Below are 97615 nucleotides of genomic sequence, written 5' to 3' on the forward strand. Positions count from 1 at the left end.
TTAGCGCTTTGCAAGATACCAAGACCAACCTTCAGAAACGACTAAACTGAACCGCCCCGACTTTATCGGAGGTTGATTTACTTGAGCTAGGCAGCTTCACCTAACAGATTAAGATTATTACTATACCCCTTTTCAAACTCAAAGGGCCACACATAACCAATCGTACTATGCAAACGGGTTTTATTGAACCAATCCACCCATTCAAAGGTTGCCAGTTCAACATCATTTACACCGTCCCAGCTCTGCTTTAAATAATGAAACACCTCAGATTTATAAATCCCATTAATCGTCTTAGCCAATGCATTGTTGCATGAATCACCATTGGTGCCCACAGACGCAATAATGTTCGATTCGGCAATTTTATTGGTGTAGCAGATGGATAAGCACTGAACCCCTCGATCACTGTGATGAATCACCTCTTTAGGCTTATTTCTGTCTGCTATCGCCTGATTTACCGCTGCTATATCAGTGTTCATACGACTAGATACTTTCCAGCCGACAATTACTCGTGTAAATACATTAATGATAAAAGCAGTATATACCTAGCCGCTCAATTTCTTGTAAGCCATAATGTCTCATTAATCGCTCAACAGTACATCGAGCAACCTCTAAACCGTTCGCTTGCATCTGCTGCCAAACCTTACGCACTCATAACGGCATTTACTGTCCAGCCAGATACCGCTGATTTCACTGATGTAGAAATCGACATGCCACTGACGCTGTGAACACTTTTCTGGGTTGTCGCTTAAATCTTTAGCGCGATAGTAAGCTGATGGGGCAATCGGTAGTACTAGGCAGATTGGCTCGATCCCGTAATTGTTTTTATGGTCATCAATAAAGTCGACCATTACTTGGGTGTACGGCCCGTCTCTGCCTGGGCGAAAAAAGTAGCAGCCTTGTGTATAATTTCACTGGCTTGCTTAAGCTCTCTATTTTCGCACTCGAGATCCTTAATACGTTGCTCTTGGCTTTGAGCTTGTACTGAGGCAGGAATGGTTTGTTGTATGTGCTTCTTATGCCATGATCGCAGGGCTTCATATGTACAGCCAATCTTTGACGTTATGGCTTGAATGGCTGACTATGTAGAGGGGTAGTCGCTCGACGCTTCAATCCGCATGCGAACAGCACGTTCTTTAATCTCATGAGTGTAGGTTTGTCTTTTCATTGTCGTATTCTCTCAGAATGTTTAGTCTCCGACAATCCCGAGTCGGTTCAGTCTAGCCAAAGACACAACTTACATCGTGATAACATATTAGCGGACTTAATAATAGCTCAGCAACACTTTAAACATTCATTGTACAGACAGCCTAATTGTGTCTCTCTATATTAGATATGTCAGCTTGAAGCTTAATAACTGCTGATAGCCCATTCATCAATAAAAAAAATAAAAGATGAATGAGCTTGGTATTGGTATAAAGACAATGAATCACAAACTCATAAATGGAAAAGGAAAACCATAATGGACAATCAAGATGTGAACGAACAAAGTATGGATGAACAGTACAAAAACAATCAAAAAATGGATAATGATATGAATAACCAGACACTAAAAGGCGAATGGAACCAGCTTAAAGGTTCAGTAAAGCAAAAGTGGGCAGATTTAACAGATGACGATCTAACCCATATCGAAGGTGACCGTGACAAATTGGTTGGCCGTATCCAAGAGCGTTATGGTCATTCACAAGAAGATGCTGAACGGGATGTAGCTGAGTGGCGTAACCAAAATAAATATTGATTATTCTATCTTCAATAATCATACCCTGAAAATATAAAAAGCCCGTGACTATGATCACGGCCTTTTTTAGTCAGTTTAGTTAGGACTTGATTCTTTGGCTGTGTGTTATTGATACTTCATCGTGGCTTAATACGATGCTTAGGATAACATTGGAAGTTGATAGATTTTTGCGTAAATCAACGTGCTAATAAATACGCCTAACCCGCTCAGCCAGATCATGTATGCATGAGAAGTTGACCACCCGACTTTCCATATGATTTTACTTTCTACGCTTAGCCACTCTGTAATACTGGTGCCAAGTGTCAACCAAAATGCACCTACTAGATAACCGCCCAGTACATCGCTTAGATAATGCTGGTTCAATACAACTCTGCTCAATCCGATCAAGAGGATAAAAATAATCGCTATTGTAAATATACGAATTTTTTGAGCAAAATTTTGGTGGAATCGAATCAGTAGGTAAGCGATAAATCCATATAACGCCATAGCGGTCGTCGCATGACCACTTGGAAACGAATAAGTTTGCACAACTAATAAGCTATTAGCAGGCCTTTCACGCTGAAATAAATATTTCAACAAAGAAGTAAATGCAGTACTGCCTAAAGTAGCAATCAATAACCCTACTATTATATAGCGTTGCTGCTTTACCCAGCAATTCACAGCAACAAACAAAACCACCAAAACGGCAATAGGCGTAGACGCAAAGCTGGTTATCAGGACGAAAAAACCAACAACGTCGGAATCACGTAGTAAGCTCATCTGTGCCGATATAAAATAATCGATGGAAACAATAGAATTCAACGTAGCCACAGCTTCAGCCAATGCAATGAATAACACCAGCATGCAACCTATCACTACCCATAGAAATGTCAGTGACAGCCAATAAAAATCCCGTAAATCAAACCGCCGAGACATTATCACATCCAGCTTGGGATACTTACCTCTGAATAGAATGATACGTTTGTTCTTTGCAAGGTTCCTTTTTATCCTCACCCAACAGCGGATTGCTTGAGTGAAAAGCTGCTGACCATAACGAATAACCGAGTGCTGCAATATCAATAAAACAGTAACAACCAAAAAAACCAGAAAACCTAAGGCGAACAATGGCTGATTTTCTGATATTAAAGATATCATTATTGAACCTTTTCTGAGAGTTTAGGCATAGCTGTCTGACTTAAGTAAATCAACCGCCGATATAATCAGAGCGATTCAAGCTGATGACAACCTTACAGAGACCCTTTAATCTTTAATGGATTGCGCGCTTTCTGATACTTACTGCACTCCATCTGCTGGTGTTTGATCTAAGTTCGAGTTATTTTCATTGACAGTAACCGTATCATCAGCCTTTTGGTCATTTTCTACACTGCCATTACTAGAATAGTACGCTGTACCTCCCGCACCTTCTACATCCTCTGTGGAAGCAGGGCTTTGATCTTCAGCCTCGGTTGCTGTTTGCACAGGTGTCATTTCGCTAGATTTTGTATGAGGAGCTGGCTCTTCTGTTTCACTGCTGCAAGCGCTGAGACCAAAGAAACTCACTAAAAACATTATCCATAATTTATTTTGAAGCGACCTAGTAGGTACTGATGTTTTCATTTTAATATCCTTATTATAATTAAGATCGAAATATTTAAAAAAACTCTAGGAAACCATCATACAGTCATTGAGCTGAGCCAATTTAAGTACTAACGCAGACCATTTACTCTTTTTATTATTTATTGCTGTCATTCTTTTATGAAACCAAAACCAAAATAACGCTCAACTAACAAGTTAAACCTAACAGACAAATTTAATGTTTTCACGTAGTGAAAGGTAAGAGTTTGTTAGCTTGTGTGCCATATATTTTTTTAAAGGACATATGGTTCTTATAAATACCTAGGATTTAAAGTCATAGTACAATCGCCATTAGGAGATATGGGAAAGCCATTTCCAATTCTCCACATGGCACTATAAATTTAGCTATACGGTGTATACCAAGGAAAAACAAAATGGATTGGATAAGTATTTTTATTTATGACACTACATGGGATTTTGCGGCAGAAATAGTCATACGTACCACCATTATGTTTTGCTTGATCATTTTGTTATTACGAAGTACAGGTAAGCGCGGCATCCGCCAACTTTCAATTTTCGAATTAACTATAATTTTGGCACTTGGCTCTATCGCTGGTGACCCAATGTTTACAGAGGATCTGCCACTTATCCAAGCGGTGCTCATCATGAGCCTTGTCCTTTTTCTCTATAGATTTTTTACGTGGTTCAGCACAAAACATAAGCTTTTTGAGCTGTTATTAGAAGGCAAACCTACTTATATCGTAGAAAATGGCATGCTGATAATGGAAGATGTCAAGAAAGGTAAAATGTCGCACGATGAGTTCTTTGCTGAAATGCGCCAACAAGGCGTGCGTCACTTAGGACAAGTGGAAGTAGGATTGCTCGAAACAGATGGTGAGTTTAGTGTATTGTTATTTCCACACGAGGGCACACAGTATGGGCTACCCATTTTTCCTAAAGAGTTTCAGGCTACGAAAGCCATAAAAGATGGTCAGCTCTATGCTTGTATGCATTGCGGTTATGTCGAATGTATTTCAGCGCCAAATGAAGAATGCAATCGCTGCCATCTTTCAAGAGGATGGGCTAAAGCTTTAAACAATAAGATTGTAAATTAGTCAGTATGGCGGTTTACCACCTCAATAATGCTCTTACAAATAAGACTATTGATGCTGCGTAGCTTTTGCTCAGGCGCGCCTTGACAGATGCTGCAAAAATCATGAAGCTCATCTTTATAGCCGATACAATAAAAAAACGTTCCGACAGGCTTCTCTTTTGTTTCAGAGCCTCCAGGCTTTAATAAACCTGTACAAGCGACATGCAAGTCGGCATCAAATATTGTCTTAGACTTATTAACCAGTTCTTTTGTTACCTCTAGTGATTCAGGCGTACACTCAGCAATTAATTGGCTTGATATATTTAACACGTTCTTTTTTATCGCAACGTCGTAACATACCAAGCCGCCCATTAATATATCGCCTGAATAAGGACTCATAGAAAAGCGATGCGCTAGATAGCCCGCGGTCGCACTTTCAATAAAAACTATGGTTAATTGCTTATCTGCCAACAACTTTGCACAGCTATTAGTCACAACGCTCTCCATATCAACATTAGAACAATCAAGGCTATTACAGTCCTTTCCTATTAAAAACTCAATTCATATCGTGATGAATTTGCGTAACAGTATTTTTTAATTAGGTTTGCACTAGCAAAGGTAGAATAGGTAATGATTTAGGTTCTGTAATCTGATTAGATTAGGGCATGCTATTTTTCTCGATAATCACTTTAAAGTATTTGGTTTGGTATTCTATTATGTCAATTATGACTGTGTCTGATGTCAGTATACTTTTTAGAACACCGCCAAATAATTATTAGTAACTATTGTTACAAATTACCTTTAATTTGAATCCGCTTTATTCCACTATAATAAGAAATCAGTCATCAACAAGATAAGGTAAATTAATGCATCAAATGAGTGAGTGGGTGCTGGCTATCATGGCAAAGTTTGGCTATGTCGGCATTTTATTCGCTATGTTTGCTGAAAATGTTTTTCCGCCTATACCATCTGAGCTTATTATGCCAGCAGCAGGTTTTTCGGCCGCTAGAGGTGATTTAAATATACTATTAATCATAGTAGCCGGTACGTTTGGTAGCGTCCTTGGTGCATTACCTCTTTATTATCTGGGAACTTTGTTCAATAAAGAACGCTTAATGGTATTTACTGAAAAGTACGGAAAATACGTGTTTATTAAGTCTGAGGATGTTTTGTCGTCCAATGCGTGGTTCGATAAACATGGTAAGAAAGTGGTTTTTTTTGGCCGCATGGTACCTGGTATTCGTTCATTGATCTCCATCCCTGCGGGGATGAATAAGATGCCAATGGCCTCTTTTTTAGTATTAACGGCTTTGGGATCTAGCATTTGGACGACAATATTGGCCCTAGCAGGATTTTACTTAGGTAAAAACTATGAGGTCATTACGACTATGTTAGCGCCTTACTCCAAAGTTTTCTTATTGCTTGCCATAGTCATTATTATTGTTTGGTTTATTAAACGTCGACTGTCTGATCAGCATAGTAGTAATAATATTTAATACAAAACCGATTTATTTGACTTCCAAATTTTAATGGTTTTTTTAAATAAAACACAGCTACTGTAACCCTCAACCAGCGCTACTCTTCACCTATGTTTTCTTCCCTATACTGAAATTATAAATACAGTAGATGGCACAACCCATCTGTCATAAAAAACACTCAAAGACAAAGGATAACATCATGAAAAACTTATCAACTCTAAGCAAATCTATCATTATGGTACTTAGTATTGCAGGTGTTAGCACCGCTGCTATCGCTGTAGGGCAAAGCACCACTACAAGAACCGAAGTCAGTAAGGCTGTAGCAGCGGCACAAAGCAAGGTCAGTCTTGAGCAAGCCATTGTTATTGCTAAAAAAACCATTAAAGGTGATGTTGTTAGCGCTGACTTTGATCAAAATGACCATTCAGCAGGTGGCAATTACGAGGTTAAGACTATCGCTAATAATACTGAATATAAAGTAAAAATAGATGCCAATAGCGGTAAGGTTTTAAGCAATAAGCAAGAGAAACTTGATAAAGAAGATATAGCAGAATATAACGCGATGAAAAAGTCTAAGACCAGTTTGAACCAAGCAATACAAAAAGCGAACCAAAGTGTGAAAGGAAAAGTCATTGAAGCAGGGTTTGATATGGATTTTGGCAAACCTACTTATAAAATTGAGATTATTAAAGGGACTAAAGTACATAAAGTGGTTGTCGATAGCATGACTGGTAAGATTATTCGTAGCCAAGTAGAAGCAGCTGATAATGATGATTAATATTACAGTAAGTCGAACTGATAAATAAGTTAACACCCATGTCTAATGATTTCTAAAAGGCTCTAAGCGCCATCCCCAGATCGCTTAGAGCCTTTTGGTTTAGCGCGGCCACTATAAAAATGTGTTAGTGCAGATTAGGATGGCTGTGATGATTACAGAAAATTGAATCAATAATATACTGTTGAAATTGCGCCTAAAACAAGTTGATTTAGCTATTTTGAGCCTCTCCTAAAGGGAATGTAACTGCTTATAATACACTAACAGGAGAATAAGCAATGACTACTCAATCTGACATTAAAAAACTGGCCGGGCAAATGGCTGGTAGCATGAATAGCTTTGATGACATCAAAGCTATTCAAAAGCAGCTCATACAATCCTTTATCGACACTATAAATAGTAGTAACGCTGAAGAGGGACTGGTTATCTTTAATAAAGGCGTATTTCACTAACTGTGATTTGCGAAGTACACGGTGGTCTCATTCGAGCATAGCTCTTATCTTGCGTCGGGGCGAAGCAGTGCTTCATTTCCTATTTCTATATTTAAGGTATCTCATTCATCCTGAGCTGCCTAGCTACTTTGCCGTCGCTGAAACATTTTAGTTGTTTTCTGCTATTTTTTTGATGGCTTCAGTCTTAAAAGTTACACTATAGGTTCTACAGTTTCTTCAGCATAGCTCACCCTTACCTGTGCGCCGTGCCATCACATCTGCAAAACGTTCAATACGTTTTAACTCTTTCCCTTCTCCCTCTATGGTAAAGCTGGCCTTACTTTCTCTCAGTGTCATCCATACGGAGGCGCGCATCAGTAAGTCTTGTCCAAACTCATCGTTAAGTTTGTCAACCATCGTGGCAATATCGAGTGCAGCGGCTTGCGTAAAGGCCTCTGTTTTCACCAGTTGAGGACAGAAATGACGGGTTCCTGCAAGATTGTCATTGATACGCCAACGAGCATTCTTTATGACATGCGCAGGGCTTGAAGTAACCTGCTTCTTAGCATCTAAAGCGTCCACATAGTTACCGCCTAAATTACTCGGTACTGCTAACTGCTGACCCATAAGCCATTCATACAAGAAAGCCATTCTACGGGCATAGCTGCCTGTGGGCTCAGCGTTTACCCATGCTTGTACGTCATTAGCCCCTATCTGCTCAAACAAACGAGTCAGTAACTCTAAACTCAGTACTTCATGACGCATGTGGAACTGTAAGTGCGCAACGATAGTGTCCAGTGGCCGCGCAGTTTCCTGATAAGCGTTATGGATGACATCACCGTCTTTATAGGTTTGCCTGCGCCCACCGATACTACTGCTGACATATAAAGGAGAAACCAGATTGATTCTGGCATCGCGGATAAGCCATGCTGCGCCAATAGGGTCTGACGTGTGGTTATTCATCATGAGTGGCTCAAGCGATTATAGATAAGCCATTTTGCAGAAAAGCGATTATGAATGCAACATAATGGTTATTATCAAGCTTTACTGCATTAAATCGATTTTTATATGACGTTGTGATACCTTTAGATAAAAATCAAAAGGCATATTAAGTGGATATAATGGATCGAAATTGAAGGTGGTAAATACCCCTCTTTTAACACAGCTACGTAGTAATAGAGTGCCTATTTCCGTAAATAACGCCTTCTTACGTCGCGTATAAATCCTTATAAATCAGCTATTTATAAAATAAAATATTGGCTATTCCCAATCAAATGGCCACCTATTCTTAAATTGATAAGCTCACTTATTATTATAGATAATGAACAGTTGATTTACCATTTAATGTCCGAATGTACCCAGTCTATTTTGATTAGTTCCATGATAGCAGTCTATTTTAAGTGGTCTATTAATGGGGTTGAAGGATGAAACAGATGGTTCCCTATTTGAACTACCTTACAAAAAATAAAACATGAGAACACGCTACAGCTCTATTAATTTCTAATTCGTATAAGATATATCCAAATAAATATCGTTATAGTTATTTGTTTACCTAGGATCTCTATATGAATAATAAGATGATAATAATCATTGCTGTCAATGCTATTTTTGCATTTTGGCTAGGCATCAAAGCCCATGAATTTTATTACGATGATATTTGCTTGGATCTAGGCGGTGGCAGAAACCCAAGCGGTTATCCTATTTGTGTCATTGAGCGATAACTATGCTGCGACAATCGACTTCATAGTTGTTAGCCTCACATACAATACTGGCAGTTCGATGCCTGTATAGCGCACCGATCTCGAATAGAATATGCATGGTAAGTACATCATGAAGTACACCACAGTTATCACAACAACTCAAAACCGCGATATCATTAGCCTGAAGCTGAAGGTTCGTCCTCACTAGGAAACCGAACCCGTGAAAGCGCGTGATTAGTTATTTTGACAACTTTTTCATGCCTACAACGATGCAATGTAATTACTCTCATGGGTATACATTGGCTACCGCTTGGGCTTATCTGCTATGTGGGCGCAATTTCTATTGCACCGGCAACGGCACAACCCTGATATGCTTTGCCTGCGTAAGTTAATATTGCAGTAAATTCATTTTGATAGCCATTGTCATCGATACAAAGGTTATTTTTTATATTCACAACAATAGGCTGTCCATTGACAGTACTCGCGTATTCGACACCTTCAGTATTGACAGAACCAGAACCCACCACGGTAACTGTTGCTGTCGTTGGCTTTAAGAAATTTGCCTCTATACTTAGCTCATTTCCTTCAATCACTATTCGCCAAATTTTTCCTTTGTTTCCAAAAGCAGTAAATGCCCCTGACGCTACCGGCGCTTCTATTGTAGGCTGCTTACTCAGATCCGTGGTGTCGGCACGATGGTTACTACAAGCCACTAGAGCTAAGCTGCCCGTTAAGCACATTGTCGTTAGAAGCAAAGAACGCATAATTTTTCCTTTAATATAATAAGAGAACACTACTATTTAGCAGTGTTCTCTTTGTTTACGTGATGAAATTCAGGTTTTTACTACCATAGGTAGGTTTGCGGTAGAACTAGAAGCTAGGGCATTAATTAATACTATCCATTACGGGCAGCCTTATTCAGTAACTTACCAACGCACTCTCTATATTAGTAATACTAATATAACATATCTATAAAGGTTGACAGTGTGCAATAAGATAAAATCGTTTTTTTTACTGCTTGAGTGTTTAAAATATGAAAAATTTAACTGCTGCTATTCTAATTGCGCTTCCTGTTCTAATGGTAAGCCCTACAGTAATGGCCGCCTCTTCAGATGCAGTGGCTAAAACTGTTGATGTTCAATTTAAAAAAGGCGCTAGTTCAGCTAACTATTATGGGAAATTAAAGGGTATTAAGTACGATTCCTATACATTTTATGCCAAAAAGAACCAAAAGCTTTCTGTTAAAACAACGGGAGGGAATGTAGATTCTTATTTATTCCATAAGAATTTAGCAGACTCTGTTAACGTAGGAGAGTACGCCCCTGAGCTGGATGACCAAGGTTATTACACGCTTCCATATTCAGGTAAATATGAATTACGTATTCTTCAGCCACGTTCTCAAGCTTCTAAAGGAAAAACACCCCCATATTGGCTAGAAGTATCTATTCTATAGGTATATAAGCTTAATAATGGAGAGCATCCTATATTCTGTGTAACAGCCATGTGGCTTTCATCAATAATTACACAAAATGTAGGATGCTCTCAATATTTTTTAAATTAAGTCTCTTTTTAGTTAAAAAAATCTTTAACCAAACATCGCATTCTTTACAATCTTACACTTTGTAAAAGTCAGTCAACTTGGATGTTTTTCTATTACCTATATTATTAAGCCTAACCTATGGACAAACCATTGAAAAAATTTAGCCTAGTATTCTTACCATCATTTTTGTGGGTCGTATTAACTGGGCTAGGATTTGGCTCTCAAAGTTTATCTAATTTGATTGAACTTATAGGAATTTTTATAGTATCTGTGCTGTGTTTATTTAGCCCAGAACGATTTATAAAATACCAATACCTTCTTGTAATACTCTTAATAATCACTGTCTTAGTGCGTTTTTTAACCCCACATATTCCGGAATAATTTCTTTAGGCTTATTAAATCAGTTGGCTATCTTTTATTTGCACTTCTACTAACTGCCTGCCAATCAAGTCTCAAAGTTACTGAACCAAATTCTTCAAAGCCAACATTTACAGTTATACTGAATCAGGGCTATTTAAGGGCAAGTCTCGCTTAGCAAAGAATGGCTCAAGTGATATCAGAGCAAAACTGTATATGCCGGCGCTAGTCGCCATTAAGCATAATCCTGACATTAAGACGCAGTATAAGCGACTGCTTGCTAACGGTAAGTGTAAAATGCAGGCTTTCTGCGCAGTTATGCGTAAGCTTGTGCATATTTGTTTCGGCGTGGTTAAACATCAGCAGCCTTACCAAGCAAGAGTTGATCTAATTAGCACTTGATTTGGCTTTTTTAGGATAGTATCTCTTATACGCTGTCCAGTTTTATTATGCCATTACAGAACGCCGTCTTTAAGATTTATTTCTCACTACTAATCCAAAAAGTCATACGTAGCTTAAACCAGCTTATTGAATATGAGGGTAAGCCCGTGCAAATAAGATGTGACAATGGCCCTGAATATCTTAGTAGTGCGCTCAGAAACTGGGCTTTCGATCAAGTCATCATCTTAATTTAGATTGAATCTCGCAATCTACAGCAAAATGCTTATGTGGAGCGTTTTAACAGAACGATGCGCTATGATTGATTAAATCAAGAACTGTTTGATAACCTAGAGCAAATACGCGAACAAGCAGTAAATTGGTTATACCATTACAATAATGAACGCCCAAACATGGGCAATGGCGGCTTTACGCCGATACAGAAGCTAAATAAGGAAGCGTTATTCTATTTGGTAAGTGTTTTATTGTGGGGATGATTACCCTGCGTTCTCTAGCAACGCTGATAAAAACGCTTTAGACTGGCTATAAGCTCAGTCCATTCAATTAAAATACTCACGCTCAAACACCAGTCTAGGGGATTTTTAAAGAAAGCTTTTAGCTTTAAGACATACAATTATCCTATCCAATCTTTTGTCTAAACCTCAGAGATTCAAGAGTAGCTAGCCATATCAAAGGTAGGATAATCAACGCAGAACCTATTAACAGAGTCATATTTGGTACTTCATTAAACCATATGATTCCGACCACCACCGCCCCTATTAAACCTGAGTATTCCGCACTAGAGACTTTGTACGCTTCAATGTGTCGATACACCTGTACGCATATACCTGCATAAATCAAAATGAATACATTTGAACTGGCGGCCGTAATCAATGAGCGCCAATCAAATGGCTGTCCTTCCCAAATAGCCAAACCAAGCGCGAATGGGATTCCTAATGAATTGGTCAAAAGTAGCGTTTGATAGACAGAATGATTTTGTGGAAGTTTACGAACTAAGAGATTGTTTATCGCCATGGTTACCGCCACTATAAGGGCAAACACCGCCCCTAAATTGATCTGTTTCGGTTGTACAATAACGAGGATACCAGCAAAACCTAACATAGATACCGCTATAGTTGGAAAGGTTAATCTGTCTTTATAAAATAAAAAACCTAGCGGCAATATAAACAAAGGGGCTGCATAAAAAATAGCATTCGCAGTCGCGAGAGGCAATGCTTGAAGAGACAGTACCATGAATATCACACCTAACAACCACACGTGACTACGAACAAAGTGCCATTTTATATTACTGAATAACTTGTTCTTTTTATTAATTAAGCAAAATGGCAACAGCATTAAAACCGCTGTGCATTGACGAAACAGGATAAATTGATATACCGCCGTCTCAGAGGGCAAGGCCTTTATCAAGGCGTCTGAGAAGACCGCAATGATATTTCCTAGTACCAATAGCGTCATGGCAAATGCAACACTCATCTTTGGCATTCTTAGCCTCCTCGCCCTACTCTAAATTCAGAAACTGTTAAAACCCCAATGGGTTCATGCTGATTTAACGATCTGTCAGGCAGTATATTCAAGTAACGCTATGATGTATAATGATATAAAACATATTTAGTATTAGCTGAGGTAATCATGGATTTACCACCGCTGCGTGCAATACAGTGCTTCGAATCCGTTGCACGGCTTAACAGCTTTTCAAAAGCAGCAGAAAGCCTCAATGTGACACAAAGTGCCGTGAGTCACCAAATACGCATCCTTGAGAAGTATCTTGGGGAAGCAATGTTTTACAGGCAAGGCCGGACCTTTTCGTTGACAGAGGTTGGTGAGCGTTATTTTACAGATGTGAGTCGAGCATTGGGTCTTCTTTCAGATAGTAGTCAGATTATTAAACATGGAAAACCTGGGCATATACGCTTAGCTCTGTACAGTTCAGTCGCAGTGAATTGGTTGATTCCTCGACTAGAAGACTTCTATAGACAGTATCCAGAAATAGAACTTACTTTAGATATGGTCAATCATCCCTCTGATCATAATGAGCAAAGGGCCGATTGTTATATCACCGTCAATCCCCCTCCACATGCTTTCATCAGTAAGTTTTTATTTTCTGAAACTTTATATCCTGTGTGTGGTCAAAAGCTTTGGGAGAAAATAAGAGATAAACCCCTTCCTGATGCATTGTGGCGGCATCCAATATTGTCCGTGAGGTATACAGATATAAGTGAAAATAGAGCGGAGGATTGGCTGCGGTGGTGTAAGGCAGGCGGATTTGAATTACCAAGCGATATAAAGATAAATCATTTTAGTCATGTACTACTAGCGATAGAAGCCGCACGGTATAATCTGGGATTTACCCTCGTTAACAACTATATGATGCTAGATAAATCTTATGAGCAGAAACTCATTAGAATTCCGATGCATGAATTACTAACAGGGGATAAGTTTTACTTCGTTTACAAGGAATTAAAGAACAATCAGGACGATATTATTAAACTATCTAAATGGTTAGAATCTCAGTGTGAGTAAAGAAATCCTCTATCTTATTTGTTGTTACAAGAAAAATAATGATTTGTTAAGGGATTTAAAATGATGATTTAGAAAATCCCGATTCAATAACTCATAAACACTCGTATCCTCAAAAAATAGTCATTCATTTTATCTGATATTCAAATAATATAAGTTAATAGGTTGAAGTTTAAAAGAAATAAAGCTCATTACATTTAGTTAAAGTCGAATTAACTTTAGAATAAAAACGGAAATTTATACGTTTTTTTATTGTTTATCTGTTAGTGATAATGGCTGTTATCATATCTACTCTTAATATGGATTAGGGTCTATATATATATTTATTTAAACTTGCCCAAATAACATTACGCCATGTATTAATGAAGGGCCTAAGAATACCATAAATAATCCCGCTAAAATCATTGTTAAACTGGCTATAACGCCCTCATCCTCATTGCGCTGACTTGCCCGGGCTGTACCAAAACCGTGTGATGCATTACCAAATGCGATTCCATTTGCAAGATGGGAGCGAATACGAAAAAAAGTCAAGATCATATCCCCTAAAATCATTCCCACCATCCCTGTAATCAAAGTAAACAATGAAACTAAAGAGGAAGATCCGTGAATTTTTTCAGATAAGTCTAACGCAAATGGTGTCGATATTGAACGGGCCATCAAGCTATAGGTCAAGGTCTTATCAAAATGGAATAACACAGCAAATATATATATGCTCAAGACCCCCACTATCATCCCAACAGTTATAGAAGCGGTCAAAGACAAAGCATGTTGACGTATTAAACGACGATACTCATAAATAGGTATAGCAAACGCAACCGTTGCGGGGGCAAGTAACTGCACAATCCAAGCTGTATCCTTCCAATAAGTATCATAAGAGATATTAAAGATAATCATTAATGAAAGCGTTATTACTGGAACCGTGATAGCAGGGTTTAGCCAAGATTTTCGATAGCGCACATAGATTACTTTAGCCATATAATAAGCAGCTAATGTCCAAATGAGACAAAGGATTGAGCAGACATTCATCGTAAATCCTCACGCATTATCATTATTTCTTAGGTTTAATTGGGCTTTATGAATCTGATGTCGATACAATCTACGTTGCAAACGGTGCACCATAATAAAAGTTAATGCTGAGCTTAACATCACCATCGCGGTACTTAAGATAATTGTCAGCATTAATTGCCAGCCCTTACTGATAAATAGCGCCTTGTATTGAAGTATTGACATCATAAGTGGGATAAACATTAATACTAACTCACCCAAAACAAATTTTGCACCCAGTCTGACCCAGTTAACCTTAATAGCACCATTCATTAATAATATCAGCATTAAAAACATTCCTAAGACGCCTGAGGATACGGGTAAATGCAATAATTCAACCAATATCTCAGCACAATACCAGACAGCTGCGATAATAGCGCATTGCATAAGGACATGAAGCCATGATTGGCGATAGAACTTTTGAAGTGTAAGTTTTTTTTCATCTAAAAAAGATAGGGATAAGCGAATATTAGGATTACGCATAATAATTGTTGTTTGTTGATTAGAGACTACTTATTATAAAAATACCATAGCCATAAATTATGAATTATATTTTTATTTTTATTCCCAATTTCTATAATAAATTTCATTATCTTTCCTAACCATGGTTTATTATTCATGATAACTTTGAAACAATTACGCTGCTTTGTGACAGTCGTAAAAACAGGTGGGTTTCTTCAAGCCAGTATTCAACTCAATTTAACCCAACCCACCGTTACCAAATCCATCAGTAACCTTGAAGAATATTTAGGCGTAGCTCTGTTTGATAAGCCGTTGACTCATAGAAAAAAGCGGCTAGTTAATTTAACGGAAATTGGCGAACACCTCTATATTCAAGCAGTGGATATCTTACAAAAGGCAGATAATCTTGAACAAACAGTAGTAGATTATCAGCAATTAATAGGTGGTAAGTTGCGTTTGGGGATTTCACCGTTAGGCAGTGAAATACTAAGCAAAGCTATTTTTAACTTTTACCAAATGCATCCTAGTATAGAAACCTCACTTATCGAAGATGGTGCTGAGTCACTTAAGCAGGCCCTTCTAGAGGGGCAACTTGATGTGGCAACATTGATGAAGCCGATTGACGATGATATTGACTACTTGTCGATATGTTGCTATCCAGTGGTGGTCGTAGCAAATAAGAACCGTATGGGTAAGCAAAAAACCAAGGTAACACTTAAGTCACTATCGAATGCACCCCTAATTTTATTTGCCTCCAATTCATCATTTACTCCGATGATTATAGAAAACTGTCAATCACTAGGTTTTGAACCTAATATTATTTGCCAAACCAATCAGTGGCACTTGCTTCTTGACATGGTAAAACAGGATATGGGCGTGACTCTTTTGCCTCAATATTATACTCAAAAGTTGGATTTAACAGGATTAGTCTGCTTGCCACTAACCCAACCTCAGTTAAAATGGGAGCTTGTCATGGCTTGGCGCCGTCATCGCTTGCTTACACCAAGTATGCGAGCTTGGCTTGATAACATAAGAAAAAATATATAACCAGGCCTTGATAATGCTTTGGCTGAAACAGGGAATAGGTTATACAAAACAGAGGTAATTGAATATTTAAAAGCAGATTGGCAAGGTTTAGCGAATGTACAACTTGCGACATTGAATTGGGTAGATCGGTTCAATAAAAAGCGTATACACAGTGCATTGGGCTATGTATCGCCTTTTGAGTTCGAAAGCGGTATTATTATAGTTTGATCCTGTCAGGCATTGCTACCTGACTCAAGTAAATCGGCCTCCGATAAACTCGGGGCGGTTCAGTATTGCTATAAGCTAAATGACAGTTACACAGAATCTGGAATGGTCTCTAGTAAATTACCATCTTTATCGAATAGGCAATCGACCACAACCAGAGGAGTAGTATCCACGCTATCTTTAGCGTAGTAATGCGTTGTAACTTTGAAATTACCGTTATTTAATAGTCTGTAGTCTGTATTTTTGCGGTTAATCTCCATAGACTTAAGGTTTCTAAGCATAGGTTTTGTCTTTTCTTGGCACTTCGTTAGCAGTGCAATCTTTGATGTTTTGCGAGCTTGTTCGAGTTCAGTCTCTTTTTCTTCATAAAATGAGTTACTGTCGCTTTGAATCCAAATATAAAATGCTGCAAATGTAATAATAGACAATCCTGTCAGCGTCTCTTTTTTCATGATATGACCCGTTTATTAGTAACAGATGAAGATATTTACCAATATACAATCATAGTTCATTAACCCATACAGTACACCACAAAAGTGTTTATTCAATCAATTTACAATTATAACTAATATTCTTATTGGTCTCTGTCATCATTAGGAAAGAGCACAGTCTAAACGCTTTCAACTCATGCTATACCGCTGCTAATTAAGACCACTCTTTTAAAGCAGTCTCAACGAAACTTAAGCGATCTTGACCAAAGAACAACTCATCATTCACAAAGAAACTAGGCGCACCAAATACACCTCGTGCTACAGCTTCCTCAGTAGTTGCTTTCAAACGCTCCTTGACCTCAGTCTCACTAATACGTGCCATAAAATTAGTCACGTCAATGCCTGCTTTGGTCAAAACCTCAGCCACTACTTCTGGTGATTCCATGTTTAGCTTTTCAGACCATAAAGCGTTAAAAATGGCTGCTAAATAAGTCTGGAACTCAGGTTCTTCCAAATAAGCGGTCGCACCTCTCATTAAATGCATCGTATTCAACGGGAAAAATGGATTGAAGTTAAACGGCGCCCCATAAATATTTGAAAAACGCTGAAGATCCTTCAACATATAAGCGCCTTTAGCAGGAACCGCAGCTGGCGACGCATTACCAGTAGCTTGAAAAACAGCACCAAGCAGCATAGGCCGCCAAATGATTTTAGCGTTGGTGCGCTGTGCAATACTCTCTAATTGTGTCCATGCCAAATAACTGGCTGGGCTGCCTACATCAAAGAAAAACTCTACTTTTTTACTCATCTCAAAGTACTCCTGACAAAATATATTAAAAAGTTTCTAAAAGGTCTCTAACCATGGGCGTAGATCAAGCTCATGCGTCCAGCTGTCTCTTGGTTGACAATGCAATTGCCAATACTGCTCAGCGATATGCTCAGGATTTAAAATGCCGTCTTGGTCTTTAAGTGCATAACGCTCAGGAAAGTTGTCACGAATAAAGGCGGTATCAATGGCACCATCAATAATAGGGTGCGCCACATGTATACCTTTTGGCCCTAACTCTCGAGCCATGCTTTGCGCCAAAGCCCGTAAAGCAAATTTAGCGCCAGCAAAAGCAGAAAAACCTTTACTACCTCGTAATGAGGCCGTCGCGCCGGTGAAAATAATCGTTCCCTTTCCACGGGGAATCATTACTTTTGCTGCTTCTCTACCTGTGAGAAATCCAGATAGCGCTGCCATTTCCCATACTTTTCGGTAGACTCTTTCCGTGGTGTCTACAATGGAAAAATGGACGTTCGCACCAATGTTAAATACCACCACTTCAATCGGCCCAATGTCTTGTTCAATACGGGTAAACAGCTCAACCATCTCTTGCTCTACACGCGCATCACAACCAAATGGCCTTGCTATTCCACCAGCGGCTTCAATATCACTGACTAGCGAGCTAAGTTTGTCGACACTCCTTCTGGTCACGCATACGGTAAAACCTTCTCTTGCAAAACGTCTCGCAACAGCGCTGCCGGTGGCATCGCCTGCGCCAATTACAACCGCTACGGGTGCTCTAGACATATCTATTTCCTTATAGGTTCCTTTTTAGAACTAACAAAATATAGCTTCCTTTTCAGAGTCTGTCAAGCTAATCTATTACTCACACATGTAGGAGGTAACATATGCGCTGGGATGAACTTGATAAACAGCCTTGCTCAGTAGCTCGCACTTTGGCAGTCATTGGTGATCGTTGGACGCTAATGATTTTACGTGACTGTTTTTTAGGTGTTAGACGTTTTGATATATTTGAGCAACGCTTAGGCATCACACGTCATGTCTTGTCTGACCGGCTTCGTAAGCTGGTTGAGTATGACGTTCTGAAAAAAATACCGTATCAACAGCAACCACTGCGTGAGGAATATCGATTGACAGAGCGTGGTTTAGATTTGCATTCAATCGTTTTAGCATTGGTTAGCTGGGGAGACAAACACATGGCTGATGAACGGGGTGCGCCGCTGCTACATAGACACAATAAGTGCGGCCAAATAATGCATCCCGTAACGGTATGTTCAGAATGCCATGAACCAATTAATGCACGGGATATTGATGTTGAACTGGGATCTGATTGGATAGGTGAGGACGAGTTTGGTATATGAAGAGAGTGTTCTGCCAAGCGGCTTTGCAGTTGCTGAGATATTGCCATTATTGTCTACTATCTGTTTAACTGCTTGAGCTTTAAAGTAGTTTCTGTAGGCCCTGATTTTTTTATGCATGATAAACGCCTGTTATGATGCTTAGTCTACCAAGTTCATCTCTACGGTCTTTTCAGCATAGCTCAATATCAATATCGGGGTGGCTCATTTGAATAGGCAGATTATTCAATAAAAATCTATCAGGCTTAGCTGCCTGACTCAGAATGTTAAGTCTCCGACCATCTCAGGACAGTTCATTCTTAATGGCCTTTTTAAGAGATCTACTCAAAAATAAGTATTCTAGATTTGATTCTAGATGTTATTCTTAAGGAATGCTTTAAAACCATAACTAACTGCTTGAAAGCAAGGGATAAATAATGTTTCCGTTCTAATTAAATCAGCTTAGTATTATAAGCTTTGGTATTAGAACACTATGCGCTGTCCCCAGCAAAACTAAACTACCGCTATCGCAACAACCCAACTCCCAACTCATCATAACTTATAAAATAGGGCTTAATAAAAGATGGATACCTTAAATATCGTGTATCTCGTAGGAGCAGTATTAATTTTTGCCAGTATTATGGCGAGCACTTTATCAGCACGTTTGGGTGTACCTCTTTTGCTATTATTTTTAGTCGTTGGGATGCTGGCTGGTGAAGAGGGTATCTTGGGTATTGAGTTTTCTCAATATGCAATAGCCAATTTTGTCGGGCAGGCGGCATTGGCTTGTATTTTGCTAGACGGTGGACTGCGTACTTCTTTTAAATCGTTTCGAGTTGGACTAAAACCAGCAATTACGCTAGCTACTTGGGGCGTACTTGCGACCGTAATGATACTGGGTGTGTTCGTCACGTGGCTGCTTGATGTCGATTGGCGCTTTGGGCTATTGCTAGCGGCAATCGTTGGTTCTACCGATGCGGCAGCGGTGTTTTCACTGCTGCGTAATGGCGGTGTTAAGCTTAACGACCGCGTTCAAGCAACTTTGGAGCTTGAGTCTGGCGCCAACGACCCGTTAGCGATTTTATTAGTCACAGGATTAATTGCTTTAAATGTCGACCCCGCTGGGCAGACAGCGCTAGGCTTTTTAGGGCTGCTATTACAGCAGCTTAGCTTTGGTCTAGGAATGGGCTTGTTCTTCGGGTACTTCCTCTCTCGGTTATTACCCAAAATACACTTGGCAGAAGGCATGTATGCCATCTTGATATTATCGGCTGGCTTAGCAGTGTTTGCCGCCACGAATCTACTTGGCGGCAGTGGCTTTTTAGCGGTCTTTATCGCTGGTATTTTGATTGGCAACCATAAGGTACGCTCAACTGAGCATGTCATGCGCGTGATGGACAGCTTTGCGTGGTTGTCGCAAGCGGTGTTATTCGTCGTATTGGGTTTATTGGTCACACCATCGAACGTTCTTGAAGTTTGGCCTTATTCAGTGGCCATTGCTGCCTTTATGATTTTAGTGGCTCGTCCTATTGCAGTCTATACCAGTGTTTTACCTTTTAAGTTTAAAAACAAAGAGATCGGTTTCATCTCTTGGGTTGGCTTACGCGGTGCGGTACCCATTACCCTTGCCATGTTGCCAGTGATTGCAGGGGTAGATAATGCCTTTATGCTATTTGATATTGCTTTTGGTGTGGTAGTTTTATCATTAGTATTACAAGGAACAACCATACCGTTTATGTCCAATCTGTTTAAAGTGCGTATTCCAAACAATAAAGACCCAAAAGAAGAGCATGAGGTTTGGGTGTCAGATAGAGCAAGTATTACGCTATATGAATTTGAAGTAAAGTCAGGCGCCTTTGCGATTGGTCGCCATCCAAGGGACATCTCTACGCGCATCAGCCCTGAGGAAATCCGTGTTTTTGCCTTGGTGCGCGGTCAGCAAATTTTAGCGATTAATGAAGACACCAAGCTTAAATTTGGTGACAGCGTTTGGTATGCCATGAGCGGCAATCATGCCGGTCAGATTGCGGATGTTTTTAATGACACGACCTTAGACCGTAGAGCCATCGATGATTTTTATGGCGATTGGTTATTATCGCCGAATGTCAAGCTTGGGGATGTGCCATTCTTCACCGATAAGATGAAATTCGAGTCTCTGGACGATGGCTTGAACACTAAAAATGAAGGCAGCTCAAAAAATATGTGGGAACAAACGGTCGCTCAGTATGTCAAAGAAAGCTTAAAGATGGCACCCGTATCGGGTGATACGGTGGTGATTAATGAGGAATGGTTACTGGTTATCAAGGATGTTGATGATAATGGAAGACTTAGAGCGATTGGCTTAAAACAACAAGAGCCCAAGCAGCAGTAGCATAGTCTATATCGCTGTTAGACATAACATGAGCTAGTGGCTGAACGGCAAATATCTCAACCATAAGATACTTATCCAATAGAATTAAGCTGCATTATTTAACAGTTAATGTCTAATTTTAAGCGTTCTGATTTATTAACGGAATTACCATTAAAGTTTATGCCAATCTTCAATCGCTTTGTACCCAGTTTCTAGTCCTACATCATAGCTATAACGGATTTTAGCTTTATCTTTAGATAATCGACTCGCCATATTTTTCAAGTCGGGTGGGCAAACTTCTAAAAACTTCTGTGGTGATGCAGAATGTAAAAATTGCACCGCATCATTATAACGTTGGGTTCGTGTTAATAAGCTTTGGGCAAAACCATATCGTTGCTTAGAAAAATATTTAGCCAACAGCTGATCGCCTTTGCGACCTGCTTTATAGTAATTTTGAGGGCGAGTACGTATTACCATTAGCTTAGCAACACGATCTTGTTGAGCGGCCCAATGCACAGGCAAAGCATCAGCTACACCACCATCGAAATAAGGTTCGCCAAATATCTCGACCGCTTGTCGAGTTAACACTGGAATAGAACTTGATGCTCTTAATCCATCCAAAATATTGTCTTTACAGGCTTTAATATAGTTAGCTTCACCTGAAATAGCATGTGTTAGCACCATGTAAAACTCAGCATGACTGGCAAATAATTGTGCCTGATTTAGTGGATGCTCTTGTTCCACCACGTCCCACATCCACTTTAGATCCAGTAAGTCCCCACCTTTAAGGAAACGACCATAATGGATAAATTCAGGTCGAAGTGAATGATCTAAGTAAATTTGCAGGGTGCGACCTTGTTGCGCAGCTAAATAGTTAGCAACGTTCGTTGAGCCTGAGGACACCCCCACACAAAGATCAAAAGGATTAAATTGTTGTTGTAAAAATGCGTCTAAGACGCCACTGGTAAATGCGCCACGCATTCCACCACCTTCAACTACTAGTGCTTGTCGATGTTGTTTAAGCATTGAAAACCTCGAATTTTTGTGAATACCACCTTTTTAACTCAACCATTACATAGAGCAATTAAGTGAAGCGCCTCGAGTATATCGGAGGCTGATACTTTTCCAAAAAACCATCTTAAACTATCTAGCTCCAAATTTTACTCATTCAAGTAAAACTCAGCCATCCCGTCGAGCCTAGCCTTCACCTCTTTCCAGTTCGGCATTACTTGCGTTAATAGGCGCCAAAAGTTCTCGCTATGATTATGCTCAGCTATATGACACAGCTCATGCAATATCACGTAATCAATGCACTCCTTTGGGGCTTTTATTAAATGAGGATTTAATATTAAATTGCCTTTAATTGAGCAGCTCCCCCATTGCTTTTTCATAGTCATTAACTTTATTGAAGGACTACTATCAACCCATGAGGCCTTATGCAGCAAGGCTTCAAGCCTCTCTCTAGAGACCGACGTAAATTTATCTTTATACCATTTATCAATCAAGCTTTTCACGAGAACTGCTTGTTTTTCAGAGTCTAATTCAGAATCAATTTGAGACAATTCTACATTCAACTTACCGCGACTAAGCTTCACAGTGCTGTTTATTCTATCGTTAGTTTTTGCATCTGTTATCACTTTTAACACATAACGACGACCCAGATAAAACTGGGTTTCACCGCTGACATATCGTTTGGGTAATACATGGTCTTTTTGCTTGGCAAAGTCTTGTAGGCTTTGCCATATCCAACGAGCACGCTTCATCATCGCATCGTATATCACCTCATCGGTAGCATCGACAGGTGCGGTGGCAACCACACGCTGATCAGGATGTACTTTGATCACAACTTTGCGAGGCTTGGTCTTCTTAGCAATCAGCTTATCGCTTTCAGGCTTATTTTTTACTTCTTTACGCACAATTTCATAATCAATTTTATCCTGACCATAATAAAAGTCACCGTTCTCAGTCATTGCCTACTACCCTCTTGCTGCTCTTAGGCTACTTATCTCTCGAAAGCCCAAGACGGGTAATCTTTAGTACCTCTTCGATGAGCTGTTGCGCTTTATCGATACCCAAATCCATAAATAACATCGGCAGCAATTTGACACTGATAGCATTCTCGATTTCTGCTGGATTAATAGAATACTCAGCCACTGCTGTCTTAACTATTTTATCAATCTCAAAAGCGTAGGTGACCAGCTTGTCATTATCTAGCTCTTTATCCACTAAAAAGTCCGCGTCAAATAAATGCTTAAACAAACCAAAATAAGCCTGAGCATGCTTATTTAATTTACCATTATCATCGATAAACGCATTCGGCACATCAGCAACAGCACGGTCTTTTACTGCTTGCTCAAAGTCAGCAAACATCATGTACTGCTTTACAGGTGCATCAAACATTGCCTTGGCATCAGCAATCGCTTGCTTAAGTAGTTTAGAGAAGTACTCTTGTGCATAAGGATCATCAGCCAAATCTTGCTCAATCATCTTAGTGACACGACCAGTGATTTTATCGGTTTGGTTGCGTGCTTCATTATCACTGAGTGCTTCGGGCTTAACATTCTTACCTAAGTTGCCGACCAAGTAAGCACCTTTTGCTTCGCGAACTTCAAGGCCTGCGATATGCTTATCAAGCAAGCTGCGAATATCTGCTTCATATTCATCATAGTCGATGGTTTCATCTGCATCTTCACGGACTTGCTTACGTAGGTTAATAAAGGCTTTTAAATCCTGCTTATAGCGATCACGTTTGTTATCAAATGAGGTGTCCTCAAAGAAAGACGCCGATTGCAACGCAATTTTCATAGCGTTAGAAAATGCGGTCAAGGCAGCATAAAAGTCGTCACGCTCTTTAAGCCTGGTATCGACTACTCTGCCGTCGATCTCTTGCATCTTTGGCGCCAGCACCTGCCTTAATGCTTGTCCGTCTTGCTTGTTTTTTACCGATGAGAAGATCGCCCACAACTCGCTATGCAATCTTGGTAGCTGCTTATACTCGGTATCCATAGCGTTATATAGACCTTTAAGGTCTTCGATATCAAAGCCGCCTTGCGTACGTTCTGCTAAGTCTTGATACTTCTCAATAGTGATATCCAGCTCTTTTAAGATGCCACGATAATCAATCAGATAACCAAAGCGTTTTTTCTCATGCAAGCGGTTCACACGCGCAATTGCCTGAATAAGATTGTGCTGCTTTAATGGTTTATCTATATATAGCACAGTGTTCTTGGGCTCATCAAAGCCCGTCAATAGCTTATCGACGACGATCATAATGTCAGGACCATCGTCCTGACTGAAGGCTTCTATAATGGCTTTGGTGTACGCTTTTTCATCACCGCCGTACTCTTTGGCGACATTATCTTGCCACCAGTTTTGTACGATGTCTTTTGATTCGCCATCGACGGTGTCATGCCCCTCACGAGTGTCAGGCGGTGACATGGCAACCACAGAGGTCACTTTGCCAATCTTATCCAAAGCGATCTTATAGCGGATAGCTGAGGCTTTAGAATCACAAGCCAATTGACCTTTTAGGTGCTGCTGTTTAAAGTTTTGAAAGTGATCAGAGATGTCATGAGCGATCAGCTCAATACGTCCTTCAACCTGATAGATTTGACCTTTTTGGGAGAACTTACGTTTTAGGTCGGTTTTTTGATCATTGGTGAGCTTTTGGGTAATACGATCAAACCATGCATCGATGGCTTGATCGTTGGTATTCAGCTCAGGGATACGCTCTTCGTAGAGCAATGGGGTGACGGTTTTATCTTTTACCGCTTGCTGCATGGTATAAGAGTGAATGATGCTACCAAATTTGTTTTCGGTCTTGTCATCCTTGAGCAATGGCGTACCCGTAAAGGCAATAAAAGCAGCGTTTGGCAAGGCTTGTGCCATGCGAATATTATTCTCACCGTTTTGGCTACGATGACCTTCATCGACCATGACGATGATGTTTGGACTGTCGTTATAACATTCATCATACTTAACGGCTGAACCAAACTTATTAATAATGGAGAAAATAACGCGTTCGTTACCGTGCCCAATTTGCTGCGCTAGACGGCGACCAGAAGTTGCCATCGCATCCGTTTTGTCGCGATCACTAAGCACACCACCAGAAGCAAAGGTTTTACTAAGCTGAGTTTCTAGATCGACACGGTCAGTGACGATGATGACACGGCACTTGGCGAGATCCTCTAACCAAATAAGTGCTTTGGAGAAAAACACCATCGTAAAAGACTTACCACTACCTGTGGTATGCCAAATTACCCCACCTTGCCGACTACCCGACTTACCATCAGAGCCGTCAAAAGTGCTGATACGCTCAATCAGGGCCTTAATGCCAAAGACTTGCTGATAACGAGCAACAATTTTGCCAGCCTTTTTATCAAACAAGGTAAACATGCGCGTCATCTCAAGCAAACGCTCAGGCTGCAAAAGACTGATGATTAAGCGGTCTTGGTCGGTGACGACTAAATCACCACCATCAACTAGTGACTGATACTCCTCTTTAATAGAGGTAGGACGATCACCAAACAAATTCTCAATTTGCTTAGGACTGAGCGCTTGGTTCTTTAAACGATGAAACTCAGGCTCAGAGATCTCTTCTTCCACCCATTTTGCCCAAAACTTCTCAGGCGTACCGCAAGTGGCATACAGACCGTCATTGCCATTAACTGCTAGCAATAACTGGCTATAGGCAAATAGATGCGGTATTTGTTTTTGACCTTGATTACGGATATGCTGGGACACTGCTTGGGCATTGGTAGATTGCCACTCTCTACTGGAGTCAGGGCGTTTGGCTTCGATGACTGCCAGCGGTAGACCATTCACAAAGCAAACAACATCAGGTCTACGGCTACTCGTGCCCTCGCTATTGAGTACGACCAGCTCTTCGGTAACGTGAAAGCTATTATTGTCGATGTTATTCCAATCTATCAGAGCGATGGTTTGCGAGGTTTTTTTACCATCGATGAATTCAGTCACGGTCACGCCATACAGCATGGCGTTATATAGCGCCTCATTTGCTGCCTGTAAGCCTAAGTTCATAGCAGGGTTTAGCTCGTGCATGACCTTATCAATGGCGCTGTTTGATAAAGGATGTGCCTGACCTTCAAATGTAAAGGTTTGCTTGGCTAAAAACGCACGCATAATAGGCAATAGCATCACCTGATTGGTGGCTTTACTTGCAGCCATCTTTGAGCGCATGGCGTTGCATTGATTGGGCGAAATAAACTCGTAGCCCAGCGTTGTGAGTAAGGTTAAGGCAGGGATTTTTGAGCTGAATTCTTCTTGGAAGTTGACTGCATTAATACTCACTAAAAGCCCCTCACACTTTACTTAGATTTTTATTTCTTTTGATCTCGAAACAACAAATACGCTGTCTAAATATAGAATTCAGTTGCTCATTTATTAAAATAGGGCGAAAGTGATTTAAAGATAGGGTATTAATTACCTCTGCTGCTGGGTGTTCGTGAGTATTTTTAGTGCCGTAAGATACAGGACATATTAAAGAATCAAAAGCCTTGAATACGTCTATATTGAAATCGTACTTAGAGCCATGATGAGGTATCTGTATTACACCAATATAATCAATAAACCGTGAATAAACACTACCTAACTGCACTTTGTTTGAATCGCAGTCACCAGTGTAAATACAGCCTGCTTTGTAGGAAGATGAGTAAGTACAATCTAGTTCATCTCCAACAAATTCACTAATTAGTATACAATCTCTACTTCTAATATTAGAGGGGCCTGAGTAAAGCAACATGGAGTTTTCGTTAATTTTGCCACTCAAACTATCATATATGCTTCTGAGCTCTTTACGCGTATTACGATCAGTTGATTTGCATAGTGTATAATTCGAATCATTTTCTAATCTATTAATATTAAAACCTCTAATTTGAAGAGCTTCTAATAACTCCTTCTTACGTTCTGTATCTTTGTGATTATAAGGAACGAAAAACCATTTAGAAGCATTTCCAATTTCCAATGGAGTTCCACTGTTAATCGTAATACTGTTTGAGTTGCTTTGCGAAAAATCTTGTAAATCTATACCTTCATTATCCTCTTCAGTATAGTCCCTGTCACTATCTGACCTTACATAGATGAAATTTGTTGTTGGTCCAAAGAATGACTTAGGGTCATCAATCAACTCTAATATACCCAATGATAAAACTCGATTAAAATTAATAAGTAAGTTCTTTTCTTTTTTTGTAAGCAAAGGAAGTACTACTGTACGAATCGACTTGGTTGAACTTATTAAAGTTGAAATTGTAGATACATGATCCCAATCAAAATGGGAAATAAATAGCACATCTATATCTTCTTCTTTTGAGAATGCTGTGCTAACGACTGACTGAGCATGTTTAGATTGCTTCCATTCTCCACAATCATAGACTATATTGAAACTCATAGTATTCCCAGAATAAAATACTCCTTGCTTAGTATGACGCTCGGAATAAAATGCTCCTTGTCCTACAGGGTGAAAGGTTCGAGTTATATGAGACCAATGAAAATCAATCATCAACCACCACCCGCTTCTTGCCCGTCAACAACACCTGCATCAACGCCTTTTTCTCTTGCTGTAAATCCGCCAATTGCTGCTCAAGCAACTCGATTTCTTTATCAGCATTGGTTAACACGATGGCGATTTTTTGTTGTTCAATATAAGTCGGAACTTTAATCTTTATAGCTTTAATAATTGTTGCACTTAAATTAGGTTGTCCACCTTGAACCAGTAGTAATGCTTTCAACATTTCAACTTCAAGTAAATAAAACAAAAATAAGTTATGGGATTTTTCTTTTGGCTCTAATGCTAAAATTGCTTGATTCACAGTTGCACCATCTAGCGTATTTAAAGCTACTTTCCCCGCTGTTGCGCCATACATAGCAACAAGAATACTTCCATTCTTAACTATTTTTGCGGAAGAATTTTGGAGTCCTAGCTCTGTTATATATTCATTTACAGAATCAACATATCTATCATTTAATTTCCCAGAAGTAATCCACGGTATATTGCCATTGTAATACTCATCCTTTGTTCTAGAAGGTGTTCCACCTGAAAAGCATTTTGAAGTAGATCCTATACTGACTTCCTCCCACTCACCCTCAAACCGCTGACCCTCATCATCAAGCAGACGCTTTTTACCCGTGAGCAATTGCTGCATCAAGGCTTTTTTCTGCTGGGTACTATTGTCAATCAAACGCTCAGTCATGCTAATCGCTTTATCCCAAGTGGATAGGATTTTGGCGATTTTTTGTTGTTCTGGGAGAGGTGGAATTAAAACTGATATTTCTCTAATTTGAGTAGCTGACAGATTAGCCTGCTTAGTTCCACCAGGCAAAGAATATAATTTTGATAGAAAAATCTCACTTTTTAAAACATTTAGAACAAAACCTTTAGCGTCGCTGTTTCTTGGTTCGATTTTTAAAACGCGTTGATTGAGCAAACAGTCCTGAGTATTTTCAGGAATTTCTACAGCAAAACCATAGTCTCTTTTACCCATTGTTCCAGTCATTGACATAACTAAATCACCTGACTGTAGCAAAAACCTTTTATATTCAGTGGCGAAGTCATCAGGTAAATATATTGGGCTCCTATCAAGTTGGAACTGATTTTGATATAAATTACCCATTCGTACTAAAGGTATTCCTTTTTTCACAAAGTCATTACTTTTAAACGCATACCCCATGACTGTATCAGCTAAATCTGAGACTAAGCCTTTTTTCCAACCCTTAGGCACCATAACCCAACTCCTTCAAATATCCTGCCATCTCATCCTCTAACAGGTTTAACTCGGCTTTAAGCGCCAAACGCTCAGAACGCACCGCCTCCAAATCAATCTCCGCTTCTTCCTCAAACGTATCGACATAGCGTGGAATGTTTAGGTTAAAGTCGTTCTCTTTTATCTCATCAAAGCTGGCTAGATACGCATATTTATCGACGCTTTCCCGCACTTTATAGGTTTCAATGACTTTAGCGATATTGCTATCGGTGAGCTGGTTTTGGTTTTTGCCTGATTTAAACTCGCGGCTGGCATCGATAAACAAAACTTTGTCATCGGTTTTATTCTTTTTAAACAGTAAAATTGCCGCAGGAATACCCGTACCAAAGAACAGCTTTTCGGGTAAGCCAATCACTGTATCGAGCAGGTTTTCTTCGATGAGCTGCTGACGGATTTTGCCTTCACTAGATGCACGGAACAGCACACCATGCGGTACGACCACACCCATGCGACCAGTAGCAGGCTTAAGGGTTTCGATCATATGACTGATAAAGGCATAGTCGCCCTTAGTCTTAGGCGGTACACCGCGATGGAAGCGACCATAGGCATCGCTGCTGGCATCTTCATGACCCCATTTATCTAGTGAAAACGGTGGATTGGCGGTCACCACATCGAACTGCAATAAGCGCTTGCCGTCTTTATCGAGTAGCAGCGGATTACGGATGGTATCGCCCCACTCGATACGGTGGTTGTCCTCACCGTGTAGGAACATATTCATCTTGGCCAGTGCCCATGTCGAGCCAATGGCTTCTTGGCCGTATAGCGCATACTTCTTGGAATTTGAGTTTTTGCGTACCATCGCCCCGCACTTAATGAGTAGCGACCCTGAACCACAAGCAGGATCACAGATTTCATCACCTTCGACAGGCTCAAGAATAGTCGCCAGTAAATTCGATACTTCTGGTGGCGTATAGAATTCACCAGCCGTTGCCCCACTACTAGCTGCAAAGTGCTTAATCAAAAACTCGTACGCATTACCAATAACATCGAGGCTACCAACACGCTCAACGCTTAGGTTCAGAATCTCTTTGCCAAAGTCTTCTAATAAATGGCGTAGAAGCTCATTCTTTTGTTTTTCTTGACCCAATTTATCGGTGTTAAAGCTGATGTCTTGAAAGACATTTTTTAGCTTAGTGCCGTTGGCTTCCTCGATCGCATGTAGCGCTTCATCAATACGCTGACCGTTGCCCGGCTGATGGCGCTGCTCGTATAGATCCCAAAAGCTGGCGCCTTCAGGCAATACAAAACGCTGCTTGGACATCATGGCATGGATCAGTTCTGGGTTGTCGCCAAACTGCTCAACCAGTTTGTTGTACTCATCGCGATAGACGTCTGACAAATACTTTAGGAACAACATAGTTAAGATGAAGTCTTTATAGGTATCGGCGCTAATGACCCCACGGAAGGTGTCACAGGCATTCCATACGGCTTTATTAATATCGTCTTGATTGATTTGGCTGGGCATTTATGGTTCCTAGATACTTTGGAAGGTAAGAGTTTTTATAGTGAGGTAATGATAGCAGGGTCTAGGCTGGTTGACGGATATTAGTGGCTAGAAGTTCAACTCTAGTAGATATTTATATAAATTAATTGAATAAACTAAGGGGCCAAAGCACAAAAATACTTGATAACAATGTGACTATTATGGGTACTGAGAAGATATGTTTAACAGTGTATATGTATAAGTCATTTAATCATGCTTAGGCGGTACGGAATAGGTGCCAACAACATGTGCGACCAAGTCACTAGAGCCCTCTGAATATAAAGAAACTTCGCCTACGATAAGCGTGCGACCTACTTTTAGCAAGCTACACTCAGCAATAATACGTGCTTCTGCTGAGGGTTTACGCAAAAAATTAATGGTCAGGCTTGTCGTCACTGTCAACGGTACAATTCCAATCTTGCCAAGTATAGCTACATAGAGTGCGACATCAGCAATACTCATCAATACAGGACCTGAGACAGTGCCACCAGGACGCAGCTCGTCTATACCGATATCATGTGATAAGGTCGAACCACTATTACCTACTGCTTCAACAATACATTTGGTTTGAGGAAACTCTAACGCTAAAAAGGCAGCTATTTCTTCTTTGGTTGCAGACATACATACTCCTAGAGTCTAATTATTCTTATGACCTAACCGACTTTCTCATCAAAGGTTAGTGGTCTGTTACTATCGTCGAACGTAAGGAGTGGACATTTATTTAAATGAGTTAAAAATCTTATCTAACTTGTAGGATAGCATTACTGAAAAGCAAGACAAATAGAAAGCTTCATTACCATCCTAACCATTTATCTCAAAACTTCACGACAATCATCGTCCTCTGATTCTTACCTGCGCTCAGATTTTTCAATCATCTATTTCTATATCTAAAGTCATCTTTGCAAGGCATCGTTCTATCTGATTAACATAAAAGTTGGCAGTATGATTTATACCAGCATCTATCCCAATACTACTCTAATAATTGATCACTCGCTGACAGCTTGCTGCAAAAAAATTATCACTGCACTGGTAACAGAATGCTTCACCATCATAATATTGATAATAAGTGAAAAAATTATCTTACGAGTATACAATGAGAATCATGCAGACATCTTGGTTAAGGAACCATTGGAGCTGTTTGGCGTGACTATGACAATGCTACACGGTTTAAACAATATGAGTGAAAAATGAGCCTAACTTACTAGAAACAGTTTTTTAGTGATAGTATATGTTTGAAATCAAATAATGACTTAGAAATACTTAGTTACATTTTATTATGAGATAAATCCCAATATCCATCTTGCATTCAATACTTAATAAGTGTTGGTCTAATAGCTGGTCTATAAATACAAACGTAAATATTAATACCTTAAGTATCAATTACCTATAATAGTAGTTGGGCTTCCTCCTTCACCGCCAATCTTATATATCTCCTGCTTTCCCTATCTATCTTAAATACCCATTAATTCCTTTGAAATACAAAGCCTAAAGCTTATATTTAACCTTCAAGACCCACCCTTAAACGCTCGGTAATTTAGGCAACCAAAACACCAATGCCAATAGCGTTGCTAATAACACCGGCGGCGTTATCAGCAGACCGACCTTCATATATTGTCCCCAGCTTATCTTATAGTCTTTTTCTGCCAATACGTGTAACCACAATAACGTCGCCAAACTACCAATAGGCGTGAATTTTGGTCCCAAGTCATTGCCAATAACATTGGCATAAATCATCAACTCTCGAGTAGCAGTGGGCACTTGGGCGCTATCAATTGCCAGCGCGCCTATCAGCGTCGACGGCATATTGTTCATCACAGACGCTACGATGGCGGATAAGAATCCTGTGCCAACCGTCGCAACGAGCGCGCCTTGTTGACCTAACCAATTGAGTATTTGCGCGCCATAGGCAGTAAGTCCTGCATTGCCCAAACCATAAACCACCAAATACATACCAATTGAAAACAACACAATTTGCCACGGGGCTTTCTTAAGAATATTAGTCATAGAAAACTTGGCATCACGTCCACCTTGCCACCAGCGTCCAGCAATCGCCATTAGTATAAGCGCCGCGGCACTCGTCACTACGGAGATAACCAGCCCGAGCGATTCAGTCGCGAAATAAGCGATTAATAATAATGCCAGCAGTGGAAAAGCCGCTCGAAACACCAGCGGGTCTTTGATAGCGGATTGTGGTGAGCTAAGACTTGCCGTTGAGTAGTGTGTAGGAATATGCCGCGCATAAGCAATCCACAATACCAATAGCGTTGCTAGGACAGAGACGATATTTACCGGTACCATCACCGCCGCATAGCGACCAAAACCAATATCAAAATAATTAGCGCTGACGATATTGACCAGATTAGAAGTCACTAATGGCAAACTTGCGGTATCAGCAATAAAACCAGTGGCAATAATAAAAGCTAAAGCAGATTTGGGGGCAAAATCAAGGCGCAGCAGAATAGCAATCACAATTGGCGTCAGCAGTAAGGCCGCGCCATCATTGGCAAAGAAGGCGGAGATAAACGCCCCTAACAGCACAATCATCGGAAACAACAAACGCCCGCGCCCATTGCCAAGCCGAGCGACGTGTAATGCCGCCCAGCCAAAAAATCCCGCTTCATCTAAAATAAGGGAGATAATAATCAGGGCGACAAAGGTAAAAGTGGCATCCCAAACGATATCCCAAACGATACCAACGTCAGACCATTGCACCACACCAAATACCAAGGCAACCAAAGCGCCGCCCATCGCACTCCAACCAATGCCAAGCCCTTTAGGCTGCCAGATGACTAAGACCAAAGTTACGATAAAAATAGCGAATGCGAGCATGAAGTAACCTTAATGGGGCAATTGAAGCAATAATAAAACAATGAAAATTTCATCAGTGCAATAATAAAACCAATAATAAAACAAAGAAGTTAGAGCGATTTTTGATTGACGCGTTGCGATACTTCTGCAGCGCTTTCGACCCGCTCTGAATAGCGATCGGTCAGATACGCCGAGCGCCCACGGGTAAGCCAGGTAAATTTGACCAACTCTTCGCAAACATCGACGACTCGCAAATATAATGGTGACATTTTCATGCGATCATTATCATCAAATTCTAAAAACGCTTTTGGGATAGAGGATTGATTGGGGATGGTAATCATGCGCATCCAGCGCCCAAGAATACGCAACTGATTGACGGTATTAAAACTTTGGCTGCCGCCACTGACTTGCATAATAGCCAGCGTTTTACCTTGGGTCGGACGTACGCCGCCTAGCGCCAACGGAATCCAGTCAATTTGCGCTTTCATAATACTGGTAATGCTGCCATGGCGTTCTGGACTGACCCATAGCATGCCTTCTGACCACTGTGCCAGCTCGCGTAACTCTTGTACCTTTGGGTGGTCGGCATCTGCGTCATCTGGCAGTGGCAAGCCTGATGGATTAAACATTCGCACCTCGCAGCCGTACCAACGCAATAGACGGCTTGCTTCTTCTGCCGCCAATCTGGAAAATGAGCGCGCACGTAAAGAGCCATATAACACCAATATTCTTGGTGCATGGCGTGGGTCATCTTTACCTACCAAAGACTCAATATCAATAGCGTGTATTTGACTGAAATCAATATTGGGCAAATCGTTTTTAAGTAAATCAGCAGCGGGTAAATCAGTAGCGCCAATATTGCTATCACTTTTATTATTAAGACCGTCTGCTACTGCTAGGGTTGCGGTGTCTTTAACCTTTGACATGTTTGACGATTTCCCCATCTTCTTTGGTAAAACTACTGACTGGATTTTCCAGTAATTCAAACACTCGCTCTGACGGTCGGCACAGCGCCGCGCCTTTATTGGTAACAACAATAGGACGATTGATTAAAATAGGGTGCGCTATCATGGCATCAATCAATTGCGCATCGGTCAATGTTGGATTGTCTAAGCCAATCTCGCTATAGACGTTTTCTTTACTGCGTATTAGCTCGCGCGGCGTGATGTGCATCAATGCCAATAGCTCAACTAAGTACTCACGAGACGGCGGTGTTTTTAGGTATTCCACCACGTCTGGCGTCTCACCTGAAGCCTGCATAATAGCCAGTGTATTACGAGAGGTGCCGCATTTTGGATTATGAAAAATCATTGGCGTCATAAGGTTTTCCTCTTAACGTTAAAGGGATTGGATTTGATATATATGAATATTACCAAACAGCCAGGTAATTAAAACAACGTTTGATTAAATAAACAAAGCAACATTTGATTCATTAAAAATTAAACTAAAGAGAAGCATCTTTACCTAATAAAAGCAAAACTATGGCAAAAAAATTACTCATTATAGCGCGAGTTGGATTGGTGGCTATCGGTGCCGTTATCATGGTTGATTGTGCCGTGTTAATGACGGTCGGCAAAATTAACTTTGGCACTGTCGTGCCGTTTTTATTGGGCAGCGTCTTTGTCACCCATGGGATATTTTGGCATGCCATCCGCAAATTTACTAGGCAAAACCCTTTCCGCAATCGTCTTTGGTATGCGCTATGGCTGCTGTTTTTTATTTGGCTTATAAGCTTCGGGTTATTTATTTTCTCGTTGCAGCAGCAGATTAAGCGCAGCGCACAGCCTGTGCCTGAGGTCGCGGCGATTATTGTATTAGGTTCAGGTACTATCGCAGGAAAGCCAACACCGACGCTTGCTCAGCGTTTAGATACGGCCGCCCCGCTGATTAAAGCACAGCCAGAGGCGCTAGCGCTGACCAGTGGCGGTATAGGTATGGGGCAGACGCGCAGTGAAGCCAGTATTATGGCGACTTATTTACATGAGACACATGGCATTGCCTTTGAGCACATTTTACAAGAGGGCAAAAGCACCAGTACCGCCGAAAACTTAATCTATAGCCAAGTAATTTTGGCGGCGCAAAGCGTCTCTATTACCGCGCCTATTGCCATTGTGACCAGTGACTTTCATACCATTCGCGCCGCTGCCATTGCCAAGCATCAAGGCTACCAGCAGCCTATTCTACTCGCCAGCCCAACGCCGTTATCCATTCGCTATAATGCGTGGTTTCGCGAGTATTTTGCCTTTGTCAGTGGTTGGCTATTTGGCGAATATTGATAGAATTTAATAAAGCGGTTCATAAATTAGTACGATAAATAAAACCGTTTTTAAATAAAAATAATAACCATAATTAACCAGAATAATAATGGACGGCAGCCCTATGCTCATCGACATCTTATTAACCATTCACTTTATCCTACTGGTACTGATATCCTTGCGCGTCCTATCACGTGATGATTTAACCGCGCCCGCACGCTTGGCTTGGATTGTTATCTTATTCGTCTTACCTTATTTTGGCGTATTGGTTTATTGGATGTTTGGTGAGGTGCATTTAGGGCGCAACTTCGCGCGTGAACGTGAAGACATTATCAATAAATTACGTCAACACCGTCCTGCAGTACTCGGTAGCGATGTGGCGTTAACACTGGCCGTCAAACCTGAATACCAAGCAGCCTTTGCTTATTCAGCAAAAGCCACCGGTTTTCAGACCACGGTGGGCAATCGCGCCGAGCTGATGGCTGATGCCGCTGAGACCCGCAGTCGTATGATTGCCGATTTTGATGCGGCAACCGACCATATCCATGTGCTGTATTATATTTGGCTGGTCGATGGTATGGGCACTGCTACCGCCCAAGCACTGATTCGCGCCGCAAAGCGCGGCGTTACCTGCCGAGCAATGGTCGATGGTATGGGCTCGCGCAAGATGGTCGGCTCAACGCTATGGCAAGAAATGAAGGACGCGGGTGTACAGCTTAGTGTTGCCCTACCGTTGACCAATATATTCAAAGTGCTGCTATTCAGCCGTATTGACTTGCGTAATCACCGTAAAATTACCGTGATTGATGGCAAGATTGGCTACGCTGGCAGCCGAAATTGTGCCGACCCTGAGTTTATGGTAAAACCCAAATACGCCCCTTGGGTCGATATTATGCTGCGCATCGAAGGTCCCATCGTTGCGCAAACTCAGATGCTATTTGCCAGTGATTGGCTGACTGAAAACCCTGATACGCCGCTCGATAGCTTTCCGTATGCGACGGATTTGCAGCCAAATCTGCCGACCAATGATTTTGCTGCGCAAGTTTTCTCTGATGGTCCGACCCAGCGCCATGGCACCACGCCGCAGTTTTTAGGCGCTTTGATTAGCCAAGCTCAGCACACGCTAATGATTTCTACGCCTTATTTCGTGCCTGATTATTCACTGGTGAGCATTCTATGTGCGACGGCCTATCGCGGAGTTGAGGTGACGATGGTTTTCCCGAAGAAAAACGACTCCTTTATCGTCGCTGCAACCAGTCATAGCTACTATTGGCAATTGCTAGAAGCAGGGGTGAAAATCTATGAGTATAAACCCGGATTGCTACATGCCAAAACTCTAACCGTCGATGGTCAAATCAGCTTGATTGGCTCGAGCAATTTGGATTTACGCAGCTTTGATTTGAATTATGAAAACAACATTCTCTTTAGTGATAAAGCGCTCACCGCGGCTATTATCGAGCGTCAATATCAGTATATCGCTGACTCTGATGAAGTGACGCGCGAAGAAGTGAAAAACTGGCCGCTGTCTTATCGGATTTGGAATAATATCGTTGCCACTATGGGACCGGTTTTATAAATGAGTCCTTGTTCATGAGTACTTATTAATGAGTATTTGTTAAAGAAAAAGTATTAACATGAAATAATTTGTCATTAAATGTACTTTATTAATTCTATTGAACCGCTGTTTTTTGCAAAATATAGATGACAAATTTAGCTTCAGTTTCAAAAGGCTTTGCTGTCACTTCTGCTAGTAGCGCCTGTCTCTTGTCGCTACGCGCACGATACGCATAAGGGGTCATGGTCATTAAGTCCGCCAATTCCTCTGCCGATAAATTTAAACTACTGCTGATATGATGGGTTTCTAGCAGCTGGAAATAAGGCGCTAATTCCTGCAAAAACTTCTCAGAATCATGCTCACGAACGTCATCAAATAACGCCTCCCGCATCGTCGCCAAATGCCCCATATCGGGCTTGGCAATGATTAGATAGCCCTCATCGCTTAATACCTCATTAAACGCCTCTGGTAAGATGGGGCTAAAAATACTGCTAATGCCATTGATGCTATGCGCGCGTAGCGGTAAATGCGCCGCGCTAGTGACCAGTGGATAGATGGCTGCCGCTTTAATTACCTCTGTGGCAGAATCGTCTTTAACTGGCTGATACCAAAGACGACCTAAAGCCTTACTGGTTTTTGCAAGCTCCACAACGGCAGGTTTACTGATATCCGCCGCAATCAGTACATCCATGCCCGTTTGCGCCATTGCCTGCGTGTAATAGCCTTCTCCACAGCCAATATCCAGCCAGTTGATAGGCTTATCTTTTTGGTTAATACTGGCTTTTTTTGCCGTCAGTAGCGACGCCATCTTTTGGCAAATTAAGTCATTTAATGGCTGATAATGTCCGACATTTAAAAACCGTTTGCGCGCATCAATTGATTGCTGACTATCGCCCGGTGCTTTAGATTTTTTTTGTTGTACCGGTAATAGATTGACATAACCCTGACGCGCCACATCAAACGGATGAGCCGTTTGCTTTGGATGCAAGCTGCCATCACAGCGCCACGTATCGTCAGCTGGTTGCAGAGGTGATTGGCAAAGGGGACAAATAAATAAGCTCACAAGTATCTCAACGTCATCACAATATGGCTGTCATTTTAACAAAGTTCAGGCTTCGTAAGGGATAAAAGGCATAACAAAAGAAAAGTTAGCATAGGACATAAAAAAGCCATCTTAGATTTTAAGATGGCTTTTTATTCATATTTTGTTGACGACTTATTTTATTGATGACTTAACGCAGTTTTAAGGTCATCAGCCCAAGAATCACAAGGATAATGGCAATAATCCAAAACCTTGCCACCACTTGCGTCTCTTTCCAGCCAATCTCTTCAAAGTGATGATGCAATGGTGCCATGCGAAAGACGCGCTTTTTACGCAGTTTATACGAGCCAACCTGTAGCATGACCGACAATGCTTCAGCGACAAACAGACCGCCCATAATGGCAAAGGCAATCTCTTGACGGGTCATAACCGCAATCGTACCGAGCATCGCGCCCAATGCTAACGCCCCAACATCACCCATAAATACTTGCGCTGGATGGGCATTAAACCATAAGAAACCAAGCCCCGCGCCAATCATCGAACCACAGACAATAATCACTTCCGAGTTATAGGCAATATAAGGTACATGCAAGTAATCCGCAAAGCGCACGTCACCCGAAACATAAGCCATGGCGCCTAAACCTGCTGCGACCAAAACTACGGGCAAAATAGCCAAACCATCCAAGCCATCGGTTAAGTTGACAGAGTTAGAAGCACCATTAATCACAAAGTAGGTAAAGATAATAAAGCCAATACCAAACGGCACGGCTGAGAAGGGAATTATCCAATCTTTAAAAATCGGTAGCAGCAAATCCTGCATCTCACGCGTGGTCGCCATATCCGGCTGCAAGGTAGCAATATAATATAAAGATATACCGACGAATAACGCGCCCATCGAGAGCCAAAAGTATTTTTTGCGGGCGATTAAACCTTTGGGGTCTTTATACTTAATTTTAAGCCAATCATCTGCCCAACCAACCGCGCCAAAGATAATCATCACAATAAGCAAAATCCACACATAGGGATTGTTTAATCGCGCCCACAGCAAGGTTGAGACCCCAATCGCGCTCAAAATCAGTACCCCACCCATGGTCGGCGTACCGGTTTTGGCCAAATGCGACTGCGGACCATCATTACGAATCGCCTGACCATACTTCAGCGCACGCAGACGTCGAATGACGCGTCCCCCAAAAATCATGCTAAAGGCAAGCGCGGTAATGACCGCTAGTAACGCGCGCAGCGTCAACGAAGAAACCGCAGAAAACGGCGTATAATACTGACCAAGCCAGCCAAACAACCAAACTAACACCGCCTACTCCTCGACTAGCGCATTGATAAGGGTTTCCATTTCCATGGAACGTGAGCCTTTAAACAGCACCGTACAAGGCTGCGCTTGCTGTGCTTGTAAATAAGGCTGTAAATAGGCCAATAAACTGTCTTTATCAGCAAAGGCATGGGCGTTGATAGCAGAAATCTCTTGCGCGCCTGCCACCGTATAAGGGGCGTATTCACCAACACACAGCAGCACATTGATGCCGGTGGTCGCAATGGTACGACCCAAACTTTGATGCTCGCTGACCGCCGCTTCTCCAAGCTCGGCAATATCACCGAGTACCATCACTTGCGTACCTGTCTGCGCCGCAAGCACCTTAGCTGCCGCTCGCACCGAATGCGGATTGGCATTATAAGTATCATCGATCAAACGATGCATACCGAGTAGTTGGCTGTTTAAGCGCCCCTTAGCAGGACGGGCATTTTCAAGTCCGACGACGATATCACTGATATCGATATTTAACGCATGGGCACAAGCAGCAGCGGCCAAGGCATTATTGACATTATGCTCGCCCGCTAACGGCAGATTGATATCATGGACTTGGCTGCCAATATGCAGCTTAAACTCGCTGCGTTCAGGCTCAACATCTAAATGGCTGGCACTGACATCGGTATTGCCAAAGCCAATCACGTGAGAGGTATGCTTTTCAGCGATACGGCGCAGCTTATTGGTAAAGTCATCTTTATCAGGGACGATAGCGTACTGCGTGTCATTCAAAGTATGGTAAATCTCAGCCTTGGTTTGGCAAATGCCTTCACGGCTGCCAAATTCCCCTAAATGCGCGGTACCAATATTGAGAACACAAGCGACATCCGGCTTTACAATCTCAGTAGTATAAGCAATCTCACCAATATGGTTAGCGCCTAGCTCCAAAATCGCATAGCGATGATGATCGGATAATTCGAGCAACATCATCGGCACACCCAAGTCATTATTTAGGTTGCCACGGGTAATCAGCGTCGGCGCCAAGCGTCCAAAGATACTACCGAGCATCTCTTTGCAAGTAGTCTTGCCGCTAGAACCAGTAATGGCAATCACAGTCAAATTTTTATGCTGCTGACGACGATAAGCTGCCAATTGTCCTAACGCCAAACGCGTGTCATCAACAACTAATTGTGCAATATCAGCAGAAATGGGACGTGAAACGATAGCTGCAACCGCACCTTGTTCGATGGCGGTAGCGATATAATCGTGACCATCAAAATTATCACCGCTGAGCGCCAAAAAGATATCGCCGGGTTTTATGGTACGGGTATCGGTAGCGATACGAGTGCTGCTAATGGGTTTGCTTGCGCCCGTGCTGTTATTGCTTGATGTCGTTTGACCATCAGCAAATTGCCAATGGCCACCCAGTGTTGCGGTTGCCGCAAGCAGATTGTCTACTTGCCAAACATACAGCCCTTGCGACTGAATGCTGTTATCGTTGTCGGCTGTCATAATGATTACCTTATATATGATGACTACTTATCTTTGATATTTGAGAATGTATGTTTTTTAAAAAGTATAAAAAATGAGGCGCAAGCGCTATTATTTATCTATAAAGGCTATACCCGCCCTGCTTGCTTTAAAGCATTTTGCAAAATAACACTGTCGTCAAAATCATAACGAACATGGTTAATTTCTTGATAGGTTTCATGACCCTTGCCCGCGATAACGACAATATCATCAGGCGATGCTTGATTGACCGCATATTCGATGGCGGTTTGGCGCGCCGGTTCGATATGGGCACGTTGATATTGCTCGTTTGTCATGCCTGCTTGCATATCTTGCAAGATTACATTTGGGTCTTCGGTACGTGGATTATCCGCCGTCAATACAACGTTATCGGCGCCCGCCAATCCCGCTTGCGCCATCAATGGGCGCTTGCCCGCATCACGGTCGCCGCCACAACCAAACACTGCCCATAGCTGACCTTTACAATGGGTTTTTAGGCTGGCAAGTACTTGGCTTAACGCATCAGGCGTATGCGCATAATCAACAATAAAACAACCATCATTGGATGGCACACGCTGCATACGTCCAACCGCACCTTGTAGCTGCGGGATAACGGCCGCAATGCGCTCCAAACTAATTCCTAGGGCTACAGCTGCGGCAATAGCAGCCAGCAAATTGGCAACGTTAAAACGACCCAATAATGGGCTGACGATATTAATACCATTGGTTTCTTTGTTTTTAAAATCAGCATTATCAAAGTCACTGTTACCAAAATCAGTACGCAGCGCAATCTCAACACCGTGCAAACTTGGCTTGATTTCAGCGGCAACAAAGTTCGCAGATTTTGCTGGGTCTAAACTATAGGTCCAAACCGTTAATTGGCTGGCATGCGCGGTATCGAGCATAATCTGTGCATGCTCGTCATCGATATTGATGATGGCGTGGGTTAACTCTGGGAAATGTGCTTTATCAAACAGCTTAGCTTTTGCCGCAGCATACTCTGCCATATCGGCATGATAATCTAGATGATCGCGGCTCAAATTGGTATAAATCGCCACCGATACAGGCATCCCTTGTAAACGCTGCTGATCTAAACCGTGCGAGCTTGCTTCTAATGCCAATAGCTCAGCATTCTCTGTACCCATTTGATATAAGAACTTCTGTACCGCTAAGGCATCACCGGTGGTATGGCTGGCTTGCACCAGAGCGCCTAATCTACCGTTACCTGCTGTTCCCATCACGGCGCTACTCATGTCAGTTAGCTGCGTCAATTGCGCCACCAATTGGCTGATAGTGGTTTTGCCATTGGTGCCCGTTACTGCGACGACCGTCGGCAAGGTTACAGACCGCTGATATTGCAAACGCGCCTGAATCAAGTCACCTAAAAAATCACGGATATTGGGCACATATAATACGGGGCAAGGCAGGCGGTCCAATTGCTGCTGTGCGATAGATTCAGCATTATCATCAGTTAAAGCAAGATTGGTATGTGGCGGTACATTAGCTTTGGTAAGCAAAGCGCGCGGGTCAATTTCTGCTAGGATAAACGCCGCATTTTGCGCGGCTTGATAAAGGTAGTCACGACTTTTTTGACAGTTTGGCGTATGACTTTTTAATAACACAAAGACATCGTTGGCTACCAACTGACGGCTGTCTAAGCAGAACTGCTCAAATGGGATATTGGCAAGCGATGTTTTTAGATTGGGCAACTGACTGTTAGATGCGATTATCATCGCTGTCAATGCTTGCGCTAGGCTTTGTTTGTCTTTATGGTTCTGCCTATGACTGTCGCTACCGCTGGCTTCAATCAGCTGTTGCAAGGTGACTGTGGTGCTGCTTGGCGACGAGATAGACGGAGTCATTGGCAAATCCTAAACGGTTAAAACGCATCAAATGGTTAATAGCGGAATATTTAAAAAGATTACTTTTTTATCTACTGTTCTTCGGTTTTTAACGGCTTATCTAACGGCACATTATACAAACGCAGCGCCTCTTTCATGACGTTATGGAAGACAGGAGCGACGGTTAAGCCGGCATAAATCTGACCACGCGGGTCTTCGATAAGTATGACACCGACCAGTTTAGGATTAGACGCTGGCGCCATACCCGCAAAGACGTTACGATATTGGTCCGTATAGTAGCCACCTTTTGGATTGATACGGCGCGACGTTCCTGTTTTACCAGCAACGCGATAACCATCGATAGCAGCACCCTTAGCCGTACCACCCGGTTCGGTCACACTTTCCATCATTTGTACGATAGACATGGCTTGCTCATGTGCCATGATACGCTTACTGGGCGGCCGCTCGCCATCTTTGGTCAGCGTTAATGGATGCATAACCCCGCCTGCTGCCAGCGCCGAATAGGCCTGTGCTACCTGCGCCAATGTCACTTGCAGACCGTAACCATAACTGACCGTCGCCCGCCTTGAGGTTTCTTTCTCTTTTGGCGTCACGACAAGTCCACTGCCCTCACCGGGGAATTGCAGCGGTGTTTTTGAGCCAAAGCCAAATTGCTTTTGCATATTGGTAATGGCATCAGGCGGCAGTGATAACGCAATCTTGGTCGAGGCCACGTTACTAGACTTCTGTAGCAACGTACCCAGAGTAATACGACCTAGATTATTATGATCGCGAATCGTATAACCACGCACACGGATAGAACCAGGATTGGTATCAATCAATGACGTCGTCGTATACTTGCCTGAATCTAAAGCGGCGGCTACAGTAAACGGTTTCATCACCGAACCGGGCTCAAAGACATCAAGCAGCGCCCGGTTACGTTGGTTTTCACCGGTCATCTCATTAAGATTGTTGGAGTTAAATGACGGCCATGTCGATAGAGCAAGTACTTCACCGGTTTGCACATCGACGATCATACCCGTTGACCAGCGCGCTTTTTGCAAGCGGCCGGCTTTTTCCAGCTCTTTATAAAGCAAATACTGCAAGCGCGAATCAATCGTTAACGCCACGTCTTTACCGGGTATCTCTGGTTCAATCTGCTTAATTTCTTTCAGGCTATTTTGCTTGGCATCTTTGAGTACCAATACTTTACCATCATCGCCCGCCAGCTCAGTTTCGTACTGACGTTCGATACCAGCGCGGCCTTCATAACCGCCTTCAGGATCATCGGCGTTTTGGCCCATAAAGCCTAACAGCTGCGAGTTCGGTTGCGGCTGCGGATAATAGCGCTGGAAGAAGTTTTTCTCATAGACGCCCGGAAAATCAAGCGAGCTAACACTTTGAGCAATCTCAGGGGTGACTTTATTGAGTAGCGGTAGATAATGCGAGCCTGCGCCCGATGGTAGCGCCGCTTTAACGGCTTCCTCATCGGTTACATCGATACTGTCATCGATAGCCGTGACTTTTTTAAGCTCAGTGACTGAGATATTGGCCGCCGCCGCAAGGGTGGTCAAATCCATATTATCCAAGCGCTTTTGCATACGCGCGACCAGCTTTGGACTATCGGGATTGGTCAAAATAATGCGTTTAAGCTCGTAATATTCGCGCGCATAATCATGCGGGCTAAAAGAAACCGTCGCTAGAGGCGCACTGACTGCTAATGGCAAATCATTACGGTCGGTAATCATACCGCGATAGGATTTTTGCGTGCGCACGCTGGTGATAAGCTCGTTACCTTTATCTTGGTAAAATTGAGCATTGGCCACTTGTAAATAATAAGCACGGCCGATAAGCGCTACCAAAATTAGCAGTGCTAGTGCCCAAATCATACGAAAACGGTTTTTATCTTGCTCGACACCGCCACGCGAAGAGGCGCCAGACGCTTTACCCAAAAACGCTCTTTTACTTTTTAGGTTTTTAACACTGGTATAAGCGCCCTGCTCTTCGTTCTTTTTGAGGCGACCAAATAGCTTGGCTTTACGGCCATCACTGGTTTTATTATCAGGCTTGCTACTCGTTTGCCCAGATTTGGCGGCACTGGCACGGCGTAACGGCTTGGTGACTTTGCCGCTGGCTGGTTTTTTGTTGTTATTCTTAGCGGCAGCTTTATCACTATTGGCATTGGATTTTTTATCACTCATCGTCCAGCCTCCGCTGCATCAGCATCGTTTGTAGGAGTCTCAGGAGATAAATCCGTAGAAGCCCGTGGCTCGATGACTTCAGTCTCAGCTTTATTTTCATCTGCGCCATCAGACTCGACGATTGGCGTTGTTGCTGCTTGTGCAACTGCCGCGCCCGGTTGGATAATCAGCTTATCTTTAAGGGTTGGCGAAAACATACCCAGTTCAGCAACGGCACGACTGGCAATTTGCGGGGTCGCACTAAAGGTTTGCTGCTCGATGAGCAAACGCTGATGTTCTACTTGCAGTTTGCGCTCTTGTTTTTTCATGTCTTGCAAGGTTTTATAATCCTGATGATATTGCTGCACGCCTTCGGCAGTTTTGATACCGCTCCAGATAATTGCTGCCGCCAATAGCAATAATATGGCCACGTAAATACTGACCATATTAAATCGGCGCACGAATAATTCGCCAACATCGGTATTAGGAGGCATTGCGGCGCGACGGTTTACAGGTTTGTCAGATATTGCCATGACGATCTCAAAAAAGTGAACTTCAAAATATAAAAAGCGCTAACCATTTGCGAGTGATCACACCCTCATGAGCCATCAGCACCATCAATAAAAATAAATAAGATTAGAAATAAAACAAAACCAAGCAAAAAAGTAACTGCTGAGCCTAGCAGAGAATGTTTACAGCTTTTTAACAGCCGCGTAATCATTAAAACATTCAGTCATATTCTAACCACATAATTTAGTAGGAATATCTATGGCTGAACGTCTGCTACATAATCAGTATCGGTACGGGTTGCCAGTCGTAACCATGCACTACGCGAGCGCGGGTTTTGGCTGATTTCTGCTTTACTAGGGCCGACGCGTTTTGGCTTACTAAAATAACGCGGACGCTTCGGCGGCATCGGTAAGTTTTCATCTTCTGGATACTGCCCTTTACTATGACGCTGCAAAAACTGCTTAATACGGCGATCTTCTAAGGAGTGAAAACTAATCACCGCCAGCTGTCCGCCCGACTTTAAAATCGGAATGCTTTGCTCTAAAAAGTCGTCAACATCGCCAAGCTCATTATTAATGAAGATACGCATCGCTTGAAAACTTTGCGTCGCTGGATGCTTACCGCGTTGCCAGTTTGGGTGCGCGACTTTTATCACTTCTGCCAGCTCAAGCGTGGATTCATAACTGTCCATTTGCTTGATCGCACGGGCAATACGGCGGCTATGGCGCTCTTCGCCAAACTCATACAGTACATTGGCCAAGGTTTCATCATCGACTTTTTCTAGCCATTCGGCAACCGACTGCCCGCGGCTGGTATCCATACGCATATCGACTGCACCATCACGCATAAAACTAAAACCGCGACTGCCATCATCAATTTGTGGCGATGAGATACCCAAATCCGCCATTAATCCATCAACTTGCGTGATACCCATTGCCGCTAGGCTATCAGTCAAGGTCGCAAAGCTGTCATGCACCACTTTTACGCGACTGTCGCTATTTGCCAATTCATGAGCAACGCTAATGGCCGTTGGGTCTTTATCAAAAACAATCAAGGTTGCGTCGTCGGCCAGCTGACTCAATAGCAAGCGACTATGGCCACCACGCCCAAAGGTTGCATCGACGTAGATGCCACTCATTTGTAAGCTATTCTGTCCTGCGTCGTCTGTTTGCTTGGGCAGTGATTTGACACCCAATACCGCGGCGACCGTTTCTTGCAATAGCACCGCATCATGAACGAAACTTAATTCATCAGAAGTGGTTTGCTCTGTTATAGCAGCTACAGACTCTTGAGCGGATGAATTAGCAGAGTCACTCTCTACAACAAAGTCATTTTCCACCGCAGACAAGTCACGCGCTGACTTAGCGTTATCAGTGGCTGACGAAGCGGTTGTTTTAAGATCTTGCTTACTTTTTGGCTTATTATTCGATATGGACACAAACGACTCAGTAGATGACGACCATTTTGGTCAGTAATAGTAAAAAATCAGATGAAAATAAACAAGTTATGACTTGTCTAACATTATTATCGCAAGGATACACTGGTAGTCAAGCGCTAGACGGGCTTTTCGTTAAAAATATCCCATCTCTCTGTTATACTAGCGCTATATTTTACGCTATTTTTCTACCTTGACGGCTATTGTTTGTGCCGTATTTTTTGTTCAAACTTGTCATGCACATTTATTATTAATACTTTTAACCGCCATTTTTCACTGCCATATTCATTAACTACCCTATTCTGAGAATTTTATGATGCAATCATCGACTTCAACTAACAGCACGCGCCCTGTCCGTACTCGTATCGCGCCTTCACCGACTGGCTTTCCACATGTTGGCACCGCTTATATCGCGCTATTTAATTTAGCCTTTGCTAAAGCCCACGGCGGCGAATTTATTTTACGTATTGAAGACACCGACCAAACGCGCTCAACCGAACAATCTGAAAAAATGATTTTAGATGCGCTACGTTGGGTTGGTCTTGACTGGGCGGAAGGTCCAGATATCGGCGGTCCGCATGCGCCTTATCGTCAGAGCGAGCGTAGCGATATTTATAAAAAACACGCCGAGCAGCTGATAGAAAACGACCATGCGTTTCGCTGCTTTTGTACAAGTGAAGAGCTTGATGCCATGCGTGCTGCGCAAATGGCCAATGGCGAAACGCCGCGTTACGACGGTCGCTGTGCCCATTTAGCCCCAGAGAAAACTGCGCAATTGGTTGCTGAGGGCAAACCAAACGTCATTCGTATGCGTGTGCCTACCGAAGGCGTCTGTCAGGTACAAGACATGCTACGTGGGACGGTTGAGATTCCTTGGACGCAAGTCGATATGCAAGTGCTGCTAAAAACCGACGGCATGCCAACGTATCATCTAGCCAACGTCGTCGATGACCATTTAATGGACATCAGCCATGTGTTGCGCGGCGAAGAATGGCTCAACTCTGCACCTAAGCATCAGCTGCTTTATGAGTATTTTGGATGGGAGATGCCGGTTCTTTGCCATATGCCACTGCTACGTAACCCTGATAAATCAAAGCTGTCTAAGCGTAAAAACCCAACTTCTATCACCTACTACCGTGATGCCGGTGTACTACCTGAAGCGCTGCTCAACTACCTCGGTCGTATGGGCTACTCTATGCCTGACGAAGCGGAGAAATTTACCTTAAAGGAAATGATTGCCAGCTTTGATATTCAGCGTGTGTCACTTGGCGGTCCTATTTTCGACATCGAAAAGCTCAATTGGCTTAACGCCGAATGGCTACGTGCGCTAACGCCAGAAGAACTCAAAAACAAAATCCTCGACTGGGCAAGCAACAGTGACAAGCTAACCGCTATCGCAGCGGCGATTCAGCCTCGCATCGAGTTACTGTCTGATGCGGTCAATTGGGGCGGTTTCTATTTCCAAAACTTACCTGCTATCAATGCTGAGAGCTTTACCCATAAATCACTGACGCCCGAGCAAATTACAGAGATGCTGCAACTGGCGCTTTGGCAGCTAGAAACCTTGCCAACGTGGTCAGAAGAAAACATCTACGCCACCCTAAAAGGTCTTGCCGCCCATCTTGATATTAAGATGCGTGACTTTATGGCGCCGTTCTTTATCGCTATCGCTGGTAGCACCTCATCGACGCCTGTCATGAATTCTATGGCAATCATCGGCGCTGATATGACCCTGACGCGCTTGCGCCATGCGGTTGATGTACTGGGTGGCCTTGGTAAAAAGAAACTGAAGAAACTTGAGAAACAAGCAGCAGAATTGCCAGACTTCTTAGCTGATAAATAGTTTGGCAGCTGAATAGTTTTTGCAATTTTTAATTAAAAATAGGATTAATAAATAATAAAAAGGGGTCAGGCTAATACTGACCCTTTTTTACGTTAATCTCAGCATTTAAAATTCAACACCTTCATTGGATATAAATATGGCCGCCAAAACCGTCACCATCGAAAGCAAAGATTATGTCTTTAATACCCTCAAAGAAGCGCAGAATTACTATGATGCGATCGTAAAAGAGCTTTATAACGCAAAACTTACCCTGACAACCGGTCAAGACTTTGAAGATTTAAAATGGATATATAGCACTTACTGTCATTACACCAAGCAGAATTTAGATAAATTAAACAATTCTGACATTATTGGTTTTAAAGGTATAAGTACTGTCCGAGAAAAAGGTGGTCAATATATCCCAACGGAATGCTGTGCCATCATTTTTTCTGACAGCAGCTCTAATTGTACGGAAGAAGAATTCTTTACCGATAAAGCCCTAAAAGAGATTGCCATCAAGCAAAATCCGCGCTAATTTAAGCTTATTAAGCAGCTAAAATGGCTTTAAACGCTTTTTTTTGCATATTTATGCATTATTTTTCAAATAGCAGTTGACAAGACTGCCGGTCTTACATAAAATACGCACACTCTTAGCGAGGGGCTATAGCTCAGTTGGTAGAGCACTTGCATGGCATGCAAGGGGTCAACGGTTCGACTCCGTTTAGCTCCACCATACTATTTATCGCAACGCTCAGTATGACTGAAACTTGATATAAATACTCGCTAGTAGGACGATATCAGCACCTAGGCACAGCTTGCTCTGTTATTAATAGATAAGCTCTCTGATATTGTGAAGTACCGTTGTAACCACTGGTTATAACACTCTATGCGTCCCCATCGTCTAGAGGCCTAGGACACCGCCCTTTCACGGCGGTAACGGGGGTTCGAATCCCCCTGGGGACGCCACTATTCGGCGTCACTTATTAGCACTTTTGCTTAGCACCTTTTAAGCATCAGGTTAGACTAATAAGCGAACAATAAAAAAGCCCAGTCATCATATGGTGACTGGGCTTTTTTATGTCTGTGGTTTTTAAAAATGGCTATCAAGGCTGTATAAGTCCTTGGGAATATTGATAGAATGCAAGGTAATGGCGCTCTATAAACTATAGATATTTGAAGCTATCACAAGGATGTATTGGCTATGTTTGGTATTGAGAATTATCTAGGGTTTGTCATGGCCGCCATTTTGCTAAACCTAACCCCTGGTAGCGATAGCATGTATATCATCACCCGTAGCATTTCACAGGGTAGCCAAGCAGGGTTTTATTCTGTGTTAGGTATCATCTCAGGCATTTTAGTCCATACATTGTTAGCAGCGCTGGGCTTGTCCATCATTTTGGCCAATTCTCCACTGGCATTTATGATCGTCAAATATATCGGTGCTAGCTACTTATGTTATTTGGGCGTAAAAATGCTTATGAGCAAGCAGCAGCCTTTGATAGCCGAGAGGTTACAAGAAAACGAAAAATCTTCGTCCGCTAAGACTCTAGATCATTGGCAAATATATAAACAAGGTGTACTCACCAATACCTTTAATCCAAAAGTCGCATTATTCTTTTTGGCATTCTTCCCTCAATTTATCGATGCCAGTTATGCTTATAGCATGGTGTCGTTTATCATTTTAGGATTGACCTTTGCTGTTACTGGCTTTATATGGTGCTCCTGCTTAGCATTACTAGCGTCGAAGTTTAGTGAAAACCTGAGAAAGAACCCCTCTATCGAAGTGATTTTAAATAAAATAAGCGGTGTGGTGTTTATTGGTTTGGGGATTAAACTGTTGACTGAGAAGGGTTAAATAAACGTTTTTAAATTATTTATGTGGGTTAAGGCATGCTAGTCATCCATATTAGCTAAGGTATAAATCTATGAGCGCTGCTAATCAAGATATTGAAGACTTGAACTTCATTATAACTGAAGCAATAAGACTTAATAAATTATCTAGACTAGATCCTGAGTTATATAAAAGTGATTTTTACAATGATATTGATTGTATAGTTTCTTCTTTAAAACCACCCCAAGACATAGGTGAAATTGATCACACGTTAATCCAATTCAATTTTTCATCAGCTGCTCAGAGAGTATTAGAGAATATAGCCAAAAGGCAATATAGACTTACTGAAGGTGTAACAGTACTTGATTTAGAAACTGAGATTAGAAACTCCATATATATACATTTAAAGAATAATGGTAGTTTTGATTCACCCGGCTGTATGAAATTACTCGCAAGGGCACAGAAAAGAGCGAAGAGAAGTAGGAAGCAGATTACTTACTTCTTTCCGTTTAATGCAGTTGGTTTGAGCCCTGAAAAAGAAATAAATATTGGGAACTTAAAAATAATTCATAAAGATAGCATTTACGCTAAAGTCAAAGAGGATGACCATTATCGTTTCTTTATAAAGAGTAATGAAGATATCTTCAATTGTCTATTACATATACCTATACCAGAGAGCTCTAGCAATCTTAGTAAGCACAGAGCAGAGAATGTCGCGAATTTCATATATGGTGTTATTAGAGTTTTCACCACATCCTATCACTATAAAGCCGATCAAATAATATTGTTGAATCATCCTTTTCATAAAGATACTACTCATTATATAGCTAGTAGCAATGATGATTACTGGATTGAAGGCTCCTATTTGTTCAATGAGGATTTAAAGGGATTTTGGGATTTATTCGAAGAAGACTTAAAGTCTGATATAGGAACTGTTATAAGCAAGCTTGCTAATCATGCAAGCTCTATCAATAGCAAAGAGTGCTTAGCAGACCGCTTAATTGACGCATTCTACTGGTTTGGAGAGGCAGCAAAAGATAATAATGAAAACTCTCAAATTATTAAACTTGTCACTGCGATGGAAAGATTAGTCACTTTATCTGATAAAGATATAACAAATAATTTCTGTAATCGTATAGCTTGTACCATTGCTGTTTATCATGGTGATCTAGATAGATGGAAGAGTGATTTGAGCAAAATATATGACCTCAGATCAAACTTGGTCCACGGTTCTCGAAGTCTATATAAATCATATAGCTTACCACTAGATTTTAATCCGTTTCAATTAGCTTACCGCACTATACTTTCTACTTGTATATTGTTTGATAAAGCAGGTTTAGAGCTTTCAGTTAACGAGAGTAAATTAAGGTATATATATGCTGAACTAATTGAGATTGGTAAAGACCATAAATATAAGCAGAAGAAAAATCCATAAAAAAGCCCAATCATCACGATTGGGCTTTTTGTCATATTAAATCTAATCAATTATTAAGCAGCATTTTTACTCTCAGCTGCCAATTGACGTAGCACATAGTGCAATACACCGCCGTGACGCACGTATTCGCGCTCTTTTGGCGTCTGTAGCATAACATTGACATCAAAGCTCTCAGTTGAGCCATCGGCACGTGTGGCCGTAACCTTGGCGGTTTTGCTTTCGCCATTATTCAGGCCTGTGATGCTAAGCACTTCAGAACCGTCTAAATTATAGGTCGCGGCATTTTCACCGTCTTTAAAGGTTAATGGCAACACACCCATACCGACTAGGTTTGAGCGGTGAATACGCTCAAATGAGCTGGTCAATACCGCTTTTACGCCGAGCAAAATCGTACCCTTCGCGGCCCAGTCACGACTAGAGCCAGAACCATATTCTGCCCCGCCAAGTACCACGAGCGGACGCTTTTCTTCTTTATACTTCATCGCCGCATCATAGATGGCCATTTCTTGACCGTCTTGTAGCGTCGCGCTATCGCCGTTGAAGTAATAAGTGTAGCCGCCCTCTTTACCGCCCATCATGGTGTTTTTGATGCGGATATTGGCAAACGTACCGCGCGTCATGACTGCATCGTTACCACGGCGTGAGCCATAGCTGTTGAAGTCGGCTTCCATTACACCGCGCTCTTGCAGGTACTTACCCGCAGGAGAATTGGCATCGATATTACCGGCTGGTGAGATATGGTCAGTGGTGATTGAATCACCGAATAGACCCAAGATACGCGCGCCTTCGATATCGAGGATACCTTCTGGCTCCATGGTCATTCCATCAAAGAACGGTGGATTCTTAATGTAAGTAGACTCTTCACTCCATGGGTACAGCTGGCTATCAGCTGAGCTAATGGCGTTCCATGCGGCACTACCGTCAAACACTTCGCCATAGTTTTTACGGAACATATCGGCGTCGATATTATTGGCAATCAGCTCATTAATTTCTTCTGACGTTGGCCAGATATCTTTTAGGAAGACATCATTACCGTCGTTATCCTGACCTAGTGGATGGGTGGTTAAGTCAATATCGACAGTACCTGCCAGCGCATACGCAACAACGAGCGGTGGTGACGCCAAATAACTGGCTTTGACGTGTGAGTGAATACGACCTTCAAAGTTACGGTTACCTGAGAGTACAGCTGCGGCAACCAAATCGCCTTCTTCGATAGCCTCTTCAATCGCACCTAATAGCGGACCTGAGTTACCGATACAAGTGGTACAACCATAACCAACTAGGTAGAAGCCAATTTTCTCCAGCTCATCCATTAGCTGAGACTTTTCAAGGTAATCAGTCACCACTTTTGAGCCGGGAGCCAGTGAAGTCTTAACCCATGGCTTAGCCGTTAGACCTTTTGCAGCGGCTTTTTTCGCAACCAGACCTGCACCTATCATCACTGCTGGGTTTGAGGTATTGGTACAAGAAGTAATCGCCGCGATAACGACAGAGCCATCACGCAATCTATACTCTTCGTCTTCGATTTTGACCGTGCAATAAGTACTGCCTTCCGCGCAGAAAGGATTGGGTTTTGCCGCGAGCGTTTTTGCTTGATCTTGCTTGCCGCCTTCTTCGTCAAAGCGTACCTTGGCTTCAACTTCTTTTTTACGGTCTTTGGTCATCGCCGTTAAGGTTTCACCAAATTTTTCATGCATATCAGATAGGTTAATACGCTGCTGTGGCAAGTTCGGACCGGCAAGTGCTGGCTGTACGGATGATAAATCTAGCTCTAACTTACTTGAGTAAGTCGCTGCTGGCGTATCGGCATCGTGCCATAAGCCTTGCGCTTTGGCATATTTTTCAACCAGCTCAATCTGGCTCTCTTCACGACCTGACAGACGTAGATAATCAATCGCCATTTGGTCAATCGGGAAAATACCACAAGTCGCGCCATACTCTGGTGCCATGTTGGCAATGGTTGCACGATCAGCAAGTGGCATACTGTGTAGACCTTCGCCGTAAAATTCGACGAACTTACCAACCACGCCATGCGCACGTAGCATTTCAACCACACGTAATACCAAATCCGTCGCAGTAACGCCTTCGGTTAATTTACCCGTCAGCTCAAAGCCAACGACTTGTGGAATCAGCATCGATGATGGTTGACCAAGCATTGCCGCTTCCGCTTCAATACCGCCGACGCCCCAACCAAGGACGCCAATACCATTAATCATCGTGGTGTGACTGTCCGTACCAAACACGGTATCAGGATACGCAGTCAGCTCACCGTCGACATCAGCAGCCATGACCACACGGGCTAGATATTCAAGGTTAACCTGATGCACAATACCGGTTGCTGGTGGCACGACGACAAAGTTTTTAAAGGCATTTTTGCCCCAATGTAAAAACTCATAACGTTCATTGTTACGTTTAAACTCAATTTTCTCGTTTAAATCCAGTGCATCTTCGCGGCCATAGGCATCGACTTGTACAGAGTGGTCAACGACCAATTCACTTGGGATAAACGGGTTAATTTGCTCAGCGTTACCGCCAAGCTCAACGACTGCATCACGCATCGCTGCCAAATCGACCACCGATGGTACACCGGTAAAATCTTGCAGGACAACACGCGCTGGCATAAAGGCAATTTCTTTTGACGCTTCTGCACCTGCGTCCCAATTGGCAACCGCTTCGATGTGATTTTTACCGACAGACTGGCCATCATCTTCATTACGTAATAGGTTTTCTAAGACGATTTTCATACAAAATGGCAGCTTACTGATGTTCTCGTAAGTGTTGGTCAGCTTTGGCAGGCTGTAATAAGCGTGCTCCTTGCCATCGACCGAAATGGTGTCTTTTACATTAAAAATATCACTCATGGTAGCTTCCTTATCGTTGTTATAGATCCTGAACATAAATGACTCTTGAACTAATATGACTATCAATCAATAAGCATTTATGCTGATAACTGGTGGCTAAATAGATGGTGGTTTAGTTGTTCTTAAATTAAATGGCTTTGTTAAATTGAATGGCTATATTTAATTACTAACAAGCGCTAAATGTTTCACAATAGCTAAGTGCCATAGCCAAATGTGCTTTTACTCTAACAAACCCTGTGTTAATAACGGTTTTATTAATACAGCGACGTTAACAAAAGTTATAAGCATCTGTTTAGCGTTTAACAGTAACGCCCTTTTACCATAACAAATAACCCGCCCTTTGTTAACGTCTAGATGGTGTTGAATCGTGGCACAATCGTAAACGCGACAGTGCGTCCATGCTTTAGCGGTTAAGGTTTAACAGTTAACTGGCAAGGTATGAACTTATCTTTTATTTTTGACGGCGACGACCGCTACGAAAGACTTGGCTGTCCTCATAAAAGCTCGAATTGGCATTTTCTGCCCAATAGTGCGGCACACCCAAAATGGGTAATGGAGACAGTTTGCGCGGTGTCACATCCGGCTGTGATAATAACGCCTCCATATAATCAGCTACTCTTTTATCCAAGTGACTAATGCGCTCAGATAGCGATAAGGCAAAAAAATCTTGCGTGACATTTATCACGATACTATGGGCGCATAATGCCTTGCGCGGCTGAAGTAGCTTCTCTAACAGTGCATGACCAAAGATATAAACTGCCGCCTGAGAGTCGCTATTTAGCGCTTGTGGCTTATCCCACTTGTCACGCGGTGCAACCAAACTTGCCTGCCAATCAAAATCAATCAACGCCTCACCAATACTAGGCTCTGCTGTCACTAAAATCGCGCCATTTTCATCAAATACGGTAATGGTATCGCGAACACGCCCGCGACTGGCACCAATACCTTGCTGCTCAATCTCAAGCATATGATAATAATTCAGTAATGCTTTGGTCTTGGGAAAGGTTAGCCAAATACTACCGTTAAATAAATCATGCAAGTTATCGCGGGTTGGAATATTACCAGTCGTGCCGATAAAACTCTCGTACGCCTCACCTTCCGGCAACGCATTTTGCGAGACAAATTGTAAGGTTTGGGCTTGATTGTTTAGTGCAGGTTTGGTTTGCGGTAATGACTGAAGTAGGTCATCAGCCTGTTGCTGCAACGCTGTATTTAAAACTTTAGCAATAATATCAGGTGTATTTTCAATTCTATCTGTCTGAGCAGAGTCATCTCTTAAAGAGCTAAGCTTTGTGATGGCTTTACTAATATAGCCTAACTGATTTAAGTGACACAGCCATGGCGCTTGCCAGTCAATAGCAGCAAAGCTGTCATCAAGCTGACTATCGCATGCAGACGGGTCATTAATAGAAGCGTCAGAAGAAGCAGTTGGATAAGGCTTAGCAGGTAAATCAGTAGCGGTCATGTTCACTATCTCTATTAGACGACTGGCGTGGCTATGGTATCATGGAGCGCTTTTTTACGGCTAGACAAGCCGCTCGAAATAACGTTTTCGCGCGCTACTTATTGATGAGTTTTTATGGCAAATTTTAACACCCACTTAAATGTTGCATTCATGGTCAGCGGTACGATGAGTCTAACGGTTTATAAAGCCGGATTGATTGATGATGCAGGGTTCTTGATGTGCGTGGCGCTCGGAACCATCGGGGGACTGTTACCTGATTTGGATTCCGATAACTCGACGCCGATTAAACTTGGTTTTAATATTACCTCGTTTATTTTTGCCTTCGGTCTGGTGATGCATTGGCGCAGTGAGCTGAGTTTACTGGCGCTGATAGCGTTATGGCTAGCAGGTTATGGATTTATGCGTTATGTGGTGTTTTCGATTTTTACTAATATGACCGTGCATCGCGGTGTCATTCATTCGGTTCCCTATATGGCGATAATGGGGCTTGGAATGACCTATGTCAGCTACGATATTTTAAACTTACCGTTGACGGTTAGCTGGTTTTACGGCTTGTTTTTATTTGGCGGCGCCATGGTACATTTGGCATTGGATGAGCTATATAGTGTGAATTTGTCCAATATGAAAATGAAGCGCTCATCGGGTACAGCGATGAAGTTTTATCAGCATAAAGACAAATGGTGGTATCTGCTACTGTACGTCATGCTTGCGCTCTTGGTATATTTTGCGCCGCCGTTTGATGAGTTTTGGCAGCAGCTACGGGACCCCGCACCTTGGGCGAAGCTTAAACTCGGCCTATGGCCAGAATTGATAAAAAACTGGCTCAATTGAAATTTATAAAACCATTAAAAAAATGAATAATAACTCGAGTAAATAATGCCAATTTCCCTACCAATCTGCCCTTGCCAAATCAATCCATCATCGGATGACATTAGCGCGCCGCTACTTTATCAAGACTGCTGTCAGCCTTATCATGACGGGCTTTTAAATAACGAAGCTGATAAAATTGACGGTGCAAAGCCAGACTCTGCTGAACGATTGATGCGGTCGCGTTATAGTGCCTTTGTCTTGATTAAACCAGAATACATCGTCAAGACTACGCTACCCGCACAGCAAGCATTACTTGATATCAAGGCTATTGAGTCTTGGGCAAAAGAGACGGACTGGGCAGGATTAGAGATCATTACGCATACGCCAAAACTGGGTAAACGCCATGCCCAAGTTGAGTTTAAAGCTTACTTCAAGACGCCTGAAGGATTACAGGCGCATCATGAATTATCTGCTTTTGTAAAAACAAAAAACAAAGCTGATAATGATGCGCGTTGGTACTTCCTCGACCCAACAGTAGAATTGACTGTCACCCAAAAACAGCCATGTATTTGTGGCTCAGGTGAGAAATTTAAGCGTTGTTGTGGCGCTTATATCTAACTGACATTTAACCAATATTAATTATTGTTCGACCCTAAACACTCGCTCCAACCGCGCGTGCTACCGCAATTCCTTCCTCAACGGTCAAAAACTTACGCTGGCTTGGGCTGTCTTTATAAATGACATCACCATCTTGAAATATCAGGCATTCATTGACTGCCAACTGCTGCCACTTTTCATTTTCAGTCAATGGCACAGTAACTAGAATCGTAACTTTATCGGTGTCTGTGGTCACATCGCTAAAGTTAATGGCTAAATCGTCATCTGCTAATTTTGCTTCACCAAATGGCGCTTGACGCGTGAGATAAAACAGTAAGCTGCCAGCATAAGCCAATTGCCATTGACCATTTGATATCAGGCAATTAAACAAACCGTTGGCAGAAAGGTAGCGACATTGGGTGGTCAAAAAGTTAAACAGCGTTTGATCATCTGGGCGAGTTTTAAAGCTGCTTTTCAGACGATTAACGAGATAACAAAACGCCATTTCAGAATCGGTATTACCGACTGGCTGGCAATGTGAGGCATTGCCATTGTCTTGCAGGCGCTGACAGCGTTTAATAAATTCGCTATTCATCTGCCCGTTATGAGCAAATACCCACTGCTCGCCCCACACTTCACGGACAAAAGGATGGGTATTCGCCAAGCAATTCTGCCCTTGGGTCGCCTTACGGATATGGGCAATCACGTTCATCGCTTTAATCGGATAATTATTAACCAAATCAGCAACAGGCGATAAATGGCTTGGTCGATTGTCATGAAACAGACGCAGACCAGTCGAGGCATTGGCTGTTTTATCATTATTGGCGCATTCACTGCGCTCGAAAAACGCAATGCCAAAGCCATCTTCATGACTGTCAGTCATGCCGCCGCGACGACGAAAGCCTGCAAAGCTAAAGCCAATATCGGTTGGGGTATTACAGTTCATTCCTAAGAGTTGACACATTTATACTTCACCGCCGTTATTGTCGTCTTTTGCAGGATTTAAAGTAGGGTTTAGAGTAGCTTCTGATGCTTCATCAAACATCTCATAAGGCGTGGCCCCATCGGTGTCAATATTCGCCAAGATACGCTGCGCATGCGCCAAATCAGTATCCTGTATCCACAGCACAATCCCAGAATTCATACCGGGCATGGCGCTCAGCGGTTGCAGAGACACCGTAATACCGTTATTACGCAGCAGATTGGCATGCAGCTCGCCTTGCATATTGGTATCGTAGCGTGCCAGTTTGTGCCAGTTATCAACTTGATCGGTCATGGGATCCGCCTTTATGGTTTTGATACAGGAATGGTCGAACAATAACAATCTATGCTAATTGGTCGAGCGTATATTCTTTGATTGCAAAATCACTGCTATTACTTAATTTATCACGTGCTTGCTCAGCTTGGGTGATATTGCTAAAAATACCGATTATCTGAGTGTTTTTTTGCGCCCCTGATTGATTATCTAACAATACAAAGACCGTATTTTGCGCTTTTTCAACATGCGACCAATGATAAGCAGCTAAGCGTTTCATCAGGTCAGGGTTTTTGACCATAATATTATCGCCAGTACGCCCTTCGGTACGGTTATAGTGGATAACGTTCAAACGCAATAGCCAAAAAATCACCGCCGCTTTGGCGAGCATCACTGGTAAAGCACGTTTTTCATCTTCGCCAAGCTGACGTTTGGACTCATAGCCTTGCAAAAATGCCGCCATTTTACTGCGATCAAAATTGACGGTTTCGCCCTGCTCGGCATCGCCCCAGGTGGTACAAAAATCATTAATGGTAATGGCAATATCCATCACATAATGCTCAACGCTGACTTCGGTAAAGTCTAGCAATCCCGTTAAGCGCTCTGCGCCTTTTTGGCTATTATTTAACGATAAGTCCCATAAGGTATTATCAGCGAACATGTCTAAATGACATAAGCCTTTTGGCAAAGTCGCAAGCGGCAAATCTGAGTAAGCGCGCCAAATATCGCTCATGAGCTTGGCTTCGTCACCGGGCATAAACTGCATTTCACGGTCGCGCACATCCGCCCATGGATATAAAGGTACGCCATATTCTTCCGCAGGCTGTAATGCTTGTAAGGTCTCATGCAGCATGGCTAAAGCGGCACCAATCTCATGGCACATCGCTTGTGTGGTTTGCTGTGGATGCGCGCCTGCCAAACAAGGCACTAGCGTAATCGCTTTATTGTCATAATGAATGACATAGCATTTTTCTGCGCTATCAGCGCCTAAATCAAGCAATGCTAACGGCGCGGCGACCGGTAATTTACCATCCAATTGATTGAGGATAACCGCCATTTTTTCGATGTCTTCTGGTGGACGCTCTTCAAATAAGGTAAATACATAAGAGTGCGCGCCATCTACATCGTCAGTCGTCTGAATAAACCAGTTAGAGTTTTTGATACCTTGGGTAATCGGAATGGCACGCGCGAAAGACACGCCAAAACGCTGGCAAAAAGCGGCAAACTGATCATCGGTTAACTGGGTATAGACGGACATGACATCTCACTTATGGCAATGGAATAAGAAGGTAAATGGCTACGGTAATGACAGTGATTGTACCGCGCATGAGCAAACTTTGGTTAAAAGCATAATAATCTTACGAAAAGCTGCCTGATATGGCGGCGATTTTGCTAGACTAGCGCTTACGGATAAATTGATTATAAGGTGAAAGACCCTATGTTAGCAAAGCGTATCATTCCTTGTTTGGATGTTGATAATGGCCGTGTGGTCAAAGGCGTGCAGTTTGTCGATATCAAAGACGCCGGCGACCCCGTTGAAGTCGCCAAACGCTATAACGAACAAGGCGCTGATGAGATTACTTTTTTAGACATTACGGCGACCAATGATGAGCGCGATACCACCTATCATACCGTTGAGCGTATGGCAGAAACCGTGTTTGTCCCACTAACGGTCGGCGGCGGTGTGCGTAAAATCGCTGATATTCGTAACTTGCTCAATGCGGGCGCGGATAAAGTAGCGATTAATTCTGCTGCGGTATTTACCCCTGAATTTGTTGGGGAAGCGGCGCAGAAATTTGGCAATCAATGTATCGTTGTGGCTATCGATGCCAAACGCGTTGCAGATATCACGGTTGATGGTGTTATTGTGCCGCGTTGGGAAATCTTTACCCACGGTGGTCGTAAGCCAACCGGTATCGATGCCGTCGCTTGGGCCATCAAAATGGCGGAGCTTGGCGCTGGTGAATTATTGGTCACCTCAATGGATGGTGACGGCACCAAAAAAGGCTATGATTTGGCACTTATGAAGCAGATTACCAGCCGCGTTAATGTACCGGTTATTGCTTCAGGTGGCGTTGGCAATTTAGAACATTTAGCAGAAGGCGTATTAGAAGGCGGCGTTGATGCGGTACTTGCGGCCAGTATTTTCCACTTTGGTGAATATACGGTGCAAGAAGCCAAAGAATATATGGCAGCACAAGGCATAGCAATGCGCTTATAACGCCTTTGTAAAATACAAATGCAACGGTAAAAAATGTTATCATAGCGCTAACTACTTCTTATCATTTGATTTTCGTTCATTTAATGGCTTATTTAACGGATAATTAACCGGTTAGATAAACGATTTGAACCCAGCGTTATATTTAGACTCCTATATTTTATTAAAAGCCCATTCAGCAAAGGATATTTTTATGTCGAATTTACAACAGCAGCGCAATGATGTGACCCATATCGATGGTAATTTACATCAAAATCAAGATGCGCGTATCGGTATCGTCGTTGGTCGTTTTAACGGTTTTGTCGTTGAATCATTGGTAGATGGTGCAATCGATGCGCTACTACGTCATGGCGTTTTGGGTAGCAATATTACCGTGATTCGCGTACCGGGCGCCTTTGAGTTGCCATTGGTTGCCCAGCGCGCGGCTGAATCTGACCGCTTTGACGCTATCATTGCGTTAGGCGCGATTATCCGTGGTAGCACGCCGCATTTTGACTTTGTCGCCAGCGAATCTGCCAAAGGTTTAAGCAGTGTCGCTATCGACTATAATATCCCTGTTGCCAATGGCGTATTGACCACTGACAGCATCGAGCAAGCGATTGAGCGCTCTGGCACCAAAGCCGGTAATAAAGGCTCAGAAGCTGCGATGGTGGTGTTAGAGATGATTGCGGTATTATCACAATTAGATATTGATGATGACTATGATAGTAGCGACAATGCTTAGATAGACAATGCTTAGATAATAGTGACGATGCTTAAGGGTGACGCTTAATTAAACCGTCATTTTATAGAGTGTTTTTGCTTATTTAAGCAGCTTAATGGGCACTGTGGTTTTTATAAGCTATTGTTTGTTATAAATAGCCACAGTGTCACTGCTACAAAGAACAATGCTACACAAAATAATACTACAAAGAACAGTGCTTTAAAAAACATTGTAAACGGCGCTAACAAGCGCCGCTGCAACACTCGACTGTCATAGCTGTCAGCCGATTACTATTTAACATATCTTATGCTATTGCTTATCCCATAGTTGCTTATCACATATTTGTTTAAAACCTAGGTACAAACCCCTTATGACTGACCAACTCAAGCGCGCTATTAGCGCTGCGCAAACCGCACAACTCACTGATGGACAAGCTGAAGCGACGCGTATCGCAAGCAGTAGTGCGGGCGATCAAACCTTCGATATGAGTGAAACCACTTATAAGACCAGCCACACCGCGGTGCGCAAGGCTCGTCGCTTTGCCATGCAAGGTCTATACGAATGGCTCGTTACTGACCGCCGTTTTGATATCGATGGCAAGCTTGGCTGGAAAGCCAATGCCCCGCATGATATCGCTGCCCGTACCCGTGCGACCAATGCCATGCATACCGTACATATCGGCTATTACCATGAAATGATGCGCGATATTCCAGAGCAAATTGACGCCCTTGATGCGCTAATCAGTCAGCATCTTGATCGTGAAATCGATAAGCTTGATACCGTCGAGCACGCCATTTTATTAATTGGTGCTTATGAGCTACAAAACCGCTTAGAGATTCCGTATAAAGTCGTGCTGGATGAGGCGATGAAGCTGAATAATCACTTTGGCGCTACGGACGCGCATAAATTGATTAATGCTGTCCTTGATAAAATGGCGGTTGAATTGCGTGTGCTTGAAGTAGACGCAGATAGCAAAGTCAATCTACGCACGTCACAAAAAGCGGCGACTCAATCTAAGACTAAGCAGTCTGAAGCTCAATCTGCGAATGTTGAAGAAGCTAGTGAAAGCACTGCTGAATCTGATCTCGACAGCACGTTAACTGGCTCAAACAAACCACGTATCAGCGCCAATAATGCCAGTGTTAAACGCAATAGCGCCAGTAAAGCATTAGCAAATATCATTGATTATAAGATAAGTAAGCAAAACGAAGCGGCAAAAGATGTCGTTGTTGCCGATCCTATCGTTAATGAAAATCCTGTCGCAGAAAGCACGTCGGCTGATAATGTCAGTGTCGAGGGCAGCAATGCAGATAGTAGCGCAGATGGCAATGACGCCAGCAATGAGAACAATAGCGCCGCCGATATTGCCCTACACGACTCTAATATCGTTAGTGCTGACTCAGAAGAAGCCTCAGATAGCAGCTCGTTAGATAATGCTGAGTTAGACGATACTGAGCTAGATAATACTACGTCAGACAACTTAGATAACATTGCGTCAGATGATACTGATGCAAAAAGTAAAGACTAGTCATGAATGAGTTTGAGCTGATTGAGCGTATATTTTCCCAAATGCAAGCTGCACCGCCATCGTCCAGCAATGTCGATAAAGGCAATGTTGATAAAGGCATTGGTGATGATGCCGCGGTCATGAGCTTGCCTGCAGGCGCGCGCTTGGTCAGCTGTATTGATACGCTCGTTCAAGGTCGTCACTTTAGCGCTGATTGGGAGCAAGTGAATAAGCTCGCCTTTGCCATCGGTTATAAAGCTATCGCAGTCAACGTCTCCGATATTGCCGCGATGGGCGCAACCCCGCATAGTATTTTATTGGCATTAGCCTTACCTGAGCGTTTGGTGAATGAGCCATGGCTGACTGAGTTTGCCAAAGGTTTATTTCACGCTTGCCAGCTATTTGGTGTGACGCTTATTGGCGGTGATACCACGCGCAGTGATAGCTTGATACTGAGTGTCAGCGCGCAAGGATTACTTGATGTAAACACACCAGCTGTGTACCGCTCAGGCGCGCAAGTCGGCGATAAAATCTATGTCTCAGGCACGCTTGGCGATGCCGCTTATGCTTTACAGCACCCTGACAATGCTCAGGGCGTAGAGCTTGCCCATCGATTGCATATGCCAACGCCGCGTGTTCAACTAGGTTCAACACTAGCCAAGCTTGGTGCAACTTCAATGATAGATATCTCTGACGGTCTGTATCAAGACCTTGGTCATATCTGCCAGCAAAGTAACGTTGGTATGCGCATTCATCTTGAGCAGCTACCTACCAGTCAAGCGTTGGCAAGCAGCGAGTTAACTGAACGCTTATTATGTCAGCTGGCGGGCGGTGATGATTATGAGCTGGCTTTTACCTTGCCTGCCCATATCGAGCCACCGATTGATAATAGTAGCAACACGCCTGTTACCTGTATCGGTGAAGTAATAGCTGTAAACGACACAGATGCTGCTAAGAATGTACGACCAGAGATTTTTTATCAAGGACAGCCAGTCACACCGGCTCATCCTGCCCCCTTTTCTACTTGGCCCAATCTGACGGGTTATCAACATTTTGCAGGTTAGCCCATGATTGATCACAACCTATCTAAGCCTGATATCCGTAAAGCCAATGATTGCCCGCCGCTACCCGCCAATGCGAGTCTGCCTGACCGTTTGGTTTATTGGCTTGGTATTGGCTTAGGAAGTGGTCTGCCGCGCCGTGCACCCGGCACTTGGGGCACGGTTGGCGGTTTAATCGTTGCGATACCGCTTATGAGCTTAGGGTTCGTGCCGTTTTTGATTATTACCATTTTAGCTTGCTTGCTTGGTAATTCTATATGCGGTCGTACCTCAGAGCTGATGGGCGGTCATGATAACCCTCACATTGTTTGGGATGAATGGGCCGGTATGTGGCTCACCCTGCTGCCGCTGTCTTATATGGGTATCGCTGACGGTAATTTTTGGCAAAATATCGCTCAACCCTCTTCTATTGTTGCCATTATTATTGCCTTTATATTATTCCGCTTTTTTGACATTATTAAGCCACCACCGATTGGCTGGGCAGATAAAAAAGTCGCAGGCGGTCTAGGTATTATGCTCGATGATATTATCGCTGGCATCATGGCGGCAGCCGTTTGGGTGATTATTTATACCACTATTCTTCAATTAGCCAATTAGCCACGCTGTTAAATCTTATTTTCTTTGATAATCCATCGTTGTTTATGGCTCATGGTCTTTTTTGACTTGCCCGCTTTTTTAATGCTGCATTTTTGACGCTAGCCAATTGCTAAGGACTTTATAAGCCAATCACAAGCAATCGAGGTTACAAAGATGTCACGACATAGCATTTTGGTTAAATGACGATTTACGCTATAATCCACTCTTATATTTTGTTACATTTGTAGGCTATTATGACATCTCCTCTTTCGGTAATTATCCTCGCGGCGGGCAAAGGCACGCGTATGCAGTCGGCCAAGCCAAAAGTGCTGCAGACACTGGCTGGCAAGTCGTTACTGGGTCATGTCCTTGATACTTGTCATCAATTAACCGTTGATGACACCATCATCGTTCATGGTTTTGGTGGCGAGCAAGTCCAAGCAGATATTAATGAGCAATATGCGCATCTGCCTATTACTTGGGTTGCCCAAACTGAGCAGTTAGGAACAGGACATGCGGTAAAAGTGACGCTGTCTGATTTGCCAAAAGAAGGGCAAAGTCTAATTCTTTATGGTGATGTGCCATTGGTCAGCTGCCAGACGTTAACGGCATTAAAATCTGCCAATACTGACGGTATGTCGATGTTGACGCTGACAGTAGACAATCCTTTTGGCCTCGGTCGTATCAAACGTGATAAAGACGGCAATATCGCAGCCATCGTCGAGCAAAAAGATGCCAGCGCCGATGAGCAAAAAATTCAAGAGATTAATAGCGGTATTTACTGCGTTGATAACGCGTTATTGCATAAATATCTGCCAAAGCTGTCTAATGACAATGCGCAGCAAGAATACTATCTGACGGATATCGTTAAAATGGCGGTCGCTGAAGGCATTAATATCGTTGCGATTGAGCCTGAGCATACCTTTGAGATTGAAGGCGTCAATAACCGCCAACAGCTTGCCAGCTTAGAACGCACATGGCAGGGCAAACTGGTTGCAGACCTGCAAGAAGCCGGTGTGCAATTTGCTGACCCGAGTCGCGTTGATATTCGTGGCACCTTAACTGCCGGTCAAGATGTGTTTGTTGATGTTGGGGTGGTGTTTGAGGGCGACTGCGTCTTAGGCGATAACGTTTATATCGAAGCAGGCTGCGTGATTAAAAACGCCCGTATTGGTAACGCCTGTCATATCAAACCTTACTGCGTGATTGATCGCGCTGAGATTGGTGCTGGCGTTGATATTGGTCCTTTTGCCCATCTGCGTCCTGAAACGGTATTGGCTGACAATAGTAAAGTTGGTAATTTCGTCGAAATTAAGAAATCTACGATTGGTCATGGCAGCAAGGTTAATCACTTAAGCTACGTTGGTGATGCAACGGTCGGCACCGACGTCAATATCGGCGCGGGTGTCATTACCTGTAATTACGACGGCGTAAATAAATCACAAACCATTATCGAAGATAATGCGTTTATCGGCTCTAATGCCAGTTTGGTTGCGCCCGTAACCATTGGTGATACAGCTACGGTTGCCGCAGGCTCCGTGATTACTAAAAATGTCGATAGTAAAGCATTAGCCTTTGGTCGCGCACGCCAAACCCAGAAAGATGACTTTCAGCGTCCGACTAAAAAATCAAAATAGTAATGGTCAGTCAAAAGCACGTTGAAAACTGTTCATTTAAACACTATTTAATTTAGACACCATTTAATTTAAATAATAATAAGCAGCATGACAATCTTTGTGATGCTGCTTCCTTATATTTATAGCGTCAGGATTGTTAGCGCAAAAGCCGCGCACTGACCTAATATAAAGTTCTATTATTTGATAACTGAATATAATCGTAAAACATCTAAGCATTGAACAATCAAAACATGAAACATCGAATTTAAGGAATAGTTATGTGTGGAATCGTTGGAGCAGTAGCTGAGCGTAATATCGCCAATATCTTACTTGAGGGTCTTAAGCGCCTAGAATACCGTGGTTATGATTCCGCTGGTTTGGTTGTCATTCGTAATGGTGAGCTCCATCGCGAGCGTCAAGTGGGTAAAGTGCAAGAGCTGGTCGATGCTGTCGCAGTCAATCCTGAATTTTTCGATGGTCATATTGGTATTGCGCATACACGTTGGGCAACGCATGGCGAACCTGCTCAGCGTAACGCCCACCCGCACGTATCAGGTAAAATCGCTGTCGTCCACAACGGTATCGTTGAAAACTATGCCGAGCTAAAAGAAGAGCTGATTGCTAAAGGCTACGAGTTTACCTCGCAAACGGATACCGAAGTTGTCGCCCATTTAATCAATGACATCTACAAAACAACGCCTGATTTATTAGAAGCGGTGCGCGCCGTTATTCCTTTATTACATGGCGCTTTTGCCCTTGGTATTGTACATATCGACTGCCCAGAAGAGCTGATTACCGTCCGTCTAGGCTCGCCTTTGGTCATCGGTGTGGGTATCGGCGAGAACTTTATCGCCTCTGACCAATTAGCCCTATTACCGGTCACCAATCGCTTTATGTATCTAGAAGAAGGCGATATCGCCAAATTGACGCGTAGTAGCATTCAGGTTTACGCCGATGGTGTCGAAGTAAAGCGTGAGATACATGAAATTGATGCCGCGCAGCATAATGCCGATAAAGGTGAGTTTAAGCATTATATGCTCAAAGAAATCTACGAGCAGCCAGATGCTGTCAGAAGAACCGTGGAGATGGCAGTTGATAACGGTACAACCTCTAAATTACGCGATGATTTTTTACAGCGTCATGAAGCGCAATTAAAAGGTATTAAACACGTCCAAGTCATCGCTTGTGGTACCAGTTATCACTCAGGTTTGGTGGCAAAATATTGGTTTGAGAGCCTGATTCGTGTGCCGTGTTCGGTTGAGGTTGCTAGTGAATTCCGCTACCGCAATCCGGTTGTCGTCGATAACACACTAGTTATTTGTATTTCGCAATCTGGTGAAACGGCGGATACCTTATCGGCGCTACGTGATATTCAAAAGCATACACCAACAGGGCTAGTTAGCTTAGCCTTATGTAATGTACCGACATCGTCTTTGGTACGTGAGACGGATATCTTTTTACCAACGCTTGCAGGCCCCGAGATTGGCGTTGCTTCTACCAAAGCCTTTACCACTCAGCTTGCCGCTTTGATGTTACTCGTCTTAAAAGTGGGTGTCGTACAAGAGCGTATGACTGGCGAAAACCTAACGACCTTACTTGGTCAATTGCAACAATTACCCGGTCAACTACATGCCAGCTTGAACCTTGATGCACCTATCAAAGTCATGAGTGAGCATTTTGAATATAAGAAAAGCTGCTTGTTCTTAGGTCGTGGTTTACAGTTCCCTATTGCCTTAGAAGGGGCGCTAAAGCTAAAAGAAATCTCGTATATTCACGCCGAAGGCTATGCAGCAGGCGAGCTGAAACATGGCCCATTGGCATTGGTTGATAAAGACATGCCTATCGTGGTGTTGGCACCCAAAGACAGTATGTTTGATAAGCTAAAAGCCAACATGCAAGAGGTACACGCGCGCCACGGTGAGCTGTTTGTATTTGCCAGTGAAGAAAGCAAGATGGTTGCAGAAGATAGAATGCACGTGGTTTATGTGCCTGATGTGTGCGAGACGCTTGCCCCTATCGTCTATAGCGTGCCGGTGCAGCTGTTGTCTTATCATGTGGCGGTGATGCGCGGTACAGATGTCGATCAACCTCGCAACCTTGCAAAATCAGTAACAGTCGAATAATGTTTGCTAATTAACTAATATCTGTTGTGAGCGAGTAATAAAGTATCATACTGAGTAATAAAGATTCATACTGAGTAATAAAGTATCCTCCTATTGACTCAACTATTAGCCCTTGCTGCTGTTTAACACCGCAGTGAGGGCTTTTTTTATGCTCAAACTAATCCTTTATAAAGGAAATAACATCCCACCACGGTCAACAATACCGCAAAGCATTTCTTTAAAAGCTCTGGTGATAGTATATGAGCAACTTTCGCGCCTAGCTTCGCAGTGAAAAAGCTCATGATGCTAATGCCTAAAAAGGCATAAATGTGGACAAAGCCAACGGTATTGGGCACATCAACTTGTTGCTGCATGCCAAAAATCATAAAGCCTAATGCACCAGCAACGGCAATGGGCAAGCCACACGCTGCTGACGTGCCAACGGCTTTTTGCATGACCACACCGTAACGCGTTAAATAAGGTACGGTTAAGCTACCGCCGCCAATACCAAAAATGGCAGAAGCGATACCGATCACCCCGCCTGCTGCTAGCTGCTTAGGTTTTGAAGGCAGTTCTGTATTAGAGCCAGCGACATCATTAGCATGACTAACGACTTGTTTTTTGCCACCGAAAAACATCTTATAAGCGACCCACAGCAAAAACACCCCGACGATAAGCTGAAGATACAGCCCAGATATCTGTCCTGCAATGCCTGCCCCTAAAAAACAGCCAATCGCTAAGCCGGGTGCTAGGTTTTTAAAGACCGGCCACATGACGGCGCCCTTTTTATTATGCGCCATGAGCGAGCTGATAGAGGTGACAATGATGGTCGCCAGCGACGTACCTAACGCCAAATGCATGATACTGTCAGGACTGTAATCCATTTGGGTAAAGACGATAAATAACAGTGGTACGATAATCGTGCCACCGCCCACACCAAAAAGCCCCGCAGCAAATCCTGCTAGAGCGCCTATTATTAAGAAAATGATTAATTCCACAGGATAGCTACTTCTCGGTTAAATGATAGTTTTATAGTCGATGCTAAATAACATGGATACATTATCTGACAAGGTGAAACTGGTACAAATTTTTCTAGCTTGCTGTGCCTACGCCGACAGAGGCTACAAAAAATTCATTCCAGTTTCACTGTATCGGCTTGATATTGAGCTGACTATAGTTAAATGACCATTAGATAATCAATGTCAGGAAGTCAGCTTAAATGATTTCTACCTGACCTACTTGATGGTAAGCGCGGTTGAAATACACCAAACTTTCATCAGCACTTTTTTGTTGATAGCCTTGTTTGATGGCGACAACTCGGCACATAAAGACACTATGCGTGCCAACTTGCTGAATGTCCTCAATCTCACAGTCAAAACTGACCAATGCATCTGCTAAAATAGGCGCACCTGTAGCTAATGTCGTCCAAGCACCGTGCCCAAAGCGCTCTTCTGAGCATAATTTAGAAGCAAAAGCATTGGATATAGGTTCATGCTGTGCGCCCAACACATTAACACTCAAGGTTTTATTTTCAAGAAAATGAGCATGTGAGCGAGCCGTTTGATTCATACAGACCAGCAAGGTTGGCGGTGTATCGGTAACGCTACATACCGCCGAGGCAGTAAACCCATGAGCACCTGAACTGCCTTTGGTGGTGACTACATTGACGGCAGTCGTCAACAAAGACATGGCATCTCTAAAGTCGGTTGCTTCAATCACATCTTTACTCATTGCTGCAATCCTAAATGTTAAATCGGTATGTACATTGATAACTGAGGTCACTCATGAGTTTAAACAAGCTTTTATAGGCGGAGTTAAAAACCTAACCTACAAAAGCTAAATCTTGCATAAGCTGAGTTAATAAACTCTAAGCCGTCAGTTCTTGACGCACGATTGCAGCGCCTGCACTTAACGCCTTTAGTTTGCCTTGTGCCACTTGGCGCGACAACGGTGCCATGCCGCAGTTGGTCGAAGGATAAAGCTTATCCGCATCAACAAATTGCAGCGCTTTGCGTAGTGTATCCGCAACCTCTTCAGGGGTTTCAATGTTATTAGTTGCAACGTCAATGGCACCAATCATCACTTTTTTACCGCGAATGAGTTCTATCAAATCCATCGGTACATGTGAGTTTTGACACTCTAACGAGACAATATCGATATTCGACTGCTGCAATTTAGGAAAAGCTTGCTCATATTGACGCCACTCTGAACCCAGTGTCTTTTTCCAATCGGTATTGGCTTTGATGCCGTAGCCGTAGCAAATATGCACCGCCGTCTCACACTTTAAACCTTCAATGGCACGCTCTAAAGTAGCGATGCCCCAGTTGTTGACGTCGTCGAAGAACACGTTAAACGCAGGTTCATCGAATTGGATGATATCTACACCCGCCGCTTCTAATTCTCTCGCTTCTTGATTTAAGATTTTAGCAAATTCCCAAGCCAATTTTTCACGGCTTTTATAATGACCATCATATAAGGTATCAATCATGGTCATCGGACCGGGCAGCGCCCATTTAATTGGCTGATCGGTTTGCTGACGTAAAAACTTCGCATCTTCAACAAATACAGGCTTTTGACGACTTACTGCGCCAACCACTGACGGCACACTGGCCTCATAACGATTACGAATTTTAACGGTTTTACGATTCTCAAAATCGACGCCATCAAGATGTTCAATAAAGGTGGTGACGAAATGCTGACGCGTCTGCTCGCCATCACTGACAATATCAATCCCTGCATGTCGCTGTTCTTGCAATGTTAAACGTAGCGCATCTTGTTTGGCTTCAAGCAGTTGCTCGCCTTCTAATGCCCAAGGTGACCAAATTTTTTCAGGTTCGGCAAGCCAAGAAGGTTTTGGTAAGCTGCCCGCAGTTGATGTTGGTAACAATTTTTGTGTCGGTAATAATATTGTCATGGGATTCATCTTCTTATTCATTCGTATTTTATAGGTCAGTTAATTAGATGTCGCTCAGTTAAGCAGCCTGTTTTTTGACAGCTTTTTCTTTAACCGATTCTTTTTGAGCAGTATGAGTTGCAACATCATAGTTTGCTGCCCATTCCTCAAGAATGTCTTGGTAGGGCTTAATAAATTGCGCTTCTGTGAACTTACCTTGTGTCACCGCCATTTGACTGCGTTCTGCGCGGTCATAGACAATTTGCGTCAGTGAATAATCTTGGTAGTTTAAACTCGGCTGATAGACTTGACCTGCGCTCGAGTTGGCATTGTAAATTTCAGGGCGATAGATTTTCTGGAAAGTCTCCATGGTACTGATCGCACTGATTAGCTCAAAATCGCTGTAATCCGTCAGCAAGTCACCGGCAAAATAAAATGCCAAAGGCGCGGCGCTATCTGTCGGCATAAAGTAACGTACGGTTAAGCCCATTTTGGAAAAATACTCATCGGTCAATGACCCTTTGTTCAAAGAGCAGCCGTCTTGTTTGTACTCAACCCCTAATACTGGATGCTGATTGGTCGTACGCTGATAGGTCTTACTAGTAGACACACTGAGGCAAATGACCGGTTTTTTAGTAAAGTTGGCTTGGTAAGCCTCTGAATTCAATAAATATTGAAACAATTTGCCATGTAAATCGCCAAAATCTTCTGGCGGTTGCGATGCAGGATGTTTATCGAAATGCTCTGGCAGGACGACACTAAAGTCATAATCGCGCACGTAAGAGGAGAAACTGTTGCCAATCATACCGTCAATACGGCTGTTGTCTTTATGGTCAACAATCGTTGTTTTGAGCGTTTCGATGACAGGAAATGCATCACCATTACCTGCGACATCCATATCGACAGAAATGATATCAACCTCGACAGAATAACGGTCTGCGGTCGGGTTATCCCAATGCGCCAAGGCGTTAAAACGATTGTTAATCATGGTTAGTGTTTTGCGTAAATTCTCTTGGCGATGCTCACCGCGCGCCAAATTTGCAAAGTTAGTCGTCAGACGCGTGCTGTCGGCAGGATGATAGTTTTCATCAAAACGAATGCGCTTAATTGAACAGGTGAATTCTGTACTCATGATAATCCGCTACCCTAATCTATTCTCATTGTCGAGATAAAACCAAATTTGTGTATGAGATGAATCATACCCGAACCAAATCATGAATAAAAATGATACTATTTAAATTAAGGATGAGTAAAATTCATGTTGGTAAGATTAGGTTAGGAGAAAAGGATTAGAAAGTGGGGGTTTTGAAGGGTTATTTGATGGGAATGTCATGTTGATAAAAAACTTTAAATTAATGTCTAACATCCACCACAAGCCTTGTTTGGGCAAGATGATCAAGATATTGATCTATGATTTGGGTATTTTCTCTATCCAAATGTGCATCCCATTCATCAAGCATGACAATCGTACTTTGGTCGTCTTCTCTAATTTCTTGAATTTGTTTGATGAGTTGCTGTCCTGTTGAACCCTTATGGGCTTTATCTGTTTTGTAATTGAAATACAAATTATGCTTGGCAGGTAAATAGTAAGCCTGCTCTTGGTAGTGCTCTTTAAGCTTAAGCAACATACAAGATTTGCCAACGCCATTATTACCAACCAACGTTACTCTACCTTGCTTGGGTAATTGTGTTAAATCAAAAATATCCCCTGTTTGCTGCACACGTATTTGGTCTGCTTGAATGTAGTTATCTAAATTGACAGCGGTAGGTTGTAAGACCTCTAAAATACCATCTAGCATCGTTTTGATAACACCAATACTGGTATGGTAACCAATCAAGGCATAGCACATTTGCAATAGCTGAATTTGTCTTGGCAGCGTGGCAATTAGTACCGCCATCGTCGCAGCATCGTGCCAATTTTTATTAAAAATAAAGGCCGTGACTACAAAGACAGGCAGCATAAGTATGATCATGCCTAAGCTTGAATTGATGTGCTGGATTGAGGTGGATTTAACGCTATTATTCTTTGCTATAGCAAAGCTTTTTTGAACAATATTATTATAGAGCGTGTAATTATGCTTATTAAAAATAACGACGTTATCCCAACTGTCAAAAAGTTTGGTGGTTAAACTCAGCCGTGATTGCTGGTCTGTTTTGGCAGCCATTTTTAGGGTGTGCCGTCTGAAATGCACAAATATGGAGGCAGAAATAATACCTACTGCATAACCAAGCAGTAACGTACCATCTAAAAACCAAGCAATGACCAACACGTTAAATAAGACATTGAGTACCAAAGCTGAAATATCAAAAATACTATCAATGACTGTCTCAAGAGTATAGTTGCTCTCTTGGGCGAGTGTTGTCGTTGCCGTACTCTGTAACTCGTCGCTGGATAACAAATGTGTCTTGCCTAAAAAGACAGTATGAAAATTATCATTGTACAGTTTATGAGCGTCGTACTTAGCGCGCTCCCTATTGATGACACAAAAATATGCAGGCAAATAAACTGCTACTAAAGAGACGGCAAATAGCACCATATACAAAATTGAAATAGTGTCCTCAGTTAAGCTTTGTGCAAGGCGAGCAATAAAGTACGTTGATGAAGCAACAATAATTTGCTGAATCAGCAAAAACAGTAATGCTATACGCAAGTGCTTGTTTGAGATAATTTTATAGATCAAGATTTTCTGATATCCCTTAAAATCCAAACGTATGAATCTAGTAAATAACGGCTGCTTTCTAACTTAAAATCTTCTTACTACCTTTCAGAGTTTTTAGCTATAACCCACAGGACTCAGTTTGTTATATTTCCAAACACCTTTACAGACCATTTCAAATAGACACCATTAATGAAACCCTTTAAATTTAGAATTATTATTTAAAGGGTTCCATTAAAAATACGTCAACTCTACCAATAGCAAACAGCTGATTCGCCTCCAAATACCCTAGATCAACCACTTCCTATGTGATTGACCCAGAAGCTTTACCAGCACTGACTACTTTTCGATAACTGTGCTTTCCTTATCCTTGCCATGCGGTATCAACCATTTACCAAACCATCCAGATAAATCATCCATCAGGGTATAAACCACGGGAATGACTACGAGACTTAATAAGGTTGAGGTCACCAATCCGCCTAATACCGCAGCAGCCATCGGACGACGGAAGGTAGGGTCGGCATCGCCCCAACCAAAAACTAAAGGCAACATGCCCGCGCCCATCGCAATGGTGGTCATAATAATTGGCCGCGCACGCTTACGACAAGAATCAATAATGGCATCAAAACGCGCCAAACCTCGGCGCTGTGCAATCAGGGCATAGTCGACCAACAAGATAGAGTTTTTGGTCGCGATACCCATTAGCATAATAAAACCAATCATCGATGGCATCGACAGACTGCTATTGGTAATCACCAAGCCGACAAAAGCGCCACCGATAGACAACGGTAACGCCATCAAAATAGTAAAGGGCTGCAATATCCGCCCAAATAATAAAATCAGCACGCCTAAAATACAGACCACACCAACCGACATCGCAATCACAAAACCGCTAAATAGCTCAGCCATGTTTTCTGCTTGCCCTTGGTCAATAATGGTAATAGAAGCTGGCATCTGTTGCATACTGGGTATGCTTTTAACCGCTTGCACCAAGTCGCCAAGCTCGCCATTGGCAGGCTGGACGGTGATACTAATCGCCCGTTCACGATCGAGGCGGCTGATTTGCGCAGGTCCAGTACCAAAATCTAACGACGCCACTTCACCCACTCGTACGCCTTGTCCAGCTGGTAAGGCACTCGGCACATATAAACCTTCTAATTGACTGACATTTTGCTTGGCGATATCTGGCAAACGTACCACTATCGGTATCTGCCGCGTATCGAGATTGAGCTTAGATAAACGCTGCTCATAATCGCCCACGGTCGCCACACGTAAGGTCGTAGCAATATCTTGCGTGGTCACGCCTTTATCAGCCATCGCCAGTCTATTTGGTGTCACCGTCAGCTCTTGGCGCGGCAGGCTGCGATCACTGGTGACAGCGCCGGCGCTTGGTAACGCCCGAATCTCTGCCATCATTTGCTGCGCTGTTTGCTCAAGCAGGCGCGGATCGGTACTGGTTAAAGAAAAATTATAACCAGTTTCACCGCCACTCGATAAACCAACGGAAAAGCGCGCGCCCGGCACTTCTGCCAACATGCTGCTTATCTGACGCTCAATCTCTTGCTTAGAGCCGCGCTCTGCTCTTGGAGCAAGCACAATATCTAAGCCTGCGATATTTTCAGCTTTGCCGCCTGAGCTGGCTTCCATTGCCGCTTGCGCTTCTCCTACTGAGGTAAAAATATTGGTCACTTCAGGCATGGCCAATATACGTTCACTGGCCATCGCAGCAACACGCTCGGTATCTTCAAGCGCCACATCAGGGGTCAGCTCAATCTCGACCCGCGTCTGGTCAATATCATTATCAGGGATAAAGGACGTCGGTAGTAATTTCACCAAAGCCAACGACGCCACAAACAATATTAACGTCGCCCCCATCGTAATCCAGCGATGATGCAGCGTCCATGAGACCACTTTTAAATACCAATCCATCAGCGCGCTTTGTTTTTCAACGTGCTTTTTTTCTGGGCGCAATATATAAGCGGCCATCATCGGGGTGATTAGGCGCGCGACCATTAACGATGCAAATATGGATAAGGCCGCTGTCCAACCAAATTGCCGGAAAAACTGCCCGACAATACCGCCCATAAAGGCCGTCGGTAAAAATACCGCAATTAGAGTAAAGGTGGTCGCGACGACTGCCAAGCCAATCTCGTCAGCCGCTTCCATCGCAGCTTCATAAGGCGTTTTGCCCATACGCAAATGGCGGATGATGTTTTCGACTTCTACAATCGCATCATCGACCAGTACACCGATGACCAATGACAGTGCTAATAACGAGATAATATTAAGGCTAAAGCCAAATAAGTACATACCTAAAAAAGTAGGAATGACTGACAGTGGCAATGCCACAGCCGCTACAAAGGTCGCGCGGATATTGCGTAAGAATAAAAACACCACTACCACGGCAAGCAAACCGCCTTCTATCAACATACGTAAAGATGCTTGATAATCCTCGGCAATTGGCGTGGCTCTATCGTAGACTTTTTCAATATCGATATTGCCGATATCGGCTGACAGCTTGGCAAGCTCAGCATCAACCAGCTCCATGACCTCAACCTCACTGGCACCGCGTGAACGGGTGATATTAAATGCCACTACGGTTTCGCCATCTAGCTTGGCAATCGAGCTTGGGTCAGCGGCGCCATCAGTGATTTGCGCCATACGTCCAAGTGCTTGCGTACCACCTGTCGGCACAGCAACTTGTAAATTGTTTAAATCACTGGCGCGCTCAACCGCCCCAAGCACACGAATAGTCTGGGTGGTTTTGCCTACTTCTGCTTCACCGCCTGAGCTGTCTTGCTGAATACCAGTGATTTGATTGGATAACTGAGTGATAGAAAGCTTAAGACCACTTAGAGTAGTAGGGTCAGCGGCAACCGTAATCTCACGCTGCAAACCGCCGATACGGCTCACGGTACTGACACCCGGTATATCAGAGAGACGCTTGGTAATGGTGTCATCGACGAACCAAGATAAATCCTCCACATTCATATTTTCAGAGGCAACAGAGTAGGTAACGACGGGGAAACCTGACGTTGAAACCTTGGTAATGATGGGATCATTGGCAGCGGCTGGTAAATCGCCCCGTACCTCACCGACTGCCGAACGCACATCGTCGACCGCTTCTTGAATGTCTTTTTCTAAGACAAACTCGGTGGCTATGGTCGCTACGCCCGTCTGTAATGTGGTGCGAATATGCTTGACACCCTCAATACTGGTAAGCTTATTTTCCACCTTTTTTGCAATATCGTTTTCGAGCTGCGATGGCGCAGCACCCGGCAAGGTTACCGTAACCACTACCGCTGGCAGGTCAATATCGGGAAACTGCTGCACCTTCATTTGCATAAAGCCGTAGATGCCGCCCAAGGTCAGCAGCACAAATAGCAAGATAGCAACTAAAGGATTTCTAATCGAGTAAGCGGAAACATTTAAACTCATGAGCGCGCCTGCGTGGCTGTGCCAGTGCTTACGGCGGTTGCCGTTTTACCAGCTTGGCTGCCTGTTTTATCATTGGCTGTATTTAAACCATCAACGACACGTACTAAGTCGCCATCGTTTAAGAAGCTACCGCCTTGCTTTACCAGTCGGCTTTCTGCAGGTAATGGCTCTGTCAGCGCCACACTATCACCAAAGCGCTCACCTAAGGTCACGCGTTGTTGTTTGATACGGCCAATGTTTTGACCGTTTTGACTATTAACATTAGTCACTAACATCACATAATCATAACCATCATTACTGACAATGGCGCTATTAGGCACGGTTTGGGCGCTGGTACTACCCAATAAAAACTCGCCCGTTTGATACATGCCTGCCCGTACTTTTGAGTTAGCAGCAAGGCTGGCATAAATAGTAATTTGGCGGTTATCATCGGCAGTTGGTGCAATACGACTGACTTGCCCCATGACTGAATCGCCGCCCGGTAAGCTGACGCGTACTGGCGTGCCGACATTGACTTCACCAAGGAGTTTAGGATCGATATCCGCGCGCCATTCCAAAACTCCGCCTTTAATAATGGTAAATAGCGGCTCACCGCCAGCGACCATACCGACCTCAGCCATTTTTTCACTGATGACACCGCTGACCGGTGCGACCACATTGGCATTATTGACACTTAAACGCTGGGTACTTAGGCGCGCTTTGGATGCTTGCAAGGCCGCCTGTGCTTGCAGTTTAGAGGTGCGATAGCGATCCGCTTCTTGTCTACTGATGGCATCAATCTCAATCAGCGGCAGGACACGAGCGGCATCGGCAGTCGCATTGGCAAGCGTTGCTTCTGCTTCAGCAACATCGGCCTCAGCTTGCAAGACTTGCTGCTCCATGGCATCGGTATCAAATATCGCCAGTACTTGCCCTGCTTTGACGCGATCGCCCTCCTCGACCAATATACGCTCGATAGCAACGCCGTTTACTTTGGCACTGACATTAGCGACATCTTTAGCGTTGATGGTGCCATCGGCACTGAGTGTGTTACCAATACTGTCTTGGCTTGGCGACACCGTTTCGACCGACAACACCGCTTGCGCGCTGCTGGCATCGTCTGGGTTTGCGCTAGCGTTTTGCACACTGTTAGCAGCTGGCGACTCATTACTCACCGCTTTATCACCGCCCCAGTACTTGCCGACCAATACCCCGATTACAAGCACGATAGCCAATACCGGCAACAACCATAAGGGAAATTTCGACCTTGGTTTAGGCGCTCGTCCATCCGCTTGGCGGTAAGGTGGTAGCTCAGATTCAACTGGCAGCTTGTGGTCTTCAACATCGCTCATGATAACTCTCTGTCAATACAGGCAATTAGAAATGGTATAAGGAATAGAATGTTAGAAACATAATAGGAAAAAAAACAGACCAGCGTCAATCAAAGCAACCTCAGACAGCAAGCAATAAACAATATGGTTATGCATTTTAAGCTTAAAAAATAGCAGCTTATAAATACTCTACCCATGCTCACCGTCAACCTTTGACCCGCGCAGCACTATTTATGATTACATTAGTCTGTAAATTTATTGAGGATAGCATATATCAAGTCATCATCTTATTTTTATATATAGTGTCTTAGGTTCGTAAGTTTAGCGTCTACTAATAATAGGCTAATGTAAAAACTCTCAAAGCGAATACGATAAAAGTAATAAACTAGTAGAACGGCTCGTTAATGGATTTGAATAGATAGAGATACATTTTATAATTTATAACCAAAAAAACACAACGCACACCCCTAAGAATATGCGCTATGTTTATTAAGTCCTGAATTTTTTATAAAGTGTTTATTAGAAACGATAGCCAACACCAAGGAAGGTAATATAAGGATCAATATCGAGGTTAGACTTTGCTCGAATCAATTCTTCATTCTTATCGTTTTTGACTGTAATCGTCGTATCACTGTCCAGCTTTGCATAGGACACAGAGCCTACCCCAAACCATTTGTCATTAAAGTCATAGGTAGCACCAAGCGTAACGATAGGCGCAAAGGCACTGTCAGCCTCAACATCCACGCTCATCCCTTGACTGGATTTCACATCTTCTAACGCAGCGCCCGCTTTGCCATCTTTAATATTTTGAATTTGGTGTCCAGCCCTTTCTAAATCTTTACGAATACCATCATTTAGCTCAATGTCATCAAAATAGGCATACATCACCCCAGCACCGACATAAGGGCGAAATTTATTGACTCCAGATTTGCCAAATTGATATTGCACTCCTGCGGCCGGTAGCCATGCACGAGCACTAGAGGCCACGCCATTACCTTGCTCTAAATCGGTAATCGGCATATCCTTTGAAATTTCAAAATCACCTAATAGGGTGCCTGCGATACCGTCCGGACTGACCGTGCCCTTTAATGGTGCATATACCTGCCCTTGACCTAGGATATCGACTTTGGGCGGTATGCCAGCTTTGACCTCAACTGACCAATGATCATTAATATAATAATTAAACAACAAGCCAAACGTATCGACGTCATCGGACTCAAGCCCTGTACCAGCACTGGTCCAGCTTTCTAAGCCGTTAATTTTGGTCGTACCAGAGACGTCGCCTAATACAGGAACTTTGGATAAATCCGTTTTAGCACCTAGACCCTTTAATGTGCCATCTATAAATCCAAAACGATCTTGATCTTTAACCAAAACCTCTCTGACCGTTTCGACCTTTACGCTGCCATTATTAGCAACTGTGCCGTCTTTGATGGCAGTGGTATTTTCTAAGGGGTTGGCTTTGCCTTGCGGAGAGGCGTGCAACCAGCCAGCAGAGACAGAAAAGCGTTTGAAGCTACCATCGGTTTTAAAGTAATCAAACTCAGCAACAGCAGATTGGCTAAATAATAATGGCGTTGCAATGGCGCAAGCGAGAGTTAACATCTTTTTCATGAAACATCCTTGTTAATAAATTCAGGCCGTGAATTAGAAGCATGAATGGCACAGCAATCACTAAACAGATTAGATAATGTTGGCAGTATTAAGCCGTCACGCTCTCATTCTAACGTCCTGTTAGAATCGGTAAAACAACTAGAAATGCGCGAATTTCAAAGACTTATCGTGATAAAAATCGCTACATTCTAGTAAACGCATGGAAGACGCTTTGGCAATCCACTGCCGTAAACTGCCACACTCTAATTGTCATATCAAGGATGATTCCAGAACAACCAAGTCAATATTCGTTGACAAAAATTAAACACAGCATTCGTTTTTTCAAAAGACTGCTTATAAAAACCATAAAGAAAAGCCATTATTCCTAGAAGAATAATGGCTTTTCTTATGTCAATCAGTATCAGGAAAATTCTTGCGTCAATCAGCATTAAGCATTGGTATAGCGACTGGCCTCTGGCATCCAGCGGTGTATCAATTGGCTTACGTCGGCTTTACGTGTTGGGTCAGCAATAAGATGTTTTGCTAAGCGCTGTGCAATAGCAAATAATTGCTCATCACGAATAAGGTCGGCCAAATAATAACCAACGTTGCCGGTTTGGCGTTTGCCTAACAGCTCACCAGGGCCGCGCAGCTCTAAGTCTTTTTGCGCAATAACAAAACCGTCGGTACTTTCTCGCAGGACGTTTAAGCGCTCCGTGCCCGTCTCTGATAACGGCTTTTGGTATAATAGTACGCAGAAGCTTTTGGTCGAACCACGACCAACGCGCCCACGTAATTGATGTAATTGCGATAACCCTAGCCGTTCGGCATTTTCGATGACCATTAACGACGCATTAGGAACATCAACACCCACTTCGATAACGGTAGTGGCAATCAATAAATCAAGATTGCCAGTCTTGAATTCTTGCATGATGGCTTGTTTGTCAGCGGACTTCATTTTGCCATGTACCAAGCCAATGCGAATATCCAAGCGCTCATTTAAGTCTTCATAAGTCGCTTCTGCTGCTTGCGCATCGAGCACGCTGGATTCTTCTACCAATGAGCAGACCCAATACGCCTGCCTGCCTGCTTCACAATTGACCGCAATACGCTCAATGACTTCATCGCGGCGGTTACGGTCAATGGTCACCGTGGTAATTGGCGTACGCCCCGGTGGCAACTCATCGATGATGGAAGTATCCATATCACCATAAACGCTCATCGCGAGCGTACGCGGAATCGGCGTTGCCGTCATAATCAGCTGATGCGGCGTGCTATTGGCCACGCCTTTATTGGTCAAGGCCATACGCTGCTCAACACCAAAGCGGTGCTGCTCATCAATAATAACCAAGCCCAATTTGGCAAACTGTACTTGCTCCTGAAATAATGCATGGGTGCCAACGACCACTTGTACCGTATTTTCCGCCACTGCCGCTAAGGCTTCGCGGCGCTGCTTTGCCGTTTGTTTACCAGCGAGCCAGCCAACGCCGACCCCTAACGGCTCAAACCAGTTTTTAAAATTCACCAAATGCTGCTCTGCTAAGATTTCCGTTGGCGCCATGACCGCCACCTGCCAGCCACTATCCAATGCATAACCCGCCGCTCCTGCCGCAACCAAGGTTTTACCAGCGCCGACATCGCCTTGTACCAGTCTTAGCATCGGAATAGAGGTCGCCATATCAGCCGTGATATCTTTCATGACTCTTTTTTGTGCGCCGGTTAAATCAAACGGCAATGCTGCAAATAATTTATCAGCCAATGGGCTTTGGCTAGTACATTTAGGCGCTTTATACTGATGTAATTGCTGACGGCGATATAATAGGCTAAGTTGATGCGCGGTCAGTTCTTCAATGATTAAACGCTGACAAGCCGCATGGGTACGGGCACTTAATTGCGTCAGCAGCTGATATTGTCGCCCTGCATCGGTATAAGTCGGCGGCGTATGCAGCAATACTAAGGCTTCAAATATGGTTAAGTTATAGACATTATTATTGGCAATATCATTAGCAGTGACTGTATTAGAGTCATTATTTACGCCATAAATAGAGGACGCAGCTCTATTTACACTATTGTTAATAGAATTGTCAGGCACACTACGCGCGAGGGTTGAAAATATATCGTCTGGAAAATCATGTTCCGCAATTGCTAATTTAGCAGGCTCAAAAGGTACTAACGGTAAATCAGCGACCACAGCAAAGTCAGCCGGCGTAAACAAAGTCATCGGTAAACCTTGAGTACGAACCGTTTGCAGCGCAAGCTTAATTAGCGTGCGCAGCTTATTTTGATGCAAGCCTTTCACGCTAGGATAAATCGGCTGTAAGCCTGTATTAACGACGGCTTCGTTACTGCTAATGATTTGATATTCAGGATGATGTATCTGCTTACCGTAACGACTGACCTTTACTTCGCCAAATAATTGCAACTGCGTACCAAGACTCATCGTTTGCGCAAGACCTTGATACACCTTGAAAAAACGCAGCGATATGGTGCCAGTCTCATCATCGACCACCACCGTCATGCCACTACGCTTGGTATCGACATGTACCACCCGCCCTGTAATCAAGGCAGCTTGCCCATGTGCCACATCGGCTATCGATACCAGTCGGCTACGATCTTCATAGTCACGCGGCAGATGCAGCAGTAAATCGAAAATGCGCTCAATACCTAATTGGGCTAATTGCTCGGCCACTTTTGGTCCCACACCCGCCAGCGCCGTCACCGGCATATCAAGCGCCGAAACGGGCATATCAGACCTAATATGGTCTGATGGATTCACTGTCGCGTGCTTAACCGATATGGGCATCAATAATCCTAATGATGTTAAGGTAAATATTATTTAATCAACTGTCTTTTTTGTCGTCTATTTTTTAAAGTCTGAGCCGTCTTATAAAAGCTATAATCATCAACCTGCTATAAAACACTCAGTCATTATGATTATAACTGACAAGCGACTTGCTTATGCTAAGCTATTTAGCGATACGGCGTCTAGCTGATTTCTGAGTAAGCTATTGATGAATGGCTTATCGTATAACCATTTATTCCTCTATGACGATTTTTGCTAAGGTTTTTTATGTTTTCATTTGCTAACTATTATCCATATCGTCATTTATCACGATTACTGCGATTCAGTATGCTTGGCATATTGGGATTGTCTATGAGTGCTTGTCAGAGCCTGTCGCCAGTTGCTGAGACAGTCACGCCTATAAACAATCAACCAAAAGTCGCCCTAGTCTTAGGCGGCGGCGGTGCAAAAGGCTTTGCCCATATCGGCGTGATTAAAGCGTTAGAAGAAAACGGTATCACGCCAACGCTAGTGGTCGGTACCAGTGTCGGTAGTCTAGTTGGCAGCTTATATGCCAGTGGTTATAACGCCAAACAGCTTGAACAATTAGCCTTAAATACTTCTGATAGTGAATTGACAGATTTCACCTTATCCAACCAAGGCTTTATCGAAGGTATTAAGCTTAAAAACTTTATCAATACAAAAGTAAGCGGACGCGCTATAGAGGACTTTCCAATATCTTTTGCGGCAGTTGCTGCCGAAAAACACACGCTAAAAAAGGCAGTTTTTAGCAGTGGCAATGCCGGACTTGCGGTACAAGCATCCTGTAGTGTCCCCAATATTTTCATTGCGCCGCGCATTCCTGAACAAGTCGGTAAAAAATATATCGATGGCGGTGTGGTCAGCTTAGTACCGGTTGATACAGCGCGTGACTTGGGTGCAGATATTATCATCGCCGTTGATGTGACTGCTGCTAATGTTAATACTTCCGCCAGCAATAGAAAACCGACCATCAACTCATTAACCAGTTTTTGGGGCTTTCTTGAGAGCAGCATTATCGCAAATGCCGCCGCAAATGGCACTGATTCCAGTCAAGCAAGTAGCAGTCGTACTACATCGATGCGCCGTGAGCGCGATCGCGCTGATATTATCATCATGCCAAATGTTGCTCATATCAGCTCAATCGATACCAGCCAGCGCAGTACTTTGATGACGGCTGGCACACAAGCCACTACTCCGCAAATCAATGCAATTAAACAACTTATTAAAGACAAAGCACTGAAAGACAAAGCACAGAGTAAATACGCAACGCTTTAGCAGCTCCTTAATTGATAAATGAACGGCAAATATGATCAAAACAACTTCAAGGCTACAGTACTGCTGAAGCTCAAAAAACGACAATAAAAAAGCACCGCAGTATTCACTGTGGTGCTTTTTGATGCAGCAAGTATTAAATAAATATTAAAAAAGGAATTTATTTAACACGCGCACGATATTTAACCACGACCGTGTCATTAAGACCAACGCCTTCTAAGTCCCAACGTACCGCTTTATAAAACTTTAATGGGATTTCTTGCAGTTGATTATCAACCTTGCCACGTAACGGCATACGAGCAAAATTACTGCCGTCAGCACTGCCATATGGGAAATCAGGAGATACGGCACGTAGCAATTCTACTTGCTCAGGAATACTCATGGTAACCGTCATTTTACGGACGCGATCGGCATTGGTATTGGTAAAATAGCCTTGATACTCCAAGACGTTACCTGACTGCAAACGCGTATTGGCATTGACCGGTACGAGCAGTTCCTGACCATTGGTATCGACACTAATGAGTGACGCAGTGATTTTGCTATTAACCGCTTGCGCATTTGAGCTACTGCCTTGGTTGGCATTTGCTTGCATTGCCACTGAATTATCAACGGCTTGTTCTGGCGTTGGCAACATTGCTGATGCCTGCGTCACTGCCATCACGCCAACGAGCGTACCGGCGACAACATGAAATAAGCGGTGTCCGCTCCACGCACTGAACGGGTTTGCAAAATGGTTACTTTTCTTCATGACATTCATTATCCCTAGTTAATGTATCGATAAAACAATCTTGTAATAAAAATTCGCTAATACAACAATGTGTAGATAAAACCATATAGTTATAAAACGCGTCAATACAACACGTCAACAAAATAATACTGCTAAGCAACCATCCGATTGCACACACTACTATTTTATTGCTTAATTTTTTAGCTTAGCCATCATCATATATCGTCATCGTGATGAATGTTAACTTTTTACCATGACTATTTTTAGCGATGGTTATTTTTATCAATTATCTGTGTAAGCTATGACTAAAGCAATAGCGCTTAGCATAACAAAAAGCGTTTGGCGGTACACTAATCCCGTGTTGAGGTTGTGTATATCATCTATTTACTACCAAGACTTCTTAATACCACTGAAATAAAAGATAGCTCATAACGGCGTTTTTTGCTATGGTAATTCATTAGCGACAGGCTTTTGCTGTCACGCTCCTTTTCTTATTCTAACGACTATTGCTCCCATTATGACTACTAGCGCCATGCCACAGATTAACCCCGAATACGTTCACTGGTTCCGTAACTCTGCCCCTTACATTAATACCCATCGCGGTAAGACTTTCGTGATTATGTTTGGCGGTGAGGCGGTCAATCATCCCAATTTCAGTACCTTGATTCATGACTTTGCTTTATTGCACAGCTTGGGCATCAAGCTGGTATTGGTACACGGGGCGCGACCGCAAATCGAAAAAAACCTCAAAGACGCAGACATTGCCTCGCCATTGCATCAAGATATTCGCGTGACGCCGCGCGTCGCCATGCCGTCTATTTTACAAGCCGTTGGCGCGATTCGTTTGCAAATCGAAGCCCAACTATCGATGGGCTTGGCAAACTCACCGATGTACGGCTCGCGTATCGATGCGGTTTCGGGTAATTTTGTCACCGCCCGTCCTTATGGTATCCGTGATGGCGTTGATTATCAGATGACCGGTGAAGTGCGCTCTATCGATGTTGAAGCCATTAAAAACAACCTTTTACATGACCATATCGTGATTTTAGGCTCTATGGGTTATTCAGCGACTGGTGAAGTCTTTAACTTACTGGCTGAAGATGTTGCTCTTAGTGCCGCTGTGGCGCTTGGTGCCGATAAGCTGATATTCTTAGGCGAAGAAGCCGGTATCAATCATGATAATCGCTTGCTGCGTGAGATGATTCCAAATGAAGTCGACCGCTTCTTACGTGACCGTGATTTAAACTGTGAGATTAATTACTTCTTAAGCTGCGCCAGTAGTGCGTGCCGCCAAGGGGTTCATCGCACCCATATTATCTCTTATGCCAAAAATGGCGCGCTACTCGAAGAGCTATTTACCCGTGATGGTTCTGGCACCTTGATTAGCCATGACCCTTATGAAGAGATTCGCCGTGCCAATATTGACGATGTGGTCGGACTGATTGAGCTATTATCACCGCTAGAAGAACAAGGTATCTTGGTCAGCCGCTCACGCGAGCGCTTAGAACAAGAGATTGATAACTATAGTGTCATTGAGCGTGACGGCATGATTTTAGGCTGTGCGGCGCTTTATCCGTTGGATGCAGATTCAGCAGAAGTCGCTTGTGTGGCGGTACATCCTGAATACCGTAGTGGCAGCCGCGGTGCTGACTTGCTGGCATTTTTAGAGCAGCAAGCACGCAGCCATGGTCTGCATAAGTTATTTGTGCTGACCACTCGTACCGCGCATTGGTTTGTCGAGCAAGGCTTTGCAGAAGTTGAAGCAAGCGCCCTACCGGAAGCGCGCCGTGAAAAATATAATAACGGTCGTAATTCTAAAGTATTCCAAAAGACTTTATAATTAAAAAATCCCTATAAGTAGTGAGTGAGTTAGCTATTCGTTAACTGATAATTAACCTTTAACTGCCGCGCACGAAAAAGCCCTCATAATGTATGAGGGCTTTTTATTTTTTATAAGCGCTTTCTTATAACCATTTTTTTATAACCACTTTGGGTTAAAACAGTTAAAAGCCTAATAACGCCTTATTTTACTTTTAATAGCTCAACGGTAAAGATAAGCGTGCTGTTTGGCTCGATACCGGCGTTACCCGCTTCGCCATAAGCGATGTCAGATGGGATATAGAACTCGTATTTACCGCCCTCTTTCATCAACTGTAAACCTTCCGTCCAACCAGCAATGACTTGGTTTAATGGGAATTCGATTGGCTCACCGCGCTCATAAGAGCTGTCAAATACCGTACCATCAATCAATTTACCTTCGTAGTTGACTTCAACCACGTCGGTCGCTTTTGGTGATTTGCCAGTACCAGCGGTCAATACTTTATATTGTAAGCCAGAAGCGGTGGTTTTCACGCCAGCTTTCTTGCCGTTCTCTGCTAAGAATGCCGCACCTTTGGTTTTATTTTCACCTGCTTTGGTTTCCATATCTTTAACAAACTTCTCTTCTTGTTCTTTTTGATAGGTCATCAATACTTCTTGCATTTGCTCTTGCGTCAATGCTGACTCTTTACCTTCATAGCCGTCACGAAAGCCTTTTTCAAAAGTATCAAGATTGAGATCGCCGACCGCTTCTTTATTACCTTCTGCCATCATATAACCCAAACTGTAACCCACTTTTTCATTGGCTGGGCTTTTTTCAGTTACTGAAACGCTTTTGCTGGCGGTTTCTTGATTACCATTGCTGGCGTTACAGCCGGTGATTAATAACATCGCACTAGCAAGGGCGCTAATGCTTAAGGTAGTAATTTTTTTCATAGAATACTCTCAAATTATAAGGATAGTGGCGAGATGTCACATTCTTCTATCATAACAAATCTTAGTTTTAGGAGCTATGATTCCCGTGAAATTATCGGTCAAATGTACAGTCTATGTTAATATTTGCCGCAAAAATAACAACTTATCACACAACTATAGTAAGCAGTTAAGCTTTCTGTCTTTAAATCCTTCATTACATCAGCTAAGCTAAATTAGTTAAGGTATGAAGTAACAGAACGTAGTTTTTGTTAACAATTGACATAAAGTGTTGATTGTTCTCTGTTTAGAACCGCTTTTTAAATAATTTAAATCAAAAATACTAATAATTAGGTATGTGTTTCCTGCAAATAATCCTGTTTCTATTTAATAGCGTGGATTATTTAACGGCTGATACATGAACATTCAAGGAGGACAGGATGAATCCAATGTATACATCGTTCAACGGTTATCTGGGTGGCCCTATTGGCTCCATCATCGGCGCTATTCTAATTTTTATCATTGGCTGGCTTGTGGCACTGGGTATCGCCGCCCTTGTGCGCGGTGTGCTATCGAAGATCAATCTCAACCAGCGTATGAATTCTTCTACGGGTAAAAGCTACGATTTAGAAGGGATTATCTCCAAAATCGTTTTCTGGTTTATTTTCATCATCGCCATCGCTGGCGCGTTAAGTCAATTAAATCTGAATTCTATTTCAACCCCATTTGCTAATATGGTCAACCAAGTCTTGACCTTTATACCGAATATCATTGCGGCGGTTGCCGTTGGTGTGGTTGGTTGGGTTATTGCCACCGTTGCTCGTACAGCGATTAACGCAGCGTTAGCAAAAACCTCGATGGATGAGCGTTTAAGTGCCAAGGCTGGCGTAAAGCCAATGAGCAGCACCATTGCTGATATGGTTTACTGGTTTATCCTGTTGATTGTATTGACCATGGTACTTGGTCAGTTAGAGCTTGATGGTTTATTTGCACCATTGACCAATATGGTTGATAAAATCTTCAGCTTTATTCCTAATATCCTTATCGCTGGTGTGGTCTTTGTGGTGGGTTATATCATCGCCAAAGTCGTACGCGGCATTGTAACCAACTTAGTTTCTACTTTTGATGTACAGAAGCTTGCGACCAAAGCAGGCCTAAGCGAACAAAACAGCTTGCCTAATATCGCAGGTTCACTAGCATTTTTAGTGGTTATTATTCCAACGATTATTGCAGCTTTAAATGCGCTAAAAATCGATGTGATTGCTCGCCCTGCGACCAACATGCTTAATAAAATCATGGAAGCACTGCCAAATATATTTATGGCAGCAGCGATTTTAATCGTCACCTTCTATGTCGTACGTATGGTTGCCAACATCATCAAAGGTCTACTTGAAAACACCCAAATTAATCAGTTGCCTGCGAAAGTTGGTTTAGAGCAGACGATGGGCGATAAGAAAATCTCTGACCTAGTGGGTTATGCGATTATCTTCTTTGCGATGTTGTTTGCTGCTATCGCTGCCGCTGATTTACTAGGTTTTGAGCCTATCTCAGCCATCATCACCATGTTTATCGCGTTTGGTGCCAACATCATCCTCGGCGCGGTCATTCTGTTTATTGGCTTTTGGCTTGCCAACATCATCGCTGGTGTCGTTGAGCGCTCTGAGCAAGGTTCACAGTTCTTAGCAAACATCGTACGTGTATTAATCATGGGCTTAGTATTGGCCATGGGTCTAAAAGCGATGGGTATTGCTGACTCTATTGTTAACCTCGCATTTGGTCTAACCTTAGGTGCAGTTGCGGTAGCGTTTGCTCTATCATTTGGTCTTGGCGGTCAAGAAGCAGCAGCTCGCTTCTTACGCAAGATGCAGGATAAGATGGATAGAGAGCGTGATGAAGCAAAAGCGAAATCTGCTTTGACACCGAACTCGTCAACTCAAGATAAGTTTGCCGCGTCAGTTCGTGAGAATACGCCAAATGCAGCGAGCAACACGACGCCTGTTGCCCCTGCTGCTGCCAGTACACCAAATAACTTAAGCTCAAATACTGGTACGCCTAACAACTTAGGCACAAGTAATGACTTAGATTCAAGAAGCGATTTGGGTTCTGAACCGGTTGATATTAACCACATCGAAACCGATGACAGTAATAATGGTTTCCCACCTACTAACGACAATGATAATTTGAAATAACCTATCATTTAGTAATGGATAGTCGTTAACTTAAATAAAAAAGACAGCTTAGGCTGTCTTTTTTTATGCTTGCTAGTTAAGTTTTTTATTCAAGCTTCCTTTATTTAAACTCGTCATCGCATGCTGAAATAATAATCTTTAAGCCTATTTCTACTATAGTAGAATTACTTTGAAATCGATATCAGTCGCACACAGCTATAACGTATCGTTTTTATTTTTGGCTTTGCTGCTGTAAGCGCTGTATCTGCTTGCTCAATTGACGCTCACGCTGACTCACAGCGTCGACCGGCTGTATCCATAAGTCAATATCCATAAAGCTATCTTCCGCCTCTATGATAAAATCTATACCAAGCACAATAACGTGATGCAGCTCAGCTATCGGTAAACGTGTGGCAACGTCTAAAGCAATTTTCGCCAAGTTCGGTTGAATAGCTTTTTTGCTATGCTGTCCTTCTGCATCCTGTCCATAAAATATCAGCACATAGTGCCGACCTAAACGCTCATAGGAATGTTGATGAACGACATAACCTTGTTGTTGCAGGCTTTGCTGCTGCTTTGGATGCCGATATAAAGTACGAATCAGCTCATGGCGCGAAAACAATGATTCATCTAGTATTTGCTGCTGCCAATGAGAAAGCTCTGTTTGTTGCTCCCTGCCTTTTCTAGCAATAAACTTTTCACTAACCGTCGTTATCATTTGGCTGCTAAGCTGTGACCATAAAATAGCCGCTTGCTGCATGTGCTGCTGATACATCTGGCTAGTAGGACTATGATTTTTTTGTGCAAGCGCCATAGCAATCAGGGCGGCATTGGGCGCATCCTGCATACCATATTTAATCAGCGCATTGTCTATGGCGATAGCTTGGGTAAATAACGTTGAACTATTTACGAAGTTATTAATCAACGCCTCTTCAGACTCAAAGCTTGGCACATGACTAATAGCGCTCTGTTGCAACTGCTCTAAACGATATCTTAAAAATCGCCACAATTCGCATGGCGTATGAAGCGCAGTGAGTATCGATTGCCAGTCGTGCCAGCCAAATATTTGTAGCGGCTGCCCACTATCGCTTATGTCTATGATTAAATCTTCCATAAAATAGCGGGCAGGAAAATCATGTTTTAAGCGTTTATATTTGCCATGCTGATTGTCTTTGTCTGCAACATTGCTTGATTCCTCAATATCACTTTTAAATTGAATATCAAAGACTAGCACTTCTATCGTGTGCGCTATATCGGCTTTTTGCCCAGATAAATAACCTTTATGCCATGCTAAGACTGATTTAATAGCGGTCTTACGCACGCTTTCGATATCAGCGGCAAGCACACCCTCAGGCAAATAAACCACCAGTTCTGACAACTGCAATTCACCTAATGGTAAGTGGTAAGCCAGTTTTTGAGCTTGATATTGGATTTTATGTGTCGCTTCAAGTGCTTGTATAGCAGGCAATAGCATCTCTAACTTATCAGTCTGCACATAGCAGGCTAGCTCATTGCCAAGATGAGGCTTATCAGCAATCGCAGTAGTCGAATTTGACACAATCTCAACCTTTTAATATTAAATGTATATGGTGGCGTATGACTTGCAACGAATACAATGCATGTTAGCCTAATAATCTTTGCCATTACTTTTAGCAAAAGATTAAACAACATAAGCGCAATTATACACAGTCGCTTTCGTAGCAGTGAGTTGTTATGATGGCATAAAAGCAATCAAAGTTGCGCGAGCTAATCAAGCATCCTAGCGCAGGCTCAACGACTTTCTCTATATAATCACCATCATATGATAACAAGGACTGAACATCATGAAACGCTTTAAAGAAAAAACCGTTATCGTCACCGGTGCCGGCTCAGGTATTGGTCGTGCGACCGCCATTCGCTTTGCAAACGAAGGCGCAAACGTTGTTTTAGTTGGACGTACCGCTGAAACCTTGCAGGAAACCGCTGAAGCGTTTCCACAGGACCGGACTTGGATTCATACCGACAATTTTTTGGCCGTCATCTGTGACATCAGCGTAGAAGCTCAAGTACAAGAAATGATGAAAAGAGTCATCGACAAGTTTGAGAGAATTGATGTTTTGGTGAATAATGCCGGTAAAGCCATACAAGGCAAAATCACCGAGCTGTCTTCTGAAGACTGGGAGTCGGCCATCGATGTGAATTTAAATGGCACGTTTTATGTTTGTCAGGCGGCGATGCCACATCTGATTGCTACCAAAGGCAATATTATCAATGTCTCGTCACTGTCTGGCATCGGTGGTGACTGGAATATGGCCGCTTATAATGCCGCCAAAGCCGGTATCAGTAATTTAACGCGCACCCTAGCTTTAGATCACGGCGCAGATGGCGTGCGCGTCAATGCCGTCAATCCAAGCGTTACTAAAACCGATATGACCAGCGCCATTCAAGATGATAGCAGCAAAACCGATAAGTTTTTAGACCGCTGCCCACTTGGCCGTCTTGCCGCTCCAGAGGAAGTTGCCGCTGCCATTACTTTTTTGGCGAGCGATGATGCGTCTATGATTACTGGGGTGAACTTGCCCGTTGATGGCGGTGTTAGCGCATCTAATGGTCAGCCGCATTTCTAAGCAGCCATTCAGTTTAGCCTAAATTTTATCACTTTAAGATTAAAAAAAGCCCTGATATTTTGCTATCAGGGGCTTCTTCGCTATAGATAATTAGTAATAAGACCGTTAAATCTTAATCAATCTGCTTATTAATATCCTGTAAAGGCTGCGATAAACGCTCAGGATGTCTGGGTATCACGCCCTGATACTGGGCATAGATTTTTGGTAAATCAGCGTCGATATCACCGCTAGGATAAACCAGCGACATAAAACGTATCTCTTTGGTCTTATAATCCATCGCCACGGGCAAAATAGGCACACCCGCACCTACTGCCAAATAATAAAAGCCCGATTTCCAGCTTTCGGTATATTGCCGCGTACCTTCTGGCGCTAAACCCAAAAATAGCGGCTTACCGGTTTTGAATTTATCGATACTCGCTTGCAATACCGAGCCTTTATTACCGCGATCGATAGGAATAACCCCTATCCAATTTAATAGCTGCGCAAATAATGGCACCTTAAACAGCGTATGCTTGCCCATAATACTGATTTTTAAATCTAGGGCAAATAAGCTCGGTATCGCATAAATACCATCGACGTTAGAGGTATGCGGTAGCGCTAAAACCACGGCCTGCGGAATGTTTGGAATCTTACCAACCGTACGCCAACCAGCGGCTTTTAATAACGCTGATGCGATAATTGGCGCAGCTTTATTACCACGCCTTGGGACCAAATTACCCAAATGTTTTTTGCTTAATGTCGGGAATACTTTTGAGCGCGTAGGCTTAGAAGCAGTTGATTTAGAACGGTTAAATAGCTTTGATGTCATAACGGCACCATGTAATAAAAGATAGCTACATAATAACATTAAGCTTGTGCCGCTTAGCTGAATTTTGCAGGCTTTTATTACCTGATAGCTTACTCAATTATTTATATATATGAACATATATAAATAAAGCCTATAAAATCGACGCCTATTCCTGCTCTCTCATCACTCTTTAGGATATATCAGCTAAATTACCTTTGTTCTCAAGCCAAGACTTACGATCTGCCGCGCGCTTTTTAGCCAATAGCATATCCATCACACTATTGGTCAATACCATATCATCCATATCTAACTGCACTAGACGGCGGGTATCACGGTTCATGGTGGTCTCTCGTAGCTGCTCTGCGCTCATTTCACCCAAGCCTTTGAAACGTGTGATTTGCGCTTTCTTATTGCCCGGTACATTGGCCAAAATATGCACAAGCTCAGGCTCATCAAGCGCATAATGCACCTCTTTACCGACATCGACACGATATAAAGGCGGCATCGCCACAAATAAGTGACCGGCATCTACCAAGGCAGGGAAATGCTTAACAAACAGGGCGCAAATCAATGTAGCAATATGCAGACCATCAGAGTCCGCATCCGCTAAGATACATACTTTGTCATAGCGCAGCTCAGATAAGTCATCTGACGCTGGATCGACGCCGATAGCAATCGCAATATCATGAATCTCTTGACTTGATAAAACCGTATCTGATGATACTTCCCACGTATTTAAAATCTTACCGCGCAGTGGCAATATCGCCTGATAATGACGATCGCGCGCTTGCTTGGCACTACCACCCGCAGAATCACCCTCCACTAGAAACAGCTCTGCGCCATCACGCAAATCCCCACGACAATCCGCCAACTTACCCGGCAATGCTGGACCTTGCGTGATTTTCTTACGCGCGACTTTTTTCGCAGATTTTAAACGACGACCTGCTTTATTAATCGCCAACTCGGCAATTTGGGTACCCATATCAGCATGCTGGTTTAGCCACAAGCTAAAGGCATCCTTTGCTAATGTCTGCACCGCACCAGCCGCTTCACGACTTGATAAGCGCTCTTTGGTTTGACCCGAAAATTGTGGCTCAGAAAACTTAAGCGATAGGATATAGTTCACCCCATCCCATACATCTTCTGCCGTCAGCTTGACACTACGTGGCAGTAGATTATGAATATCACAAAACTCGCGTAAGGCTTCCAAGATACCGGTGCGTAGACCATTAACGTGCGTACCGCCTTGCGCAGTCGGGATAAGGTTTACATAGCTTTCTTGCACAGGCGTACCGCCATCAGGCAGCCAAGACAATGCAAAAGTAATACCCGCTCGTTCGCCTGCTTTGGCATCGTGATTATAATAAAACGGTGCTTCAGGTAAGGTCTCTAAACCATCTAGCTGCTCGTTTAAATACTCAACAACCCCATCAGTAAACTGCCAAACGACTTTTTCATTATTAATATCATCAACGAACTCAATCGTTAGACCAGCTGCTAGCACGGCTTTAGCTTTTAGATTGTGCTTAAGTTGTTTAACGTTAAATTTAGGCGTATCAAAAAAGCTGCCATCAGCCCAAAAGTGTACTTTAGTACCACGCTTACGTTTGTTTGAGCTGATTGTTTCGGTTAAAGATGTGACTGCTGCGCCATTCTCGAACGCCATCTCAAACTGCGTACTATCACGCCATACCGTCACTTCTACTCGCGTTGATAGCGCATTGACGACAGAGATGCCTACACCGTGTAAGCCGCCTGAAACTTCATAGTTAGATGTCGAAAACTTACCACCAGCATGCAGACGGGTTAGAATCAGCTCAATACCCGTTTGATTAAATTCGGGATGAATATCGGTTGGCATGCCGCGGCCATCATCTTCGACTGATAAAGAACCATCGCTATGCAATTGCACTTTGATAACCTTGGCATAACCCGCCAATGCTTCATCGACTGAGTTATCGATAACTTCTTGCGCCAAATGATTGGGGCGCGTGGTGTCGGTATACATACCTGGGCGACGACGTACGGGCTCAAGCCCTTCTAAAACTTCTAACGATTGCGCATTATATTGACTCACAAATGCATCCTTAACTATTCATGTGCGATTAATTCTATTGAACCATTATAACGAAAAATAGCGACGGTAACGGTAATAGTCAGTCGCTCACGTCAGATAATGTCGTCTATTTAAATTGCTTGATATATCAAGTTCTCTATGAGCCTCTATGTCAGCTTTATTTGAACTTAGAGCAAATTCCTTAACATCTCAATTACCATTGGCAATTGTGCTCCAAAGTCACTAAACCTGTGATCACCCCCGGCTTGCATGGTTACTGTTACTCCCTGTTCTTTATAAAACTGTTTAGATAGCTCAGGATTTAACAGCTCATCGCCTTCTTTGATTAATACAGAAATTTTATCAGGATAATTAATCGTCGATAATTGATGCGCTGCAAACCATTGCAAATCTGCATGAGTAATATCCCACCCACCTGCTGTTGAATGAATAATATGACTGTCTAAATCCTCTTCTTCAACATTATTTTTTGCAGCCGAATCCTCAGCAAAGCGCTGTAATGTCACATGCGGCTGCGTGCTAGGATTTAATAACAGTGCTGGGTAGCCGGTATGATTGCTGATTAAAGTGGAAAAATAACCACCTAATGAGCTTCCAACCAATACTGTATTTGACGATTTAAATTTCTCATCTTCAGCATGATTACCATTGCTATTCAAATTTTCGATTAATAACAATATCTGCCTAAAAACTTGATCAGGCGTCTTATTCAAATCAGGTCGCAATATATTGATATCAGAATGATACTGGCGGCAATAATCCTCTAACAACTTGCCTTTAGTAGAGTTCGCATCGCTGTCGAGCCCATGAATATAAATAACGTTCACGTATAATCTCACTTATTAATTTTGTTATGATTGCTATATATGAATAATAAAAACTCAGCATAGCATTACGTTAATAAAAACAGTAACAATAAAACCGCACATTATTATTCACTATTTGCGACATAATAGTGTTTTAGAATGACATTAGGCACATTAAAGGAATAACGAAAATAGCAATGGAGCCGCCATGAATCAGCAGTTTGAGCTGTTCGAGATTGCCAATCCATGCATTGGTGTCTGTCAAAGCAATAAAAAAGGCTATTGCTTTGGCTGCTTACGTAGTCGACCTGAGCGTCAGTTATGGCATGAGATGACGACTGAGCAGCGCCGTGAGGTGCTACGGCTGGTCTCTGGACGTAAGCTGCGTATCGAGCAGATGAGACAGCGCAAAGGCGAGCAGTTAGGGTTTGATTTTGAAGAAGCGGTCGAGACGGGTGAGCTTTTCTAAAAAAAGCTTATGACAACGCACTACTAGGATACTAACTTTACAGTGGATAAATCAGCGTGAACACCCAATAAACCGCAACCTTTGGACAAAGAAAAGCCCCTCAACAATTAAGTTGAGGGGCGATTCAGGAATAGAGAGCTGACGATGACCTACTCTCACATGGCCGGAGCCACACTACCATTGGCGCGATGATGTTTCACTTCTGAGTTCGGGAAGGGATCAGGTGGTGCCATCATGCTATTGTCGTCAGCAAAGGGGGTTAGATATGAGTCTGTTGTTGTTATTTTGACTTTAAGTATTATCTTTTAGTCTCATCAACATAAACCTAACTGAATCAAGGTTTAAGGTGATATCGAAATATTCTTTCTTTATTCTAAAGCTTTCGCTTTACAAGATAGATTAATTAGAGCTTTGATACAAACCACTTGGGTGTTGTATGGTCAAGCCAAACGAGCAATTAGTACAGGTTAGCTACACACATCGCTGTGCTTCCACACCCTTCCA

The 97615-nt window shown here is 42.9% G+C and carries 80 protein-coding genes, 2 tRNA genes, 1 rRNA gene, 4 pseudogenes and 1 other annotated feature; of the genes and pseudogenes, 36 read left to right on the forward strand and 51 right to left on the reverse strand.

What is annotated here, in order from left to right; translation table 11 throughout:
• Positions 1 to 86: 86 nt before the first annotated feature.
• A pseudogene (locus JMX50_RS09570) lies at positions 87 to 1165 on the reverse strand (IS3 family transposase).
• Positions 774 to 890: a sequence feature (AL1L pseudoknot), on the reverse strand. Its footprint overlaps the pseudogene before it by 117 nt.
• 294 nt (positions 1166 to 1459) lie before the next feature.
• On the opposite strand from JMX50_RS09570, the gene JMX50_RS09575 reads away from it, so the two are divergent.
• Positions 1460 to 1735, forward strand: coding sequence for a CsbD family protein (locus tag JMX50_RS09575; protein ID WP_413500926.1), 276 nt, complete (start codon positions 1460 to 1462; stop codon positions 1733 to 1735).
• A 138-nt stretch (positions 1736 to 1873) separates the two neighbouring features.
• Here JMX50_RS09575 and JMX50_RS09580 read toward each other — a convergent pair whose 3' ends face one another.
• Both JMX50_RS09580 and JMX50_RS09585 read right to left on the reverse strand, forming a co-directional pair.
• Positions 1874 to 2869 (reverse strand): phosphatase PAP2 family protein, encoded by a 996-nt coding sequence (locus JMX50_RS09580; RefSeq protein ID WP_201629357.1) that lies wholly within the window; start codon positions 2867 to 2869, stop codon positions 1874 to 1876.
• 138 nt (positions 2870 to 3007) lie between these two features.
• On the reverse strand, positions 3008 to 3331 hold the full coding sequence (locus tag JMX50_RS09585; protein WP_201629358.1) for a hypothetical protein: 324 nt from the start codon (positions 3329 to 3331) through the stop codon (positions 3008 to 3010).
• A gap of 392 nt (positions 3332 to 3723) precedes the next feature.
• Between JMX50_RS09585 and JMX50_RS09590 the strand changes: the two genes are divergently transcribed.
• Entirely contained in the window at positions 3724 to 4404 is a 681-nt protein-coding gene (locus JMX50_RS09590; RefSeq protein ID WP_201629359.1) for a DUF421 domain-containing protein, read from the forward strand.
• Here JMX50_RS09590 and JMX50_RS09595 read toward each other — a convergent pair.
• Positions 4401 to 4877, reverse strand: a complete 477-nt coding sequence (locus tag JMX50_RS09595) for a CinA family protein (protein ID WP_227671005.1) — start codon at positions 4875 to 4877, stop codon at positions 4401 to 4403. The genes JMX50_RS09590 and JMX50_RS09595 overlap by 4 nt on opposite strands.
• Before the next feature lie 371 nt (positions 4878 to 5248).
• Here JMX50_RS09595 and JMX50_RS09600 point away from each other — a divergent pair, with 371 nt between their 5' ends.
• The 3 genes from JMX50_RS09600 to JMX50_RS09610 all read left to right on the forward strand — a co-directional run bounded on the left by JMX50_RS09600 (position 5249) and on the right by JMX50_RS09610 (position 7087).
• A complete protein-coding gene (locus JMX50_RS09600; protein ID WP_201629361.1) occupies positions 5249 to 5878 on the forward strand; it encodes a DedA family protein in 630 nt (209 codons plus the stop codon).
• A 181-nt stretch (positions 5879 to 6059) separates the two neighbouring features.
• Positions 6060 to 6638, forward strand: coding sequence for a PepSY domain-containing protein (locus tag JMX50_RS09605; RefSeq protein ID WP_201629362.1), 579 nt, complete (start codon positions 6060 to 6062; stop codon positions 6636 to 6638).
• 275 nt (positions 6639 to 6913) lie between these two features.
• Complete coding sequence (locus JMX50_RS09610) at positions 6914 to 7087, forward strand: hypothetical protein (protein WP_201563738.1); 174 nt, start codon at positions 6914 to 6916, stop codon at positions 7085 to 7087.
• 216 nt (positions 7088 to 7303) lie between these two features.
• Here the strand turns inward: JMX50_RS09610 and JMX50_RS09615 are convergent, their stop codons facing one another.
• The gene (locus JMX50_RS09615) at positions 7304 to 8032 is read right to left on the reverse strand and encodes a hypothetical protein (protein ID WP_227671006.1); all 729 of its coding nucleotides are present in this window, start codon (positions 8030 to 8032) and stop codon (positions 7304 to 7306) included.
• Between the two features lie 599 nt (positions 8033 to 8631).
• Here JMX50_RS09615 and JMX50_RS09620 point away from each other — a divergent pair.
• Positions 8632 to 8787 (forward strand): hypothetical protein, encoded by a 156-nt coding sequence (locus JMX50_RS09620; RefSeq protein ID WP_201563740.1) that lies wholly within the window; start codon positions 8632 to 8634, stop codon positions 8785 to 8787.
• A 302-nt stretch (positions 8788 to 9089) separates the two neighbouring features.
• On the opposite strand, the gene JMX50_RS09625 is transcribed toward JMX50_RS09620, so the two are convergent.
• The gene (locus JMX50_RS09625) at positions 9090 to 9530 is read right to left on the reverse strand and encodes a hypothetical protein (protein WP_110817436.1); all 441 of its coding nucleotides are present in this window, start codon (positions 9528 to 9530) and stop codon (positions 9090 to 9092) included.
• Between the two features lie 269 nt (positions 9531 to 9799).
• On the opposite strand from JMX50_RS09625, the gene JMX50_RS09630 reads away from it, so the two are divergent.
• The 3 genes and pseudogenes from JMX50_RS09630 to JMX50_RS09640 form a co-directional block, all read left to right on the forward strand.
• Positions 9800 to 10219, forward strand: coding sequence for a PPC domain-containing protein (locus JMX50_RS09630; protein ID WP_201563742.1), 420 nt, complete (start codon positions 9800 to 9802; stop codon positions 10217 to 10219).
• 573 nt (positions 10220 to 10792) lie between these two features.
• Positions 10793 to 11065, forward strand: coding sequence for a transposase (locus JMX50_RS09635; RefSeq protein ID WP_201563805.1), 273 nt, complete (start codon positions 10793 to 10795; stop codon positions 11063 to 11065).
• Positions 11066 to 11136: 71 nt separating this feature from the next.
• Positions 11137 to 11538, forward strand: a pseudogene (locus JMX50_RS09640) (integrase core domain-containing protein); the annotation flags it as partial.
• A gap of 142 nt (positions 11539 to 11680) precedes the next feature.
• Here the strand turns inward: JMX50_RS09640 and JMX50_RS09645 are convergent.
• Complete coding sequence (locus JMX50_RS09645) at positions 11681 to 12544, reverse strand: DMT family transporter (RefSeq protein ID WP_201629363.1); 864 nt, start codon at positions 12542 to 12544, stop codon at positions 11681 to 11683.
• A gap of 147 nt (positions 12545 to 12691) precedes the next feature.
• Between JMX50_RS09645 and JMX50_RS09650 the strand changes: the two genes are divergently transcribed.
• Entirely contained in the window at positions 12692 to 13582 is an 891-nt protein-coding gene (locus JMX50_RS09650; protein ID WP_201629364.1) for a LysR substrate-binding domain-containing protein, read from the forward strand.
• Between the two features lie 324 nt (positions 13583 to 13906).
• Here the strand turns inward: JMX50_RS09650 and JMX50_RS09655 are convergent, their stop codons facing one another.
• Both JMX50_RS09655 and JMX50_RS09660 read right to left on the reverse strand, forming a co-directional pair.
• Positions 13907 to 14605, reverse strand: a complete 699-nt coding sequence (locus tag JMX50_RS09655; RefSeq protein WP_201629365.1) for an LrgB family protein — start codon at positions 14603 to 14605, stop codon at positions 13907 to 13909.
• A gap of 9 nt (positions 14606 to 14614) precedes the next feature.
• Positions 14615 to 15106: a CidA/LrgA family protein gene (locus tag JMX50_RS09660; protein ID WP_201629366.1), complete on the reverse strand. Its 492-nt coding sequence runs from the start codon at positions 15104 to 15106 to the stop codon at positions 14615 to 14617.
• A 135-nt stretch (positions 15107 to 15241) separates the two neighbouring features.
• Here JMX50_RS09660 and JMX50_RS09665 point away from each other — a divergent pair, with 135 nt between their 5' ends.
• On the forward strand, positions 15242 to 16132 hold the full coding sequence (locus tag JMX50_RS09665; RefSeq protein WP_201629367.1) for a LysR family transcriptional regulator: 891 nt from the start codon (positions 15242 to 15244) through the stop codon (positions 16130 to 16132).
• 9 nt (positions 16133 to 16141) lie between these two features.
• A pseudogene (locus JMX50_RS09670) lies at positions 16142 to 16339 on the forward strand (integrase core domain-containing protein); the annotation flags it as partial.
• An 86-nt stretch (positions 16340 to 16425) separates the two neighbouring features.
• Here the strand turns inward: JMX50_RS09670 and JMX50_RS09675 are convergent.
• The 3 genes from JMX50_RS09675 to JMX50_RS09685 form a co-directional block, all read right to left on the reverse strand.
• The gene (locus tag JMX50_RS09675; protein WP_201629368.1) at positions 16426 to 16788 is read right to left on the reverse strand and encodes a hypothetical protein; all 363 of its coding nucleotides are present in this window, start codon (positions 16786 to 16788) and stop codon (positions 16426 to 16428) included.
• A 193-nt stretch (positions 16789 to 16981) separates the two neighbouring features.
• A complete protein-coding gene (locus JMX50_RS09680) occupies positions 16982 to 17575 on the reverse strand; it encodes a 2-hydroxychromene-2-carboxylate isomerase (protein WP_201629369.1) in 594 nt (197 codons plus the stop codon).
• A 36-nt stretch (positions 17576 to 17611) separates the two neighbouring features.
• Positions 17612 to 18340 carry an SDR family oxidoreductase gene (locus JMX50_RS09685; RefSeq protein ID WP_201629370.1) on the reverse strand — a complete coding sequence of 243 codons (729 nt, stop codon included), beginning with the start codon at positions 18338 to 18340 and terminating at the stop codon, positions 17612 to 17614.
• Between the two features lie 101 nt (positions 18341 to 18441).
• On the opposite strand from JMX50_RS09685, the gene JMX50_RS09690 reads away from it, so the two are divergent.
• Positions 18442 to 18915 (forward strand): winged helix-turn-helix transcriptional regulator, encoded by a 474-nt coding sequence (locus JMX50_RS09690; protein ID WP_201629371.1) that lies wholly within the window; start codon positions 18442 to 18444, stop codon positions 18913 to 18915.
• On the opposite strand, the pseudogene JMX50_RS13210 reads toward JMX50_RS09690, so the two are convergent.
• Positions 18910 to 19032, reverse strand: a pseudogene (locus JMX50_RS13210) (IS3 family transposase); the annotation flags it as partial. The gene JMX50_RS09690 and the pseudogene JMX50_RS13210 sit on opposite strands and share 6 nt — an antisense overlap.
• A gap of 442 nt (positions 19033 to 19474) precedes the next feature.
• On the opposite strand from JMX50_RS13210, the gene JMX50_RS09695 reads away from it, so the two are divergent.
• Positions 19475 to 21262, forward strand: coding sequence for a potassium/proton antiporter (locus JMX50_RS09695; protein WP_201629372.1), 1788 nt, complete (start codon positions 19475 to 19477; stop codon positions 21260 to 21262).
• A gap of 150 nt (positions 21263 to 21412) precedes the next feature.
• Here the strand turns inward: JMX50_RS09695 and JMX50_RS09700 are convergent, their stop codons facing one another.
• The 10 genes from JMX50_RS09700 to arsC form a co-directional block, all read right to left on the reverse strand.
• Complete coding sequence (locus JMX50_RS09700; protein ID WP_201629373.1) at positions 21413 to 22267, reverse strand: patatin family protein; 855 nt, start codon at positions 22265 to 22267, stop codon at positions 21413 to 21415.
• Between the two features lie 134 nt (positions 22268 to 22401).
• Entirely contained in the window at positions 22402 to 23211 is an 810-nt protein-coding gene (locus JMX50_RS09705; protein WP_201629374.1) for a M48 family metallopeptidase, read from the reverse strand.
• 28 nt (positions 23212 to 23239) lie between these two features.
• Positions 23240 to 26551, reverse strand: coding sequence for a type I restriction endonuclease subunit R (locus JMX50_RS09710; RefSeq protein WP_201629375.1), 3312 nt, complete (start codon positions 26549 to 26551; stop codon positions 23240 to 23242).
• Positions 26552 to 26561: 10 nt separating this feature from the next.
• Positions 26562 to 27758, reverse strand: coding sequence for a hypothetical protein (locus JMX50_RS09715; protein ID WP_201629376.1), 1197 nt, complete (start codon positions 27756 to 27758; stop codon positions 26562 to 26564).
• Positions 27751 to 28980 (reverse strand): restriction endonuclease subunit S, encoded by a 1230-nt coding sequence (locus tag JMX50_RS09720; RefSeq protein ID WP_201629377.1) that lies wholly within the window; start codon positions 28978 to 28980, stop codon positions 27751 to 27753. Before JMX50_RS09720 ends, JMX50_RS09715 begins: the two co-directional genes overlap by 8 nt.
• Complete coding sequence (locus JMX50_RS09725) at positions 28970 to 30484, reverse strand: type I restriction-modification system subunit M (RefSeq protein WP_201629378.1); 1515 nt, start codon at positions 30482 to 30484, stop codon at positions 28970 to 28972. The genes JMX50_RS09720 and JMX50_RS09725 overlap by 11 nt, the downstream gene beginning before the upstream one ends.
• A 225-nt stretch (positions 30485 to 30709) precedes the next feature.
• Complete coding sequence (locus JMX50_RS09730; RefSeq protein ID WP_201563775.1) at positions 30710 to 31123, reverse strand: PaaI family thioesterase; 414 nt, start codon at positions 31121 to 31123, stop codon at positions 30710 to 30712.
• An 897-nt stretch (positions 31124 to 32020) separates the two neighbouring features.
• Positions 32021 to 33331, reverse strand: a complete 1311-nt coding sequence (locus tag JMX50_RS09735) for an arsenic transporter (RefSeq protein WP_201629379.1) — start codon at positions 33329 to 33331, stop codon at positions 32021 to 32023.
• Positions 33332 to 33420: 89 nt separating this feature from the next.
• Positions 33421 to 34236 carry an arsenical resistance protein ArsH gene (arsH, locus tag JMX50_RS09740; RefSeq protein WP_227671008.1) on the reverse strand — a complete coding sequence of 272 codons (816 nt, stop codon included), beginning with the start codon at positions 34234 to 34236 and terminating at the stop codon, positions 33421 to 33423.
• Entirely contained in the window at positions 34223 to 34630 is a 408-nt protein-coding gene (gene arsC, locus JMX50_RS09745) for an arsenate reductase (glutaredoxin) (protein ID WP_201629380.1), read from the reverse strand. The genes arsH and arsC overlap by 14 nt, the downstream gene beginning before the upstream one ends.
• 161 nt (positions 34631 to 34791) lie before the next feature.
• On the opposite strand from arsC, the gene JMX50_RS09750 reads away from it, so the two are divergent.
• Both JMX50_RS09750 and cls read left to right on the forward strand, forming a co-directional pair.
• Positions 34792 to 35586: a YdcF family protein gene (locus JMX50_RS09750; RefSeq protein ID WP_201629381.1), complete on the forward strand. Its 795-nt coding sequence runs from the start codon at positions 34792 to 34794 to the stop codon at positions 35584 to 35586.
• Positions 35587 to 35689: 103 nt separating this feature from the next.
• A complete protein-coding gene (gene cls / locus JMX50_RS09755; RefSeq protein ID WP_201629382.1) occupies positions 35690 to 37141 on the forward strand; it encodes a cardiolipin synthase in 1452 nt (483 codons plus the stop codon).
• 94 nt (positions 37142 to 37235) lie between these two features.
• On the opposite strand, the gene JMX50_RS09760 is transcribed toward cls, so the two are convergent.
• The 7 genes from JMX50_RS09760 to rsmH form a co-directional block, all read right to left on the reverse strand.
• Positions 37236 to 38183: a putative RNA methyltransferase gene (locus tag JMX50_RS09760; RefSeq protein ID WP_320157654.1), complete on the reverse strand. Its 948-nt coding sequence runs from the start codon at positions 38181 to 38183 to the stop codon at positions 37236 to 37238.
• Positions 38184 to 38352: 169 nt separating this feature from the next.
• Positions 38353 to 39471, reverse strand: coding sequence for a phospho-N-acetylmuramoyl-pentapeptide-transferase (gene mraY, locus JMX50_RS09765; RefSeq protein WP_183621046.1), 1119 nt, complete (start codon positions 39469 to 39471; stop codon positions 38353 to 38355).
• Positions 39472 to 39474: 3 nt separating this feature from the next.
• Positions 39475 to 40932: a UDP-N-acetylmuramoyl-tripeptide--D-alanyl-D-alanine ligase gene (locus JMX50_RS09770; protein WP_201629383.1), complete on the reverse strand. Its 1458-nt coding sequence runs from the start codon at positions 40930 to 40932 to the stop codon at positions 39475 to 39477.
• Between the two features lie 107 nt (positions 40933 to 41039).
• On the reverse strand, positions 41040 to 42791 hold the full coding sequence (locus JMX50_RS09775; protein WP_201629384.1) for a UDP-N-acetylmuramoyl-L-alanyl-D-glutamate--2,6-diaminopimelate ligase: 1752 nt from the start codon (positions 42789 to 42791) through the stop codon (positions 41040 to 41042).
• 71 nt (positions 42792 to 42862) lie between these two features.
• Complete coding sequence (locus tag JMX50_RS09780) at positions 42863 to 44971, reverse strand: peptidoglycan D,D-transpeptidase FtsI family protein (protein WP_201629385.1); 2109 nt, start codon at positions 44969 to 44971, stop codon at positions 42863 to 42865.
• Complete coding sequence (locus tag JMX50_RS09785) at positions 44968 to 45483, reverse strand: cell division protein FtsL (RefSeq protein ID WP_227671009.1); 516 nt, start codon at positions 45481 to 45483, stop codon at positions 44968 to 44970. Before JMX50_RS09785 ends, JMX50_RS09780 begins: the two co-directional genes overlap by 4 nt.
• Positions 45484 to 45716: 233 nt before the next feature.
• Positions 45717 to 46733, reverse strand: coding sequence for a 16S rRNA (cytosine(1402)-N(4))-methyltransferase RsmH (gene rsmH / locus JMX50_RS09790; RefSeq protein WP_201619651.1), 1017 nt, complete (start codon positions 46731 to 46733; stop codon positions 45717 to 45719).
• Positions 46734 to 47208: 475 nt separating this feature from the next.
• Between rsmH and gltX the strand changes: the two genes are divergently transcribed.
• The 6 genes from gltX (at position 47209) to JMX50_RS09820 (ending at position 51983) form a co-directional block, all read left to right on the forward strand.
• Positions 47209 to 48738, forward strand: coding sequence for a glutamate--tRNA ligase (gene gltX / locus JMX50_RS09795; RefSeq protein ID WP_201629386.1), 1530 nt, complete (start codon positions 47209 to 47211; stop codon positions 48736 to 48738).
• A 136-nt stretch (positions 48739 to 48874) separates the two neighbouring features.
• On the forward strand, positions 48875 to 49252 hold the full coding sequence (locus JMX50_RS09800) for a hypothetical protein (RefSeq protein ID WP_201629387.1): 378 nt from the start codon (positions 48875 to 48877) through the stop codon (positions 49250 to 49252).
• A 122-nt stretch (positions 49253 to 49374) separates the two neighbouring features.
• Positions 49375 to 49450: transfer RNA gene (locus tag JMX50_RS09805), tRNA-Ala, on the forward strand.
• Positions 49451 to 49607: 157 nt separating this feature from the next.
• Positions 49608 to 49683, forward strand: a tRNA-Glu gene (locus JMX50_RS09810).
• Between the two features lie 235 nt (positions 49684 to 49918).
• Positions 49919 to 50572, forward strand: a complete 654-nt coding sequence (locus tag JMX50_RS09815) for a LysE family translocator (protein WP_201629388.1) — start codon at positions 49919 to 49921, stop codon at positions 50570 to 50572.
• Between the two features lie 70 nt (positions 50573 to 50642).
• Complete coding sequence (locus tag JMX50_RS09820; RefSeq protein WP_201629389.1) at positions 50643 to 51983, forward strand: HEPN domain-containing protein; 1341 nt, start codon at positions 50643 to 50645, stop codon at positions 51981 to 51983.
• Positions 51984 to 52036: 53 nt separating this feature from the next.
• On the opposite strand, the gene acnA is transcribed toward JMX50_RS09820, so the two are convergent.
• Both acnA and JMX50_RS09830 read right to left on the reverse strand, forming a co-directional pair.
• The gene (gene acnA, locus JMX50_RS09825; protein ID WP_201629390.1) at positions 52037 to 54844 is read right to left on the reverse strand and encodes an aconitate hydratase AcnA; all 2808 of its coding nucleotides are present in this window, start codon (positions 54842 to 54844) and stop codon (positions 52037 to 52039) included.
• Positions 54845 to 55295: 451 nt separating this feature from the next.
• Complete coding sequence (locus tag JMX50_RS09830) at positions 55296 to 56309, reverse strand: DUF3025 domain-containing protein (RefSeq protein WP_201629391.1); 1014 nt, start codon at positions 56307 to 56309, stop codon at positions 55296 to 55298.
• Positions 56310 to 56423: 114 nt separating this feature from the next.
• Between JMX50_RS09830 and JMX50_RS09835 the strand changes: the two genes are divergently transcribed.
• Complete coding sequence (locus JMX50_RS09835) at positions 56424 to 57140, forward strand: metal-dependent hydrolase (RefSeq protein ID WP_201629392.1); 717 nt, start codon at positions 56424 to 56426, stop codon at positions 57138 to 57140.
• 45 nt (positions 57141 to 57185) lie between these two features.
• On the forward strand, positions 57186 to 57737 hold the full coding sequence (locus JMX50_RS09840) for a YchJ family protein (RefSeq protein WP_201629393.1): 552 nt from the start codon (positions 57186 to 57188) through the stop codon (positions 57735 to 57737).
• Between the two features lie 34 nt (positions 57738 to 57771).
• On the opposite strand, the gene JMX50_RS09845 is transcribed toward JMX50_RS09840, so the two are convergent.
• From JMX50_RS09845 to JMX50_RS09855, 3 genes are read right to left on the reverse strand one after another with little or no spacing between them, the layout of a single operon-like run.
• Positions 57772 to 58680 carry a class II glutamine amidotransferase gene (locus JMX50_RS09845; RefSeq protein WP_201629394.1) on the reverse strand — a complete coding sequence of 303 codons (909 nt, stop codon included), beginning with the start codon at positions 58678 to 58680 and terminating at the stop codon, positions 57772 to 57774.
• Complete coding sequence (locus JMX50_RS09850; protein ID WP_227671010.1) at positions 58681 to 58992, reverse strand: hypothetical protein; 312 nt, start codon at positions 58990 to 58992, stop codon at positions 58681 to 58683.
• A 49-nt stretch (positions 58993 to 59041) separates the two neighbouring features.
• On the reverse strand, positions 59042 to 60229 hold the full coding sequence (locus tag JMX50_RS09855; protein WP_201629395.1) for a homoserine kinase: 1188 nt from the start codon (positions 60227 to 60229) through the stop codon (positions 59042 to 59044).
• Between the two features lie 180 nt (positions 60230 to 60409).
• Here JMX50_RS09855 and hisF point away from each other — a divergent pair, with 180 nt between their 5' ends.
• From hisF to glmS, 7 genes are all read left to right on the forward strand, one after another.
• Positions 60410 to 61192, forward strand: a complete 783-nt coding sequence (gene hisF / locus JMX50_RS09860; protein ID WP_201563983.1) for an imidazole glycerol phosphate synthase subunit HisF — start codon at positions 60410 to 60412, stop codon at positions 61190 to 61192.
• A gap of 190 nt (positions 61193 to 61382) precedes the next feature.
• The gene (gene ribE / locus JMX50_RS09865) at positions 61383 to 61913 is read left to right on the forward strand and encodes a 6,7-dimethyl-8-ribityllumazine synthase (RefSeq protein WP_201629396.1); all 531 of its coding nucleotides are present in this window, start codon (positions 61383 to 61385) and stop codon (positions 61911 to 61913) included.
• A 349-nt stretch (positions 61914 to 62262) separates the two neighbouring features.
• Entirely contained in the window at positions 62263 to 63420 is a 1158-nt protein-coding gene (nusB, locus tag JMX50_RS09870; RefSeq protein ID WP_201629397.1) for a transcription antitermination factor NusB, read from the forward strand.
• A 2-nt stretch (positions 63421 to 63422) separates the two neighbouring features.
• The gene (thiL, locus tag JMX50_RS09875) at positions 63423 to 64463 is read left to right on the forward strand and encodes a thiamine-phosphate kinase (RefSeq protein ID WP_201629398.1); all 1041 of its coding nucleotides are present in this window, start codon (positions 63423 to 63425) and stop codon (positions 64461 to 64463) included.
• Positions 64464 to 64466: 3 nt separating this feature from the next.
• A complete protein-coding gene (locus tag JMX50_RS09880; protein WP_201629399.1) occupies positions 64467 to 65057 on the forward strand; it encodes a phosphatidylglycerophosphatase A in 591 nt (196 codons plus the stop codon).
• Positions 65058 to 65290: 233 nt separating this feature from the next.
• Entirely contained in the window at positions 65291 to 66673 is a 1383-nt protein-coding gene (gene glmU, locus JMX50_RS09885; protein ID WP_201629400.1) for a bifunctional UDP-N-acetylglucosamine diphosphorylase/glucosamine-1-phosphate N-acetyltransferase GlmU, read from the forward strand.
• A gap of 257 nt (positions 66674 to 66930) precedes the next feature.
• Positions 66931 to 68775, forward strand: coding sequence for a glutamine--fructose-6-phosphate transaminase (isomerizing) (gene glmS / locus JMX50_RS09890; protein WP_201629401.1), 1845 nt, complete (start codon positions 66931 to 66933; stop codon positions 68773 to 68775).
• Positions 68776 to 68927: 152 nt separating this feature from the next.
• On the opposite strand, the gene JMX50_RS09895 is transcribed toward glmS, so the two are convergent.
• The 9 genes from JMX50_RS09895 to recG all read right to left on the reverse strand — a co-directional run bounded on the left by JMX50_RS09895 (position 68928) and on the right by recG (position 83448).
• A complete protein-coding gene (locus JMX50_RS09895) occupies positions 68928 to 69752 on the reverse strand; it encodes a sulfite exporter TauE/SafE family protein (protein ID WP_201629402.1) in 825 nt (274 codons plus the stop codon).
• A gap of 217 nt (positions 69753 to 69969) precedes the next feature.
• On the reverse strand, positions 69970 to 70473 hold the full coding sequence (locus JMX50_RS09900) for a flavin reductase (protein ID WP_201629422.1): 504 nt from the start codon (positions 70471 to 70473) through the stop codon (positions 69970 to 69972).
• Positions 70474 to 70621: 148 nt separating this feature from the next.
• Positions 70622 to 71668, reverse strand: a complete 1047-nt coding sequence (locus tag JMX50_RS09905; protein WP_201629403.1) for a methionine synthase — start codon at positions 71666 to 71668, stop codon at positions 70622 to 70624.
• A 58-nt stretch (positions 71669 to 71726) separates the two neighbouring features.
• Positions 71727 to 72779, reverse strand: coding sequence for a DUF1852 domain-containing protein (locus tag JMX50_RS09910; protein ID WP_201629404.1), 1053 nt, complete (start codon positions 72777 to 72779; stop codon positions 71727 to 71729).
• 220 nt (positions 72780 to 72999) lie between these two features.
• Positions 73000 to 74046, reverse strand: coding sequence for an ATP-binding protein (locus JMX50_RS09915; protein ID WP_227671011.1), 1047 nt, complete (start codon positions 74044 to 74046; stop codon positions 73000 to 73002).
• Between the two features lie 597 nt (positions 74047 to 74643).
• Complete coding sequence (locus JMX50_RS09920; RefSeq protein ID WP_201629406.1) at positions 74644 to 77742, reverse strand: efflux RND transporter permease subunit; 3099 nt, start codon at positions 77740 to 77742, stop codon at positions 74644 to 74646.
• Entirely contained in the window at positions 77739 to 79073 is a 1335-nt protein-coding gene (locus tag JMX50_RS09925; protein WP_201629407.1) for an efflux RND transporter periplasmic adaptor subunit, read from the reverse strand. The genes JMX50_RS09920 and JMX50_RS09925 overlap by 4 nt, the downstream gene beginning before the upstream one ends.
• Before the next feature lie 498 nt (positions 79074 to 79571).
• Entirely contained in the window at positions 79572 to 80666 is a 1095-nt protein-coding gene (locus tag JMX50_RS09930; protein ID WP_201629408.1) for an OmpW/AlkL family protein, read from the reverse strand.
• Between the two features lie 427 nt (positions 80667 to 81093).
• The gene (gene recG / locus JMX50_RS09935) at positions 81094 to 83448 is read right to left on the reverse strand and encodes an ATP-dependent DNA helicase RecG (protein WP_227671013.1); all 2355 of its coding nucleotides are present in this window, start codon (positions 83446 to 83448) and stop codon (positions 81094 to 81096) included.
• Positions 83449 to 83715: 267 nt separating this feature from the next.
• Here recG and JMX50_RS09940 point away from each other — a divergent pair, with 267 nt between their 5' ends.
• Positions 83716 to 84744, forward strand: a complete 1029-nt coding sequence (locus JMX50_RS09940) for a patatin-like phospholipase family protein (RefSeq protein ID WP_227671015.1) — start codon at positions 83716 to 83718, stop codon at positions 84742 to 84744.
• A 157-nt stretch (positions 84745 to 84901) separates the two neighbouring features.
• On the opposite strand, the gene JMX50_RS09945 is transcribed toward JMX50_RS09940, so the two are convergent.
• On the reverse strand, positions 84902 to 85489 hold the full coding sequence (locus JMX50_RS09945; protein ID WP_201629409.1) for a hypothetical protein: 588 nt from the start codon (positions 85487 to 85489) through the stop codon (positions 84902 to 84904).
• A 496-nt stretch (positions 85490 to 85985) separates the two neighbouring features.
• Between JMX50_RS09945 and argA the strand changes: the two genes are divergently transcribed.
• Entirely contained in the window at positions 85986 to 87308 is a 1323-nt protein-coding gene (gene argA / locus JMX50_RS09950) for an amino-acid N-acetyltransferase (protein WP_201626097.1), read from the forward strand.
• Positions 87309 to 87490: 182 nt separating this feature from the next.
• Here the strand turns inward: argA and JMX50_RS09955 are convergent, their stop codons facing one another.
• Positions 87491 to 88222 (reverse strand): FKBP-type peptidyl-prolyl cis-trans isomerase, encoded by a 732-nt coding sequence (locus tag JMX50_RS09955; RefSeq protein WP_201563943.1) that lies wholly within the window; start codon positions 88220 to 88222, stop codon positions 87491 to 87493.
• A gap of 416 nt (positions 88223 to 88638) precedes the next feature.
• Here JMX50_RS09955 and JMX50_RS09960 point away from each other — a divergent pair, with 416 nt between their 5' ends.
• The gene (locus tag JMX50_RS09960; RefSeq protein ID WP_201629410.1) at positions 88639 to 90387 is read left to right on the forward strand and encodes a mechanosensitive ion channel; all 1749 of its coding nucleotides are present in this window, start codon (positions 88639 to 88641) and stop codon (positions 90385 to 90387) included.
• A gap of 211 nt (positions 90388 to 90598) precedes the next feature.
• On the opposite strand, the gene JMX50_RS09965 is transcribed toward JMX50_RS09960, so the two are convergent.
• On the reverse strand, positions 90599 to 91924 hold the full coding sequence (locus JMX50_RS09965; protein ID WP_227671016.1) for a hypothetical protein: 1326 nt from the start codon (positions 91922 to 91924) through the stop codon (positions 90599 to 90601).
• A gap of 265 nt (positions 91925 to 92189) precedes the next feature.
• On the opposite strand from JMX50_RS09965, the gene JMX50_RS09970 reads away from it, so the two are divergent.
• The gene (locus JMX50_RS09970) at positions 92190 to 92972 is read left to right on the forward strand and encodes an SDR family NAD(P)-dependent oxidoreductase (RefSeq protein WP_201629411.1); all 783 of its coding nucleotides are present in this window, start codon (positions 92190 to 92192) and stop codon (positions 92970 to 92972) included.
• Between the two features lie 112 nt (positions 92973 to 93084).
• Here JMX50_RS09970 and JMX50_RS09975 read toward each other — a convergent pair whose 3' ends face one another.
• The 3 genes from JMX50_RS09975 to JMX50_RS09985 all read right to left on the reverse strand — a co-directional run bounded on the left by JMX50_RS09975 (position 93085) and on the right by JMX50_RS09985 (position 96663).
• Entirely contained in the window at positions 93085 to 93780 is a 696-nt protein-coding gene (locus tag JMX50_RS09975) for a lysophospholipid acyltransferase family protein (RefSeq protein ID WP_227671017.1), read from the reverse strand.
• Between the two features lie 169 nt (positions 93781 to 93949).
• Positions 93950 to 95836, reverse strand: coding sequence for a DNA topoisomerase IV subunit B (gene parE, locus JMX50_RS09980; RefSeq protein WP_201629413.1), 1887 nt, complete (start codon positions 95834 to 95836; stop codon positions 93950 to 93952).
• Positions 95837 to 96003: 167 nt separating this feature from the next.
• Entirely contained in the window at positions 96004 to 96663 is a 660-nt protein-coding gene (locus JMX50_RS09985) for a YqiA/YcfP family alpha/beta fold hydrolase (RefSeq protein ID WP_201629414.1), read from the reverse strand.
• 187 nt (positions 96664 to 96850) lie between these two features.
• On the opposite strand from JMX50_RS09985, the gene JMX50_RS09990 reads away from it, so the two are divergent.
• Positions 96851 to 97111 (forward strand): DUF1289 domain-containing protein, encoded by a 261-nt coding sequence (locus JMX50_RS09990; RefSeq protein ID WP_201629415.1) that lies wholly within the window; start codon positions 96851 to 96853, stop codon positions 97109 to 97111.
• A gap of 136 nt (positions 97112 to 97247) precedes the next feature.
• On the opposite strand, the gene rrf is transcribed toward JMX50_RS09990, so the two are convergent.
• Positions 97248 to 97362, reverse strand: a 5S ribosomal RNA gene (rrf, locus tag JMX50_RS09995).
• Positions 97363 to 97615 lie beyond the last annotated feature (253 nt).

Origin of the sequence: Psychrobacter maritimus (assembly GCF_904846345.1) — a bacterium.
GTDB lineage: Bacteria > Pseudomonadota > Gammaproteobacteria > Pseudomonadales > Moraxellaceae > Psychrobacter > Psychrobacter maritimus.

Excerpts from the sequence above, each read along its gene's own strand:
- JMX50_RS09575 (WP_413500926.1), top strand. The coding sequence starts at position 1,460 with ATGGACAATCAAGATGTGAACGAACAAAGTATGGATGAACAGTACAAA.
- JMX50_RS09580 (WP_201629357.1), bottom strand. The coding sequence starts at position 2,869 with ATGATATCTTTAATATCAGAAAATCAGCCATTGTTCGCCTTAGGTTTT.
- JMX50_RS09585 (WP_201629358.1), bottom strand. The coding sequence starts at position 3,331 with ATGAAAACATCAGTACCTACTAGGTCGCTTCAAAATAAATTATGGATA.
- JMX50_RS09590 (WP_201629359.1), top strand. The coding sequence starts at position 3,724 with ATGGATTGGATAAGTATTTTTATTTATGACACTACATGGGATTTTGCG.
- JMX50_RS09600 (WP_201629361.1), top strand. The coding sequence starts at position 5,249 with ATGCATCAAATGAGTGAGTGGGTGCTGGCTATCATGGCAAAGTTTGGC.
- JMX50_RS09605 (WP_201629362.1), top strand. The coding sequence starts at position 6,060 with ATGAAAAACTTATCAACTCTAAGCAAATCTATCATTATGGTACTTAGT.
- JMX50_RS09610 (WP_201563738.1), top strand. The coding sequence starts at position 6,914 with ATGACTACTCAATCTGACATTAAAAAACTGGCCGGGCAAATGGCTGGT.
- JMX50_RS09615 (WP_227671006.1), bottom strand. The coding sequence starts at position 8,032 with ATGATGAATAACCACACGTCAGACCCTATTGGCGCAGCATGGCTTATC.
- JMX50_RS09620 (WP_201563740.1), top strand. The coding sequence starts at position 8,632 with ATGAATAATAAGATGATAATAATCATTGCTGTCAATGCTATTTTTGCA.
- JMX50_RS09625 (WP_110817436.1), bottom strand. The coding sequence starts at position 9,530 with ATGCGTTCTTTGCTTCTAACGACAATGTGCTTAACGGGCAGCTTAGCT.
- JMX50_RS09630 (WP_201563742.1), top strand. The coding sequence starts at position 9,800 with ATGAAAAATTTAACTGCTGCTATTCTAATTGCGCTTCCTGTTCTAATG.
- JMX50_RS09645 (WP_201629363.1), bottom strand. The coding sequence starts at position 12,544 with ATGCCAAAGATGAGTGTTGCATTTGCCATGACGCTATTGGTACTAGGA.
- JMX50_RS09650 (WP_201629364.1), top strand. The coding sequence starts at position 12,692 with ATGGATTTACCACCGCTGCGTGCAATACAGTGCTTCGAATCCGTTGCA.
- JMX50_RS09655 (WP_201629365.1), bottom strand. The coding sequence starts at position 14,605 with ATGAATGTCTGCTCAATCCTTTGTCTCATTTGGACATTAGCTGCTTAT.
- JMX50_RS09660 (WP_201629366.1), bottom strand. The coding sequence starts at position 15,106 with ATGCGTAATCCTAATATTCGCTTATCCCTATCTTTTTTAGATGAAAAA.
- JMX50_RS09665 (WP_201629367.1), top strand. The coding sequence starts at position 15,242 with ATGATAACTTTGAAACAATTACGCTGCTTTGTGACAGTCGTAAAAACA.
- JMX50_RS09675 (WP_201629368.1), bottom strand. The coding sequence starts at position 16,788 with ATGAAAAAAGAGACGCTGACAGGATTGTCTATTATTACATTTGCAGCA.
- JMX50_RS09680 (WP_201629369.1), bottom strand. The coding sequence starts at position 17,575 with ATGAGTAAAAAAGTAGAGTTTTTCTTTGATGTAGGCAGCCCAGCCAGT.
- JMX50_RS09685 (WP_201629370.1), bottom strand. The coding sequence starts at position 18,340 with ATGTCTAGAGCACCCGTAGCGGTTGTAATTGGCGCAGGCGATGCCACC.
- JMX50_RS09690 (WP_201629371.1), top strand. The coding sequence starts at position 18,442 with ATGCGCTGGGATGAACTTGATAAACAGCCTTGCTCAGTAGCTCGCACT.
- JMX50_RS09695 (WP_201629372.1), top strand. The coding sequence starts at position 19,475 with ATGGATACCTTAAATATCGTGTATCTCGTAGGAGCAGTATTAATTTTT.
- JMX50_RS09700 (WP_201629373.1), bottom strand. The coding sequence starts at position 22,267 with ATGCTTAAACAACATCGACAAGCACTAGTAGTTGAAGGTGGTGGAATG.
- JMX50_RS09705 (WP_201629374.1), bottom strand. The coding sequence starts at position 23,211 with ATGACTGAGAACGGTGACTTTTATTATGGTCAGGATAAAATTGATTAT.
- JMX50_RS09715 (WP_201629376.1), bottom strand. The coding sequence starts at position 27,758 with ATGATTGATTTTCATTGGTCTCATATAACTCGAACCTTTCACCCTGTA.
- JMX50_RS09720 (WP_201629377.1), bottom strand. The coding sequence starts at position 28,980 with ATGGTGCCTAAGGGTTGGAAAAAAGGCTTAGTCTCAGATTTAGCTGAT.
- JMX50_RS09725 (WP_201629378.1), bottom strand. The coding sequence starts at position 30,484 with ATGCCCAGCCAAATCAATCAAGACGATATTAATAAAGCCGTATGGAAT.
- JMX50_RS09730 (WP_201563775.1), bottom strand. The coding sequence starts at position 31,123 with ATGTCTGCAACCAAAGAAGAAATAGCTGCCTTTTTAGCGTTAGAGTTT.
- JMX50_RS09735 (WP_201629379.1), bottom strand. The coding sequence starts at position 33,331 with ATGCTCGCATTCGCTATTTTTATCGTAACTTTGGTCTTAGTCATCTGG.
- arsH (WP_227671008.1), bottom strand. The coding sequence starts at position 34,236 with ATGTCAAAGGTTAAAGACACCGCAACCCTAGCAGTAGCAGACGGTCTT.
- arsC (WP_201629380.1), bottom strand. The coding sequence starts at position 34,630 with ATGACGCCAATGATTTTTCATAATCCAAAATGCGGCACCTCTCGTAAT.
- JMX50_RS09750 (WP_201629381.1), top strand. The coding sequence starts at position 34,792 with ATGGCAAAAAAATTACTCATTATAGCGCGAGTTGGATTGGTGGCTATC.
- cls (WP_201629382.1), top strand. The coding sequence starts at position 35,690 with ATGCTCATCGACATCTTATTAACCATTCACTTTATCCTACTGGTACTG.
- JMX50_RS09770 (WP_201629383.1), bottom strand. The coding sequence starts at position 40,932 with ATGACAGCCGACAACGATAACAGCATTCAGTCGCAAGGGCTGTATGTT.
- JMX50_RS09775 (WP_201629384.1), bottom strand. The coding sequence starts at position 42,791 with ATGACTCCGTCTATCTCGTCGCCAAGCAGCACCACAGTCACCTTGCAA.
- JMX50_RS09780 (WP_201629385.1), bottom strand. The coding sequence starts at position 44,971 with ATGAGTGATAAAAAATCCAATGCCAATAGTGATAAAGCTGCCGCTAAG.
- JMX50_RS09785 (WP_227671009.1), bottom strand. The coding sequence starts at position 45,483 with ATGGCAATATCTGACAAACCTGTAAACCGTCGCGCCGCAATGCCTCCT.
- gltX (WP_201629386.1), top strand. The coding sequence starts at position 47,209 with ATGATGCAATCATCGACTTCAACTAACAGCACGCGCCCTGTCCGTACT.
- JMX50_RS09800 (WP_201629387.1), top strand. The coding sequence starts at position 48,875 with ATGGCCGCCAAAACCGTCACCATCGAAAGCAAAGATTATGTCTTTAAT.
- JMX50_RS09815 (WP_201629388.1), top strand. The coding sequence starts at position 49,919 with ATGTTTGGTATTGAGAATTATCTAGGGTTTGTCATGGCCGCCATTTTG.
- JMX50_RS09820 (WP_201629389.1), top strand. The coding sequence starts at position 50,643 with ATGAGCGCTGCTAATCAAGATATTGAAGACTTGAACTTCATTATAACT.
- acnA (WP_201629390.1), bottom strand. The coding sequence starts at position 54,844 with ATGAGTGATATTTTTAATGTAAAAGACACCATTTCGGTCGATGGCAAG.
- JMX50_RS09830 (WP_201629391.1), bottom strand. The coding sequence starts at position 56,309 with ATGACCGCTACTGATTTACCTGCTAAGCCTTATCCAACTGCTTCTTCT.
- JMX50_RS09835 (WP_201629392.1), top strand. The coding sequence starts at position 56,424 with ATGGCAAATTTTAACACCCACTTAAATGTTGCATTCATGGTCAGCGGT.
- JMX50_RS09840 (WP_201629393.1), top strand. The coding sequence starts at position 57,186 with ATGCCAATTTCCCTACCAATCTGCCCTTGCCAAATCAATCCATCATCG.
- JMX50_RS09845 (WP_201629394.1), bottom strand. The coding sequence starts at position 58,680 with ATGTGTCAACTCTTAGGAATGAACTGTAATACCCCAACCGATATTGGC.
- JMX50_RS09850 (WP_227671010.1), bottom strand. The coding sequence starts at position 58,992 with ATGACCGATCAAGTTGATAACTGGCACAAACTGGCACGCTACGATACC.
- JMX50_RS09855 (WP_201629395.1), bottom strand. The coding sequence starts at position 60,229 with ATGTCCGTCTATACCCAGTTAACCGATGATCAGTTTGCCGCTTTTTGC.
- hisF (WP_201563983.1), top strand. The coding sequence starts at position 60,410 with ATGTTAGCAAAGCGTATCATTCCTTGTTTGGATGTTGATAATGGCCGT.
- ribE (WP_201629396.1), top strand. The coding sequence starts at position 61,383 with ATGTCGAATTTACAACAGCAGCGCAATGATGTGACCCATATCGATGGT.
- nusB (WP_201629397.1), top strand. The coding sequence starts at position 62,263 with ATGACTGACCAACTCAAGCGCGCTATTAGCGCTGCGCAAACCGCACAA.
- thiL (WP_201629398.1), top strand. The coding sequence starts at position 63,423 with ATGAATGAGTTTGAGCTGATTGAGCGTATATTTTCCCAAATGCAAGCT.
- JMX50_RS09880 (WP_201629399.1), top strand. The coding sequence starts at position 64,467 with ATGATTGATCACAACCTATCTAAGCCTGATATCCGTAAAGCCAATGAT.
- glmU (WP_201629400.1), top strand. The coding sequence starts at position 65,291 with ATGACATCTCCTCTTTCGGTAATTATCCTCGCGGCGGGCAAAGGCACG.
- glmS (WP_201629401.1), top strand. The coding sequence starts at position 66,931 with ATGTGTGGAATCGTTGGAGCAGTAGCTGAGCGTAATATCGCCAATATC.
- JMX50_RS09905 (WP_201629403.1), bottom strand. The coding sequence starts at position 71,668 with ATGACAATATTATTACCGACACAAAAATTGTTACCAACATCAACTGCG.
- JMX50_RS09910 (WP_201629404.1), bottom strand. The coding sequence starts at position 72,779 with ATGAGTACAGAATTCACCTGTTCAATTAAGCGCATTCGTTTTGATGAA.
- JMX50_RS09920 (WP_201629406.1), bottom strand. The coding sequence starts at position 77,742 with ATGAGTTTAAATGTTTCCGCTTACTCGATTAGAAATCCTTTAGTTGCT.
- JMX50_RS09925 (WP_201629407.1), bottom strand. The coding sequence starts at position 79,073 with ATGAGCGATGTTGAAGACCACAAGCTGCCAGTTGAATCTGAGCTACCA.
- JMX50_RS09930 (WP_201629408.1), bottom strand. The coding sequence starts at position 80,666 with ATGAAAAAGATGTTAACTCTCGCTTGCGCCATTGCAACGCCATTATTA.
- recG (WP_227671013.1), bottom strand. The coding sequence starts at position 83,448 with ATGCCCATATCGGTTAAGCACGCGACAGTGAATCCATCAGACCATATT.
- JMX50_RS09940 (WP_227671015.1), top strand. The coding sequence starts at position 83,716 with ATGTTTTCATTTGCTAACTATTATCCATATCGTCATTTATCACGATTA.
- JMX50_RS09945 (WP_201629409.1), bottom strand. The coding sequence starts at position 85,489 with ATGAAGAAAAGTAACCATTTTGCAAACCCGTTCAGTGCGTGGAGCGGA.
- argA (WP_201626097.1), top strand. The coding sequence starts at position 85,986 with ATGACTACTAGCGCCATGCCACAGATTAACCCCGAATACGTTCACTGG.
- JMX50_RS09955 (WP_201563943.1), bottom strand. The coding sequence starts at position 88,222 with ATGAAAAAAATTACTACCTTAAGCATTAGCGCCCTTGCTAGTGCGATG.
- JMX50_RS09960 (WP_201629410.1), top strand. The coding sequence starts at position 88,639 with ATGAATCCAATGTATACATCGTTCAACGGTTATCTGGGTGGCCCTATT.
- JMX50_RS09970 (WP_201629411.1), top strand. The coding sequence starts at position 92,190 with ATGAAACGCTTTAAAGAAAAAACCGTTATCGTCACCGGTGCCGGCTCA.
- JMX50_RS09975 (WP_227671017.1), bottom strand. The coding sequence starts at position 93,780 with ATGACATCAAAGCTATTTAACCGTTCTAAATCAACTGCTTCTAAGCCT.
- JMX50_RS09990 (WP_201629415.1), top strand. The coding sequence starts at position 96,851 with ATGAATCAGCAGTTTGAGCTGTTCGAGATTGCCAATCCATGCATTGGT.